General features: G+C 65.5%; 108 protein-coding genes, 1 pseudogene and 1 riboswitch. Of the genes and pseudogenes, 40 read left to right on the top strand and 69 right to left on the bottom strand.

Features of this window, described 5'->3' with window-relative positions; all coding sequences use genetic code 11:
• Positions 1-51 precede the first annotated feature (51 nt).
• Both QM615_RS17525 and QM615_RS17520 read left to right on the top strand, forming a co-directional pair.
• Entirely contained in the window at positions 52-1,266 is a 1,215-nt protein-coding gene (locus QM615_RS17525) for an alpha/beta fold hydrolase (protein ID WP_262498431.1), read from the top strand.
• 276 nt (positions 1,267-1,542) lie between these two features.
• Positions 1,543-2,868, top strand: a complete 1,326-nt coding sequence (locus tag QM615_RS17520) for a serine hydrolase domain-containing protein (RefSeq protein ID WP_149406464.1) — start codon at positions 1,543-1,545, stop codon at positions 2,866-2,868.
• A 189-nt stretch (positions 2,869-3,057) separates the two neighbouring features.
• Here QM615_RS17520 and QM615_RS17515 read toward each other — a convergent pair whose 3' ends face one another.
• From QM615_RS17515 to dacB, 19 genes are all read right to left on the bottom strand, one after another.
• On the bottom strand, positions 3,058-5,598 hold the full coding sequence (locus QM615_RS17515; RefSeq protein ID WP_094640916.1) for an ATP-dependent Clp protease ATP-binding subunit: 2,541 nt from the start codon (positions 5,596-5,598) through the stop codon (positions 3,058-3,060).
• 275 nt (positions 5,599-5,873) lie between these two features.
• Positions 5,874-7,397, bottom strand: coding sequence for a lysine--tRNA ligase (lysS, locus tag QM615_RS17510; protein ID WP_149406463.1), 1,524 nt, complete (start codon positions 7,395-7,397; stop codon positions 5,874-5,876).
• Between the two features lie 36 nt (positions 7,398-7,433).
• A complete protein-coding gene (locus QM615_RS17505) occupies positions 7,434-7,856 on the bottom strand; it encodes a rhodanese-like domain-containing protein (RefSeq protein WP_149406462.1) in 423 nt (140 codons plus the stop codon).
• An 11-nt stretch (positions 7,857-7,867) separates the two neighbouring features.
• Entirely contained in the window at positions 7,868-8,437 is a 570-nt protein-coding gene (locus QM615_RS17500) for a cysteine dioxygenase (protein ID WP_262498430.1), read from the bottom strand.
• Between the two features lie 137 nt (positions 8,438-8,574).
• Positions 8,575-9,375 carry a type III pantothenate kinase gene (locus QM615_RS17495; RefSeq protein WP_149406461.1) on the bottom strand — a complete coding sequence of 267 codons (801 nt, stop codon included), beginning with the start codon at positions 9,373-9,375 and terminating at the stop codon, positions 8,575-8,577.
• 4 nt (positions 9,376-9,379) lie between these two features.
• On the bottom strand, positions 9,380-9,811 hold the full coding sequence (panD, locus tag QM615_RS17490; RefSeq protein WP_068053679.1) for an aspartate 1-decarboxylase: 432 nt from the start codon (positions 9,809-9,811) through the stop codon (positions 9,380-9,382).
• Positions 9,812-9,815: 4 nt separating this feature from the next.
• The gene (gene panC / locus QM615_RS17485; RefSeq protein WP_149406460.1) at positions 9,816-10,724 is read right to left on the bottom strand and encodes a pantoate--beta-alanine ligase; all 909 of its coding nucleotides are present in this window, start codon (positions 10,722-10,724) and stop codon (positions 9,816-9,818) included.
• Positions 10,721-11,632: a Rossmann-like and DUF2520 domain-containing protein gene (locus tag QM615_RS17480; protein WP_149406459.1), complete on the bottom strand. Its 912-nt coding sequence runs from the start codon at positions 11,630-11,632 to the stop codon at positions 10,721-10,723. Before QM615_RS17480 ends, panC begins: the two co-directional genes overlap by 4 nt.
• 114 nt (positions 11,633-11,746) lie before the next feature.
• On the bottom strand, positions 11,747-13,072 hold the full coding sequence (locus tag QM615_RS17475) for a DUF6779 domain-containing protein (protein ID WP_149406458.1): 1,326 nt from the start codon (positions 13,070-13,072) through the stop codon (positions 11,747-11,749).
• Between the two features lie 90 nt (positions 13,073-13,162).
• Positions 13,163-13,633, bottom strand: coding sequence for a DUF3180 domain-containing protein (locus QM615_RS17470; RefSeq protein WP_149406707.1), 471 nt, complete (start codon positions 13,631-13,633; stop codon positions 13,163-13,165).
• Entirely contained in the window at positions 13,630-14,172 is a 543-nt protein-coding gene (folK, locus tag QM615_RS17465) for a 2-amino-4-hydroxy-6-hydroxymethyldihydropteridine diphosphokinase (RefSeq protein WP_149406457.1), read from the bottom strand. Before folK ends, QM615_RS17470 begins: the two co-directional genes overlap by 4 nt.
• Entirely contained in the window at positions 14,169-14,573 is a 405-nt protein-coding gene (gene folB / locus QM615_RS17460; RefSeq protein WP_149406456.1) for a dihydroneopterin aldolase, read from the bottom strand. The genes folK and folB overlap by 4 nt, the downstream gene beginning before the upstream one ends.
• Positions 14,570-15,418: a dihydropteroate synthase gene (folP, locus tag QM615_RS17455; RefSeq protein WP_188078689.1), complete on the bottom strand. Its 849-nt coding sequence runs from the start codon at positions 15,416-15,418 to the stop codon at positions 14,570-14,572. Before folP ends, folB begins: the two co-directional genes overlap by 4 nt.
• A gap of 19 nt (positions 15,419-15,437) precedes the next feature.
• Positions 15,438-16,037 carry a GTP cyclohydrolase I FolE gene (gene folE, locus QM615_RS17450; protein ID WP_037195562.1) on the bottom strand — a complete coding sequence of 200 codons (600 nt, stop codon included), beginning with the start codon at positions 16,035-16,037 and terminating at the stop codon, positions 15,438-15,440.
• Positions 16,038-16,256: 219 nt separating this feature from the next.
• Complete coding sequence (ftsH, locus tag QM615_RS17445; protein ID WP_149406455.1) at positions 16,257-19,148, bottom strand: ATP-dependent zinc metalloprotease FtsH; 2,892 nt, start codon at positions 19,146-19,148, stop codon at positions 16,257-16,259.
• A gap of 298 nt (positions 19,149-19,446) precedes the next feature.
• Positions 19,447-19,998, bottom strand: a complete 552-nt coding sequence (hpt, locus tag QM615_RS17440; protein ID WP_032395535.1) for a hypoxanthine phosphoribosyltransferase — start codon at positions 19,996-19,998, stop codon at positions 19,447-19,449.
• Between the two features lie 11 nt (positions 19,999-20,009).
• Positions 20,010-20,960, bottom strand: coding sequence for a tRNA lysidine(34) synthetase TilS (tilS, locus tag QM615_RS17435; RefSeq protein ID WP_149406454.1), 951 nt, complete (start codon positions 20,958-20,960; stop codon positions 20,010-20,012).
• A gap of 41 nt (positions 20,961-21,001) precedes the next feature.
• Positions 21,002-22,099 (bottom strand): Rv3626c family coenzyme F420 biosynthesis-associated protein, encoded by a 1,098-nt coding sequence (locus QM615_RS17430; protein WP_149406453.1) that lies wholly within the window; start codon positions 22,097-22,099, stop codon positions 21,002-21,004.
• On the bottom strand, positions 22,084-23,487 hold the full coding sequence (gene dacB, locus QM615_RS17425) for a D-alanyl-D-alanine carboxypeptidase/D-alanyl-D-alanine endopeptidase (RefSeq protein ID WP_149406452.1): 1,404 nt from the start codon (positions 23,485-23,487) through the stop codon (positions 22,084-22,086). The genes QM615_RS17430 and dacB overlap by 16 nt, the downstream gene beginning before the upstream one ends.
• Positions 23,488-23,629: 142 nt before the next feature.
• On the opposite strand from dacB, the gene QM615_RS17420 reads away from it, so the two are divergent.
• Together QM615_RS17420 and QM615_RS17415 are read left to right on the top strand one after the other, a co-directional pair.
• Positions 23,630-24,121: an inorganic diphosphatase gene (locus QM615_RS17420; RefSeq protein WP_068053642.1), complete on the top strand. Its 492-nt coding sequence runs from the start codon at positions 23,630-23,632 to the stop codon at positions 24,119-24,121.
• 63 nt (positions 24,122-24,184) lie between these two features.
• On the top strand, positions 24,185-24,634 hold the full coding sequence (locus tag QM615_RS17415; protein WP_032395173.1) for a PAS domain-containing protein: 450 nt from the start codon (positions 24,185-24,187) through the stop codon (positions 24,632-24,634).
• Positions 24,635-24,683: 49 nt separating this feature from the next.
• Here QM615_RS17415 and QM615_RS17410 read toward each other — a convergent pair whose 3' ends face one another.
• From QM615_RS17410 to QM615_RS17400, 3 genes are all read right to left on the bottom strand, one after another.
• Positions 24,684-25,760, bottom strand: coding sequence for a GGDEF domain-containing protein (locus QM615_RS17410; protein WP_149406451.1), 1,077 nt, complete (start codon positions 25,758-25,760; stop codon positions 24,684-24,686).
• 87 nt (positions 25,761-25,847) lie between these two features.
• The gene (locus QM615_RS17405) at positions 25,848-26,312 is read right to left on the bottom strand and encodes a MarR family winged helix-turn-helix transcriptional regulator (RefSeq protein WP_068053636.1); all 465 of its coding nucleotides are present in this window, start codon (positions 26,310-26,312) and stop codon (positions 25,848-25,850) included.
• 1 nt (position 26,313) lies between these two features.
• Positions 26,314-27,141: a crotonase/enoyl-CoA hydratase family protein gene (locus QM615_RS17400; protein ID WP_149406450.1), complete on the bottom strand. Its 828-nt coding sequence runs from the start codon at positions 27,139-27,141 to the stop codon at positions 26,314-26,316.
• 119 nt (positions 27,142-27,260) lie between these two features.
• On the opposite strand from QM615_RS17400, the gene QM615_RS17395 reads away from it, so the two are divergent.
• Positions 27,261-27,758: a 2-oxo-4-hydroxy-4-carboxy-5-ureidoimidazoline decarboxylase gene (locus tag QM615_RS17395; RefSeq protein ID WP_149406449.1), complete on the top strand. Its 498-nt coding sequence runs from the start codon at positions 27,261-27,263 to the stop codon at positions 27,756-27,758.
• 36 nt (positions 27,759-27,794) lie between these two features.
• On the opposite strand, the gene QM615_RS17390 is transcribed toward QM615_RS17395, so the two are convergent.
• Entirely contained in the window at positions 27,795-28,019 is a 225-nt protein-coding gene (locus tag QM615_RS17390; protein WP_068283967.1) for a DUF6480 family protein, read from the bottom strand.
• Positions 28,020-28,047: 28 nt separating this feature from the next.
• Entirely contained in the window at positions 28,048-28,692 is a 645-nt protein-coding gene (locus tag QM615_RS17385; RefSeq protein ID WP_188078688.1) for a TetR/AcrR family transcriptional regulator, read from the bottom strand.
• 52 nt (positions 28,693-28,744) lie between these two features.
• Here QM615_RS17385 and QM615_RS17380 point away from each other — a divergent pair, with 52 nt between their 5' ends.
• From QM615_RS17380 to QM615_RS17370, 3 genes are read left to right on the top strand one after another with little or no spacing between them, the layout of a single operon-like run.
• Positions 28,745-29,749, top strand: coding sequence for an ABC transporter permease (locus tag QM615_RS17380; protein WP_149406448.1), 1,005 nt, complete (start codon positions 28,745-28,747; stop codon positions 29,747-29,749).
• Positions 29,750-29,753: 4 nt separating this feature from the next.
• A complete protein-coding gene (gene alc / locus QM615_RS17375; protein ID WP_149406447.1) occupies positions 29,754-30,719 on the top strand; it encodes an allantoicase in 966 nt (321 codons plus the stop codon).
• A gap of 27 nt (positions 30,720-30,746) precedes the next feature.
• The gene (locus tag QM615_RS17370; protein WP_068053615.1) at positions 30,747-31,220 is read left to right on the top strand and encodes a YbaK/EbsC family protein; all 474 of its coding nucleotides are present in this window, start codon (positions 30,747-30,749) and stop codon (positions 31,218-31,220) included.
• A gap of 30 nt (positions 31,221-31,250) precedes the next feature.
• Here the strand turns inward: QM615_RS17370 and QM615_RS17365 are convergent, their stop codons facing one another.
• Together QM615_RS17365 and QM615_RS17360 are read right to left on the bottom strand one after the other, a co-directional pair.
• Entirely contained in the window at positions 31,251-31,751 is a 501-nt protein-coding gene (locus QM615_RS17365; protein WP_149406446.1) for a hypothetical protein, read from the bottom strand.
• Positions 31,752-31,902: 151 nt separating this feature from the next.
• Complete coding sequence (locus QM615_RS17360; RefSeq protein ID WP_149406445.1) at positions 31,903-33,234, bottom strand: aminotransferase class V-fold PLP-dependent enzyme; 1,332 nt, start codon at positions 33,232-33,234, stop codon at positions 31,903-31,905.
• Between the two features lie 54 nt (positions 33,235-33,288).
• A riboswitch (SAM riboswitch) is annotated at positions 33,289-33,404 on the bottom strand.
• Positions 33,405-33,612: 208 nt separating this feature from the next.
• Between QM615_RS17360 and QM615_RS17355 the strand changes: the two genes are divergently transcribed.
• Complete coding sequence (locus tag QM615_RS17355; protein ID WP_262498469.1) at positions 33,613-37,545, top strand: Pls/PosA family non-ribosomal peptide synthetase; 3,933 nt, start codon at positions 33,613-33,615, stop codon at positions 37,543-37,545.
• Positions 37,546-37,551: 6 nt separating this feature from the next.
• On the top strand, positions 37,552-38,889 hold the full coding sequence (locus tag QM615_RS17350) for a M1 family metallopeptidase (RefSeq protein WP_149406444.1): 1,338 nt from the start codon (positions 37,552-37,554) through the stop codon (positions 38,887-38,889).
• A gap of 85 nt (positions 38,890-38,974) precedes the next feature.
• Here QM615_RS17350 and QM615_RS17345 read toward each other — a convergent pair whose 3' ends face one another.
• The 13 genes from QM615_RS17345 to QM615_RS17285 form a co-directional block, all read right to left on the bottom strand.
• The gene (locus tag QM615_RS17345) at positions 38,975-39,169 is read right to left on the bottom strand and encodes a hypothetical protein (RefSeq protein WP_094640899.1); all 195 of its coding nucleotides are present in this window, start codon (positions 39,167-39,169) and stop codon (positions 38,975-38,977) included.
• A gap of 59 nt (positions 39,170-39,228) precedes the next feature.
• A complete protein-coding gene (locus tag QM615_RS17340; RefSeq protein ID WP_149406443.1) occupies positions 39,229-39,849 on the bottom strand; it encodes a hypothetical protein in 621 nt (206 codons plus the stop codon).
• Positions 39,850-39,879: 30 nt separating this feature from the next.
• Entirely contained in the window at positions 39,880-41,136 is a 1,257-nt protein-coding gene (locus QM615_RS17335; protein WP_149406442.1) for an MFS transporter, read from the bottom strand.
• A complete protein-coding gene (locus QM615_RS17330) occupies positions 41,133-41,789 on the bottom strand; it encodes a GntR family transcriptional regulator (RefSeq protein ID WP_149406441.1) in 657 nt (218 codons plus the stop codon). Before QM615_RS17330 ends, QM615_RS17335 begins: the two co-directional genes overlap by 4 nt.
• Before the next feature lie 119 nt (positions 41,790-41,908).
• Positions 41,909-42,106, bottom strand: coding sequence for a hypothetical protein (locus QM615_RS17325; RefSeq protein ID WP_094640895.1), 198 nt, complete (start codon positions 42,104-42,106; stop codon positions 41,909-41,911).
• Positions 42,107-42,219: 113 nt separating this feature from the next.
• Positions 42,220-42,630: a DUF2752 domain-containing protein gene (locus QM615_RS17320; RefSeq protein ID WP_149406440.1), complete on the bottom strand. Its 411-nt coding sequence runs from the start codon at positions 42,628-42,630 to the stop codon at positions 42,220-42,222.
• 31 nt (positions 42,631-42,661) lie between these two features.
• Entirely contained in the window at positions 42,662-43,003 is a 342-nt protein-coding gene (locus tag QM615_RS17315; RefSeq protein ID WP_149406439.1) for a cupredoxin domain-containing protein, read from the bottom strand.
• 22 nt (positions 43,004-43,025) lie between these two features.
• On the bottom strand, positions 43,026-44,000 hold the full coding sequence (locus QM615_RS17310) for a HEAT repeat domain-containing protein (protein WP_149406438.1): 975 nt from the start codon (positions 43,998-44,000) through the stop codon (positions 43,026-43,028).
• Between the two features lie 9 nt (positions 44,001-44,009).
• The gene (locus QM615_RS17305) at positions 44,010-44,636 is read right to left on the bottom strand and encodes a HEAT repeat domain-containing protein (RefSeq protein WP_149406437.1); all 627 of its coding nucleotides are present in this window, start codon (positions 44,634-44,636) and stop codon (positions 44,010-44,012) included.
• Between the two features lie 34 nt (positions 44,637-44,670).
• On the bottom strand, positions 44,671-46,728 hold the full coding sequence (locus QM615_RS17300; protein WP_149406436.1) for an FUSC family protein: 2,058 nt from the start codon (positions 46,726-46,728) through the stop codon (positions 44,671-44,673).
• A 22-nt stretch (positions 46,729-46,750) separates the two neighbouring features.
• Complete coding sequence (locus QM615_RS17295) at positions 46,751-48,043, bottom strand: GAF domain-containing protein (protein ID WP_283347693.1); 1,293 nt, start codon at positions 48,041-48,043, stop codon at positions 46,751-46,753.
• Positions 48,044-48,087: 44 nt separating this feature from the next.
• Positions 48,088-48,855: an acetoin reductase gene (locus tag QM615_RS17290; protein WP_149406435.1), complete on the bottom strand. Its 768-nt coding sequence runs from the start codon at positions 48,853-48,855 to the stop codon at positions 48,088-48,090.
• Positions 48,852-49,910, bottom strand: a complete 1,059-nt coding sequence (locus QM615_RS17285) for a 2,3-butanediol dehydrogenase (protein WP_149406434.1) — start codon at positions 49,908-49,910, stop codon at positions 48,852-48,854. The genes QM615_RS17290 and QM615_RS17285 overlap by 4 nt, the downstream gene beginning before the upstream one ends.
• Positions 49,911-50,139: 229 nt before the next feature.
• Between QM615_RS17285 and QM615_RS17280 the strand changes: the two genes are divergently transcribed.
• Positions 50,140-51,981, top strand: coding sequence for a flavin-containing monooxygenase (locus tag QM615_RS17280; protein ID WP_149406433.1), 1,842 nt, complete (start codon positions 50,140-50,142; stop codon positions 51,979-51,981).
• A 58-nt stretch (positions 51,982-52,039) separates the two neighbouring features.
• Here the strand turns inward: QM615_RS17280 and QM615_RS17275 are convergent, their stop codons facing one another.
• The 3 genes from QM615_RS17275 to QM615_RS17265 all read right to left on the bottom strand — a co-directional run bounded on the left by QM615_RS17275 (position 52,040) and on the right by QM615_RS17265 (position 55,990).
• Entirely contained in the window at positions 52,040-53,404 is a 1,365-nt protein-coding gene (locus QM615_RS17275) for an NAD(P)/FAD-dependent oxidoreductase (protein WP_283347692.1), read from the bottom strand.
• Between the two features lie 63 nt (positions 53,405-53,467).
• Positions 53,468-54,940, bottom strand: a complete 1,473-nt coding sequence (locus QM615_RS17270; RefSeq protein WP_502941887.1) for a carboxylesterase/lipase family protein — start codon at positions 54,938-54,940, stop codon at positions 53,468-53,470.
• Positions 54,941-54,985: 45 nt separating this feature from the next.
• A complete protein-coding gene (locus QM615_RS17265) occupies positions 54,986-55,990 on the bottom strand; it encodes an aldo/keto reductase family protein (RefSeq protein WP_149406430.1) in 1,005 nt (334 codons plus the stop codon).
• 105 nt (positions 55,991-56,095) lie between these two features.
• On the opposite strand from QM615_RS17265, the gene QM615_RS17260 reads away from it, so the two are divergent.
• Complete coding sequence (locus QM615_RS17260) at positions 56,096-57,652, top strand: amidase (protein ID WP_283347690.1); 1,557 nt, start codon at positions 56,096-56,098, stop codon at positions 57,650-57,652.
• Between the two features lie 76 nt (positions 57,653-57,728).
• Here QM615_RS17260 and QM615_RS17255 read toward each other — a convergent pair whose 3' ends face one another.
• Genes QM615_RS17255 through QM615_RS17245 form a run of 3 tightly spaced genes read right to left on the bottom strand, consistent with a single transcriptional unit; the run spans position 57,729 to position 60,035 of the window.
• Positions 57,729-58,967, bottom strand: a complete 1,239-nt coding sequence (locus tag QM615_RS17255) for a hypothetical protein (RefSeq protein ID WP_149406428.1) — start codon at positions 58,965-58,967, stop codon at positions 57,729-57,731.
• A gap of 7 nt (positions 58,968-58,974) precedes the next feature.
• Positions 58,975-59,439 (bottom strand): MarR family winged helix-turn-helix transcriptional regulator, encoded by a 465-nt coding sequence (locus QM615_RS17250; RefSeq protein WP_149406427.1) that lies wholly within the window; start codon positions 59,437-59,439, stop codon positions 58,975-58,977.
• Positions 59,436-60,035, bottom strand: a complete 600-nt coding sequence (locus tag QM615_RS17245) for a DJ-1/PfpI family protein (protein WP_149406426.1) — start codon at positions 60,033-60,035, stop codon at positions 59,436-59,438. Before QM615_RS17245 ends, QM615_RS17250 begins: the two co-directional genes overlap by 4 nt.
• Before the next feature lie 132 nt (positions 60,036-60,167).
• On the opposite strand from QM615_RS17245, the gene QM615_RS17240 reads away from it, so the two are divergent.
• Positions 60,168-61,796: a sigma-54-dependent Fis family transcriptional regulator gene (locus QM615_RS17240; protein WP_262498426.1), complete on the top strand. Its 1,629-nt coding sequence runs from the start codon at positions 60,168-60,170 to the stop codon at positions 61,794-61,796.
• 142 nt (positions 61,797-61,938) lie between these two features.
• Positions 61,939-63,048, top strand: coding sequence for an NDMA-dependent alcohol dehydrogenase (locus tag QM615_RS17235; RefSeq protein ID WP_149406425.1), 1,110 nt, complete (start codon positions 61,939-61,941; stop codon positions 63,046-63,048).
• An 87-nt stretch (positions 63,049-63,135) separates the two neighbouring features.
• Here the strand turns inward: QM615_RS17235 and QM615_RS17230 are convergent, their stop codons facing one another.
• Entirely contained in the window at positions 63,136-63,765 is a 630-nt protein-coding gene (locus QM615_RS17230; RefSeq protein ID WP_149406424.1) for a nucleoside/nucleotide kinase family protein, read from the bottom strand.
• Between the two features lie 94 nt (positions 63,766-63,859).
• Between QM615_RS17230 and QM615_RS17225 the strand changes: the two genes are divergently transcribed.
• The gene (locus tag QM615_RS17225) at positions 63,860-64,219 is read left to right on the top strand and encodes an ArsR/SmtB family transcription factor (protein ID WP_149406423.1); all 360 of its coding nucleotides are present in this window, start codon (positions 63,860-63,862) and stop codon (positions 64,217-64,219) included.
• Entirely contained in the window at positions 64,216-65,253 is a 1,038-nt protein-coding gene (locus QM615_RS22380; protein ID WP_149406422.1) for a TIGR03086 family metal-binding protein, read from the top strand. Before QM615_RS17225 ends, QM615_RS22380 begins: the two co-directional genes overlap by 4 nt.
• 8 nt (positions 65,254-65,261) lie before the next feature.
• Here the strand turns inward: QM615_RS22380 and QM615_RS17210 are convergent, their stop codons facing one another.
• The 3 genes from QM615_RS17210 to QM615_RS17200 all read right to left on the bottom strand — a co-directional run bounded on the left by QM615_RS17210 (position 65,262) and on the right by QM615_RS17200 (position 68,192).
• Positions 65,262-66,407 (bottom strand): acyl-CoA dehydrogenase family protein, encoded by a 1,146-nt coding sequence (locus tag QM615_RS17210; RefSeq protein ID WP_371828273.1) that lies wholly within the window; start codon positions 66,405-66,407, stop codon positions 65,262-65,264.
• A 69-nt stretch (positions 66,408-66,476) separates the two neighbouring features.
• A complete protein-coding gene (locus QM615_RS17205) occupies positions 66,477-67,298 on the bottom strand; it encodes an SDR family oxidoreductase (RefSeq protein WP_149406421.1) in 822 nt (273 codons plus the stop codon).
• A gap of 72 nt (positions 67,299-67,370) precedes the next feature.
• On the bottom strand, positions 67,371-68,192 hold the full coding sequence (locus tag QM615_RS17200; RefSeq protein ID WP_149406420.1) for a sulfurtransferase: 822 nt from the start codon (positions 68,190-68,192) through the stop codon (positions 67,371-67,373).
• A gap of 65 nt (positions 68,193-68,257) precedes the next feature.
• Here QM615_RS17200 and QM615_RS17195 point away from each other — a divergent pair, with 65 nt between their 5' ends.
• On the top strand, positions 68,258-69,403 hold the full coding sequence (locus tag QM615_RS17195) for an NADH:flavin oxidoreductase (protein ID WP_188078687.1): 1,146 nt from the start codon (positions 68,258-68,260) through the stop codon (positions 69,401-69,403).
• Positions 69,404-69,436: 33 nt separating this feature from the next.
• On the opposite strand, the gene QM615_RS17190 is transcribed toward QM615_RS17195, so the two are convergent.
• Positions 69,437-71,854 (bottom strand): HNH endonuclease, encoded by a 2,418-nt coding sequence (locus QM615_RS17190; RefSeq protein ID WP_149406419.1) that lies wholly within the window; start codon positions 71,852-71,854, stop codon positions 69,437-69,439.
• Between the two features lie 142 nt (positions 71,855-71,996).
• Between QM615_RS17190 and QM615_RS17185 the strand changes: the two genes are divergently transcribed.
• Positions 71,997-72,266 carry a hypothetical protein gene (locus tag QM615_RS17185; protein ID WP_149406418.1) on the top strand — a complete coding sequence of 90 codons (270 nt, stop codon included), beginning with the start codon at positions 71,997-71,999 and terminating at the stop codon, positions 72,264-72,266.
• On the opposite strand, the gene QM615_RS17180 is transcribed toward QM615_RS17185, so the two are convergent.
• The gene (locus tag QM615_RS17180) at positions 72,263-73,036 is read right to left on the bottom strand and encodes an IclR family transcriptional regulator (protein ID WP_149406417.1); all 774 of its coding nucleotides are present in this window, start codon (positions 73,034-73,036) and stop codon (positions 72,263-72,265) included. The two genes, QM615_RS17185 and QM615_RS17180, sit on opposite strands and share 4 nt — an antisense overlap.
• A 143-nt stretch (positions 73,037-73,179) precedes the next feature.
• Here QM615_RS17180 and QM615_RS17175 point away from each other — a divergent pair, with 143 nt between their 5' ends.
• Together QM615_RS17175 and QM615_RS17170 are read left to right on the top strand one after the other, a co-directional pair.
• Positions 73,180-73,941, top strand: coding sequence for a CoA transferase subunit A (locus QM615_RS17175; RefSeq protein WP_068053500.1), 762 nt, complete (start codon positions 73,180-73,182; stop codon positions 73,939-73,941).
• Positions 73,938-74,576, top strand: coding sequence for a 3-oxoacid CoA-transferase subunit B (locus QM615_RS17170; RefSeq protein WP_149406416.1), 639 nt, complete (start codon positions 73,938-73,940; stop codon positions 74,574-74,576). The genes QM615_RS17175 and QM615_RS17170 overlap by 4 nt, the downstream gene beginning before the upstream one ends.
• A gap of 56 nt (positions 74,577-74,632) precedes the next feature.
• On the opposite strand, the gene QM615_RS17165 is transcribed toward QM615_RS17170, so the two are convergent.
• Positions 74,633-75,481 (bottom strand): aldo/keto reductase, encoded by an 849-nt coding sequence (locus QM615_RS17165; RefSeq protein ID WP_068054275.1) that lies wholly within the window; start codon positions 75,479-75,481, stop codon positions 74,633-74,635.
• A 54-nt stretch (positions 75,482-75,535) separates the two neighbouring features.
• On the opposite strand from QM615_RS17165, the gene QM615_RS17160 reads away from it, so the two are divergent.
• The 5 genes from QM615_RS17160 (at position 75,536) to QM615_RS17140 (ending at position 80,432) form a co-directional block, all read left to right on the top strand.
• Positions 75,536-77,209, top strand: coding sequence for a phospholipase D family protein (locus QM615_RS17160; RefSeq protein ID WP_149406415.1), 1,674 nt, complete (start codon positions 75,536-75,538; stop codon positions 77,207-77,209).
• 55 nt (positions 77,210-77,264) lie between these two features.
• Complete coding sequence (locus tag QM615_RS17155; protein WP_149406414.1) at positions 77,265-78,218, top strand: 1-phosphofructokinase family hexose kinase; 954 nt, start codon at positions 77,265-77,267, stop codon at positions 78,216-78,218.
• Complete coding sequence (gene surE, locus QM615_RS17150) at positions 78,215-78,964, top strand: 5'/3'-nucleotidase SurE (RefSeq protein WP_149406413.1); 750 nt, start codon at positions 78,215-78,217, stop codon at positions 78,962-78,964. Before QM615_RS17155 ends, surE begins: the two co-directional genes overlap by 4 nt.
• Positions 78,965-79,051: 87 nt before the next feature.
• Positions 79,052-80,140, top strand: coding sequence for a M4 family metallopeptidase (locus QM615_RS17145; protein WP_149406412.1), 1,089 nt, complete (start codon positions 79,052-79,054; stop codon positions 80,138-80,140).
• A gap of 10 nt (positions 80,141-80,150) precedes the next feature.
• Positions 80,151-80,432, top strand: a complete 282-nt coding sequence (locus tag QM615_RS17140) for a protealysin inhibitor emfourin (RefSeq protein WP_082899002.1) — start codon at positions 80,151-80,153, stop codon at positions 80,430-80,432.
• A gap of 47 nt (positions 80,433-80,479) precedes the next feature.
• Here QM615_RS17140 and QM615_RS17135 read toward each other — a convergent pair whose 3' ends face one another.
• From QM615_RS17135 to QM615_RS17125, 3 genes are read right to left on the bottom strand one after another with little or no spacing between them, the layout of a single operon-like run.
• Entirely contained in the window at positions 80,480-81,139 is a 660-nt protein-coding gene (locus tag QM615_RS17135) for an NADPH-dependent F420 reductase (RefSeq protein ID WP_149406411.1), read from the bottom strand.
• Positions 81,140-81,178: 39 nt separating this feature from the next.
• Positions 81,179-82,669, bottom strand: coding sequence for a flavin-containing monooxygenase (locus tag QM615_RS17130; RefSeq protein ID WP_149406410.1), 1,491 nt, complete (start codon positions 82,667-82,669; stop codon positions 81,179-81,181).
• A gap of 26 nt (positions 82,670-82,695) precedes the next feature.
• Positions 82,696-83,562 carry an SDR family oxidoreductase gene (locus QM615_RS17125; protein ID WP_149406409.1) on the bottom strand — a complete coding sequence of 289 codons (867 nt, stop codon included), beginning with the start codon at positions 83,560-83,562 and terminating at the stop codon, positions 82,696-82,698.
• 73 nt (positions 83,563-83,635) lie between these two features.
• Between QM615_RS17125 and QM615_RS17120 the strand changes: the two genes are divergently transcribed.
• Positions 83,636-84,280 carry a TetR/AcrR family transcriptional regulator gene (locus QM615_RS17120; RefSeq protein ID WP_149406408.1) on the top strand — a complete coding sequence of 215 codons (645 nt, stop codon included), beginning with the start codon at positions 83,636-83,638 and terminating at the stop codon, positions 84,278-84,280.
• A 23-nt stretch (positions 84,281-84,303) separates the two neighbouring features.
• Here QM615_RS17120 and QM615_RS17115 read toward each other — a convergent pair whose 3' ends face one another.
• Positions 84,304-85,305 (bottom strand): EamA family transporter, encoded by a 1,002-nt coding sequence (locus QM615_RS17115; protein WP_149406407.1) that lies wholly within the window; start codon positions 85,303-85,305, stop codon positions 84,304-84,306.
• Positions 85,306-85,344: 39 nt separating this feature from the next.
• On the opposite strand from QM615_RS17115, the gene QM615_RS17110 reads away from it, so the two are divergent.
• Positions 85,345-85,878 carry a CGNR zinc finger domain-containing protein gene (locus QM615_RS17110; protein ID WP_068054245.1) on the top strand — a complete coding sequence of 178 codons (534 nt, stop codon included), beginning with the start codon at positions 85,345-85,347 and terminating at the stop codon, positions 85,876-85,878.
• 83 nt (positions 85,879-85,961) lie between these two features.
• Positions 85,962-86,273 (top strand): hypothetical protein, encoded by a 312-nt coding sequence (locus QM615_RS17105; RefSeq protein ID WP_068284000.1) that lies wholly within the window; start codon positions 85,962-85,964, stop codon positions 86,271-86,273.
• Between the two features lie 44 nt (positions 86,274-86,317).
• Here the strand turns inward: QM615_RS17105 and QM615_RS17100 are convergent, their stop codons facing one another.
• The 5 genes and pseudogenes from QM615_RS17100 to QM615_RS17085 all read right to left on the bottom strand — a co-directional run bounded on the left by QM615_RS17100 (position 86,318) and on the right by QM615_RS17085 (position 91,800).
• A complete protein-coding gene (locus tag QM615_RS17100) occupies positions 86,318-87,769 on the bottom strand; it encodes an aldehyde dehydrogenase family protein (RefSeq protein ID WP_149406406.1) in 1,452 nt (483 codons plus the stop codon).
• Between the two features lie 38 nt (positions 87,770-87,807).
• Positions 87,808-89,331: a carotenoid oxygenase family protein gene (locus QM615_RS17095; RefSeq protein ID WP_149406405.1), complete on the bottom strand. Its 1,524-nt coding sequence runs from the start codon at positions 89,329-89,331 to the stop codon at positions 87,808-87,810.
• Positions 89,324-89,752 (bottom strand): hypothetical protein, encoded by a 429-nt coding sequence (locus QM615_RS22485; RefSeq protein ID WP_502941890.1) that lies wholly within the window; start codon positions 89,750-89,752, stop codon positions 89,324-89,326. The genes QM615_RS17095 and QM615_RS22485 overlap by 8 nt, the downstream gene beginning before the upstream one ends.
• Before the next feature lie 192 nt (positions 89,753-89,944).
• Positions 89,945-90,955 (bottom strand): annotated as a pseudogene (locus QM615_RS22480) (FAD-dependent monooxygenase); the annotation flags it as partial.
• Positions 90,956-91,014: 59 nt separating this feature from the next.
• Positions 91,015-91,800, bottom strand: a complete 786-nt coding sequence (locus QM615_RS17085; RefSeq protein WP_149406404.1) for an IclR family transcriptional regulator — start codon at positions 91,798-91,800, stop codon at positions 91,015-91,017.
• A 147-nt stretch (positions 91,801-91,947) separates the two neighbouring features.
• Between QM615_RS17085 and QM615_RS17080 the strand changes: the two genes are divergently transcribed.
• Genes QM615_RS17080 through QM615_RS17065 form a run of 4 tightly spaced genes read left to right on the top strand, consistent with a single transcriptional unit; the run spans position 91,948 to position 95,804 of the window.
• Positions 91,948-93,534: an MFS transporter gene (locus QM615_RS17080; protein ID WP_149406403.1), complete on the top strand. Its 1,587-nt coding sequence runs from the start codon at positions 91,948-91,950 to the stop codon at positions 93,532-93,534.
• Position 93,535: 1 nt separating this feature from the next.
• Complete coding sequence (locus tag QM615_RS17075) at positions 93,536-94,039, top strand: DUF3237 domain-containing protein (protein ID WP_188078686.1); 504 nt, start codon at positions 93,536-93,538, stop codon at positions 94,037-94,039.
• Between the two features lies 1 nt (position 94,040).
• A complete protein-coding gene (locus QM615_RS17070; protein WP_149406401.1) occupies positions 94,041-94,973 on the top strand; it encodes a VOC family protein in 933 nt (310 codons plus the stop codon).
• A 3-nt stretch (positions 94,974-94,976) separates the two neighbouring features.
• Positions 94,977-95,804, top strand: coding sequence for a fumarylacetoacetate hydrolase family protein (locus tag QM615_RS17065; protein ID WP_149406400.1), 828 nt, complete (start codon positions 94,977-94,979; stop codon positions 95,802-95,804).
• Positions 95,805-95,836: 32 nt separating this feature from the next.
• Here the strand turns inward: QM615_RS17065 and QM615_RS17060 are convergent, their stop codons facing one another.
• The 3 genes from QM615_RS17060 to QM615_RS17050 form a co-directional block, all read right to left on the bottom strand.
• Positions 95,837-97,063 carry an AGE family epimerase/isomerase gene (locus tag QM615_RS17060; protein WP_149406399.1) on the bottom strand — a complete coding sequence of 409 codons (1,227 nt, stop codon included), beginning with the start codon at positions 97,061-97,063 and terminating at the stop codon, positions 95,837-95,839.
• Between the two features lie 40 nt (positions 97,064-97,103).
• The gene (locus QM615_RS17055; RefSeq protein ID WP_149406398.1) at positions 97,104-97,661 is read right to left on the bottom strand and encodes a dihydrofolate reductase family protein; all 558 of its coding nucleotides are present in this window, start codon (positions 97,659-97,661) and stop codon (positions 97,104-97,106) included.
• 69 nt (positions 97,662-97,730) lie between these two features.
• Positions 97,731-98,141, bottom strand: coding sequence for a RidA family protein (locus tag QM615_RS17050; protein WP_149406397.1), 411 nt, complete (start codon positions 98,139-98,141; stop codon positions 97,731-97,733).
• An 81-nt stretch (positions 98,142-98,222) separates the two neighbouring features.
• On the opposite strand from QM615_RS17050, the gene QM615_RS17045 reads away from it, so the two are divergent.
• The 3 genes from QM615_RS17045 (at position 98,223) to QM615_RS17035 (ending at position 100,745) form a co-directional block, all read left to right on the top strand.
• Positions 98,223-98,591: a winged helix-turn-helix transcriptional regulator gene (locus tag QM615_RS17045; protein ID WP_149406396.1), complete on the top strand. Its 369-nt coding sequence runs from the start codon at positions 98,223-98,225 to the stop codon at positions 98,589-98,591.
• Positions 98,592-98,652: 61 nt separating this feature from the next.
• Positions 98,653-99,684, top strand: coding sequence for a DUF2087 domain-containing protein (locus QM615_RS17040; RefSeq protein ID WP_149406395.1), 1,032 nt, complete (start codon positions 98,653-98,655; stop codon positions 99,682-99,684).
• A gap of 110 nt (positions 99,685-99,794) precedes the next feature.
• Positions 99,795-100,745, top strand: coding sequence for a manganese catalase family protein (locus tag QM615_RS17035; RefSeq protein WP_149406394.1), 951 nt, complete (start codon positions 99,795-99,797; stop codon positions 100,743-100,745).
• A gap of 52 nt (positions 100,746-100,797) precedes the next feature.
• On the opposite strand, the gene QM615_RS17030 is transcribed toward QM615_RS17035, so the two are convergent.
• Entirely contained in the window at positions 100,798-101,889 is a 1,092-nt protein-coding gene (locus tag QM615_RS17030; protein ID WP_149406393.1) for a spore photoproduct lyase family protein, read from the bottom strand.
• 47 nt (positions 101,890-101,936) lie between these two features.
• Entirely contained in the window at positions 101,937-104,462 is a 2,526-nt protein-coding gene (locus QM615_RS17025; protein WP_283347689.1) for a putative bifunctional diguanylate cyclase/phosphodiesterase, read from the bottom strand.
• Between the two features lie 313 nt (positions 104,463-104,775).
• On the opposite strand from QM615_RS17025, the gene QM615_RS17020 reads away from it, so the two are divergent.
• The 4 genes from QM615_RS17020 to QM615_RS17005 are packed head-to-tail and all read left to right on the top strand — an operon-like array spanning position 104,776 to position 108,791.
• Positions 104,776-105,873: a DNA alkylation repair protein gene (locus QM615_RS17020; RefSeq protein WP_149406391.1), complete on the top strand. Its 1,098-nt coding sequence runs from the start codon at positions 104,776-104,778 to the stop codon at positions 105,871-105,873.
• A 58-nt stretch (positions 105,874-105,931) separates the two neighbouring features.
• The gene (locus QM615_RS17015) at positions 105,932-107,023 is read left to right on the top strand and encodes a LolA family protein (protein WP_283347688.1); all 1,092 of its coding nucleotides are present in this window, start codon (positions 105,932-105,934) and stop codon (positions 107,021-107,023) included.
• Complete coding sequence (locus QM615_RS17010) at positions 107,020-107,982, top strand: ABC transporter ATP-binding protein (RefSeq protein WP_149406389.1); 963 nt, start codon at positions 107,020-107,022, stop codon at positions 107,980-107,982. Before QM615_RS17015 ends, QM615_RS17010 begins: the two co-directional genes overlap by 4 nt.
• Entirely contained in the window at positions 107,979-108,791 is an 813-nt protein-coding gene (locus QM615_RS17005; protein WP_149406388.1) for an ABC transporter permease, read from the top strand. The genes QM615_RS17010 and QM615_RS17005 overlap by 4 nt, the downstream gene beginning before the upstream one ends.
• Here the strand turns inward: QM615_RS17005 and QM615_RS17000 are convergent.
• Together QM615_RS17000 and QM615_RS16995 are read right to left on the bottom strand one after the other, a co-directional pair.
• Entirely contained in the window at positions 108,781-109,590 is an 810-nt protein-coding gene (locus QM615_RS17000) for an esterase/lipase family protein (protein WP_149406387.1), read from the bottom strand. The genes QM615_RS17005 and QM615_RS17000 overlap by 11 nt on opposite strands.
• Before the next feature lie 21 nt (positions 109,591-109,611).
• The gene (locus QM615_RS16995) at positions 109,612-110,655 is read right to left on the bottom strand and encodes a zinc-binding dehydrogenase (protein ID WP_262498421.1); all 1,044 of its coding nucleotides are present in this window, start codon (positions 110,653-110,655) and stop codon (positions 109,612-109,614) included.
• Between the two features lie 748 nt (positions 110,656-111,403).
• On the opposite strand from QM615_RS16995, the gene QM615_RS16990 reads away from it, so the two are divergent.
• Entirely contained in the window at positions 111,404-112,228 is an 825-nt protein-coding gene (locus tag QM615_RS16990; RefSeq protein WP_149406386.1) for a hypothetical protein, read from the top strand.
• 1,049 nt (positions 112,229-113,277) lie between these two features.
• Here the strand turns inward: QM615_RS16990 and QM615_RS16985 are convergent.
• Positions 113,278-114,262, bottom strand: a 985-nt coding sequence (locus tag QM615_RS16985; protein ID WP_283347687.1) for a Fic family protein, incomplete at its 5' end; no start/stop codon positions are given.

The following is a 114,262-nucleotide window of genomic DNA, read 5'->3' as shown; positions in this document are numbered from 1 at the left end:
AACGTCAGCGGGGTGACCGGGCTACCGAGTGCGAGGATGTCGACACGACGGGTGCGACAAACGAAAAAGTTCTCGCGCACGGCGACGATCGCGGCCATCGCGTTGCTGTCGATCGTCGGATTCTCGACGCCGACGGCAGAGGCAGGCCCCCTGACGGACTTCTACGACGCGCCGGTGGCGACGGTCGGCACCGCGTCGCCCGGCGAGGTACTCCGAACCCTTCCCGTCAACTCACCCAAGGGGTTCGGACTCGGATTCGACATCGAACGCATTCTCTATCGCTCCACCGACACCCACGATGACCCCATGGTCGTCTCCGGCTACTCGATGACACCCACAGCTCCGTGGACCGGCCCCGGACCGCGACCGGTGATCGCCTATGCGCCCGGCACTTCCGGGATGGCGGACCGTTGCGCCGGTTCGGTAGTTCTCGGGACAGTCGGCTCGTCACCGGCCATCCTGCCGCTTCTGCTCGCCGGATATCGCGTCGTCGCAACCGATTACCAGGGGCTGGGCACCCCAGGCGGACACACCTACCTCAACCGAATCGCGTCGGGCCGAGCTCTGCTCGACGCCGCCAGGACCGCAGACTATGACGCCCCCGTGGTGTTGTTCGGTTACTCGGAAGGCGGATTCGCGTCGGGGGCCGCTGCCGAACTCGCCGCCACCTATGCCCCGGAGCTGAAGATCCGGGGAGCGTATGTCGGTGCGCCACCGGCAGATCCGACGCTCAACATCGAGACACTCGACAACACCGGCCTCGGCAGCGCCGTGCTCTTCGCCGTCGATGGAATGATCAATGCCTACCCGGATCGGGCGGACAGCATCCGCAGCCTCTTCGACTCCGACGGAATCGCCGCACTCGACGCCGCGCAGAACTGGTGTACCACCGACTCCGCGGCCACCGCGACAGTGCGCACGACCGAACTGACCCGCGACGGACGACCCCTCGACGATCAACTGAGCAACCCGGTTCTGGCCGACATCATCGAGACCAACACCGTCGGGCGCATCGCCCCTGTCATGCCGGTGTACCTCTCGCACGCAGTCGAGGACGACACCGTACCGATCGAGCAGAGCCGCAATCTGCTTCGACGCTGGAGCGATCTGGGTGCCGACATCACCTACCGCGAATACGACCTCCCGGCCATACCGGTCGAGGGCGCGAACCACCTGCCCGGAGCTCTCGCGGCCTACTCCGACGTGATGCCCTGGATCGCCGGGCTGATTCTCGCAGGAGTGGAGCCTGAAGGAACGACCCGATAGGCAGGAGTGGAGCCTGAAGGAACGACCCGATAGGCGGGAGTGGAGCCTGCGGGAACGACCCGATGGGCAGGAGTGGAGCCTGCAGGAACGACCCGATAGCCAGGAGTGGAGCCTGCAGGAACGACCCGATAGGCAGGAGTGGAGCCTGCAGGAACGACCCGATAGGGACAGGAGTGGAGCCTGCAGGAACGACCCGATGGGCAGGAGCTGATCTCAGGTGTGAAATCAGGGTGATCACCGAGGCGTCGGCCACGATGAGGTTGGTTCACTCCAACCATGCGCATCGTCCACGCCCTGCTCACCGTCGCAGCAGTTCTTACTGCGGGCTCCCCCACCCCACCGGATCCCGGCATGGCGTCGGACATCGAGATTGTCGCCGAGGAACTGGGGTTGCCGGGGGTTGCGTTCCGCGTCGTCTCCGAGGACGAGGTGTTGGAGGACGTCGAGTACGGGGTGGACGGGGACGGGGTGCCGATCGACGAGAGAACGCCGTTCGTGTGGGGTTCGGTATCGAAGTCGGTGACGGCGGCGACGGTGTACTCCCTCGCCTCGCAGCATCGCCTCGATCCGAGTGGAACCGTGAATTCGATTCTCCCGGAGGTCGATTCGTTCGTTCCCGGCGATGTCACGATCGACGACCTGATCCACCACACCAGTGGACTCCCCCACGACGTCACCGAATTGGACGTGTGGGGACGTTCCGAGCGAGCGCTCGACGTCGTCCCCACCCTGGACGTCACCGTCGGCGAACGCGGCACCTTCCGCTACTCGAGTCTCAATTACTTACTGCTGCAGGCGATCGTCGAGAAGGTCACCGCCGAACCCTTCGCCGACGTCGTCGCCCGCGAGACCGGAGTGCACACTGCCGGTGCCGTCACACCCGGCCACGTACCGTTCTTCACCTTCCCGCGCAGCATCGACACCGGCATCGACTCCGCGGGATTGGGCTACGGCTATCTGAGCGGATCCATCGCCGAGCTCTCCCGCTACGCATCCACGCAACTGACCGCACCGGCGTCGAACAGTTCGGATACGGTGCCGACGGGTTCGGGCACGGCGTACGGATACGGGTGGTACGTCGAGACGCTGCCCGACGGTACCGAGATGCGATGGCATTCCGGCGCCGTCCCGGGCTATTTCACTCACGTCGCACTCGTTCCGGAACGACACCTGGCCGTGGTGTTCGCGACCAACCGATACGGCGAACTCGACGCCGACAACCTTGCCTCCGCGGCCCGCTCCCTCGTACTCACCCGACTCGGTATCGACGAACCCCGCGCCGCCGGACTCGGTCTCTACGAGATAGCCCTGATCGGAGCGTCTGCACTCGCGGTGTTGTTGGCGATATGTGCCACGAGAACCCTGCTCGGATTCGGAGCCGCTCCCGGACGATGGGCACTGGCGCGTGTTCTGACTGCCCTCGGCGCAGGCGGACTGCTGTACTTCTCACTGCCCGCACTCACCGGAGCACCGATCTCGACCCTGGCCCGCTGGGCCCCTGACATCGCGCTGCTGTTCTGGATCCTGCTCGCCGAACTTGCCCTCATCGCTGTTGCCCTCGGCGCTCGGGTCTTCCGTCAATGGACCACTGCACACGTCTGAGCGGTGCAACGGTCCATTCACGCCCGTCCATGAGCTGCGTGAATGGACCGTTGCATACGTCTGGGCAGTGCAAGGGTCCATTGACGCGAACGGGGGGACGGGCGAACGGTGAGCGAACACGCGACGGGCGGACACACGACAACGGGCGACCCTCCGAAGAGGATCGCCCGTTGTCGTGAACTGTGAAATTTACTCGCTGTCGCTGTCTCCGGTGGCCTTGGCCAGGTCGACCGGGACCTCGTCGGGGACGATGATGGCTTTCTTCTCGCCGCGGAACGTGAACTTCGCGTCCTCGCCTGCGCCTTCGCCGTCCCAGTTCTCGACGTCGACCAGGATGATCTGGCCGGCTTCGATTTCGCCGAAGAGGATCTTCTCCGACAACGCGTCCTCGATCTCGCGCTGGATGGTGCGACGCAGTGGCCGCGCACCCAGGACGGGGTCGAATCCGCGCTTGGCCAGCAACGACTTGGCCTTCTCGGTGACCTCGATTGCCATGTCCTTGTTCTTGAGCGCACCTTCGACTCGGTTGAGCATGAGATCGACCATCTGGATGATCTCGTCTCGCGTGAGCTGGTGGAACACGACGATGTCGTCGATGCGGTTCAGGAACTCGGGGCGGAAATGCTTCTTCAGCTCGTCGTTGACCTTGAGCTTCATCCGCTCGTAGTTCGAGCCGGTGCCTTCACCCGAGGAGAAGCCGAGGCCCACTGCCTTCGAGATGTCTGCGGTACCGAGGTTCGAGGTGAAGATCAGCACGGTGTTCTTGAAGTCGACCGTGCGTCCCTGGCCGTCGGTGAGACGCCCGTCTTCGAGCACCTGCAGGAGCGTGTTGTAGATCTCCGAGTGGGCCTTCTCGATCTCGTCGAACAGCACGACGGAGAACGGCTTGCGGCGGACCTTCTCGGTGAGCTGGCCACCCTCTTCGTAGCCGACGTATCCGGGAGGAGCACCGAACAAACGCGACGCGGTGAAGCGGTCGTGGAACTCGCCCATGTCGATCTGGATCAGCGCGTCGTCCTCGCCGAAGAGGAAGTTCGCGAGAGCCTTCGACAGCTCGGTCTTACCGACACCGGACGGGCCGGCGAAGATGAACGAGCCCGACGGACGCTTCGGGTCCTTCAGACCTGCACGGGTACGACGGATCGCCTTGGAGACGGCCTTGACTGCCTCGACCTGGCCGATGATCCGCTTGTGCAGCTCGTCTTCCATGCGGAGCAGACGGGTGGTCTCCTCCTCGGTGAGCTTGAAGACGGGGATGCCGGTCCAGTTGCCCAGGACTTCGGCGATCTGCTCGTCGTCCACCTCGGCAATGACGTCGAGGTCGCCCGAGCGCCACTGCTTCTCGCGCTCGGCGCGCTGACCGACGAGGGTCTTCTCCTTGTCGCGCAGGTTCGCAGCCTTCTCGAAGTCCTGTGCGTCGATGGCCGATTCCTTCTCCCGGCGTGCGTCGGCGATCTTGTCGTCGAACTCACGCAGGTCTGGCGGCGCGGTCATCCGGCGGATGCGCATCCGCGCGCCCGCCTCGTCGATGAGGTCGATTGCCTTGTCGGGCAGGAACCGATCGTTGATGTACCGGTCGGCCAACGTGGCGGCCGCGACGAGGGCACCGTCGGTGATCGAGACGCGGTGGTGTGCCTCGTAGCGATCGCGCAGACCCTTGAGGATCTCGATGGTGTGCTCGACGGTCGGCTCGCCGACCTGGACGGGCTGGAAACGACGCTCGAGGGCGGCGTCCTTCTCGATGTACTTGCGGTACTCGTCGAGGGTGGTGGCACCGATGGTCTGCAGTTCGCCACGAGCCAGCTTCGGCTTGAGGATCGACGCTGCGTCGATGGCACCTTCGGCGGCACCTGCGCCGACGAGCGTGTGCAGCTCGTCGATGAACAGGATGATGTCGCCGCGGGTGTTGATCTCCTTGAGCACCTTCTTCAGGCGCTCCTCGAAGTCACCGCGGTAACGGCTGCCGGCCACGAGCGAGCCGAGGTCGAGGGTGTAGAGCTGCTTGTCCTTGAGCGTTTCGGGAACCTCGCCGTTGACGATGGCCTGCGCGAGGCCCTCGACGACTGCGGTCTTACCGACACCGGGCTCACCGATGAGGACGGGGTTGTTCTTGGTACGACGCGAGAGCACCTGCATGACGCGCTCGATTTCCTTCGCGCGACCGATGACCGGGTCGAGCTTGCCCTCGAGCGCGGCCTGCGTCAGGTTGCGACCGAACTGGTCGAGGACCAGCGACGTCGACGGGGTGCCCGCCTCGCCGCGGCCACTGCCGGACTCGCTGGGCTCCTTGCCCTGGTAGCCCGAGAGCAGCTGGATGACCTGCTGGCGCACGCGGTTGAGGTCGGCTCCGAGCTTGACCAGAACCTGAGCTGCGACGCCTTCGCCTTCGCGGATCAGACCCAGCAGAATGTGCTCGGTGCCGATGTAGTTGTGGCCGAGCTGCAGTGCTTCACGCAAGCTGAGCTCGAGTACTTTCTTGGCGCGCGGGGTGAACGGAATGTGACCGGACGGAGCCTGCTGGCCCTGGCCGATGATTTCCTCTACCTGGCTGCGTACTCCTTCGAGGGAGATGCCCAGCGACTCGAGAGACTTGGCTGCGACGCCTTCGCCCTCGTGGATGAGGCCGAGCAGAATGTGCTCCGTGCCGATGTAGTTGTGGTTGAGCATCCGGGCTTCTTCTTGAGCCAGGACGACAACACGCCGCGCGCGATCGGTGAACCTCTCGAACATCGCTCTCCCTCACTTCTTGGCGGGTGGTTGCTCGCCCGCCAGTTCTTCTAGCGCTGCAGTGTCCATAACACTGCGGTCGCTTGTGCATTTGAAGGTAAGACTGCTTCTCACTGTAGTTGGCCGACGTTACGAACGCCGACCCTCCACCCCTGAAATGCTGCGCAACCGCCCACTCGAACGGACTTCCGTGGCTGCTTACTGTTCATAACGCAGGCACTATGCAAAACGTTTCCCATCGGCTGTCCGCTGCTGGCGAACAGTCCTTTACCGTCCGATCAGGTCTGGGACGGCTTGACGATCGGAAACAGGATCGTTTCGCGGATGCCGAGGCCGGTCAGCGCCATCAGCAAACGGTCGATGCCCATGCCGGTTCCGGTGGTCGGCGGCATGCCCTGCTCCATCGCGGCGAGGAAGTCCTCGTCCAGCACCATGGCCTCGTCGTCGCCGGCGGCGGCCTGACGCGCCTGGTCCTCGAAACGCTCGCGCTGGATGATCGGATCCACCAGCTCCGAGTAGCCGGTGGCCAGCTCGAATCCGCGAACGTACAGATCCCATTTCTCGGTGACGCCGGGCTTGCTGCGGTGCTGACGCGTCAGCGGGGACGTCTCGACCGGGAAGTCGCGGACGAACGTTGGCTCGGTCAATGCGTCGCCCACCTGGTGTTCCCACAGCTCCTCGACGAGCTTGCCGTGGCCGTAGATCGGGACGCCGTCCTTGCGCGGCACCTCGACGCCCACCTTGTCGGCGATCGCGAGCAGTTCGTCGACGGTGGTGTCGGGAGTGACCTCGAATCCGAGCGATTCCGACAGCGACGGGTACATCTCGAGCGTCGTCCAGTCGCCGCCGAGGTCGTAGGTGGTGCCGTCGGGCAGCGTCACGACCGTGGATCCGAGCGCGGCCATGGCCACTTCCTGGACCAGCTCACGGGTCATCTTCGCCGAATCGTCGTACGTGCCGTAGGCCTCGTACGTCTCGAGCATCGCGAATTCCGGCGAGTGGGAGGAGTCGGCACCTTCGTTGCGGAAGTTGCGGTTGATCTCGAAGACCTTCTCGATGCCGCCGACGACGCAGCGCTTGAGGAACAGCTCCGGTGCGATGCGGAGGTAGAGATCGGTGTCCATCGCGTTCGAGTGGGTGACGAACGGTCGGGCAGCCGCACCGCCGTGCAGCGTCTGCAGCATCGGCGTCTCGACCTCGAGAAAACCACGACGCTCGAGTGCGTTGCGCAGTTCACGAACGACGGCGATGCGCTTGCGGGCGGTCTCTCGTGAGACCGGGTTGGTGATCAGGTCCAGGTAACGCTGCCGGATGCGCGTCTCCTCGTTGAGCTCCTTGTGCGCGACGGGCAACGGCCGCAACGACTTCGACGCGATCTGCCAGCCGTCGGCCATGACGGACAGCTCGCCGCGACGGGAGCTGATGACCTCGCCGTGCACGAAGACGAAGTCGCCGAGATCCACATCGGACTTCCACTCCGCCAGAGCGTCCTCGCCGACGCCGGCCAGGCTGATCATCGCCTGCAGTTGAGTGCCGTCACCCTCCTGCAGCGTCGCGAAGCACAGCTTGCCGGTGTTGCGCACGAAGATGACGCGGCCGACGACTCCGACGATCAGGCCGGTCGTCGTATCGGGTTCGAGCTCGGGGAATTCGGTTCGGATCTCGAGCAGCGAATGGGTCCGCGGAACCGACACCGGGTACGCCTCGACCCCGCGCTCGAGCAACGAAGCGCGCTTGGCGCGACGAATCCGTAGCTGCTCCGGGGTGTCGTCGGCCGGCTGGGTAGAAGCTGTATCACTCACGCGCAGACACTTTACAGTCCAGGACTGTCAGGACGATCAGTGCGCTGCGACGGCCTCGGCTTCACGAACGCAGTGCTTGGCCTGCGTCAACACCCCGAGCAATCCAGCCGTTTTCAGGGCCTGGTAGCCGCCGACCAGATCGGTGGCCTTGTGCAGACCCAGCAGCTTGAGCGACGCGGCCGCGAGCGAGGAGGTGTAGCCCTCCGAGCAGATGACGACCCACTCCACGTCGTGATCGACGGCGATCGCCAGGCGCGCATCGCTCGTCGGGTCCAGACGCCATTCGAGGACGTTGCGTTCGATGGCGAGCGCTCCGGGCAGGGTCCCCTCGACGGCGCGCTGCGCCTGCGGGCGGATGTCGACGACGACGGCTCCGCGGGCGACGGCGTCGCGCAGCTCGAAGACGGTCATGCGATCGATGGTCTCGCGCGCGGATTCGAGCATTTCGACGATGGTCATGGTCTGGATGGTCACAGCGTGGCCTTTTCGGGTGCGTCGGTGAGCTCGCTGCGGGTACGACGCAGCGTGGACCGTTCGGTCACTTCGTAGTAGGACATCGCCGTCAGCGGCGGCGAGTAGGCGTGCACGCTGAGGGTGGGCCCGGTCGTCGCCGACGTCGGATCGTGCATCACGTCGTGCACCCAACCGAGCGGGAACGACGCCTGATCACCGGCGTCGAGACGACGCTGCTTCAGTCCTGTTCCAGCCCAACGATATTCGAGTAGCGATCCACTCAGAACGGTCAGCGCGCCGAGCGAGCCCGCATGGTCGTGCAGTTCGGTGGAACGATCGGGAACCCAGCTGATCAGCCAGACGTCGAGATCGTCGTCGGAATGCAGCCTGGCGGCCCAGCGCTCGACGGTCGGCCAGAGGCCGCCATCGGGAAGCAGGTGGTCGAAGCGGCCCTCGAGGACGTCGGATGCGCCTTGATCGGTGATCCGCAGCAGGTCGGGTGGACGCAACCGAGTCGGCAGCGTCGAGACCGAACGCGACGACAATCGGGTGCGGGAGGGTGCAGAAAGTACAGGTGTGGAAAGCATGAAGCTCTACTCCAGGGGTGTGTTACGAACGAGGCAGGGTTCAGCCTCGACAACACTCCTGGGTGGCCATGCACGTCATCACGCCGACGATTCTGACACACGACCGCCCGATGCGCTACCCCACACCACCGAAACACTCAGCGCGGACGTCGTTTTGCCATGTTGCGTTCGTAGACCAGACGCAGGCCCTCGAGGGTCAGGTCGGGTTCGTGGTGCTCGATGGTCGTCGACTCGGGCAGGATCAGCGCGGCGATGTCGCCGGTGCCGATGATCGCGACATCCGTTCCGGTCACCTCGCGAACCTCGCGTCGAATTCGCCCGACGAGGCCGTCCACCAGTCCCGCGAACCCGAAGATGGTGCCCGACTGGATGCATTCGACGGTGTTCTTGCCCAGCACCGAACGAGGCCGAACCATCTCCACCTCGCGCAACGTGGCCGTGCGAGTCGACATGGCCGACGCCGACATCTCCAGTCCGGGAGCGATGGCACCGCCCAGGAATTCGCCCTTGGCCGAGACGACGTCGACGCAGGTGGTGGTACCGAAGTCCACCACGATGCATGCCGAGCCGTACAGGTCGTGTGCGGCAAGGGTATTGACGATGCGATCGGCACCGACCTCTTTGGGGTTGTCGACCAGCAACGGCACGCCGGTCCGCACACCGGGTTCGACCATCACGTGCACCACGTGATCCCAGTAGCGCGCGAGCATCGTCCGCATCTCCCGCAGCACCGACGGCACGGTCGACAGCGCAGTGACTCCGGTGATCCGTTCGGCATCCTCACCCAGCAGACCACGCAACATCAGCGCCAGCTCGTCGGCCGTCACATGCGGGTCGGTCCGAATTCGCCAATCTCGCAGCAGTTTCGAGTGATCCCCTGTGCCAGTGAACAGACCGACCACGGTGCTGGTGTTGCGCACATCGATCGCGAGGAGCATCGAATCAGACCAGCACGGAATCGGCCCGCAGATCGCGCGGCGTGATCAGACCCGAGCCCGCAGGCGCATGGGCCGGGTCGCTGCCGAGTTCGACCGGACGGTTCTTCTCGTCGACGAACACCACCCGCGGCGCATAGTCGGCAACCTCCTGCTCGTTCATCACCCCGTAGGCGATCAGAATGACCAGATCGCCCGGGTTCACCAGATGCGCTGCGGCTCCGTTGATTCCGATGACACCGCTGCCGCGCTGGCCGGTGATGACGTAGGTTTCCAAACGAGCACCGTTGTCGATGTCGACGATCGTGACCTGCTCGCCTTCGAGCAGATCGGCCGCCTCCATCAGATCCTGGTCGACGGTCACCGAGCCCACGTAGTGCAGATCTGCATGCGTGACGGTGGCGCGATGAATCTTGGACTTCATCATGGTACGAAACATCGTGTCACTCTCCGCTTTTGGGATCGTCGGGGTACTCGAGGAAACCGGTGCCGACGGCGACACCGACGTTGTCGATCAATCTCGTGGTGCCCACCTTGGCGGCCACGAGCAGTCTTCCGTCTCCACGTTCGGGAGCGGGGCCGAGATGCGGGTCGCGCACCTCCAGGTAGTCGACCTGCACCAGCGGTGCCTCGTCGAGGACGGCACGCGCGGTGGCGATGATGGCCTCGGGACCGCCGGCCGCAGCGTGCGCACCGGCCACCAGCGCGGCCGACAATGCCATCGCCGCGTCGCGCTGCTCGGCATCGAGATATCGGTTACGCGAGGACAGTGCGAGGCCGTCCTGCTCGCGAACCGTCGGCACCCCGATGACCGCGACGTCGAAGTTCAGATCGCGCACCATCTGTCGGATCAACGTCAGTTGCTGGTAGTCCTTCTCCCCGAAGTACGCGCGATGGGGAGCCGCGATCTGCAGCAGCTTGGCCACGACCGTGAGCATTCCGGCGAAATGCGTTGGCCTGCTGCGCCCTTCGAGTTCAGCGCCGAGCGGACCGGGATTGACGGTGGTGCGCGGACCCGACGGATACATGTCCGAAGCCGACGGCGCGAAGACCAGCTCGACGCCCTCCTCACGCAGCAGCGCGACATCGGCGTCGAGAGTCCGTGGGTAGGAATCGAGGTCCTCACCGACACCGAACTGCAACGGGTTGACGAAGATCGACACGATCACCACGGCACCGGTGAGCTTGGCCTGCCGCACCAACTGCAGGTGCCCGGCGTGCAGCGCGCCCATCGTCGGGACCAGAGCAACCTGCTTCCCGACGCCTCGCAGCGCTTTCGACACCGACGTGATCACCGCGGGATCGTGGTGAACCGTCAACTGCCCCTTGGTGTAGCTGCCCGCGAGGGTCATCGATTCCCTTCCAGAAGTTCGATCAGGTCTGCCTTGGCACCGATGCGCTGCGCCGAACGCAACGACAGGGCGCGGTATCCGGCTGCGATCCGCGCATCCACGGATTCGAGTACGTCGAGATGCTTGCCGACTGCAGCGGTGTCGCCGCGGGCCACCGGTCCGGTGAGCGCCGACTGGCCGTTGCGCAACGCGTTGTCCAGCGCAGCTTCGAGCAGTGGAGCCAGAACCCGCTCGGGTACACCACGTTCGGAGTCCGAACCGGGAAAACCTGGTCCCGCCAAGGCAACCCGGAGCGCTTCGACCGCGTCGACCACCAGCGTGACGAGGTGATTGCTGCCATGAGCGAGCGCGGCGTGGTAGAGCGCTCGGTTGTTCTCGGGCACGTGCACCGGCTCGCCGCCGATCTCGAGGACGAGAGCCTGCGCCACCGCATAGCCGATCTCGTCGCCTGCAGTGATGCCGAAACACGCCGCCGTCATCCGGTCGGTGTCCTCGACTCCGCCGCTGAACGTCATCGCCGGATGGATGGCCAACGGCACGGCACCGAGGGCAGCCAGGGGCTCGAGCACCGAAATCCCGTTCGCGCCGGAGGTGTGCACCACCAACTTTCCCGGTGCAACCGCCCCGGTGGACGCCAGGCCCGCGACGATCGACGCCAACTCGCTGTCCGGTACGGCCAGAACGAGCAGCTCTGCTCGACGAGCAACCTCGTCGACGGGCAGAACCTGGGACTCGGGAAGTCGCTCACGCACTCGCGCGAGGGACGCATCGGACACCGCGGCAGCACCGACGACGACATGCCCGACGCGTTCGAGCGCCTCACCGAATGCGGTACCGACCCGTCCCGCCGAGACGACACCAACCGTCAGGCGAGCCGGAGACAGACCACCGGTGCCGGAAAAGGTCACCGAAAAATTCCTCTCGTTCGTTCCAGTCCCGCTCGGCGGGTACCAGACGTCCTGCACGGAACAATAGCGACCGCGACCCCTCGCAGGCCATGGGAGAGCTGTGTGATCTGGTTCTCAGTCTGCGCGACGACGACGGCGACGTGTACCCGGATCGGTCACGGCCGCATCACCGGACCCTCCGCCTTGCAGACCGGCCATGATCTCGGCAACCGATCGACCGTTCGAGTGTGCGCCCGACGCATCCTCGTCGTCGGCCGATTCCGCGCGCCTACGACCTCGCCGGGACGAGACGGCAGTGTCCTCGGCCGGTGTCTCGTAGTCCTGATCGGCCGTGAAGAACGCGTCGGCCGATTCACGCAACGAGGCGCGCGAGGCAGAGAAGGCGTCGTCGCTCGGTTCCGCTGCAGGTTCGGTTTCGTACTGCTCGGCCGGCTCCGCCGCAAACGACTCCGTGGAAAACGACTCCGTGGAATACGAACCGGCCGCATCGACGTCCGCGTGTCCGGTCTCGTACGTCTCTTCCTCGACCTGTGGCTCGGGCTCCGCCGCCGGTTCCGGCTCGGCAACGGGTCGACGCGTCTGCTCGAAGTCGTATGCGGTGAAAGGCGAGCTGGGCGGAGTGACGCGCCCCGCAGGCCTCGGTGCGCCGTAAGGACGTGCCTGCGCCCCGGTTCGTTCGAACGAGTCCGCATCGGAGGACTCGGTGTCGTAGCTCGTTTCCGCGAACGAATCCTCGGCGTACCGATCCTGATCCGCCTCGGCGGCCGCCGCCGGTGCGGAGGCTGTGGCCTGCGGCATCTCGTCCGGATCCTCGGGGTACACCACCGAGGTCTCGGCCGTGACCGGCTCGTCGTAGGGCGTTCCGACACCGTTGAGGCCGGTTCCCGGTGCCATCGCACCGTTGCCGTTCCCGCGACCGGGGACGTACAGGCCGGACGGCGCAGGCTGGTAGCTGTCGTATCCGCGTCCGCCGAGTTCTTGCATCCTCATCGCTTCGGCGCGCAGTGCCACACGTTCGGTGGGCAGATTGCCGTCGAAGAGCACCTGGAGATTCTGGCGAAGGGCAGCGAGTTCGTTGCGCAGCGCTGCGACCTCGTCGATCTCGAGCTGCGATTCGCCACGAACCCGAGCTTCGACGCTCATCTCGTACTCGCGTCGCGCCGAGATCTCCCGAGCCAACTGCAGCTCGTAGACCGTCTGCAGGTCCTTGGCCTTGGTTTGATCTGCGGCCGCCTCACGCCGGTACTTGGTCATCGCGAACGCACCGATCACCGCAGCCCACAGCGCCGAGAGAACACCGACTCTCATCCACTGCACGCTCTCGGTGAAGAGCAACAACACACTGGCGATGATGCCGAACACGACGAGCGCCGCGAGGAACAGCTGGCTCGCACTACGCCTCTTACGGCGTCCCTTCTTTGCGCGAGTCTGATCTGTCATGTCCACAAGGGTAACTGGCAAATCGTTCGCAAATAGTCATCCTCGACCGATCACTTACACAACCGAGGTAACAATCAAATGTTTCGAGGGTTACCGAGAACGCTCGTCGTCACGGTCTTTCGGGGCACGGCAGCACTGTTCGAGCCACACCGCAGCAGCGACGACGGCCAGTCCGGCCACGAGCGCAACGACGGCTCCGGCCCGATCCGACGACGCTGCACGTATCGTCGCCGCACGCGGCAGCACGTACACCAGAAATCCGACGCACACGCCAACGACGGCAGTCCCCACCAGCATCGATGCCTTCGCCAACACCAACGCTCTGAACACCGTCAGCGGATGCAGATCGTGCAGACCGGTGCCCACCCGGTGCTCGGCGATGCGATTGCGCACGATCACCGCAGTCACCACTTGCACCACTGCCACCAGATACAACGACGCCCCGGCGTACACCGGAATCGGCGGCAACGAGCCGTAGAAGACCCGAACCAACAGCCACGTGCCGATCGCGGCCACCAGGAAAAGACCCAAGACATCCCAGACCTTGGTGGGATTGGTCACCACGACCCATCACCGACGCCGTCGTGCTCCACAGGTCGTTCCTGCAGGCTCCACTCCTGCTTCGTCACCCCGGCCCGCTCCTCCGCACTCAGTCGCGCGAGCAACTCGGACACCGAAATGTCGTCGTCGCCGACACGCAGGGTGGCGTCCGGTTCGACGTCCAGCCACGGCAGCAGTACGAACGCTCGTTCGTGCGCGCGCGGGTGCGGGAGGATCAAACGAGGGTCGTCGCTGATCGTGTTCTCGCACACCACCACGTCGACGTCGAGGCTCCGCGGCCCCCACCGCTGCACTCGAACGCGATCGGCCGCCTCCTCCAGGCGCTGACCGAAGCGCAACCAGTCCCAGGCGTCGAAGTCATCGTCCTCGGCCACCACGACCGCATTGAGGAAGTCCTGCTGCTCGACGCCACCCCAGGGAGCCGAACGGTACACCGGCGAGCAGGACACCACGCGCGAACCCAATTCGGTTGTGACAGAACGCAAGTGGGCGAGGGAGTCACCGATGTTGCTGCCGATGGACAGCACCGCGCGGGTCACACCCGCTCCCGGTACGCCACCACGGCAACGTCCCCGAACGTCAGTGGGATCGGGGCCGACGGCTTGTGCAGCACCACTTCCACCGCGTCGACGCGAGAGTCGTACGCCAACACGACCTCGGCGATCTCGGCCGAGACCGTCTCGATCAGGTCCCTGGACGGGCCCGCGACGACGGCCGCAGCGTGCTCGGCCAGTTCTCCGTAGTGCAGCGTTCGGGTCAGGTCGTCGGTCTCGGCCGCGGGCCGCAGGTCCATCCACACGGTGATGTCGACGACGAAGTCCTGCCCGTCTCGCTTCTCGAAGTCGAAGACGCCGTGATTGCCGCGCACCGTCAGGCCCCGTAGTTCGATGCGGTCGCCGCGGCGCGTCCCCCTGCCGCCGTGGCTGCTGATCTCGCTCATGCCCGATCACCCTGCCATGCCCGTACGACGGCGACCGCGTCGAGTGATGCGCGGGCGTCGTGCACGCGCACACCCCATGCTCCCCCGGCGACCGCGAGCGCCGACACCACGGCGGTGGCGGTCTCTCGCCCGTCCGGCGGTCGCGGAGTACCGTCGTCGTCCGCCAACAGCGAGCCGAGAAAGCGCTTCCTGGAAGCACCGACGAGTACCGGGAAGCCGGCCGACACCAAGTCCGGCAGGCCCCGCAGCAGTTGCCAGTTGTGCTCGGCGTTCTTGGCGAATCCGAGGCCTGGATCGAGCACGAGCATCGCCGTGTCCACGCCCGCGGCCACCGCGTGATCGACCTGTTCGAGCAGTTCGCTGCGGACGTCGGCGACCACGTCGTCGTATCGATCGGCCGGGCCGGCGTGCCGATACTCGGATCCGGCAGCTCGCCAGTGCATCAGGATCCACGGCAATCCGCCGTCCGCAACGACCCCGGCCATGGCCGGATCCGCGCGACCACCCGAGACGTCGTTGACGATCGAGACCCCGGCCTCGATCGCGGCCTCGGCGACCGAGGCACGCATGGTGTCGACGCTGGTGGTCACCCCTGCTGCGGCCAGCGCAGCGATGACCGGCACGACGCGCTGCGCCTCGAGAGTCGGATCGATCCGGTCTGCTCCGGGACGCGTCGACTCGCCACCGACGTCGACGATGTCGACTCCGCGACGGTGCATAGCCAGCCCGTGTTCGACGGCGGCATCGACATCGAGGTATCGACCGCCGTCGGAAAACGAATCGGCGGTGACGTTGAGGACACCCATGACGACCGGTGCCGGGGGGATACTGCGCGCCGGGTTCATCGGGACTCGACCGGACGCGTCATTTCCGCAGAATCAGGTCCAGAGCTTCCGAACGCGATGCCGCGCTGGACTGCAACAGACCCCGCACCGCCGACGTGGTGGTGCTGGCACCCGGCTTGCGAATCCCGCGCATGGCCATGCACAGGTGCTCGGCCTCGATCACGACGATCGCACCGCGCGGGTCGAGCTTGCGCATCAACGCGTCGGCGATCTGGCTGGTCAGCCGTTCCTGAACCTGCGGGCGCTTGGCGTACATGTCCACCACGCGCGCGAGCTTCGACAGGCCGGTGACCTTGCCGCTCTTGCCCGGGATGTACCCGACGTGTGCGACGCCGTGGAACGAGACCAGGTGATGCTCGCACGTGGAGAACATGGGGATGTCGCGGACGAGCACCAGTTCCTGGTGCCCCTCGTCGAATGTCGTGTTCAGCGCCGTGTCCGGGTCGGTGTAGAGCCCGGCGAAGATTTCACGGTAGGAACGCGCCACACGGGCCGGCGTGTCGAGCAGACCCGGACGGTCGGGATCCTCGCCGACGGCGATCAACAGCTCACGCACTGCGGCCTCGGCACGGGGCTGGTCGAAGACCGCGCCGGTGGCGTAGGCCACTGTCTGTTCCACTGCCCGCTGCTGCGCTGCTGGGACTTCTGCCGAGTCGATTGCCGACTCGTCGGTCCGGTTGACTGACACGAGAACGTACCTCCGGTTGGGCTCCGCGAATGTGACAGCTGGGCCGAACCGCACCTGTTCCTCACGGAGCAGCTGCGCCGACCTGCAGCACGGTTCGAACGACGGACTGGGCCGACCGAAAGGGTCGACCCAGCCAGCCTAATGACCGACCTAGCGGTACGAACCGCCCGGCCCTTCCCAGCGTTGGGTGCGTGGACCTTCGTCGCCGTCGTCCTCTGCTCGCTCGTCTCGGTGCGAGTCCTCGGACGGGTTGTGCGAGGGACGATCGTCTCCGGGCAGCGGATAACTCTGCGATGGAGTCGGCACCTCCCACGTGGGTGGCGACGCCTCGGCCGGTCCGGCATCGTCCTGGTGCTGGCCGTACGGGGGCTCGTGCCGAGAGGTTCGACCCTGGTCCCGAGTGTCCGGCCGGAACGGATCCGGCTGATACTGCGGCGGCTGATATCCCGGCTGTTGATTCGTCGGCGGTTGGTTCGACGGCACAGCGGTCGGCGGCTGGTATGCCTGCGGCTGCTGATAGGTCGGGTGCTGTCGGTACGTCGGAGGCTGACCCTGCGGCGGCTCGTACCGATTCTGGTCCGATCCCGGCTGCTCGCGGTTCGGCTGATCGTGAACCGGCGGCGTTGTCGGTCCCTGGTACCGGGGAACCGCAGGCTGGTCGCGCGGGGGCCACCCCGGAGCCGACCATCCGGCCGGGGCACCGTAATCGGGACGCGAGCCCTGGCCGGGGCCGCTCGGGCGAGGTTCCTGCCGACGCTGGCCTTCGGAGTATCCGCCCCCGTTGGGAGCGCCTCCGTTGGTCGGGCCGCCGTAACCACCGTTGTAGCCACCGCCGTTGTAACCGCCGGTTGCGGGGGCGCTGCGTCGGTCACTACCGGTGTTCGGCGCATCGACGTCCCCGGTGCTCGGTGATCCGTTGACCGGGCCACCGTTGGTCGGAGCACCGTTCGACGGGGCACCGTTGGTGGGCACGCCGTTGGTCGGTCCGCCGTTGTATCCGTTGCTTCCGTTCGGGTAGCCACCCTTGGTCAGCTGCGGAGAACCGGCGTAGCTGGGCTGCGGAAACTGTTGCGGCGGAAGCTGCTTCGGGGCCGGCGGTACCGGAGGCCACGGCTCGCCGCGCTCGGCGGCGAGTTCGCGGGGCGTCTTGACCGGCGGCTTGTCCGAGGGCTTGCGATCACCGAAGTCGTTGAACAGGGTGATGCGCGGACGCTTGGTGACGCTGTGGAAGATCTTCTCGAGGTCCTTGCGGGTGAGCGTCTCACGTTCGAGCAGCTCCGAGGCAAGGGTGTCGAGCAGGTCGCGGTACTCGTTGAGGATGGCCCACGCCTCGGTGTGCGCCGCCTCGATGAGTTTGCGCACCTCCTCGTCGATCTCGCGGGCGACCTCGTGCGAGAAGTCGGACTGCTGGCCCATCGAACGGCCGAGGAACGGATCGCCCTGTTCCTGCCCGTACCGAACGGCTCCGAGCTTGCTGCTCATGCCGTACTCGGTGACCATCGCGCGGGCGATCTTGGTCGCCTGGTCGATGTCCGAGGACGCACCGGTGGTCGGCTCGTGGAAGACGAGCTCCTCCGCTGCGCGGCCACCCATGGCCATGACGAGACGAGCGATCATCTCCGACCGCGTCATCAGGCCCTTGTCGTCCTCGGGCACCGTCATCGCGTGGCCACCGGTGCGACCGCGAGCGAGGATGGTGACCTTGTAGACGGGCTCGATGTCGGGCATCGCCCACGCGGCGAGAGTGTGACCACCCTCGTGGTACGCGGTGATCTTGCGCTCGTGCTCACTGATGATGCGGCTCTTGCGGCGCGGGCCACCGACGACGCGGTCGACCGACTCCTCGAGCGACGCCTCGGTGATGACGGTGCCGTTCTCGCGTGCGGTGAGCAGTGCTGCTTCGTTGATGACGTTGGCCAGGTCGGCACCGGACATCCCGACGGTTCGCTTGGCGAGACCTTCGAGGTCGGCGTCCTGAGCAACGGGCTTGCCTGCCGAGTGCACCTTCAGGATTGCTCGACGGCCGGCCAGGTCGGGGGCACCGACCGGGATCTGGCGGTCGAAGCGGCCCGGACGCAGCAGGGCGGGGTCGAGGATGTCGGGGCGGTTGGTGGCGGCGATGAGGATGACGCCGGTGCGCTCACCGAAGCCGTCCATCTCGACGAGCAGCTGGTTGAGCGTCTGCTCGCGCTCGTCGTGTCCGCCGCCCATGCCCGCGCCGCGCTGGCGACCGACGGCGTCGATCTCGTCGACGAAGATGATGCAGGGGCTGTTCTGCTTGGCCTGCTCGAAGAGGTCGCGCACACGGGATGCGCCGACACCGACGAACATCTCGACGAAGTCCGAGCCGGAGATGGTGAAGAACGGCACTCCGGCCTCGCCTGCGACGGCGCGCGCGAGCAGCGTCTTGCCGGTTCCGGGAGGGCCGTACAGCAGCACGCCGCGCGGGATCTTGGCACCGAGCGCCTGGTAGCGCGCCGGGTTCTGCAGGAAGTCCTTGATCTCGTAGAGCTCTTCGACGGCCTCGTCCGCGCCTGCGACGTCGGCGAACGTGGTCTTGGGCATGTCTTTCGTCAGCTGCTTGGCCTTGGACTTGCCGAAGCCCATGACCCCGCCGCGGCCGCCACCCTGCATGCGGCTCATGACGAAGATGATCACGCCGAGGATCAGCACCATCGGAAGAATCAGCAGCAGGAACGAGCTGAACCAGCTCTCCTGGGTGACGGTGGTGTTGTAGCTCGCCAAGCCCTGCGAGTCGACCTTGTCGAAGATCTGCTCCGACGCCGAGTCCGGGTACTTGGCGATGATCTGCGTCTCGTTGTCGGTGGCGTCGGACGCCTCCCGCAGAGTCAGCCGGATCTGCTGCTCGCGGTCGTCGATCTGCGCGGACTCGACATTGCGATCGTCGAGCTGGGCGATCGCCACCGAGGTGTCGACCGTCTTCCAGTCCCGCGTGTCGTTACCGAAGTAACTGAAGGCATAGATCACCAACAGAATGCCGAAAACGATGGCAAGATTTCGTATTACTGTCTTCCGATTCATACAGCTTCAGCCGAGTCGGCCGTGTCCTTTCAGTCCGCTCCCGCGCGCTGGCTGCTCCCTGCCCGCCGGATACTCCAGGCTAGCGCGAGACTCGGACATCTGACTCGCTCATACCTGGCGCTGTGCGTCCACGCACCTGTTTGCGTCGACGCTTCTTCCCCTCCAACGACTGCACTCCCCCGGCAGTTCCCCACCTGTCGGGCACACTATCCGCATCGATGGACCCTTGCACACGTCTCGGCGCGGCAATGGTCCATTCACGCGAACGGGGTGGACCGGACGAACCGAAGAAACCAGCTCAGCTGTAGACCTTGGGATCGAGCAGACCGATGTAGGGCAGATCTCGGTAGCGCTCGTTGTAGTCGAGGCCGTAGCCGACGACGAACTCGTTGGGGATGTCGAAGCCCACGTTCGCGACCTCCACGTCGACCTTGATGGCGTCGGGCTTGCGCAGCAGCGTCACCACCGACAGCGAGGCAGGCGAGCGGGTCGCGAGGTTGCGCTTGAGCCAGCTCAGCGTCAGACCGGAGTCGATGATGTCCTCGACGATCAGCACGTGGCGTCCGGTGATGTCGCGGTCGAGGTCCTTGAGGATTCGAACGACACCCGACGACGAGGTGGACGAGCCGTAGGAGCTGACCGCCATGAACTCGAGCTGCGCCGGGATGGGCAGGGCCCGGGCGAAGTCGGTCATGAACATGATCGCGCCCTTGAGGACACCGACCAGGAGCAGGTCACCTTCGGGTGAGCCTTCGGGATACCGCTGGGCGATCTCTTCTGCGAGTTCCGCAGTGCGCGCTTTGATCTGTTCCTCGGAAATGAGAACCGATTCGATGTCGCCCTCGTACACGGGGTTTCCCTTCATTCGTTCTCCAGGCCGACGCTCAGCCTGCCATGCCGACGCGAGCACACCAACCTGGCGTCGGGCGTTCCTCCCGGCAGCGCAACCCCGCCTTGGCCGGTCCACCGTCCGACGAGGGCGTCGACGGCCCGGATCTGCCGGTCGGTCAGCGACGTCACACCCCGGCCGAGCAACCATCGGCGCAGTACGCGGCGACGAATCGCGATGTCGAGCGAGTCGATCGAGGACACCTCCAGTTCCGACGCACCCAACCCGACGACGGATTCGGCGAGCGCGTCGAGCACCCGGCCGTCCTCGCGCAACTGCTCGGCGGTCCGGGCGAGTGCAGCGGCGACACCACCGCCGAGCACGTCCTCGAGCAGGGGCAGCACCTCGTGACGCAACCGCACCCGAGTGAAATCGGGGTCGGTGTTGTGCGGATCCTCGAACGGCTCCATCCCCAACTCGACGCAGGCAGCCCTGGTCACACTGCGCCGAACCCCGAGCAGCGGCCGACCCCACGGCGCATCGAACGCCGCCATGCCCGCGATCGACCGCGGGCCCGATCCGCGCCCCAGCCCGAGCAGCACCGTTTCGGCCTGATCGTCGAGGGTGTGCGCCACCAGCACCGACGCGTCGCCGCGCTCGCGATCCAACGCGTCGTACCTGGCCCGGCGGGCGGCGGCCTCCGTCCCACCCGAGCCGGTCACCTGGACCGGCAGCACGCGCGCATCGACCACTCCCAACTCCGACGCCCGCGCCGCAGCCGTCGCCGCAACCTCCGCCGAGCCGGCCTGCAGACCGTGATCGACGATCAAGGCGCGCACGTTCGGAGCCTCGGCCACGGTCGCGGCCGTCAAAGCGAGCGAATCCGCTCCACCGGACAGCGCGACGGCAACCGGTCCCGGATAGGCCGACAACCAACCACGCACCGCATGCCTGACCTCCAACAGTGCGGGCCCCTCAGGCATTTTGGGTCGTTCCGCAGGCTCAACTCCCTCAGGCAGGAGCACTAGCCCAGCACTCGGGCGATCCAGGCGTCCGGGTCCTCGATCTCCGACAGCAACGGCAGCGTGTCGGGCCCGGTCCACACGGTGTTGAAGCGTTCCATTCCCACCGCGGCGACGACGTGATCGACGAACGCCTTGCCGCGCACGTACTGCGCCATCTTCGCGTCCATGCCGAGCAGCGCCCGGATGACGCGTTGGAGCGGGTTCACCTTGCGTTGCCTGCGCTGGTCGAAGGCACCGCGTATCTGCGTCACGGTCGGCACGACGGCCGGTCCGACGGCGTCCATCACGTGGTCGGCGTGACCCTCGAGCAGGGTGCCCAGCACGAGGAGCCGGTCGATGGCGTCGCGCTGGGGCTGCGGTTGGGTGGCGCGCAGCAGACCGACGATGCCTGCGTCCTCGGACTTCGACGCCCCGTTCGGATTCTTGCGGGCCTTGAGCGCGCCGGTCAGCCGGTTGGCGACATCGGTGAGCGGCTCGTCCGTACCGTCGGAGAGCACCCCCACGTTCTCGCGCATGTAGCCGCCGAGCCAGGGAGCGGAGGAGAACTGCACTCGGTGCGTCACCTCGTGCAAGCACACCCACAGCCGGAAGTCGCTCGGCGAGACACGAAGCGCCCGCTCGACGGCAATCACGTTGGGCGCGACCAGAAGCAGCGTTCCGTTCTCGCCGGTGAACGGGTCGTACTGTCCGAGAATGGCGCTGGAGAGGAACGCCAGCATCGCTCCGGCCTGCAGTCCGGCCGGCTTTCCGCCGAGCAGACCCGACGGCGGCGTGCCGTCGTCGTCTCCGGTCAGGTGCTTCATCGACGACGCGGCCGCGGCGATCCAGCCGGCGCGATCGACCACCTGGGCGTCGGGCACGGGGAGTCCGTCGGCCAGACCGGTGGTCTCGCGAACCGGCCCCTCGGCCCGAATGGACGCGGCGGCAAGCTCTTCCACGGCTGCAGCGGCGGTGTAGCGAGAGGTGGCCGGGCCCTTGCGGGCCAGCTTCGCTCCGGTCTTGGCCGCAACGGACCAGTCGACGGCTCCGGCGAAACCGGAGGTGGCTGCGCTGTCGTCGGCCTTCGTTGCTGCGTCCGTGTTCACTGGCAACCACACAATCTCAGGGTCGATGCGACGGCATCGAGGGCGGGGCGACTGACGTCGGGCGGCCGGTCGTTGGACATCAGGGCGAAGGTCAGGATTCGGCCGTCGACGTCGACGACATATCCTGCCAAAGCGCTTGCAGCAGAAAGGGTTCCGGTCTTGGCTCGAACCCACCCCGCTCCGGTTCGGTTCCCCGAGGCGTATCGATCCGTCAGGGTCCCGGTGGCACCGGCGACGGGAAGGTAATCGAGCATCGGACGCAGCGCCGGCTGCTCGGTTCCGGCTGCCGACGTCAACACCTGATCGAGCAGCCTGGCCGGAATCCTGCCGTCGACCGACAGCCCGCTGGCGTCCTCGAGCGTGAGTCCGGTCATGTCGAAACCTGCGGAGTACAGGGTTTGCCCGATCGCCGCCGTTGCACCGGAAAAACTTGCGGCCGTGTTCATCTCGAGTGACAGTTCGCGTCCGATGGCCTCGGCGAGGACGTTGTCGGAGCGATAGATCATCTGCTGCAGGCGGTTTCGCAGCGGCGCGGATTCGACGGATGCGATCTGATCGGCCCCGTCGGCCGCCCTGCCGGTCGTCACCGCCGCCGGGTCGACGCCCAGTCCGGCGGCCAGTGCGCGGCCCGCGTCCAGTGCCGGGGTGGTGCTGCGCGGGGACTCGTCGACCAGTGGGTTCGATCGTCCGCCGTCGAGCATGATCGGTTCGATCGGAGTGATCGAACCGGCGGCGATATCGGCGGGAAACCAACCCTGCGCCATCGTGTCACCGGAGTAGATCGAGGTGTCGACGCCGATGCTGCGCACCACCGTTCCGCTGCGCCGAATCTGCTCCACCAGGTCGTCGATGCGCGCCGCCCCGGGATAGAACCCGTCGGTGCCGACCGGCAGCGCGGTGAGGGTGGGGTCGCCGCCCGCGATCACCACGATGTCGCCCTCGCCACTGCCCTGGACCACGCGAGTGGTGACGCGGTGATCCGCCGGGAGCCCGAGCATCGCTGCCGCCGCGGTGAGCACCTTGGTGGTCGAGGCGGGTGTCATCGGGGTGTCGGGGTTCTGGGACCAGAGCACCTGCCCGGTCTGCGCGTCGGCGACGGTTCCGGTGAACGTGCCGAGGGCTGGATCGTCGACCACCTGGGCCAGCGCCGCTGCCAGACCTGCAGCGTTCGGCATCGGTGCCGATTCCGGGAACGGGGTGATCAGCGGGTTCGGCAGCACCGTCTCGGGTGGAGGTTCGATTGCGGTCTCGGCACCGTCGGACACCGACGGCAGCACCAGCGCGGCGGTCGTCGCAGCGAGGATCACCACGAACAGCGCACACAGCGTCAGGATCACGCGCTTCTTCCTGCGCCGTCGACCCGCTGTGGGGCCGAGGAACCGCCGTGTCAGCCCCGCCACCGTTCCTCCGTAACTGCCGTGGTCGTACCCATGATCGTCCAGTCAACAGTATCCTCGGGTCCGGTAGCCTTGCGCCGCCACCATCGACACATTCCCAACGACTCGAGCCGTTCCGGCTCGACGACGACAGTGAGGACTGCACGTGCCGTTCGACGTCACCATCGAGATCCCCAAGGGGCAGCGCAACAAATACGAGGTAGACCACGTCACCGGACGTGTTCGCCTCGATCGCTACCTCTACACCGCGATGGCGTATCCAGCCGATTACGGCTTCATCGAGAACACGCTCGGCGAGGACGGCGACCCGCTCGACGCACTGGTGCTGCTGCCCGAGTCGGTGTTCCCCGGCGTCATCGTCGAGGCCCGCCCCGTGGCGATGTTCAAGATGGTCGACGAGGCCGGCGGCGACGACAAGGTGCTGTGTGTTCCGGCCGGTGACACCCGCTGGGATCACATCCAGGACCTGAGCGACGTCTCGACGTTCGAGCTCGATGCGATCAAGCATTTCTTCGTCCATTACAAGGATCTCGAACCCAACAAGCACGTCACCGGGGCAGACTGGGTGGGGCGCGCAGAGGCAGAGGCCGAAATCGCTGCATCATTCAAGCGCTTGGCGGACAATCCGGGTCACTGATCGTTTCGGCACCACACACCTCGTCTCGGCCGTGGGCCGACGAAACATAGTTTGGGGAGACGTATGACCGACAGCACTTCCAACGGTGATCGGCGCAATCTCGATTCGCGACCGATTTCGGATCCGACTCAGTTTCCCGATCTGCCGGTGACGGTCGTCCTCGACCGGATCCCGGTGCCGATCCTCGCGGTCGACCCCACCGGTGCCATCGTGTTCGCGAACGAGGCCTTCGACGATCTGTTCGGTCTCGACCGCACCGAGCGGGAGGACTTCCACCTGCACGACATCTTCCCCGACCGGGCTCCGGAGGGTGTCAACGTCGCTGACATGTTCCTCACGACGGTGGCCACCCGCGCGGATTCTCTGTGGCGGATGACCGACAAGACCGGCGATATCGTGCAGGTGCGCGCCAGCAAGTCGATCCTGCGCCGTACCGAGGACACCATCGTTCTCGTCGCGTTGGAGGACTTCACCGATCAGCTGTGGAACGACCCCAAGAGCGCCTTGCGCTGACGCACGGAACACGTTCTTCCCCGAACGACGAACGGTGTACGCCGGCGGATCATTCGCCGGCGTACACCGTTGCTCTGTTTCCGCCCGCGTGCTTGGACTCGTACATCGCCGTGTCGGCGTCGAGCAGCACGTTGTGGACCAGACCGGCACTGTCACCGGACTCGCTGGCGGTGAACCATCGGCTGCCGTCGAGCAGGGCCACCCCGACACTGACCGTCACCGGCACGTCGTCGGCTGGGTCGTGAATCGACTCGAGGATCTCGTGGGCGATCCGGTGCGCGGCGGCATCGTCGACCGGTAGCGCGATGGTGAACTCCTCACCGCCGGTGCGTGCCACGCACGGCCTCGTGCCCGTGACCGCGGTCAGCCTGCGGGCCGTCCGGCGCAACACTCGGTCCCCCACCGCATGACCGTAGGTGTCGTTGACTCGCTTGAACTGGTCCAGATCGACCACCATGAGTGCGACGGAACGGTGCTCGTCCAGCGAGTTCATCATGCGTTGGAGCCGCAATTCCAGGCCGCGTCTGTTGAGCAGTCCGGTCAGCGAGTCCGTGTTGGCAAGATCGAGCTGGCGCTGGATCACTGCTCGGAACGCGAGTACCGAGTTGACCACCAGAACCGTCACGAGGGTGCGGGCGAGGATCGACGCCGGATCCTCCGGCCGCTCGACCAGGGCGAGCACTGCGAGTAGCAGAATGACCGCGTTGACGAATGCCGTGTGGAACTTGAGCACCGTTCGCCGCGAGAAGTACGCGATGTAGGTCCCGATCACGGCGAACAGGGCAGCGCCGTACAGCGCGAGATCACGGTCGTCGAAGGTCAGCAGCATCGTCGACACGCCCACGTCGGCGTACACGACGAACCATCCCGGCATGTGGGAGGCGTCCGCCGAGCGCAGCCACCACCATGCCCCTACCGGGAGAGTCGACAGCAAGACCACCAGGCACACGACAACAGCCGTCGGTCCAACAGGACCGTCCGAGGACAGCATCGCTATCGCCCCGATGAGACCGAACGAGGGCACCAGCACGGCGATTCCTCGCGCCACCCGGCGTTCGAGTCGTACCGAGTTCCGACGGGTCCCGGCATCGGACGCGAGCGACGGCTTGTCACGACCAATCGGCACAGCATCCCCTCCGTCCGCGCTTGCTCTACGAGCGACTGCGCACTGCCTCGATCACCTCGATCGCCCCGATCGTGGATCGCCCGCCGATCAGACGCTACCTGCGCGGCGGTCGGGCAGGTCCGGCCTGATGGTTTCGTAATCGGTCAAGAAACGATCGAGCAACGTCACGAGCGATTCTCGGTCCTGCCGTGTCCACCCCTCGATCACCCGTCCGAGATTGTCGGTTCGTCGTTGCTGGATCGCTGCCGCCGCTTCCTGACCCGACGCGGTCACCGCGAGCACGAACGCTCGACCGTCACGTTTGTCGGGCAGCCGCTCGACGTGCCCCCGTTCGACCAGCTGAGCCACCTGCCTGCTCACCGTCGACGGATCGGAATTCACCATGGCGGCGAGTTCACTCGACCGCATCGGTCCGTCGCGCAGGAGCCGGAACAAGCATACGTACGCGGCACCGTCGACACCGCCCGAGGACGAGATCGCAGCGATGTTCCGCTCACGCAGCCGTTGCAGCCGAACCAGCTGCGTGCCCAGCTCCTCGGCGAACTCGACCACGTCAGTTACCGGTGAACTGCGCCGGTCGCTTCTCGAACACCGAGGTGATCGCCTCGGTGAGGTCGTGCGAGGCGAGGAAGGCGGCGTTCCAGGCCGCGACGTAGCGCAGGGAATCATCGACACCGGAGGATCGAGAATGATCCAGCACGGTCTTGATGCCCTGCACCACCAGGGGCGGATTGGCGGCGATGGCGGCGGCGCATTCGCGAGCAGCGGCGATGGCGGCGTCGTGGTCCTCGAACACGTCGTTGACCAGGCCGATCTTCTCGGCGCGCGCGGCGTCGATGTCCTTGCCCGTCAGTGCCAGCTCACGCATGTGCCCATCGCCGATGATCGCGGGCAGTCGAGCCAACGACCCCATGTCCGCGACGATCGCGACCCGCACCTCGCGCACGCTGAACTTCGCGTCGGCACTGGCGTAGCGCACGTCCGCGGCGGTGATGAGGTCGACGCCACCGCCGATGCACCAGCCCTGCACGGCCGCGACGACGGGCTTGCGGCAGTCCGCCACGGCGTTGATGGCCTTCTGCATCGTCTTGATGGTGTCGTGGAACGTCGTTCGGGGACCGGCCAGTGCCTTGTCCGCCATGAGCGGACCGAAGGTTCCTGCCATCGCGGCGAGGTCGAGTCCGTAGGTGAAGTTCTTGCCCGAGCCCGCGAGCACGACTGCACGAACCTCGGGATCGGCGTCGAGCTGAGCGAACAGCTCGGGGCTCTCGCTCCAGAAGTCCGGGCCCATGGCATTGCCCTTGCCCGGTCCGAGGAGGGTCACTTGCGCGATGTGGTCGGCGATCTCCACGGAGAAGGCTTTCCAGGTTCGTTCCGTCATGCCTGCGAGCCTAGCGGCAGAGTCGCCCATCCCCGCACCGCATGTTACGGCGCGTAACGTCTGCGCTAAGTCCCTGCTCAGCTCTGGTGCATACGCCGAATGAGGCTCACCATCTATCCATGCTGATGCATCAGGGACTCGGCCTGGAGACGTTCAACGATCTGCCGCGCCGCAAGGCGGTGCATGCGTTGTACGAGTGTTGTTGCTCGGTGGCGTGGGCGTCCAGGGTGGCGGACGGCCGCAGGTATCGCTCGCGGGCAGAGCTGTTCTCGGCAGCCGACGCGGAACTGGCGGAGCTGTCGGACGGCGACATGGACATGTTGGCCGCGACGCGTCCCGAGCCGAGCAAGGTGTGCGCAGCCATGGACGCGGATACGCGAGGCGCTCTGGTGACCGCGGCGCGCGCGTACTGCGAGCGGTTCGGCTATCCGTACATCTGGAGCGGGTTGTTCGAGCCCGAGGGCTTCGAGCCGCGCGACATCCTCGTGGATCTGGGCCATCGACTCGACAACGACGATCGGACCGAACGCAAGATCATGCGCGACGAGCTGGCGAAGATCAACCACATTCGATTGGATCGCCTGCTCGGGCCCGAGGGCGGCTGGCCGCAGTACTGACTGTTCGCCGAGTACGGACGGGCCGCCGACCCGGGATCAGCCGAACAGACCGACGACGCGACCGATCAGTCCACCGGCGATCAGGATCGCCAGCAAGGCCACCACACCGATGATGAGGATCGGCATGACACGGCTGCGCTGCGGCGGTTCGTGATTGGGGCCGCCGACTCCCGTTTCGGCGGGCGGGGTGTCTCCTGGCGTGACGCTGCCACCCGCTTCGAGTCCTGCGGTGACGTCGGGATCGGGATTCTGAGCATTCATCTGTCCCGGTTACCCGGTGCCGTGTCCCTCAATCGAGATGTGCCCTAGCTATCGCTCCCGCGAACAGTTCGGAGACCGCGTCGGCAATGACTCCCTCGTCGATTTCCTCCGGATCCACCGAATGTTCGACGGCCAATCCGGAGATCAAGGCCGCCAGTGACGTCGCGAGGCGTCGGGCATCGAACTTCTCGCCGACTCCCCAGTCGTCCGCTCGCTCGGCGATGAGGCGTTCGAGCTCGCGCCGCAGTGCTCGACGGTCGGTGCGATAGCGCTCCGCGACGGCCGGGTCGCGTCCGGCGAGAATCCCGAATTCGACGGTCAGCAGCGGCCAGCGGGGTTCGGCGACCACCCACGACGCGATCTCTCCGCCGCCCGCTCCGGCTGCCGCGCCGGGGTCCAGATCGGAAATGTGAGCCAGTACGCGGGCCGCGAGCTCGAGGGACCGCCTGGCCAGCAGCTCGGCGAACAGCGCTTGCTTGGACTCGAAATTGGAGTAGACGGCTCCCTTGGTGAAGCCGGCGCGGTCCGCAATGTCGGTGAGTTTGGCTGCGGCATAGCCGTTTTCGGTGAACTCGTCCGCTGCGGCGGCGAGCAGTCGGTCTCGAACGTCGGCACGCTGCGGTCGTCGCTGCGACTGTGTCGACCCCCACTTTTCTTGCTCGTCGGCATTCACGATACCTAGAGTATTGAATACCTCGGGTATCGACAAGATTCAGGAGTCACCCATGCGCAAGATGTCACTGCTCGCCGCCGCGGTGCTGATACTTCAGCTCGGCTTCATCCTCAGCTACGTCTCGGCGTTTCATCAGCCGACTCCGCATACGATCCCCATCGCGGTGGTGACCGAAGCCGGCCTCCCCGAGGGGCTGGACCAGCAGACGACCGATCGCCTGAACGCCATCGACGGTGCCCCACTCGAGGCACGCACCGCGGCCGATACCGCCGAGGTCCGTTCGTTGCTCCGCGACAGGGACATCATCGGGGCCTATGTCGTCGGCGCGAACGGAACGGACACACTGATCACCGCGAGCGCAGCAGGGAGCTCCGAAGCCACCGCGCTGGAATCGATCTTCACCGAGGTCGACGCCGCCCAGGGCCGCCAGTTCGTGGTCCGCGACGAGATCCCGGTCGGTGTGCACGACAACCGAGGGCTGTCCGGTTTCTATCTCTCGGTCGGCTGGGTCGTCGGCGGCTACCTTCTGGCTGCCGCATTCGGATTGCTGATCGGGGCACCGACCTCGCGCCGCGAAACCTGGATGCATGTCGGCATTCTCGCGGCGTACTCCCTCGCTTCCGGCGCTCTCGGAGCATTCCTCACCACCCATGTACTGGAAACCTTTGCCGGCCATTGGTTTCCGCTGACCCTGCTGGGAACCGGGGTCGTCTTCGCCACCGGACTGTTCACCATGGGCCTGCGCGCCCTGATCGGTGTCGCGGCGGTGCCCGCCGCCATCGTGCTGTTCGTCATCCTCGGAAACCCCAGTGCAGGAGGCGCTTTCGGGGCCGATGTACTGCCGTCGCTCTACGCCTCGATCGGTCGGTGGATCACCCCTGGCATCGGCACCGAGGGCGTACGCAGCATCGTGTACTTCTCCGGCACCGGACTGGGGCAACCCGCACTCGGCCTGACGCTCTACATCGTGATCGGCGCGCTACTGATGGTCGCGGCGGCTCTGCGGCGTCGGTCTGCACACAACCCGATGAGCTCACGCGAGACCAGTAAAGTGTGATCCCATGACCTCCACCTTCCCGCTGCCTCTGCCCGATCTCGCTGTCCGCACTCTCGGAGGCGCAGTCGTGTGGGCGAACGACGAGACGTTCGCGGAGAAGGAGAATCTCGTCAGTCCCGGCAAGGCCGACTATTCGACCGCGACGTTCGGGCACAAGGGTCAGATCTACGACGGGTGGGAGACGCGTCGGCGACGCGAGCCCGGCTACGACGAGGCCATCGTGCGTCTCGGCGCACCGGGTGTCGTCTCGGCAATCGTCGTCGACACCTCGTGGTTCACCGGAAACTATCCGCCGGAGATTTCGGTCGAGGCCGCCGAGGTGCAGGGCTTCCCGTCCCCGGACGAGCTGCGCACGCAGACCGAGTGGACCACCATCGTCGCGCGCAGCCCGGTCGACGGCGACAGTGAGAACAGGTTCGCCGTCGCCTCCGACGCGCGGTGGACGCACGTGAAACTGTCGATCTATCCGGACGGCGGAGTGGCGCGGTTGCGGGTACTGGGCCGCGGCAAGCCCGATCCCGAGTTCCTCGCGGCCGGGCCGGTCGACCTGGCTGCGCTCGAGAACGGTGCCTACGTCTCGGCGTGTTCCAACATGTTCTACAGCTCCCCCAACAATCTGTTGTTCCCCGGCCCGCCGCGGTCGATGGGTGAGGGTTGGGAGACCTCGCGTCGACGCAACGACGCGAACGACTGGGTTCAGGTACAGCTGGCAGGCAGCGGGCTCGTTCGCCTCGCCGAGCTCGACACCACCTGCTTCCTCGGCAACGCCCCTGGCGCGGCGTCACTGCGCGGACGGCTCGGTGAGGGCGAGTGGATCGAGTTGTTGCCGCGAACGACGTTGCAGCCCGACACCCGCCATCGCTTCGTACTCGACCACGAGACCCCGGTCTCGGAGGTTCGGATGGACATCTTCCCGGACGGCGGCATGGCGCGATTGAGACTGTTCGGTGATCTCGACATATCTGCGTAAATGAGACTGGGGCAATAGGGTTGGTGCATGTCCCGGCTACTTCATCCGAATGCAGCCCATGTTGCCGACACGCTGATTTCACGTGGTCATCACGGGGTGGTGGTCAGCAGTCCGGAGGGCACGCACACTGCCGCCGATGCTGCTGCCGCACTGGGCGTCGACGTAGGCGCGATCGTGAAGTCGATGGTGTTTCTACTGGGCGACGAGCCGGTGCTGCTGCTCGTCTCCGGTGCCCACAACGTTCATCTCGAGCACACCGGCGAGCGTCTCGGCGGCGTGTTGACGCGTGCGCCTCTGGACACGGCCAAGCATGCCACCGGCCAGCCGATCGGTGGGATCGCCCCGGTCGGCCACCCCACCAACCTCGACACGTTCGTCGACCAGGATCTGGCCGGCTACTCCGAGGTGTGGGCGGCCGCCGGCCACACCAACACGATCTTCAGGTCCACGTTCACCGAGTTGGTGCGCATCACTGCGGGTCTGGCGATCGACGTCACCTGACCCACGCGCACGTCCCGAGGACGTGAATCCTCAAGACGCGAGAGTCGGGGCGATCGGTGCGCCGAGGACCGCGTCGACGACGTCGATGTCGAGTCGGGTCCCGCGGGATTCCAGCAGCGGCAGTACTCCGTTGTTGATGAGAACCGACTGGCGAGCGACGTCGCCGAGCGCTGTCAATGTCACGCCATCGGCCACATCGGCCGCGGTGACGTCGGAGATCAAACTGGCCAGTCCCGCCGGTGTTCCGACGTAGCGGATCGACGTCGGGCTGCTCGGCGCATCCAGTGCGGCAAATTCCCGACGGGCCGTCCTGGCATCGGCCGCGATGTGGATCTCGAGGTCGAGAAACACTGCTGTGCTGTCGGCAGATTCGCCGCGGTCGACTGCCTCGGCGCGGAGCCGCGCGCGTTGCTGCTGGGATTCCCGCAGGTCGGAGGCCTGGATTCGGACTACATCCGTCTCGGGAGCGGCGGTCAGTTCGGTCCAACTCGCAGAGAATTCGACGGCGACGCGGGTGAAGTTGTGCGACATGAGTGGTGGTCCTGATTCTTCAGTCGGTGGCATTCGGTCGGAGCGGAGCCGAACTCGAACACGACCCGGACGCAGTGCGGCACAGATCCACATATCTGTTGCACCAGTGGCGGTTGCCCGCCCATACGACACTCACGGTCATGACGCCATGCTAACTGTCTGCGGGGGTGCACGGGGATCCAACCCCGGCGGCGCCATCGGCCAGCTCGGGGAAGGGTCGCGGGTCGGGTACGGGGTTCCACCAGCCGGCATCCTCTGCGTAGTGCCAGTTCGGTCCCGATTCGACCAGGGCGGCGAGTGCGTCGACGAGTCGGTCCACATCGGCGAACGAGCTGCCGAGGCCGATGCTGGCCCGAACCGCTCCGGCCGCATGCCCCAGCCTGCCCAGCAGTGGGTGCGCGCAGAACTTCCCGTCCCGCACGCCGATTCCGTGTTCGGCGGAGAGGTACGCGGCGACCTCACCGGGGTCACGTCCGGCGACGGTGAAGGTGACGATGCCGACGCTGTCGGTCGCGTCGGCCCACACCTCGAGCTGCTCGACGCCGTCCAGTGCGGCCAGCCCGTCGCGCAGGCGGGACGACAGTTCGCGCTCGTGCGCCTGCAGCTCGGCATCGTCGAATCCGGCAATGGCCTCGCAGGCCGCGGCCAATGCGGCAACCCCGAGCACGTTGGGGGTGCCCGCCTCGTGCCGCTGCGGTGCAGGAGCCCAATCGGTGTGGTCGATGCGCACGCTACGTACCGCGCCACCGCCGGCCAGGTGTGGCTCACCGAGGTCGAGCCAATCACGCTTGCCCACAAGCACTCCCGCGCCGAACGGGGCGTAGAGCTTGTGTCCGGAGAAGGCGAGGTAGTCCACCCCGAGTGCGGCGATGTCGACCCGCCGATGTGGAACCAGCTGGGCACCGTCCACCGCGATGCGTGCGCCGTGCCGATGCGCCAGTGCCGCGAGTTCCGCGATCGGCAGAACTTCTCCGGTGACGTTCGATGCGCCCGTGATCGCAAGCAGAGCAGCAGGTTTCGCGGCGAGTTCGGCGTCGAGGCGGGCGATGGTCTCGGCCAGGGTCGACGCAGCCACCACCACTCGTCGGTCACGCCACGGAAGCAGGTTCGCGTGGTGTTCGATGTCGAGCACCACGGTCTCACCCGGCACGCATGCGGCCAACAGGTTCAGCGAATCGGTGGTGTTCCGGGTGAACACCACCACCGAATCCGACTGCGCACCAATGAAATCGGCGACGGTCACCCGCGCCTTCTCGTACGCTGCCGTGCAGACCCGTGAGGCGTAGCCGGCACCGCGATGAACACTGGAGTAGAACGGCAGCAGTTCCGCGATCCGATCGGTCACCGCCGTCAAAGCCGGTGCGCTGGCAGCGTAGTCGAAATTGGCGTAGGTGCAGGTGCCGCCCTGCACCAGGGGTACCTGCAGATCCGTGCCCGAAACAGGGGCAAAAGGAGCACAGGGGCGGGAAAGTACAGATGTCATGACAGATCAAGCCCTCACGTTCGAGGGACCCGCAACCGAAGGATGTGGTGAACGAGTCCGCGCTTGCCGCGCCGGTTTTCCGGCACCAGCCTGGTCGTCACCCGGAGCACCCCACCGCGGAGGAGGGTTGCCGACCAGCGAGCCGGGGCTTGACGCTGGTACTCGTGACCGTGGAGAAGACACTGGCAAACCCGCTGCGGTTTTGTCAAGCCGGAACTCACGCGTGGGCAGCAGTAGGATTCCCGCGGTGGGAAGGAGCGCTCGTTCACCTGCTGGCAAACAGAACGTGAGATAACCAACGGCGCTGCTCCCCAGCGGCACAGAGTCCCAGCACCACAGAGTCACTTGCCAACGAACGAGAAGGACGCCCGGTTGTCTGTGCATCAAGAGAACGATCTGCCGGGTTCGAGCGCGGACACCGCGCCTGCACCGGCGGCGTTTCTTCGCTCGTCGCTCGCCCCTCCTGCCCGGACGCTCATCGACGTTCTCCGTGATACCGCTCATCGTTTTCCCGACGCCCCCGCCATCGACGACGGTGCTGTCTCGGTCAGCTACTCCGAGTTGTTGGACGACATCGCCGAGGGCGCGCAGTGGCTCGCCGATGCCGGCGTCAGGCGCGGCGACCGCGTCGGCATCCGCATGCCGTCGGGTTCCTTCTCCCTCTATGTCGCGATCCTGTCGATCCTCGCGGTCGGTGCCGCGTACGTGCCGGTGGACGCGGACGATCCCGAGGAGCGGGCCGAGTTGGTCTTCGGTGAGGCGAAGGTGACGGCCATCGTCACGGCGGGCGGCATCGCGGCCGGTACTGCTCCCAAGCAGGACGCCCTTCCCGAGACCGACCCACTGCCGCCGACTCCCGAGGACGACGCGTGGGTCATCTTCACCTCGGGTTCGACGGGCACCCCCAAGGGTGTCGCGGTCAGTCATCGCAATGCGGCGGCGTTCGTCGACGCCGAGGCCCGCATGTTTTTGCAGAGGGATCCACTCGGCCCAGGGGATCGAGTGCTGGCCGGTCTGTCGGTGGCGTTCGACGCGTCGTGCGAGGAGATGTGGCTGGCGTGGCGGCACGGTGCGTGTCTGGTTCCGGCACCCAGGTCGCTGGTGCGGTCCGGTTTCGATCTGGGCCCGTGGCTCGTCTCCCGCGACATCAGTGTCGTCTCGACGGTGCCCACCCTCGCGTCGCTGTGGCCCGCGGTGGCTCTGGAAGCGGTGCGGTTGCTCATCTTCGGCGGCGAGGCGTGCCCGCCGGAACTGGCCGAGCGGCTCGCCGTCGAGGGCCGCGAGGTCTGGAACACGTACGGCCCCACCGAGGCAACGGTCGTCGCGTGCGCGGCGATCATGGACGGGAAGGGGCCCGTCCGCATCGGATTGCCGTTGGACGGATGGGACCTGGCAGTAGTCGATGCGTCGGGCACCCCGGTACAGGTCGGCGAAGTCGGTGAATTGGTCATCGGCGGCGTCGGACTCGCTCGGTATCTCGATCCGGCCAAGGACGCCGAGAAGTACGCGCCCATGCCCTCTCTGGGGTGGGATCGGGCGTACCGCAGCGGCGATCTGGTCAAGCTCGAGCTCGAAGGGCTCTTGTTCCAGGGTCGCGCCGACGATCAGGTCAAGCTCGGCGGTCGACGCATCGAGCTCGGCGAGATAGACAATGCGCTGCAAGCACTTCCGGGAGTCGGCGGTGCGGCGGCCGCCATCCGCAAGACCGCTGCCGGTAACTCGGTGCTGGTCGGATACCTCGCCAGCACCAATCCAGATTTCGATCTCGAAGCCGCACGCGAATTGCTCGCCGAGCAGTTGCCCGCGGCATTGGTGCCCAGGCTTGCGCTGGTGGACGAGATGCCAACGCGCACTTCGGGCAAGGTCGACCGCAACGCGCTGCCGTGGCCCCTGCCCGGTATGGCGGGCGCGTCTGCGCTCGGCGGCACGGCGGGGTGGGTGGCCGAATTGTGGACCAACATCCTCGGCGCGCAGGTTTCCGACGAGAACGCCGATTTCTTCGCCAACGGCGGCGGTTCGCTGTCGGCCGCTCAGTTGGTGACGGCGTTGCGCGAACGGTTCCCCGAGATCACCGTCGCACAGCTCTACGACCACCCACGGCTGGGTTCACTGGCGCAGTATCTCGACGATCTGAAGCCTGTCGTCGAGGCCGTTCCTCGTGACGTGGCCCCGACGTCGCGTACCGCGCAGTGGGCGCAGATCGCGGCAACGGTTCCGTTGACCACGCTGACCGGATTGCAGTGGGTCACTTGGCTCGGACTGCTGTTCAACGTCATGTCCTGGTTCGGCGACGTGCCCTGGGCCCCGACGCTGTCGTGGTGGTGGGTGCTCGTGGCGTTCGTCCTGTTCATCACTCCGGTCGGCCGGATGGCGATCTCGGTGATCGGCTCTCGCATCCTGCTGGCGGGCTTGAAACCCGGCGCGTATCGACGCGGCGGGAGCATGCACATCAGGCTGTGGGCAGCAACGAGATTGACCGATGCCAGTGGTGCGTCGAACCTTTCGGGCGCACCGTGGATGGTCTACTACGCGCGCGCTCTTGGCGCCAAGATCGGCAAGGGTGTCGACCTGCACACGATGCCGCCGGTCACCGGAATGCTCGAGCTGGGCGACGGCTGTTCCATCGAGCCCGAGGTGGATCTGTCCGGACATTGGATCGACGGAGATCTCGTCTACATCGGCGGCGTCGAGATCGGTGCCGGTGCCACCGTCGGCGCACGGTCGACGCTGTTGCCCGGCACCAAGGTCGGCAAGAACGCCGTCGTCACCGCAGGCTCCGCCGTCGTCGGACGGGTGAAGGCCGGTCAGATGTGGTCCGGTTCGCCGGCTCAGAAGGTCGGCAAGGCCGATCATCCGTGGCCCGCAGAAACGCCACCGCGCGCGACGAAATGGGTGTTCGCGTACGGCGTCGCGTCGCTGTTCCTGTCCGGCATGGCACTGTTCTCGATCGGCGTCAGCCTGGTGCTGATGGGCTGGTGGATTCACACCGCGGACTCCGTGTTCGACGCCTTCGAACGTGGTCTGGTGATGTTGCCCGTCGCGACGATGGTGTCGTTGGCGGTGTTCGCGTTGATCACCGTCGTCGCGGTGCGGTTGCTCAGCATCGGTCTCGTCGGCGGCTACCACCCGGTCCGTAGCCGCATCGGCTGGCAGGTCTGGGCCACCGAACGATTGATGGACTCCGCGCGCACCTTCCTGTTCCCGCTCTACGCGTCACTGCTGACTCCGCATTGGCTGAGGCTCCTCGGCGCGAAGATCGGCAAGGACGTCGAGGCGTCGACGGTGCTGATGATCCCCAAGTTCACCACCGTCGCCGACGGCGCGTTTCTCGCCGACGACACGATGGTCGCCAGCTACGAACTCGGCGGCGGCTGGATGCATCTGGGCGACGCCAAGGTCGGCAAGCGGGCGTTCCTCGGCAACTCCGGTATGACCGGGCCCGGGCGAACCGTCCCGAAGAACGGCCTGGTCGCGGTGCTGTCCGCGACTCCGGACAAGGCGAAGTCCGGCTCGTCGTGGCTCGGCAGTCCGCCGGTGCGGCTGCGTCGGGCCGCCGGTAGTGCGGATTCGTCGCGCACGTTCGATCCGCCCCGCAAGCTCAAGGTCGCCCGGTCGTTCGTCGAGACGTGCCGGTTGATTCCCGTCGTCGTGACGTTCGGCATCGGGCTCGGAGTGCTGTTCACGCTCACCGCCATCGCCGACTCCGTCGGGTACTGGTTGGCTGCGTTGCTCAGCGGCGTCGTCCTGCTCGTCGCCGGTTTCGTGGCTGCTGCGGTGTCGGCGTTGGCGAAGTGGTTGTGGGTGGGCCGGATCGGCAAGACCGATCATCCGCTGTGGAGTTCGTTCGTGTGGCGCAACGAGGTGGCAGACACGTTCGTCGAGACCGTTGCCGCGCCGTGGTTCGCGCGCGCCGCCGAGGGCACCGCGGTGCTGAACATGTGGCTGCGGTGGCTCGGTGCGGATATCGGCCGTGGCGTCTGGTGTGAGACGTACTGGCTTCCCGAGGCCGATCTGGTGACGTTGGCCGACGGTGCGACGGTCAACCGAGGGTGCGTTGTGCAGACGCACCTGTTCCATGATCGGATCATGTCCATGGACACGGTCGATCTCGGCAGAGGCGCAACACTGGGACCACACTGTGTCGCGCTGCCTGCATCGGGTATAGGTGATGGAGCGACGGTGGGGCCTGCCTCTCTGGTGATGCGCGGCGATACGGTTCCCGCGCATACTCGTTGGCAGGGCAATCCGATCGCGCCGTGGGCCAAGGGTGATCCCTTTCCGCGTATTCGCGACGACCGAAACGAGGGGTGATCTACCGTGCCGGACAGGCTCGTGGCACCGGTGTTCGACGTCGACTCCAGTGACAATCCGATCGATACGTATCTTCCGCAGAACGGCAACCGCGGCTATCGCGTCTCGCGCTACGAACTCGACCTCGAGTACAAGGTCGAGAGCAACCGGCTGGCGGGTAAGGCGAAGATCACCGCGGTCACCACCGCGACGGTGTCGAAGTTCGCGCTCGATCTCGGCCCGGCGATGAACGTGTCGAAGGTGTCGGTCAACGGATCGCGTTCGGTGAAGTTCAGCCACCAGCGCGGCAAGCTGAAGATCACCCCGGCCAAGCCCATCGCGTCGGGTGCGGCACTGGTGGTGACGGTGGCGTACGGCGGAACCCCGAAGCCCATCAACGGTTTGTGGGGTGAGGTCGGCTGGGAGGAGCTCACCGAGGGCTCGCTCGTCGCCAGCCAACCCAACGGCGCTGCGTCGTGGTTTCCGTGCGACGACCATCCGGTGTCCAAGGCCAGCTACGGCATCACCATCACCACCGATTCCCCGTACTACGCGGTGGCCAACGGAACGTTGGTGCGCAAGCAGACTCGCGCCAGCCGCACCACGTGGGTGTACGAGCAGCCCGAGCCGATGGCCAGCTACCTCGCCACCATCCAGATCGGTCCGTACGAGCATCGCATCGTCAGCCCGGGACCGGTGCCGATGAAGGCGATCACTCCGCCGCGCCTGCGAGCGCAGTTCGATCACGACTTCGGTCGTCAACCGCAGATGATGGATACGTTCGTACGGCTCTACGGCCCTTACCCTTTCGCGTCGTACACCGTGGTGGTGACCGACGACGATCTCGAGATTCCGATCGAGGCGCAGGGCCTATCGATCTTCGGTGCCAATCACTGTTCCGGTTCCCGGTACTACGAGCGTCTGGTCGCGCACGAGTTGGCGCACCAGTGGTTCGGCAATTCCCTCACCCTCGGCAAGTGGGCCGACATCTGGCTGCACGAGGGGTTCGCGTGCTACTCGGAGTGGATCTGGGCCGAGAACTCCGGCGGCGCAACGGCTCACGACAAGGCCAAGCGGGCGCACACCATTCAGCGCGGTCTGGCGATGGACCTGCAACTCACCGACCCGGGGCCCGAGCGCATCTTCGACGACCGTGTCTACAAGCGCGGTGCACTGGCACTGCATGCAGTGCGGCGCACCATCGGCGACGAGCGATTCTTCGGACTGATCCAGGAATGGACCTCCAAGTACCGCTACTCGACGGTCGCAACCGCGGACTTCACCGACCTCGCCTCCCGCTTCGGTTGCCCCCGAAATCTGTGGGACGCATGGTTGGTGGACAAGCAACTTCCGTCGCTGCCGTAGGTCCCGCGGGCAATCGGCTCCCCAGTTTCGGATACCAGCCTGCAATCGGAGGCCTGAATCCAGGTCTGGGGAGCCGATCCGCCGGTCAGACCCGCCGACGCCGTTTCTGCGCGTAGCCGATGGTCAAGAAGCCCGCCGACATCAACGCGAAAAGATTGATCGGCGACGCGATCGCACGGCCGACACTCGCATCGAGTGCCACGACCTGAAACAGCACCCAACACACGATGACGCCCAGCACCGCGAAAATCGGCCAGGGTCCGGAGTAGTTGTACTTCATGCTCGCTCCTGTCGGACGAGGGATGTGCTCGCTCCACGGTACCCACCGCATCGGCTGTGTCAGCGAACGCCGAGTGACAACACCAAGCCGGCCACGGCGTAGCCATACATCGCTGCCGTTGCCAATGCTTGACGCCAGAAGCCCGGCGGGAACGACGCCGCCCAGCGTCCCCTGCCGTCCAGTTGCAGATCGCAGGGGAAGTCGCTGATGGCCATGGCCGATCCAGGATTTTTCGAGTGCGCGAGCACCACGCCGGTGGTGAAGGGCAGACCCCGAACGAACAGGTGACCGCGCGCTTCCCCGGCCCGGTACCGCACTGCGGATTCGGTGACGACCCCTGTGTACCAACGTCGTTGGACGTTCCAGCCGGTGGCGTGCGCGAGCCGAAGGTTGCGGTCACCACGCAGCGCGGTGTCGATGGTCTCGACGTCGGCAATAACTCCCCACCGCAGCATCGACACCCATCGTGCTACCGCCGAGACGCGAAATACCACTGCACCCAGCAGCACGATCGCAAAGACGAACGGCACCAGTGCGGGATACCTCGACCACCACGCGGCCGGCACGATCACCGCGACGAGAAACCAGTACGCCTCACGCCGGTTCCATACTGTGGCACCCGCGATCGCCACCGTCGGAGGCACCCGATGTGGCGGGACCGTGCGCGAGGACTGCAGCATGATGCCGCTGATCCTAGAGCCGAACCGCCCCTACGCGCTCGGCAAGTGCGCAGACGTTTTCGACCGCACCACCAGGCCACACAGTGCCGCCATCACCGCGCCGAATCCGAAGATGATCGGATACGTGACCACGCCGGGCCATGTCTCGGTCAATGCCGACAGCAGGGCGGGCACCGCGAAGCCCAGGTAGGTCAGCGAATAGAACACCGCGGTGAGGCCGGCGAGATCATCGGGGCCCGCAATGCGTTGCACCTCTTGCAAACCCGAGACCAATGCCATGCCGTACCCACACCCCAGCACTGCCGCCGCGATCAGGGCTGCGGCAATGGTCAGCACCGACGCCGCCCACGCCGCGACAGCCATGCCGACAACCAGCAGTGTCAGCGCAACCAGAGCGCCTCGCGCACTGGCGGGAGTGTCGATTCGACGCCCGACGGCCTGGATCGCGAAGCCGGAACCGAGTGCGATCACCGCCATCGCGGCAGACAGGGCGACGGGATAGCCGCCCCCGGGCTCGTCGGCCAGAGCGTCGGCCATCAGTGACGGCAGCACCGCGTAGGCGACGCTGGCGGCACCGAACACCCACGGCGCCAACGGCAGCACGACGAACAGGAACCGCCGATGGGAGGCGGACGGAATCCGCAGGTCGTCGAGCAGCTTCTTGTTCTTCGATGCCGCTGTCGCAGTTCGAGTTTCGGGAACCGACAGCATGCCGACACCGGCGACGATGCAGATCAACACGTGCACGCTGTAGGCGAGGTGCGTCGGCCAGGGTGCCCACTGCGCGAGCACACCGGCAACTCCGGCACCGAGGGCGAAGCCCGCGGTCAGCGACATCGCCGCACGGCGCGCTCCGGCACCGGGTTTGGCGTTGGCGTCGCGGCTCGAGAGTTCCTTGACCCAGCTGCCGCCCACGGCCATACCGATTCCGAGCGCGATACCGCTGAGCACGCGACCACCGAAGAGCAGGTACGCGTTGTCCGGTCCGAGTGCGATCAGAATGGACCCGGCCGCGGCAATTGCTGTAGCGGGCAACATGATCGGGCGTCGACCGAGTCGGTCGGACAGCGGTCCGCAGATCAGCATCGCCGGAATGATGCCCAGGACGTAGGCAAACAGGAACGTATCGACCACCACGGCCGAGAACCCGTGGTCGAGTCGGTACATCACCAACAGCGGCGTGAACTCGTTGCCGCCCCACGCGACAGCGAACATGCCCGACGCCACCAGCAGCCAGCGTCGCGCAGTCGTCTCGATGTCTCGATCGTTCGTGATCGTCTCGCTCATCGTGCTCCCCCTTTGTCCGGTCGTAGGCCGTGCACCCCGAGCATGTGTTGTTCGACTGCCCGCTCGAATCCGTCTGCATCTCCCGCCTCGATCAGGTCGGCCAGCCGGCGATGGTCGTCGACGATGCGGGAGATCTGGCCTGGGTCACGCGTCACCGAGGCTGCGGTCATTCGGCGTTGACGCTCGCGAAGTCCGTCGTAGAACGCGTCGAGCAACGGATTGCCGCCCGCATGGACGACGGTGCGATGGAAGTCGGCGTCGACGGCGCTGAACTGCGCGGCGGTACCGTCCACGGCCAGCTGCTGCTGTAGCTGCAGGTTCTCCCGCAGCGCGGACACTACGGATTCGCGGGCTGACGCGTCGTCGATGAATGCGCGAACGCTGCCTGCCTCGACGAGTCGACGCGCGTCGACGACGCTCTCGGCCTCACCCACCGCGATCGGCACCACCAGTGCCCCGCGCTTGGGGTAGAGCCGCATCCATCCCTCGACCTGTAGGCGGAGAAATGCCTCGCGGACCGGAGTGCGGCTGATCTCGAGCCGGGTGGCGATCTCACCCTCACTGACGAGCTCACCGCCGGGAAGTTCCCCCGAGACGATGAGCTCCTTGACCGTCACATACGCCGTATGGGCGGCAGATTTCGTCTCGGACACAACATAGATACTAGATGCACCTCAACTGTGCACCAATTCGGGACCCGAAGAAGTCCACTCAACGTGACATTGACTACCGAAAAGGCCACAGTCACATTGACTCCCCAGGAGGAGGGCGGTCAGGGCACCCAGTGTCTCGCGGCGATGTCGTCGATCACCGGATCCCCGTCCTGCGCAGCATCGAGTGCTTCGAGGTCGTCGCGCAGTGCGTTCAAGCGCGGGTCATCGCCCTCGGCTTGTTCGGCAGCCGTGCCTCCGTCGTCGGCGAGTTGCGCGAGCAGTTTCGCGCGGACGCGATCCTTCAGCGAGTCGCTCATTCGTCGTCACCCTTCTTGAAGACGCGGCGGGCCGTGGGGATGAGCGCGATGAGCACTCCCAACAGCACGATGATCGAGAAGATTTCCAGCAGCATGTCCAACTCCTAGTGGTTTCAGGTCGGGGCGATCGCGGAGCCCCACGGGGTGTTGCGCACCACGGTGAACACTGTGAGGACGGCGATCAGGACGACCACCGTGGGGCGGTTGAATCGCGGGAGTTCGAGCGGGCGTCCGGTCCACCGAGCGCGCAGCCACAGCGCCCACACTGCGAGCGCGCCGACGGCAACCACGACCGCAACGACATTGCTCGACGCGGCCGCCGCGATGTCTCCGCGGGTGAGGTCACCGAGAGCCCGGGTCGTGCCGCATCCGGGGCACCACAATCCGGTCAGCGCGTGGAACGGGCAGGGAAGGTAGGTCGAGGTGCGAGGGTCACGAACGTGCAGCAGCACTGCCCCACCGACAGCCGCAGCGGCCACACCGAGGGGTGCGGCGATGCTGCGCGATCGGGTGGGTGCCGTCATGACTACCAGTCCATCACGGTTCCAGCATCCATCAAGGTTCAACGACGATCGTCGCCGTCATGTCCGGATGCGGGGTGCAGTGGTAGGTGAAGGTGCCCGCGGTATCGAAGGTGTGCGTGAACTGTCCGGTCTCCATCAATGCACTTCGGAACGAGTTGTCGTCGGCAACCACGTTGTGGGCCATGCCGCGGTCGGCGAACACCCAGGTGACGGTGTCCCCCACGGAGATCGTCAGCGACTTCGGCGAGTACATGCGATCAACGACGGTCACCTGGTTCTCGGCAACGGGTTCGGCGGGTGCGGCCGGGGTGGTTGCGGTGGAGCAGGCAGTCAACATGATCATCGATGCCGCGAGCAGTCCGAAAGCCTTCATGCCTTCGACGGTACCGAAGGCGTCATTCCCTCCGGCCGAGGATGTACTGGGCCGTCAGTGCAATCGATCGCTCCGAATCCTGGGTCAGTTGCTGCAGTGCCTGCAACGCCGCCGAGCCCGGAATGCTCGCCAACGCCTGTGTCACTCGCTGTCGCACCACAGAGTCGTCGATGCCGTCCATCAACGCCGCCACGATCGAGTCGGCGGATCCCAGCACGCCAAGGGCATCAGCGGCATCCACGTCGTTCGTGCCGTCGTGCACCATCGCGATCAGTGTCGGAATGGCGTCGACGACGCCTCGAGTCGCGAGTTCCAGTGCAGCGACCCGACGGACCTGCTCGTCGTCGTGGACCAGCGACTCGGTCAGTAGTTCGGTGGCATCGGGGTGAGATATCTCGACGACGGTATCCACGGCGCGGCGTCGTACCTCGGGGTCCGAAGAATCCAGGCCCTCCTGCAGCGGCCCGATCGCGTCCCCACCCGACTGAGCGAGGGCCCACCGCAGTGCGCCGGCCACGTTGGTTGCGGGCTCACGCAGCACCGCCTCGGCCAGGGCGGCTGCCGGAATGGGTCGATCTCCGACGGAGGACAGCGCCGCCGTCTGCCGCTTCCCTGCACTAACGGACCCGAGATCACTCAGCAGCGCAACAGTGTCGAGTACGTCCTCCCAGTCCGCCGGCCGCAGGTCGCCGATGCGACGCAACCGCGTGAGCAACTCGGTATCCCGAGCGATGCGTTCCTCCGTTCGGGCGGCGAGCTCGTCGACCAGTCCCGAGGCCGCGAAGTTCGGGTCGTCGAGCGCTCGCCCGACGTCGTGCAGAGACAACCCGAGCGAACGCAGAGACTCGACGTGGAAGAGGCGTCGAACATCATCCGGGGAGTACTCGCGGTAGCCGGTGCCGCTACGCGAGGTCGGGCGCACGAGTCCGAGCCTGTCGTAGTGCCGGAGCATGCGCGCACTGACGCCCGACCGCCGCGCCACCTCACCGATCAACATCGTCCTATCTCACCCCGCCGTGTCGACTACGCCAAGGGCATCGGCGCGTTTGGCCTCGAACACGGCGAACCCGGCATCCGGGTCCATCAGCAGCGCCTCGGTTGCTCGCGCGTGAGCACGAACAGCAGCATCCTTGCTCGACGCGGCCTCCCACAGCATCGGCTCGATCACCGACCCCAGTGCCACCAGAGCGCGGCTCAGACTTCGCTGGACGTCGTGCCCACCTCGGCCGAGTTGGGTGACGAGCATTGTCGCCAATGCTGATTTACTTCCTGCCGGCACCAGAACCACTGCGGCTCGCCATGCGCTTCGGGCCACTTCGTCGTCCGGATCAACAAGCACGGAAGAGGTGATCGCCTCCCACGCCGACTCGTCCTTGATTTTCGACAACGTGTGTAGCGCCTGACTGCGAGCCTGCGCGCCACCCCATCTCACCTCCTCGAGCAACCGCGGAACCGTCGCCGACGTGGGAAGCCGAATCAGCGCCCACGTCAACATCTCTCGCACCTGAAAATCCGGTTCGACGGCGCTCCGCTGCACCAGCGCGTCGAGAAACTGCAGGTTCGGCGTGGTGCCGATATCGAGCGCGGCTCGAAGCCGAACCGACGAAGCGTGGTGCCGAAGTAGTTCGTTCATGGCCGTCAGCCAAGACCTTGTCACGATGTGAAGGTCAACCCCGAGTCAACACATCGGCGAGTGTTCGGTTCATCGTGTTCAGTGCGCGCACCGCACCCCGCAGCGGACCGGGCGCGTTGGTGGAGGTGAGCAGCACGTCCAATACCGTTGTCTCGGTGATCTTCTCCGGCGGCTCGACGTGATTTCCAGCAACGGCTGCCTCGACGTGACGCACAGTGTCGCGCACCAGCGCCGCCGCGTCGCGTAGTGCCTGGGCAGTCTCGGCCGTCGGAGCCGTTTCCGCCTCGGCGCGGGAGGCCAGCACGCCCGCGCGGGCCAGAGCATGAGCAGATCGGCCGCTGACTGCCAGCACTCGCAACAGTCGTTTCGCGCCTCGCCTGCTGCGGGTCGTCGGCCCGAGCACCAGCGGCTTTCCGGCCGTCACTACATCCTTCAAGGCATTGTCGAGCGTGCGCGTCGACGCCACCAGGTCGGTCCCTTCGCCCGGAGCGATGACCGATTCCACGCTCGATTCGATCAACGTATTCAACTGCTCGAGGTACGTATCGACTTTGTCCACCAACGTCTTTCGAGTACTCGTCGAGAAGATGAAGTAGGCGGATACCATACCGACCACGCCGCCGACGGCGGTCTCGACGATCCGCAGCTCGAGCACCTCGATACTGAAGGTGCCCAGTAGCCCGTAGAGCATCGCGAGCAGAATGGTGACGAAGAACGACAGCAGCGCATACGCCACCGTCACCAGGTAGAACGCGAAGAAGACACAGACGACGATCAGCACCAACTGCAGGGGTTGATTGTTGCCCACCAGTGCGGCGATCACCACCCCGGCGAGCACACCCGCGATGGTCCCGAGGACGCGTTGGCCTGCGCGCGTGAGGATTTCGCCCCGCGTCGACGCCCCCGTGAACACCAGAAACGCCGTCAGTACGGCCCAGTACCAACGGTCGGGTGAGACCAGTTCGCCGAGTACGGTCGCCGCGCTGGTGGCGACGGCGACCTGGATGGCGGCCTTGGTGCTGGGGTCGAGTCCGCTCGGCGTGTCCTTCACCGCCGCCTCGGACGGCTCCACAGCGGCGGTCGCCGACACCGAGACGGCATTGGTGGTGATGTGATGAATAGCGATGTGCGCCTGCACAGCTCGCTGCGCCGAGACCGTAGCGATCCCCGCCAGGGTGGACGGGTCGGCGCGCTCGGCAGCCGTGGACGCCAACCGACGGGCCGCACGCAGCTGCTCCGCGGACGGTGTGTTCTGCAGAACCGACCCCAGTGCCGTTGTCGCCTGCCCCAGTGATGTCGGCCAGGGTTTCGCGGGATCCAGAGCCCACAGTGAGCTGACGAGCTGCTCGGTGGCGATCTGGGCGTCGAACACGCGGAGCGACAGATCGGTGCTCGTGACGCTGAGCAGTTGCCCGGCATCGTGTCGGTCGAGCCAGTCGTCGATCAGCAGCGCCGTGTTGCCGAGTCGGTCGAGTCTGCGGCGCACCAGGTTCAGGTCGCGGCTTTCCCCTGCCGACGCCGCCTCGAGCACCGACACCGAGACCGCCCGCATGGCGAACAGCAACCGACGAACCTCCACGATCGGCCGATCCGGGAAGATGACCGCTCGCACGAACAGGGCGATCACCAAGCCGCCGAGGATCGCCGCGATGAGCATCGGCAGCTGTCCCGGGCTCGCGCGCAGGAACAGCGCAAAGAAGTACGAGATGAACGAGACCATGCCCAGCGCCGTGCCGCGCGGGCCGAAACGGCGCACCCACACGGCCGTGAACAACACCGCGATGAATCCGACGTCGGCGACCTTGCCGAGCTCGGAGAGCAGCGCCGCCAACGTCACTGCCGCCGAGGCCGGCAACGCCATCAGTGCGGTGGTGACCAGCCGACTGTGCTGGTCCTTGTCCTTCACCGCGGCCGATGCCTGCATTGCCACGACGGTTCCGAGCATCGCCACTGTCACCGGCTGCCCGATGGCGCGCGTGATCAGCACCAGCGTCACCATCGCCAGCAGTACCGTCAGCGTCGTCGCCGACGCACCGCGCAGCCGTACCTGTCCCGGATCCGAGGCGTCGAGGATTCGGGCGAGGCGGTTCATTCCCCCGATTCTGCGCTACGGCTCAACCCCGTGCCGCCCGGATCGCCGGGGCCGACGAATGCGGCAGCAATCGGCTCATGTCCGACGGCATGACCAGTTCGACGGTCGCAGATTCGTCCAGTCGGTACGGCTGCGTGGAGATGATGCCGGCGAGGTGTTTGCGCAGCCGCGACATCTCGGCCCGCACGGTGATGGCACGTCCGTCGTCGCCGAACAGATCGGCGGCCATTTGCGACGCGGTTCGCCCCTGCCGATGCGTGGCGAGAAGGTACAGAATTTCGGCGTGCCGGGGCGTCGGCTCGTGGGTCCACTCCCCCACCTCGCTGCGCACTTCGATGCGAGGTTTCTGCGAATTGCGCAGGTCGATGCGAATTCTCGTCGATCCGACATCGGCGACGCCGGAATCCATCGTGCTGGTGGGTCGGACGAGCCAGCCACCGGGCAGGGGCTCGAAGTCGCACACGCCGAGGGTCGGCAGCCAGAAGCGTCCGGTCGCCAGATCCTCGGGCAGCAGAATGCGATTGCGAAGCGCCACCGATTCGACAGCCGCGACCCAACCGTTCGCGTCCACCGCGAGGGCCGGGGACTGCAGGCGCGCGAGCATCGGTGCGGCCACCGAACGCAGTCGATCGAGGGTGCTCCGATGAAGTTCCCGCAGTTGAGATTCCGCCAACCGTGCGACGGCGTCGACCAGTGCGATGGTGGTGGGGTGGACAGTCTTCGCCGGGCCGCTGACGTCGATGGCTCCCAGCACCTGACCGGTCCGAGGGTCCCTGATCGGCGCACCGGCACACGTCCACGAATGGTGGCTGCGCACATAGTGTTCGGCCGAGAAGATCTGCACCGCGCGCCGGGAGACCAGCGCGGTGCCGATGGCATTGGTGCCCACCGAGTCCTCGGCCCAGTTGGCGCCTTCCACGAAGCCGAGGTCGTCGGCGCGGTCCAGTACCGCCGTCGATCCGCTGCGCCACAGCACCCGGCCGTGTCGATCGGCGACGACCAGGATGTTGTCGCCGTCCTGCACCACCGATTCCAGGCCGCGGGCCAGGTCGTCGAGGATGTCGAACAGCCCCGATTCCCGACGGCTCAGCTCGAGATCGGAGACGTACATCTGTGTCTCGGCGGGGTTGCCCAGTTCCGGGTCGATGCCCAGGGTCTGCAACCGTCGCCACGAGTCCCCGATGACCTCGCGGGGACGTGCAGGCGACTTGCCGCCGGTCATGGTCGCGTCATACACGGCAGTGAGAATCTGCGCGTAGCGGCGCGGGTCTTCGCCGGCCGCCAGCGCAGGTTCAGGACCTGTCGACTGCGTCATCACAGTCAATTGTGCTCCAGCTCACAGATCGACATGAACGGGGGTTACCGATAGACCAGACCGCCGTCGATCAACGGTGCCTGGCCGGTCATGTAGTCCGAGTCGGGCCCGGCGAGATACGAGACGAACGCCGCGACATCCTCGGGGGTCTGCGCACGACCCAGGGCGATGCCGCCGACGAATTTGTCGTAGGTCTCGCCTTCCGCTGCGCCCGTCAGCTCGGCGAAACGCTTGTCGATGGTGACCCACATATCGGTGCCCACCACGCCGGGGCAGTACGCGTTGACGGTGATCCCCTCGGCCGCGTATTCCTTCGCTGCGGCCTGGGTCAGGGCGCGAACGGCGAATTTCGTTGCGCTGTATACCCCGAGCATCGCGAACCCGTCGTGACCGGCGATCGACGACGCGTTGATGATCTTGCCCTTCTGGCCGAGCGACCTGAATTTCGCTGCGGCAGCTTGGATTCCCCACAGCACACCGTCGACGTTGACGGCCCAGATCTTCTTCGCGTCCTCGGGTCGAACATCGTCGAGCGGCGCAACCTGCGCGATACCCGCGTTGTTGACGATGACGTCGAACCCGCCGAGCGCCTCGTGCGTGTGTTCGACGGCGGCGAACACCTGATCGCGGTCGCTGACGTCGGCCACGAATGTCGTTGCCTTCGAGCCGGTTTCACGCACTTCATCGGCGACGCCGGCGATCTTGTCCTCGGCCAGGTCCACCAGGGCGATGTCGTGTCCGTCGTTCGCCAACCGCAGTGCGATGGCCCGGCCGATGCCCTGGCCCGCACCGGTCACCAGCACCGCGCTCATGACGCCGCTCCGGTGGAAGGGTCGACCAGAACCTTCATCTTGGTGCCCGCATGCAGCGCCTCGAAGCCGTCGTCGATGACTCCGTCGAGCGTGATCTTGTCCACCCAGCCCGTCGTGTCGTAGTGGCCCTGGCTCATCAGGTCGATGACGGCCTCGTAATCGGCCGAGGTGTAGCAGAGCGAGCCCTGGATGCGGGATTCGTTCATCACCAGCTTCTGCAGCGGTGTGGTCAGTGGCTTTTCGTAGATCGCGACGCTGACCAGTGGCTTTCGCGCACCGATGCATCCGAGCGCTGTCTCGACGGCCGGTTGAACGCCTGCCGCGTCGTAGATCGCATCGGCTCCGTTGCCGTCGGTGAGATCGGCGATGAAGGCGGGGACGTCGACAGCCGTCGGGTCCAGGGTCTTCGCGCCCAGGGCTTCGATCGATGCTCGACGCGTCGGCGATGGTTCGACGACGTACACGTTGTCGACTCCCTTGCCGCGCAGCGCGAACCACAGTCCGATGCCGATAGGGCCGGCCCCGAACACCATCGCGGTGTCGTCGGGCTTCGGATCCCCGAGTGTCGCAGCGTGATAGGCGACCGACATCGGCTCGACGAGCGCACCGAGTTCGAGGGAGACATTGTCGGGCAAGGCATGAATCATGTCGGTGGGCACCACGGTGTATTCGGCCATTCCGCCGTCGGACATCAGTCCGTGGAAGCCGATCTGCGCGCAGATGTTGTAGTTCCCCGCGCGGCACGGGCCGCAGTGCCCGCAGCGGTAGAGCGGCTCGATGGCGACGCGGTCGCCCACGTTGATGCCGGTGACACCCTTGCCGAGTTCGGTGACCGTGCCCGAGAACTCGTGGCCCAGCACCAGCGGCATCTCCTGACCGGTCAGCGGATGCGGCGAGGTGGGGATGAAGATGGGGCCGGCGTAGTACTCGTGCAAGTCGGTTCCGCAGATTCCGTTGAACCCGACTTGGATCTTGACCTGCCCTTCACCTGGATTCGGCTCGGGTACGTCGGTGATCTCCACCTTGTTGGGGCCGTAGTACACAGCTGCGCGCATCGCTTCACTCCTGATCGTCGGATGCACTCATGTCTATGTGACGCCGACCACTTCGGACAGGGTTGCAGCGCGTTGCAGTCACTGCCCTCGAAATCGGGTGCATTCGACCGCGCTGAGCGCGGTCAGCTGCACCGGATTCACACTGCAACCCCCTGCAACTCTCGACCACCCACCCCTGAAGGAGTGTGCTGGGTCACACAGAAGGTCCCGCACACCGCTAGGAGTTTTGATGACCCAGACCATCGAGCCGGTCGACATCGCCCGCACCCACACCCCGCAGGAACGGGTCGACGCCTGGCTGTCGGAGTTCGAGCAGGCGCTGGTCGCACGCGACATTCCTCGCGTTGCCGGCATGTTCGCCGTCAGCAGCTTCTGGCGCGATCTCGTCACCTTCACCTGGAATCTGAAGACGGTGGAGGGACGCGACGGCGTGTCCGACATGCTCTCCGAGCGGCTCGACGACACCGATCCGACGGGTTTCCACACCACCGAGACTCCCGACGAGGCAGACGGCGTCGTCTCGGCGTGGATCGAGTTCGAGACCGCGACCAGCCGCGGCAAGGGTCACCTGCGGCTGACCGTCGACGCCGATACCGGCCAGGACGTCGCGTGGACGCTGCTGACCACGATGCAGGAGCTCAAGGGGCACGAGGAGCGTCAGGGAAAGTCCCGCATCAAGGGCGCGGTGCACGGCTCGAATGCCGATACCCAGAACTGGGCGGAGAAGAAGGAGATCGAGGAGAAGGAACTCGGCTACAGCGTGCAGCCGTACGCCCTCGTCGTCGGCGGAGGCCAGGGCGGTATCGCTCTCGGCGCTCGGTTCCGTCAGCTCGGTGTGCCTGCGATCGTCGTCGACCGTGCCGAGCGCCCCGGCGACCAGTGGCGCGGCCGCTACAAGTCCCTGTGTCTGCACGACCCGGTCTGGTACGACCACCTGCCGTACCTGCCGTTCCCGCCGAACTGGCCGGTGTTCGCGCCGAAGGACAAGATCGGCGACTGGCTCGAGATGTACACCAAGGTCATGGAGGTCCCCTACTGGACCAAGACCACCGCGAAGTCCGCTACCTACGACGAGGTGGCGAAGGAGTGGACCGTCGTTCTCGACCGCGACGGCGAGGAAGTGATTCTCAAGCCCAAGCAGCTGGTGATGGCCACCGGAATGTCCGGCAAGAAGAACGTGCCGAACTTCCCCGGCATGGACGAATTCGAGGGTGAGCAGCACCATTCCAGCGAACACCCCGGCCCCGACGCGTATGTCGGCAAGCGCGTCGTGGTGGTCGGTTCCAACAACTCCGCGCACGACATCTGCAAGGCGCTGTACGAGACGGGCGTCGATGTGACGATGCTGCAGCGTTCGTCCACGCACATCGTCAAGTCCGATTCGCTGTGCGAGATCGCGCTGGGAGATCTGTACTCCGAGCGGGCTGTCGAGTCCGGAATGACCACAGGCAAGGCCGATCTCACGTTCGCGTCGTTGCCGTACCGGATCATGCACGAGTTCCAGATTCCGGTGTACCAACAGATCGCGGAGCAGGACAAGGACTTCTACGATCGGCTCGAGAAGGCCGGCTTCCAGCTCGATTTCGGCGACGACGGGTCCGGGCTGTTCATGAAGTACCTGCGCCGCGGCTCGGGCTACTACATCGATGTCGGCGCGTCCGAGCTGGTCGCGGACGGCAAGATCAAACTCGTTGCCGGGCAGGTGGATCGGATCAGCAAGACCGGCGTCGTGCTCGACGACGGCACCGAACTGCCTGCCGATCTCATCGTCTACGCCACCGGCTACGGCTCGATGAACGGCTGGGTGGCAGACCTCATCGATCAGGAGACCGCAGACAAGGTCGGCAAATGCTGGGGCCTCGGCTCGAACACCACCAAAGATCCCGGTCCATGGGAGGGCGAGCAGCGGAACATGTGGAAGCCGACGCAGCAGGAGAACTTCTGGTTCCACGGCGGCAATCTGCACCAGTCACGCCACTACTCGCTCTACCTAGCGCTGCAGATCAAGGCGCGCTACGAGGGCATCGACACCCCGGTCTACGGACTGCAGGAAGTGCATCACCTGCGGTGATTCAGTGGTGTGGTTGAGTGTCCTCCGGGGCACTCAACCACACCACTGCCGTAGGCACTCACTCGTACAGATCGATTGCCTGAGCCTTCTTGATCAGCGCGTCCTCGGATCGCACTTGCGCGAGGTTGACGACGCGCGTCGGCAGCACCGAGGAGTACAGCCAGTCCGTTGCCACCCGCACTCGCGCGGACACCGTCGGCAAGGCGTACAGGTGATAGCCGCGCGCGACGAACTTCGCGACGGGTCCGGTCAACGGAATGCCCAGAGGCTTTGCCACACCGTCGAATCCGCCGAGATCGGCGACGAGACCCAGATCCTTGTGCTTGTACGGACGTGCCTGCCCGACGCCCATCGACGCCGCCACATTCTGTGCCACGGCGACGCCTTGGCGCTGGGCGTGCTGCGCCGTCGGCGGCGTTGGCTTCGACGGGTCGGCGGCGAGGTCGGGGACTGCCGCCGCGTCGCCGATCGCCCAGACGTCTTCTACGCCGGGGACGGTCATGTCCGCGCCCACCACCAGGCGTCCGCCCGCTGTGGGCAGACCCAGCCGTGCGATGAGCGGGCTCGCGGCGACGCCCGCTCCCCACACCAGAGTTCGGGACGGGATCACCTCGTCGTCGGTGAGCGTCACCGACGTTGCGGTGGCCGATGCCACCGACACCCCCAGCCGGACGTCGACACCTCGCTCGGCGAGTACAGCGAGCGCTTCCTTGCCCAGTCGCGCGCCGAGTTCCGGCAGCACCGCGTCCGCCACGTCGACGAGTACCCAGCGCACCTCGTCCGGGTCGACGCTCGCCCAACGGGATGCAATGCCTTTGACCCAATTCTGCATCTGGGCAACGAATTCGGTGCCCGTGTAGCCGGCTCCCACGGCCACCACCGTCAGCCGCTCGGCTCGTTCGCTCCGGCCTTCCGGGGTGTCGGGCAGAGCATCGGCTGCGTCGAGTTGCGCGAGCACGTGGTTGCGGATGTAGACGGCCTCACTCAGCGTCTTGAGCCCGTACGCATGCTCGTCGACACCGGGGATATCGAACTGCTTTGTCACCGACCCGGGCGCGAGTATCAGCTTGTCCCACTCGAGCGTCGAGTCGCCGTCGGGGCCGATCACCGTCAGCTCGCGCGCGTCGAAATCGACGGTCGTGACGTGACCGAGCACCAACTTGACGCGCGGCAGCGCCTGACGGGTCGAGACGGCGATGTCCCGCGGATCCAGAACGCCGGTGGCGACCTCGGGTAGCAGCGGACTGTAGAGCAGGTAGTCGGTGGGGGCCACCAACGTCAGCACGGCGCGATCGGGCCCCAGCAGCTTGGCCAGCCGCTGCAAGGCGTTGAAGCCGCCGAAGCCCCCACCGACCACCACGACGCGAGCAGGCCTCGCGGGGACCGGAGAACTCGTACCGAAACCAGGAAGGAATCTGCGCATATCCGAGATTAACCCGCCGGTGAGCCACCCCGCAGACGACGTTCGGAGGTAGCGGCAAGAAGGTCAGCGCACGCCGTCCCACACCGCGCGGGTTGCCGGCCTCGGGTCGAGGGAGACGCCCGGCTCGGTGCCGAACATCATCACTGTGCGATCGGAGCCGTACGGGTCCCAGCCGGGAGAGCCGTCGCCCACGAAATCGACCCAGGCACGGTGCATCTGGTCGGCCACCTGCTGCGGCGGATTCGGGCCCGTGATGCGGGCGGTCTCGGGCTTGCGCAGCATGTCGAACACGAACGGGATCTCGAGCGCATGGCAGGCTCCGAGCGCGCCGTCGAACAACGTTGAGCGCCAGGTGAATTCGTAGACGAATGCATTTCCGGAACGGGCCTCGACCAGGCGTGTGGCCGGGATGCGGAAGAACCAGTCGGTCATGACGGCGATCATCAGCTCGCCCGCCGAGGCGTCGGGCAGCTGCTCGCGGTACCGGTCCAGCGCCGAGGGGTCGGCTCGGTACCCGGCGAGGACCATCTTCACGTAGTCCTCGGTGATGTGAGGGACCAGGCCGGCGGGCACGATGAAGAACGCGTGCTCCTCACTGGTGGTTCCGATCAACACGTCCACCTGCGTGCCCGCACCGTCGCTGATACGCGAAATGGGCAGCGCCGGAACGATATCGCCGTCGACGTACGGCTCGAAGGCCATGACGTTCAGGGCCAGCTCACCCCACGCCCCGGTCGGGGCCTCGGCGGTGATCCGATCGGACAGTTCACGTTGAGCGTCGACCAACGCGTCCACCGACACCGAAGCAAATCCGTCGACCGTTGCCTCGACACCGAGCGCGGACGCCAATGCTGCGGAGACCTTTCCTGCGGTCTCGGCGGCAATGACATGGTGCCCGGCTCCGCTCTGCAGAATTGCCCGCTGGAAGAGTCCCTCGGCCCGGGGCATCGACATCAAGGTGCCGACGCTCATCGCGCCCGCGGATTCACCGGCGATGGTCACCTGAGCCGGGTCACCGCCGTAGGCAGCGATGTGGTCGCGGACCCATTCGAGAGCCGCGACCTGGTCCAGCATCCCGCGGTTGGCCGGGGCACCGTCGATCAGTGCGAAGCCGTCGACTCCGAGTCGGTAGTTGATCACCACGGCCACGACGCCGTCCCGGGCGAACGCGGAACCGTCGTACGTGGGAATCGCGTTGCTGCCGTTGACGAATGCGCCGCCGTGGATCCAGACGAACACCGGTGCCGAGCCGCCGACATCGGGGGTGAAGACGTTGACGTTCAGGCAGTCCTCGCCCGGCACCACCGGCTCGCTGAGGATCTCACTGGTCGGCGGCCGGTAGCCCACCTTGGGAACGGTGGCCCCGTGCTCGAGCGCGTCGCGCACTCCGTCCCAGGTGGGCGGCCGCGACGGTGCCTGGAATCGACGGGGGCCGAACGGGGCCTCGGCGTACGGCACCCCGAGGAACGAGGTGATGCCTGCGTCGGTCCGACCGCGAACCTGGCCCTGAGGTGTATCGACGGTGATCATGTCCATACGTCCTTATTACCCTGTTCGCCTCGGACCGACGCCGGCAGGCGGTCAGACCAGACGTGCTTCCGGCGAGCCCGTCTTTCCCGCGTCACGCTCGACCGAATCGCCGAGCGCATCGTCGATCTTCGCGAGCACGTCGGCGTCGAGGGTGACCTCGGAGGCCTTGATGTTCTCGGCGATCTGCTCGGGGCGGGAGGCACCGACGAGTGCGGCGGCGATGTTGTCGTTGGCCAGCACCCACGCAACAGCCAACTGCGCCATGGTGATTCCCAGATCGTCAGCAATGGGCTTGAGCTGCTGCACCCGGGTGAGCGTCTGATCGTCGAGGTAGCGCGCGATCATCTTGTCGCCGCCCTTGTCGTCCTTGGCGCGCGAACCGTCGGGCAGAGGTTGACCGGGGAGGTACTTGCCGGTGAGCACACCCTGGGCGATGGGCGACCAGACGATCTGCGAGATGCCCAATTCCTTCGACGCGGGGATCACCTGATCTTCGATGACGCGCCACAGGGCCGAGTACTGCGGCTGGTTCGAGATGATCGAGAACCCGTTCTGGCGGGCGAGTTCCTGACCGGCGCGGAGCTGGTCGGCGGTCCATTCGGAGACGCCGATGTAGAGCGCCTTGCCCTGGCGGACGACGTCACCGAATGCGGCGATGGTCTCTTCGAGCGGAGTTTCGACGTCGTAGCGATGGGCCTGGTACAGGTCGACGTAGTCGGTGCCGAGCCGACGCAGCGACGCGTCGATGCCTTCGAGGATGTGCTTGCGCGAGAGTCCGGTGTCGTTGGGGCCCTTGGGTCCGACCGGGAAGTAGACCTTGGTGAAGATCTCCAGCGATTCCCGACGCTCGCCTTTCAGCGCGTCGCCCAGGACGGTCTCGGCTGCTCCGTTGGCGTAGACGTCGGCGGTGTCGAACGTGGTGATGCCGGCATCGAGGGCGGCACGCACGCACTGGGTGGCGATGTCGTTCTCCACCTGCGATCCGTGGGTCAACCAGTTGCCGTACGTGATCTCCGAAATCTTCAGTCCACTGTTTCCGAGGTATCTGTAAGCCATACCGAAAACGGTACTCCCCGGCGAAGCTCCGACTCCGAGTGTCACGCGGTCCGAATTTACTGATGTGTAACAGCGTGTGCATACGGCGTCGTTAGCGTCGTTACCGTGTCCATCAAAGACCGCAGGGGCGTCCTCGTACTGATCACGGCTCTCACGCTCAGCGCCGTCGGCTGTCAATCGAACAGCACTCCCGACAACGAGTCCGAGCTCCCGTTGCAGGGACTCGGCGTCGACGATCTTCGGTCACGCTTGGAGTCGGGTCAGTACACCAGCGCGGATATCACTCGAACGTATCTGGACCGGATCGAGAAGTACGACGACTCGGGCCCGACGCCGCTGCATGCTGTTGTCGACGTCAATGCCGACGCACTGGCCGAGGCGAGCACGTTGGACGACGAGCGCGCGGCGGGAACGATACGGGGTCCGCTGCACGGTATTCCGGTGTTGATCAAGAGCAACATCGGAAGTTCGGAACTTGCCGCGACGGCGGGAAACGTCAACCTGAGTTCGTTTCGCCCCGTCGAGGACTCCCCGGTGGTTCGCAACCTGCGAGAGTCGGGCGCAATCATCCTCGGAACCACCAACATGTCCGAATTCGCCTGGCATGGAACGTTCACCAAGAGTTCCCTCGAAGGTACAACCGCGAACATTTTCGACCGTGAGTTCAGCGCAAGCGGTTCCAGTGGCGGAAGCGCAGTAGCCGTGGCGGCGGGGTTCGCCCCGATCGCCTTGGGTACGGACACCTGCGGCTCGGTGGTCGGGCCGGCCGCCCACGCCGGGCTGGTGGGTTTTCGCCCGAGTCACGATGCGATCAGCAGGGACGGCGTCGTCCCCCTGTCTCTTTCGCAGGACGTGGTCGGGCCGATCGGGCACTCGGTCGCCGACGCAGCCGCGGTGGCCGATCTGACCAGTGGCAACGACAACGGATGGTCCGACTCCGCAGCAGCAGTGGACCTGACATCGGTAACGGCCGCGTACCTCACCTGGCCGTTCGATGCCCGTGGGGCTGATCCGGACAGTCCCGACCAGGCCGTGCGGCCCCAGATCCGTAGCGGCTCGGATGCGGCCGTCGAGGCACTCGCTCAATCGGGACCGCAGTTGGTCGAACTACCCGAGCTGAACGAGGAGTTCGCCACCGACGTTCTGACCGACAGTGGCTACAAGGATGCACGGCCATCCATCGACCAGTTTCTCAGCTCGACGGACGCCGCCTACGACCCCGAGGTCGCCGCGAGGGCTCTCCCGTCGGATGCTTTGACTTTCGAGGATGTGACCGAAGGCAGTGCGCTGGAAGCAGACACGATCACCGAATGGTTGGAGGCACCCTCGTTGCCCAACCCGGCGCAGGATGCGACCCTCGCAAAACAACAGGCGGGAACGCAGGCGCTGACCGACCTCATGGCCGCACAGAATGTCGACGTCCTCATCTACCCGACGACGCCGGAAACAGCCTCAGAGGAGTGGGCAGGCACGGCAGCGTGCGGTATCAGCGCGAACACCGGTGCACCCTCGGTGCAGATCCCGATCGGTAGCACGACGAGCGGCCTGCCGTTCGGCCTGACCGTCGCGGCCGCACCTGGGCAAGACGCCGTCGCCCTCGCGGTAGCGGCCGCCCTCGAAGCCTCCGTCGACGCCGACATATCGGCTCCGGCATTGCCGTAACCCGCTCGAAAATCTGGGCCGCGACAACGTTCGAGAGGACAGATACCATTATGTCAGAACAGGTTTCGCGTGTCGTTTACCCCGGAATCCGGTAGCGCCCGAGGGCCCACATCCCGACGCCTGCGAGCACGACGGCGGCACATGCACCGCCCGTCGACAGCCACAGTTCGACGCGGGGCCAGGACGAGTCCGCGAGTGCAGAGGTCAACGGCGTGTACGACGTCCACCCGTAGGTGACGACCATCGGCACCGTGATCGCCACCGGGATTGCCAGGCCGAGGGTCGACGGCGTCGGAGCGGCCGGTGTGCACGCCACGTACAGGTAGGCTGCGGCGGCCGGAAAGACGATCAGGGTCGCGACGTAGTGAACGTTGTCCAGCGGCGGCTGCTCGAACAGTGCCGTCACGCAGACCACCGCCAGAACTGCGACGCCGATCAACGGACGTCCCCAACGCAATCCGAGCGCGGTGCCGGCTGCCACCGAGACTGCGGTGAGTGCAACCATTCCCAGTACCCAGCCCCTGTCCGAGGCACTGATTCCCACCCCCGCGGTGGTGGTCGAGGTGAGCAACACCGCCGTTCCGGCGAGGACCATGACGCCGCTGCGGCCCGGTAGCAGGCCGGCCGCCGCAAACAACACGGGTACTACGAGGAGTCCGAGATACCAGTGGCCGCCGAACCCATACAGGCTCTGGAACATGCTGAACACGAACACCATATTGAGCAGCAGCCCACCGATCGCCACCAGCAGTATCGCCCCGACTGTTCGCCTGCTGCGTTCGGGCGGCCCATAGTCGTCACTGCGGTCGACTCGAGCCGCCCAGGCCACGGCCAGCACAACCAGCAAGCACAGCACCAGAACGACCACCGGTGTGCCCATGTCGGATTCGGCGAGGTAGTCGGCGTAGCGCCGGGGAATTGCGCTGTGCTGTAACGCCTCTACTGCACCCACACTGAGCAGCCCGAGCAGAAACGATGTCGTCAGCAGTGCCTGCCGAACCCGCGTGCTACTCGCCTGTACTGCACTGCATCCCAACAGGACTCCGCCTGCCATCACCTCGGCGAAATCGGTTGAGAACAGCAGTGCCGATCCCCCGATGACAACTGCAGCGGCGATGGACAGTCCGGCGAGCATGCTGCGCCGACGAACGACCATCGCCGTACCCGACGCAAGGATCAGCGCGACCGCGACTCCCCCACCGCCACTGGAGAGCAACAGCCCGCCGACGCTGGTGTCGCCGAGGATGTCGATGCCGTCCGATTGCATCGACAATCCGGCCAGCAATCCGGTCAGAAGTACCCCGAGCGCAACCATGCCCGAATTATGCACTGCCGCCGCGATAGTCCCTGGATGCCGAAAGGATCTTCTCCAGAGTTGCCGCAAAGGCCTTCAGCTCACTCTCGCCCACGGCGGCTCCCACGGCATCGGACCATGCATGTTGCGCATCCCGCAGCTCAGCCACGGTGTCGCGTCCCTTGGCGGTGGGTTCCAACAGCTTCGCGCGCTTGTGGTTCGGGTTGTCGACGTACACGGCCCACCCTTTGTCCACCAACAGGTTTGCGGTTCGTTGCACGCTCTGTCGTGCCAGCCCCAGCCCGACGCGTCGCGCGATGTCGGCTACCGAGAGCGGTTCGTCCAAGGTGGCTCCGAGAACCTGCCACCACGCCGGAGTCAGGCCCGTCGGCTCGGTGATGTCCTGTGCGGCGGCGAGGAATTCACCGTTGAGCTCGAAGACAGGCAAGACCAGCGCAGTCAGCGCATCCCCCTCGGGGGTGCGTTGCTTCATGCGCCCGCCAGCTGGTCGTAGTACTTGCGTTCCCCCGTCGTGTAGAGGCCGTACCAGGCGTCGACCACGGGTTGCGGAAACACGTTCAACCGCTCGAACACGAGCTTCGCGAACTCCAACGGGCTGACGCCGCCTGCGGTGATCACGGTGCCGTCGGACACTGCCTTCTCGTCGCGGTAGTACTCCGAACCATGGTATTCGGTTGCCTGCGTGAGGAACTCGGGAGCATTCGAGGTGTGCGGTCGGTCGTCGAGCAGTCCGGCCCTGGCCATACCCAATGTTGCCCCGCAGATCGCCGCGACCGGCGTTCCCGCCGCAACGAGTTCGACTGCGAGTCTCAGCACCGCGTCGTGACCGGAGTCCCAACTGTCCGCGCCCGGCAGAATCAATGCGTCGAGTGCCGGCAGATCCGCCAAGCCGACGTCCGGAGTGATTCGCAATCCTCCCATCGTCGTGACGACGTCCCCTGTCTCGGATGCAACGATCAGCCGATTGGCGTCGGGGTCTTGTTCACGAGCCATGGCCAACCCGGCGGTGAGGTATCCGTACTCCCAGTCGGCCATGGTGTCGGTGGCGTACAGAGCGATCGTTGTCATCTCGAACCTCCAGAATTTCGACAGCGTGCTGTCATTGTGCGCATATGACAGCACACTGTCAATACATCACTGCCCGATCGGGCAGGTTCCGTCGAAACGTGCGTCGAGCGGAGCAGTCGGGGATACCGTCGTATGACGACCATGCGCCGGCCGACGGAGGTGCGCGAGATGCCCAGCGGTGCCGAGAAGCTCCGAGATTCCATTGCCAAGTCCTGGCAACGGTCGGCGCAGAGCGGTCTCGCACCGGCGGACACCCTGGAGCAGGCGAGCCTGCGTGACGTCGACCGTCGTAGCCGCCTCCTCGCTGCCGCAAACCCCATCCTCGATCGGATGGAGAGCGTGCTCCACGGCTCTGGGTACTGCGTCCTGCTCGCGGACCGTGACGCCCGGTTGGTCGATCTCCGTTTCGGAACCCATTCGCTACGAGATGCGGTGTCCTCCATGGGCGCGGTCGTCGGCCGCTCGTTCACCGAACAAGCGTCGGGCACCAATTCGATCTCGACGAGTTTCGAGATGCGCGCGCCGTGCGCTGTGCACGCCGAGGAGCACTACATCGAGTCGATGAAAACCTTCGGCTGCTACGGCCACCCCCTCATCCACCCCGTCACCCGCCGCATCGAGGGCGTCCTCGACATCACCTTCCTGGCCTCCGACGACAACCCGCTGCTCCAACCGATGCTCGTCCATGCCGCACAGGACATTCAGGGCAGGCTCCTCGAAGAGACGCGTTCGGGCGAACAACGACTCTTCCAGGCTTTTCAGTACGCATCCTCACAGCGCCGCGGTGCACCCGTCATCGCGATAGCCGACGAAATTCTTCTCGAAAACACCAGCGCTGCAACAATAGTGGATACAGTGGACCACTCCGCACTACGCTCGCTCACCGACGATGCGGTCCGGCGCAGCGGCGTCGTACAGGATGTGATTCTCAATTCCGGACTTCATGCAACCGTGCGCTGGGAACGTCCGGTGTCGGCCGCGGGCATCGTCATCGAGATCGATCCGCACGACACCGTGCGTACACCGCCACCGGCACCGAAGACACGAAAGCCGTTGTGCGTCATCGGTGAACCCGGCACCGGAAAATCCACCGCCCTGGCCCGCTGGACAGCAACGACGTCACCACGCTGGTTCGACGCGTCGGATCTGGTGACGACGACTGCGGCCGAGTGGTTGGCAGGCGTCGAGCATCAGGTCCGGGCCGCACACGATGTCGTGGTCGAGAACGTGCACTTCCTCACCGGCCCGGTGGCGAGCCGGCTGCATTCGATTCTGTCGTCCGCTCCCGGGTGGTACGCGCTGTCGAGTTCGGCCACCGACTCTGCCGAACTCGAACATCGCCAACTTCTGTCACTGTGCGCCGAGACCATCGAGTTGGCCCCGTTGCGCTCTCGCCGACACGAGATTCCGGACCTGGTCCGCGCCATCATGGCCGAGCTCGAGTCCCGCGCGCATTTCACCCCGGCAGCGTTGTCGGCGTTGATCGACTACGACTGGCCCGGCAACATCGGCGAACTCCGAGCCGAGGTCACCGAGGCCGCGTCGCGCAGATCCGTCGGAGATATCACCGAACGGGAACTGGTCCGGCCGCGCAAGAAAGCGTCGACCACACGGATGAGCACCCTCGACACCGCGATGCGCGACGCCATCGTGCACGAGTTGGCACGGCAGGGCGGCAACAAACGCACGACGGCGGAGAGCCTGGGGATCAGTCGAACCACGCTGTACAAGCGGATGCGCGAGTTCGGCATCCTCGGCTGAGGTTGTCCACTTTCTGAACACTCACCGCCCATGATCGGGGTCACAATTCCATGCATGGATGCGCGCCCGGCAATACGAGAGCAGCGGCACCGTCGGACACGCCACATCCATCGACCGCTGAATCGACGTCAGGAGAATCTCCGTGAAGACCAAAGCAGCAGTACTGTTCGAGCCACACAAGCCGTTCGAGATCGTCGAACTGGACATGGACGGCCCCGGCCCCGGTGAAGTCCTGATCAAGTACGTGGCCGCAGGGCTGTGCCATTCGGATCTACATCTGCTCGACGGCGACCTGCCACCGCGCTTCCCCATCGTCGGCGGCCACGAGGGTTCCGGCATCATCGAAGAAGTCGGTCCCGGCGTCACCAAGGTCAAGCCCGGCGATCATGTCGTCTGTTCCTTCATCCCGAACTGCGGCACCTGCCGCTATTGCTCCACGGGCCGACAGAACCTGTGCGACATGGGCGCAACGATCCTCGAGGGCTGCATGCCCGACGGCACGTTCCGTCGCCGCGACAGCAAGGGCACCGAATTCGGAGCGATGTGCATGCTCGGCACCTTCTCCGAACGCGCCACCATCTCGCAGCATTCCGTCGTCAAGATCGACGACTGGTTGCCCTTGGAGACAGCAGTTCTCGTGGGCTGCGGCGTTCCGTCCGGCTGGGGTACCGCCGTATACGCGGGCGGTGTACGCGCAGGTGACTCCGTGATCATCTACGGCATCGGCGGCCTCGGCATCAATGCCGTTCAGGGAGCGGTGCATTCGGGCGCGAAGCATGTCCTCGTCGTCGATCCGCTCGAGTTCAAGCGTAACCAGGCGCTGAAGTTCGGGGCGACTCACGCGTTCGCGGACTACGCGTCGGCGCAGGAGAAGTTGACCGAACTCACGTGGGGTCAGGGAGCGGACCAGGCTCTGATTCTGGTCGGAACCGTCGACGAGGAGGTCGTGCAAGCCGCAACCGCGGCCATCGGTAAGGGCGGCACCGTCGTCATCACCGGGCTCGCCGATCCCGAGAAGCTGACTGTGCACGTGTCCGGCACGGATCTGACGTTGAATCAGAAGACGATCAAGGGCACGCTCTTCGGGTCCGCGAATCCGCAGTACGACATCGTGCGCCTGCTACGCCTGTACGACGCCGGGCAACTCAAGCTCGACGAACTCATCACCTCGACCTACTCCTTGGAGCAGGTCAACGAGGGCTACCAGGACCTACGCGACGGCAAGAACATGCGCGGGGTGATTCACTTCTGAAACACGCTGCGGCAGTGGTGCGGTCGAGTGCGTTGGGTTGCACTCGACCGCACCGCTGCGAGCACCGGAATGCACGAACGATGGTGGTCATCTCCAGTCGATCGGCAACACTCGCGTTGCCCGAGCGCGCGGATCCACCTCGTCCAGATAGATCTGGCATGCTGCGTGATAGCGCTGGTCGAAGGCCCGACCTGCCGCCTCCGTGCCACCGAGCGCCTCCGCATCCCTGGCTATACCGCGAGCCCGTGCGACGTCCATGGGGGTATCGACGAAGACTGTGTAGTCCCAGTACTCGGGCAGCGGCGGCCGGTGCAGGAACGTTCCGTCCACCACGACGATCGCGTCGGCCGGCACCGGCTCGAGCGGATCGTCCACCGGCTCATCCGTCGCCAGATCGATGACCCGACGCCGAATGGCCCCGCTTCCGTTCGGCCCCAACGGGATCAGCACGTGTGCCGCAAACGCGTCGAAGTCGTACGCGTCCCGGTAGTAGCCGAGAGCCGACGCCCGACCCTGCCGATACCGATGGGCGCGCCGATGATGAAAGCCGTCCATCGTCACGTGCACGGACGGACGCCCCTGTGCCGCAACAGCATCGACCAGCCATCGCGCGCAGGTGGTTTTGCCCGAAGCCGTCACCCCGTCGATCGCCACCCGTAGCGGGTGTCCCGGGGCCCGGGAGAGCACATCCTGCACCAGGTCATCACCGACGCTCATGGTTCGAGGGTAGGCGATCAACTTAGTCAACCAAGTGGTTGACTACGTCGAGCGGGCGGCTTACCCTCGGAAACAACGCACAGCGAGGAACCCCATGGACGATCGAACAGAGCAGCTCAACAGGACGTTCGCGGCATTGGCCGATCCCACTCGACGTGACATCGTCGCTCGACTCGCCGGGGCGGATGCGAATGTCAGCGAGCTCGCCGAACCGTACGAGATGAGCCTGCAAGCGGTCTCGAAGCACGTGAAGGTGCTAGAGGAGGCCGGATTGGTCACGCGCAGCAGGGATGCCCAGCGTCGCCCGGTGCACCTCGATGCCGAGGTGTTCGGCCTGTTGACGAAATGGATCGAGCGTTATCGCCAGGAAGCAGAACAACGGTATCGACGCCTCGACGCCCTGCTGGACAGCATCGCAGACGACGAGACCAACGAGTCGAAAGAAGTGTCATGACTGCACACGACACCGAAATCGTTGCGGACGAGAAAGTCCCCACGATCGAGATCGTCCGAGAGTTCGACGCGACGCCGGAGCAGGTGTTTCGCGCTCACATCGACCCCGAGCTGTATCGGCAGTGGGTGGGGCCGCGATCGTTGACGACCCGAATCCTGAAGTGGAAGGGGCACACCGGAGGCGCTTGGGCGTTCGCCAACGACCGGGACGGCGAAGAGATCGCTGCCTTCTTCGGCAGCTTCCACGAGGTGCGTGCGAGCGAGCGGATCGTGTGGACCTTCACCTGGAAGGGTGCACCCGACTCGGTCGCGCTCGAAACGCTCACCTTCGACAGCCGTGGCGACGGCGGTACACGTCTGAGGGTATTGAGCGTGATGTCGGACTTCGCGACGCGCGACGGCATGCTGTCGAGCGGCATGGACGTCGGTGTGAAGGAGGGCTACGAGAAGCTCGACGAACTGCTCGCGCAGAGCACCGGCCCGGCCCAGCAACACCTGCAGGACGCGGCCATGTTCACTTCATTGGTGGAGTCCGCATCACCGGAGGACTGGTCTCGGCCGAGCCCGGTATCGGGTTGGGCTGCAATCGATGTGGTGCGGCACCTGGTCGAGTGGTCCCGCGGCTTTCTCGCCGGCGGAGCCGGTATCGAACTACCGGCGCTGGACGTCGGAGCCGACCCGGCCGCAGCCTGGACCCAGCACGTCGCCGATATCCAAGCAATTCTCGACGACCCCGCCGGCCGGGTACTGAGCAACCCGCACACCGGAGACATGCCGGTGGACGAGGCGATCGACATGTTCTACACCGCCGACGTCTGGATGCACTCCTGGGACCTGGCGAAAGCCCTCGGCCGAGAGCCTGATCTGGGCCAGAAACGCTGCGCTGCAGCGCTCGAGGCCATGCGACCGATTGAGCAGGTGCTACGGGACAGCGGGCAGTACGGCCCCGCCGCCCCCGTTGCCGACGATGCTTCCTCACAGGACAAGCTGATGGCCTTCATCGGCCGCGACCCGGCCTGGCAGCCGGGTCGGTAGACGAACGTTCAGAGGTACTTCTTCAGCTCCATCTTCGCAATCGACATCTTGTGCACCTCGTCGGGACCGTCCGCGAGCCGCAGGGTGCGAATGTGTGCGTACATCATGGCCAGCGGGAAGTCGTTGGACACTCCGCCTCCGCCGTGGACCTGGATCGCCCGGTCGATGATCTTCAGCGCCATCTCCGGTGCCGCAACCTTGATCGCTGCGATCTCCGTGCGCGCTTCCTTGTTCCCGACGGTGTCCATCAGGTACGCCGCTTTGAACGTGAGCAACCTGGTCTTCTCGATCTCGATGCGCGCCTCGGCGATCCAGTCCTGAATGTTCGAGCGCATCGCCACCGGCTTGCCGAACGTCACTCGCGATACCGCACGGCGACACAGCAATTCGAGTGCACGCTCGGCCACGCCGATGGTGCGCATCGCGTGGTGGATGCGGCCGGGTCCCAAGCGAGCCTGGCTGATTGCGAAGCCCTCCCCCGGCCCCTTCAGCACGTCCTTCGCCGGTACCCGTACATCCTCGAAGAGCACCTCGGCGTGACCTTCGCGGTCGATGTAGCCGAACACCGGCAGATTGCGCAGGACGGTGACTCCGGGTGCGTCGATGGGCACCACCAACATCGACTGCTGGCGGTGCGTGGCCGCCTCGGGATCGGTCTTGCCCATGACGATGAGAACCTTGCAGTTCTTGTGCATCGCATTGGACGTCCACCACTTGCGCCCGTTGAGGATGAAGTCGTCGCCGTCGCGATCCATCTTCATGGCGATGTTGGTGGCATCGGAGCTGGCGACATCGGGTTCGGTCATCGCAAAGGCAGAGCGAATGGTGCCGTCCAGCAACGGCTTCAGGTACTTCTCCTTGTGCTCGTCGGTGCCGAAGAGCGTGAACACCTCCATGTTGCCGGTGTCCGGTGCGTTGCAGTTGCATGCCTCGGGCGCGAGCAGGCTGCGGCCCATAATTTCGGCCAGCGGTGCGTATTCGAGGTTGGTCAGACCGGGACCCCACTCGGGATGCGGGTGGAACAGATTCCACAGTCCGCGCGAGCGCGCTTCCTTCTTCAGATCCTCGATGATCGGCGGCTGGAAGTGCGGGTCACCGGATTCGAGCATCTGCTGCTCGTACACTGCCTCGGCCGGGTAGATGTGAGAGTCCATGAACTCCAACAGATCCGACTCGTACTTCTTCGCACGGTCGGAGGTCTCGAAAAATGCCACGGTGGGCCCCTATCGGTTGTTGTCGAGCAAGCTGTCCTGGTAGCGACGCATGCCGCGCAACCACCGGTCGTAGTCGGCACCCTTGTTGCGGTACATGTCCAGCACGTTCTCGTGCGGCAGGATCAGGAACTGCTCGCGGTCCATTGCGTCGAGCACCACGTCGGCGACATCGAGCGGTTCGAGTACGGCACCGGCACTGAGAACCGCGGCAGTTGCGGCCGCTCCCAACGCATCTCCGGATTCGCGTCCCTCGTAGAGCAGTTTGGTGTTGACACCCATCGGACACAGGCAGCTGACGCGAATACCGCGGTTGCCGTAGGTGACGTTCATCCACTCGGCGAATCCGACCGCGGCGTGCTTGGTCGTCGCGTATGTCGCCGAGCCGATCTGGGTGAGCAAGCCGGCCGCCGAGGCGGTGCTGACGAAATAGCCCTCACCGCGCTCGAGCCAACCCGGCACCAACAGCTGTGCGGCGCGAATGTGCGCGCGGACGTTGACATCGAACGAGAGATCCCAGTCCTTGTCGGTGGCGTCGAGTCCGGGTGCGCCGCTGATGCCTGCGTTGGCGAAGTAGAGATCGACAGGTCCGAACGAGTCCTCGGCCAGTGCGATCAGCCGTTGAATGTCCTCGGTGTTCGACGCGTCCGCCGCGGCGGCGACGGCCGTCCCCGGCCGGTCGCGTTCGATGGCGTCGGCCACGGATCGGGCCGTGGTCTCGTCGAGATCGGAGACGACGACGCGTGCGCCGTGCTCGGAGAGTCGAGCGGCGATGGCCCCGCCGATTCCGCCACCACCGCCGGTGACGACGGCAACTTTGCCTTCTACCTTCATGCCCCAGGTATAGTTGAAGTCGGATTCAAGTTCAACCCTGGTTGCATGAAGATGCTGGTCAGAGCGCGGAATCTAGGCCCGAGGACGCGTCGGATCAGTGATCCACCCCGACCACGATCCCGGATACAACGCAGCATCGAAGCCCGCCAACTCGAGCGCCAGAATCTGATGGGCGGCGGTCACGCCGGAACCGCAGTACACGGCGACGGCCTTTCCCTCGGGCACAAGTCCACCGAATGTGCCATTGAGTACCCCGGGGTCCAGAAACTTGCCGTCCGAATCGACGTTTTCCGTGGTCGGTCGATTGATTGCGCCGGGGATATGTCCGGCCACCGGATCCACCGGCTCCACCTCGCCGCGGAATCGCTCGGGTGCTCGGGCGTCGAGCAGGACGTTGCTCTGGGCGAACTCGAGTACATCGCCGACGTCGAGGACTCGTGCCAGGGACGGCCGGGCGCTGAAAGATCCGGCTGCGACGATCGACGGCTCGGTGCCGGTGGCAAACCCTTCGGCCACCCACTGAGCCAGACCGCCGTCGAGGACTCGCACGTCTGCATGGCCGTAGTAACGCAACAGCCACCATGCGCGCGCCGCGGCAGTTGCGGGTCCTGCGTCGTAGACCACCACGGAGGAATCGTCGCTCACCCCGGCGCTTCGCATCGCTGCGACGAAGGTCTCCTCGTCGGGCAACGGATGGCGGCCGCCCGAACCCGGGACCCCGGCAAGCTCTGCATCGAGGTCCACGAACTGCGCGTTCGGGATGTGGCCGGACCCGTAACCTGCTCTGTCGCTGCCGGTCTGGAGCGCCCAACGAACGTCGAGGACGACCGGAGCCCGTCCCATCTCGAAGAGGTCGTGCAGTTCGGCGGCAGAAATCAGCGGCGAAGGGCTCATAAGGCTCCGACGCTAACAGCCCTACGCCGGGAATAGCTCGGGTTACATGCCGGTTGTGCGCAGGCGTGACCGAAACTGCATCCACAACTCAGCATCTGTCCACCGCCGGGCTCTTCGAGCCGTTCGAGGTCAAGTCGCTGAAGCTGCGCAATCGCTTCGCCATGGCCCCGATGACGCGCGCCTTTTCTCCCGACGGCATTCCCGGCCCGGATGTCGCCGAGTACTACCGCAAGCGCGCGGCCGGCGGCACCGGCCTCATCATCACCGAGGGCACCTACATTCCCGATCCCGCAGCCGGCCCGCACACCCGCGTCCCGCGGATCTACGGTGACGCCAGCCTCGAGGGCTGGAAAGGCGTCGTCGACGCCGTGCACGCCGAGGGCAGCGCGATCATCCCGCAGCTGTGGCACCTCGGCGTCGAGCGCGGCACCGAGCCTCGCCTGTTCCCGGACGTCACCACCGTGAGCCCGTCGGGCATTGCACTCGACGGTTCTTCGGTGGGTCGCGCATTCACCGACGCCGACCTCGACGAACTCACCTCGCAATGGGTGCAGGCCGCGGTCAACGCGCAGAACACCGGATTCGACGGTCTCGAGCTGCACGGCGCGCACGGATATCTGCTCGACGAATTCCTCTGGGCCACAACCAATGTGCGCGACGACGAGTTCGGTGGCTCCCTCGAAGCTCGGACTCGCTTCCCCGCGCAGGTCGTTGCGGCGATCCGTGCTGCGGTGGGCGAGGACTTCGCCATCGTCTACCGGTTCTCGCAGTGGAAGAGCAATCACTTCGACGCCCGGATCGCCCAGAATCCGGAGGAACTCGGACGCGTCCTGACTCCCCTGGTCGACGCCGGAGTGGACATTCTGCACGCTTCGACCCGCCGCCATTGGGATCCTGCGTTTCCCGAGCTCGACGACAACGACGGAAAGCTGGGCTTGGCCGGGTGGACCCGCAAGCTCACCGGCGTCCCGACGATCACCGTCGGATCCGTGGGCCTCGACTCGGTGTTCACCTCGGCGTGGTCGGAGGACGCCGCATCCGGTGTCACCGGACTCGATGCACTGGTCGGCCAGTTCGAGGACAACGAATTCGATCTCGTTGCCGTCGGACGCGCACTGCTGTCCGACCCGGATTGGGTGAACAAGGTCGGAGACGGACGCGTCGACGAGCGCATCGACTTCACCCGCGACCACATCCAGCACTTGGTCTGACGGATCGGGCACCGGAATCCACGGCAGCATCGCCTAGAACGGCGGTGCTGCCGTTTCGTCTGTCTCGGGCGGTTGATTGTCGGGTGGGTTGGGGTAGGCGATGTGGCCGGATCGTTTCGGTGTGGTGGGGATGTGTGGCCTGAGGTCGTTGCCGAGGATGGGTACGGCTGTGCCGTTGGTGGGCAGGGTGATTCGGGTGGTCTTGGATGTCGATGTCCACAGGATGGCTCCGCCGGGGAGCATGACGGCCTTCCAGTAGCCGGCGGTTTTGACGGAGTGGTGGTAGTCGCAGAGGCATTGGAGGTTGTTGACTGTGGTCCAGCCACCGCTGCGAGGGTTGGCGTGATCGAAGGCCACGACGTGGTCGAGTTGGCAGCGTGCGGCGGGTCGGTGGCAGCCGGGGAATCGGCAGTGTTTGTCTCGCAGGCGGACGGCTGCTGTGGTGAGGGCATCGGGTCGGTAGATCAGGGCGCGGTCGGTGAGTGGATCGCGGGGTACCGATTTGCCGAGGGTGGGGTCGGCGGCGATGGCGGCTTCGAGCGCTGCGGCGAGGGAGGCGTTGCCGAGGTAGATGCCTGAGGGTGTGCGGTGTGCGGGTGTGTGGCCTGCAGTGGGGGTCGTTCGGTTGTCCATCCGGATTGCCGAGCGTAGGTCGAGTGCTCTCATGTTGCGGGCGGGATGTCTGATGTCGTCCAGGTCGAGGGCAGAGCTGTGCCGTGTGCCCCGGCCGACGGGGGTGTGGGTGCAGAACAGGGCTGCAGCGGACGTCAACGATCCCAGGCGACGCTGGCGTGGATTGTCGCCGGAGGCAGCGGCAGCGGCAGCGGCAGCGGCAGCGGCAGCGGCAGCGGCAGTCGAGCCTGTTCCTGGTTCCGGGCCTTGGGCTGATGTCGCCCCGGATGTTGTGGATCCGGATGCCGTTGTGGAAGAACCTGATTCGGATTGTTTCGGAGCAGGATCAGGTGCCGGCGATATCGGGTCCGCAGGTGACTGCAACGCCGGTGCCGGGTCCGATGCAGGTCTCTCGGGGCCGGTTGCCGAGGTCGGCTGTGTTGGAGGGGCGTTCGCTGGTGCCGGGGCACTGGTTGCTGCGTGCTTGCGGACTGGGTCGGCGGTAGCTGCTGACGGGTCGGTCGCAGGTGCGGGTGTGGACTCGTTGTTCTCCTCGGCATCGCCGCTCTCGCCGGTCTCGCCAGTCTCTTCGGCATCGCCGGTCTCGTCGACCTCATCTGCCGGTGCCGGTGCTGCCGGTGCTGCTGGTTCCGGTGTCGGTGTCGAGGTATTTCCAGGTCCAGGTCCAGGTCCAGGTGCCGGTGCAGGTGCCGGTGAAGTGGCCGACGTCGGTTCGGTCGAGGAATCTGTCGCCGCCCTCGAGTCCGCTTCCAACCCAGTTCCCTCATCGGCATCCGCAGCCGAGTCTGCAGGCAAGCCCATGCCCGAGCCCGTGTCGTTGTCTTCGTCCGTCGCTGTTTCCGGCTCGGGTTCTGTTGCAGCCCCTGTCTTCTCGCTGTCCGGGCGTCGTTCCCATTCCCCGGTCTCCGGGTTCTGCACAGCGAGTCCGAGTTTCTCGGCGAGGGTCACTGCTTCGGTGAGCAGGATCTGCCAGTGACTGTTGCGTGCCAATTCTCGTGCGAGGTCGGGGTCGATGGAACCGTGCCCGGCGAGGTAGGCGGGGTTCGCCAACAACCCGATGAGGGTGGCGATGTCGACGGTGATCATCGTGAGTGGCACCCGACGATCCGGCAACGCGGTGTCTTTTTTCGGGCAATCCTCGCGTTGGCACAGGCATGCCAGTCGGGGTTCGCCGTGCATGCGGGCCATGAATGCATCGCACAGGCGTTCTTTCTTCCCGCGCGGGTCTTTCGGGCAGAGGGTGTCAGCCATCTCTTCGAGGAGTTGCCATGCGGCGGCGGCTTCGGGGGCGGTCAGCTCGGCTCGGATACGGGCGAGTTCGCCGGCGGGACTGTAGGTGACGGTGCGGAATTTCTTCGCGAACTCCCGCAACGCCGCGGCTTCCTCGGGTGCGACGCGCAGCAGGATGTCCCAGATCGCCTGTTCGAGCGGGCCGGGGGACGATCTCCGCGCCGCTTCGACGACCTCGGCTTCGACGCGGGTGACGATGTCGTCGGAAAGGTTGTCGAGGATCCGGCATACCGTCCGCACGCGGGGAAGGTCGATCTCACCGGTCTCGAACGCTGCCCTCAGCAGCGGCATCCTGGTATGCAGAGCAACGCCGACCGAGACATACGCTTCGGCGACGGTCGCCGAGCAGCCCAACGCCACTGACATTTCCGCGCGTCCGTATCGGCTGTAGTGCTTGTGCTTGGTGTCGCGGGTGATCCAGTCGCAGTGCACGCGATAGCAGGCGGTGATCTTGCGGGCGGCCTGCCGATTCTCCTCACGCGCGGCAGCGGTCAACGCCTCCAGTGACACGGTCGGTACTGCACCCATTTTTTCACCCCCCGGTGAGCCGAAACAAGAACGCCTGTTCGAACAAGAAGAACAGTAACCCGACCCACCGACAAGAATGCTCGAGCCGAAAAAGCACCAGCTGACCTGCCGCTATCCGCTGAATCGTTCTACACTCCACTCCATGAGCGAGCCCGATTCAAAGTCGGAACCGATCGAACTGCGCCGGCGTGCGGCCGGCGGCGATCAGGATGCCATCGACCAGTTGGTAGAGCTTGCAGGCGAGCGCAACGACCTCGACGAACTCCGCTCTCTCGCCGGCACAGGCAGCAGCGATGCCGTCGACATCCTCGTCGAGCTCGCCGGTGAACGTGGCGACCGCGCCGAGCTGCAAAGATTGGCCGACGCAGGTAGCCAAGACGCCGCGGACATTCTGGAGGAACTAGATAGCTAAGCGGGCCGCTCCCCCAGTTGCACGGTGAGCCGGTGTGCCGCGTCGAGCAGCATCTTGCCCAATTCCCGGCGTCGGTCGTCACGGAATCGCGTCTCGACGCCCGTCAGGCTCAGTGCCCACGCAGGACCTCCGGCGCGGTCGAACACAGCAGCACCCAGACCCCAGCTGCCTTCCACGAGCAACCCTGGATTGACGGCGAAACCTGTTGTCCGAGTGTGGCCTACGCGGTGCCGAATCGCTGTGGCGGAATGAGTCTCGCCCCACTCCGGCACCAGGTCGACGTCGCCGAGGTACTCGTCGACCTCCCGATCGGGCAGGTGCGCAAGAATGGCCAAACCGGCGGACGCCACCCCGAGCGGTAGCCGAATGCCCTCGTACAACACGTGCGAGCGCAACGGAAAGCTCCCTTCCACCCGAAGCATGCACACGGTCTCCGCCCCGCGCCGGGCCGAGAGGAACGCGCTCTCTCCACTCTCGGTGGCCAACGCCTGCACTATCTTTCGAGCCTGGTCGGTGATGTCGTACCGCAATGCCGCCATCGATCCGAGCAGATAGATCTCCGGGCCCAGTGACCAGTTGCCGGTCGCGTCGCGGTCGACGAATCCTTGGTCGGCCAGCGACGCCAGTAGGCGATGTGCGGTCGGTCGCGCGATACCGGTCGCCCGCGCGAGCGCGGTGGTCGAGGCACCCGACGGCTCCTCGCTCCCCGCTGCGCGCAGCAACGAACAGATCTTGTCGATCACACTTGCGTTGGCATCCGGTGTCGTCACCCGGCCATCGTACGTCCACTCACCGGACGCCTAGTCCACATCCGTTCACCGAACGAGCAGATACCAGCATTCGCCTCACCGAAATACACAGCTCAGGTTGACTGACTACAACGTTTGCTCAACGAACACATCAGGAGCTGCAAGTGACTGGAAAGACCTACGCGTCCGCCGCCGACGCGGTTGCGGACATCGGCCGAGGAGCGACCCTCGCGGTCGGTGGCTTCGGACTGTGCGGCATCCCCGACGCACTCATCGAGGCCATCGCCAACACCGACGCCACCGAGCTCGAAGTATTCTCCAACAACTGCGGCGTCGACGGCTACGGACTCGGAATCCTGCTGGCCGCCGGACGAATCCGCCGCGTCACCGCCTCCTACGTCGGCGAGAACAAAGAGTTCGCCCGGCAGTACCTCGCCGGCGAACTCGAAGTGGAACTGACCCCGCAGGGAACACTCGCCGAGCGACTCCGCGCCGGCGGCACCGGAATCCCCGCATTCTTCACCCCCGCAGGAGTCGGCAGCCCCATCGCCGACGGCGGAATGCCCTGGCGCTACGACCCCGACGGCTCCGTCTCGATCGCCTCCCCGCCCAAAGAGACCCGAGTGTTCGGCGACAAAAGGTACGTACTCGAAGAGTCGATCAACGCCGACTTCGCACTGGTGCACGCCGAGATCGGCGACACCGCAGGCAATCTCGTGTTCGACAAAACTGCGATGAACTTCAATCCCCTCGCCGCGATGGCAGGAAAGATCACCATCGCCCAGGTCGAGAACCTCGTGGAACCGGGCGAAATCGACCCGGCCCACGTACACCTTCCCGGCGTGTTCGTCCAACGCGTCGTACACACCGGCCCACAGGACAGGCGCATCGAAAAGCGCACCGTCAGTTCAGGAGTTCGAGCATGAGCACAGGATGGACCCGCGATCAGATTGCCGAACGCGCCGCAGCGGAGATGGTCGACGGCGAATACGTCAACCTCGGCATCGGACTACCGACCCTGATCCCGGGATACCTGACCGACGCGGTCAAGGTCACCCTCCACTCGGAGAACGGCATCCTCGGCACCGGGCCCTACCCCACCGAGGACAACGTCGACGCCAACCTCATCAACGCAGGCAAAGAGACCGTCACCGTCAATCCCGGTGCCGCATACTTCGATTCGTCACTGAGCTTCGGCATGATCCGCGGCGGCCACATCGACACCGCCGTACTCGGCGGCATGCAGGTCTCACGCACCGGCGACCTCGCCAACTGGATGGTGCCCGGCAAGATGGTCAAAGGCATGGGCGGCGCGATGGACCTCGTACACGGCGCCCGACGCGTCATCGTCGTCATGGAACACACCGACCGCGACGGTAACCCGAAAATCCTCGACGCCTGCACCCTGCCGTTGACCGGCCAAAGCGTCGTGAATCGCATCATCACCAACCTCGCCGTCATCGACGTCGTCGGCGACGGCACCCTCGAACTGGTGGAACTCGCACCGGGCGTGACCACCGAGCAGGTCACCGCGGCAACAGGATCGGCCCTGAAACACTGACCGAACGACTGTGGGCTCGAACATCCGAAGATGTTCGAGCCCACAGGGTTACGTGATCAGTCGGGGATCATGTCGAAGGTGTCCGGATTCGGTCCGGTACGACCCTGCTCACCCTTGTCCAGAGCCGTGATGGCGTCCACATCGGCCGAGCTGAGCTCGAAGTCGAAGATGTCGAAGTTGGCCTTCACCCGCTCCGGCGTGACCGACTTCGGGAAGATGATGTTTCCGCGCTGGATGTGCCAGCGGAGCACCACCTGTGCGACGGATTTGCCTGCCGCGTCGGCGATTCGCTTCAATTCCGCGTCGTCGAGAACATTGCCCTGGGCGATCGGAGACCACGCCTCGGTGGGGATCGCATGCTCGCGGCCGTAGGCCCAGACGTCGTTGTTGACGAAGTACGGGTGCACCTCGATCTGGTTCACCGCGGGGACCGTTTCGGTCTCCTCCGCCAGGCGATCGAGGTGGGCGGGCTGAAAGTTGGAGACGCCGATGCTGCGTGCACGGCCGTCTGCGGCGAACTCCTCCAGCGTCTTCCAGGTGGAGACGAAGTCGCCGTCGTAGCGGGTGGGCAGCGGCCAGTGGATGAGGAAGAGATCCACGTGGTCGGTGCCGAGGTCACTGAGCGTCTTGTCGAACGCCTTGCGCGCGTCGTCGGGCTTGTGGAAGCCGTTGTTGAGTTTGCTGGTGACGAACACCGAGTCGCGGTCGATACCCGAGTTCCGAATACCTTCGCCGACCTGCTTCTCGTTGCCGTACATCTCGGCGGTGTCGATGTGGCGGTAGCCGATCTCGAGTGCCGTCTCGACGGCCTGCGCTGTCTTCTCGGGATCGATCTGGAACACGCCGAAGCCGAGCTGCGGGATCTGCTTGCCGTTTCTGAGCGTGACGTTGGGTACCTGAGTCATATCGCTCGGGTGCCCGCCCTCCCCGCGCTTCAAACCGGATGAAATGATGCCACCGTGATAGTGCAGCGCATCCGGCGCGTCGTCGACGGTGTCGCCGAGAGCCTCGGCAGATCCACCTCCGCCCTCATCGCACCGGAGCGACACTTCGATCCGGCGCACCCGTGGTTCCTCACTGCCGTCGAGCGCGGCAACGACGACACCCGGATCACCGACTGGACCGAGGGCAACCGCGTCGAGAACCTGGTGCACGGCAAGACCTATTTCGCGGCGCTGGCCCGAGCCCTCGACCGCACCGAGCGCGACGACCTGGTGCTGTTCACCGATTGGCGCGGAGATCCGGAACAGCTGCTCACCGACGACGGCGTGACCGTCGAGGACGCGCTCACGGGCGTCGCGCACCGCGGTGGCGTCGTGAAGGGCATGGTGTGGCGCTCGCACATGGAGACGCTCGGATTCACCGGCCCGAAGAATCGCAAGCTCGCCATGAAGCTCGAAGAGGCAGGCGGCGAGGTGATCCTCGACCAGCGCGTGCTGGTGACCGGAAGCCACCACCAGAAGTTCGTGGTCGTGCGGTACGGGAGGAAAGATCTGCCCGACATCGCGTTCGTGGGCGGCATCGACCTGGCCCGTGCTCGACGCGACGACGCCGATCATTTCGGCGATCCGGTCTCCCGACCCTTCCCTCCCGAGTACGGCGAGATCCCGGCCTGGCACGACGTGCAGGTCCAGTTGGAGGGACCCGCGGTGCGAGACGTCGAGGACGTCTTCCGCGAGCGCTGGGAGGATCCCGCAGCCCTGTCCCGCCTCCCCTGGCACGCCATCCCCGACATGCTGCGCGGAGTGACTCGGGAGCCGTCGGAACTGCCGCCTGCGGCTGCGCCGCCGGAACCGCAGGGCACGTGCTCGGTTCAGTTGTTGCGCACCTACCCGCGTCGACGCCCCGCCTACCCGTTCGCCACCAAGGGCGAGCGCAGCGCGGCACGGGCGTACGCCAAGGCACTCAACCGGGCAACCGAGCTGATCTACATCGAAGACCAGTACCTGTGGTCGGTGGATGTCGCACGCGTCTTCGCCGCGGCACTGCGCCGTAAGCCGAACCTGCGGTTGGTGGTGGTGGTTCCCAAGCACCTCGACGACGACAGTGCACTCACCATTCCCTCTGCGCTGCTGGGACACTCGGCTGCGCTGGAGGTCATCCGCGCCGCCGGTGGTGATCGCGTGCTGGTTCTCGACATCGAAAACGACCGCGGCATACCGGTATACGTGCACTCGAAGGTCTGCATCATCGACGACGTGTGGACCGCGGTGGGCTCGGACAACTTCAATCGTCGGTCCTGGACTCACGATTCGGAGCTGACGGCGGCGATCGTCGACGAAGAACGCGACGACCGCGAACCTCTCGACCCCGCCGGGTTGGGCGACGGTGCCCGAACCCACGCCCGCAACCTGCGCCTGGAACTGATCCGCGAACACCTCGGCCGCGCCGACGGCGACGACGCCGATCTGGTGGATCCGCAGCAGTTCTTCGACGCCATCTCGGCGAGTGCGACCGCGCTCGACGAGTGGCACCACAACCCGTCCTCGGGCCCGCGCCCTGCCGGCAGGCTTCGCCGACACGAGATTTCCGTGCCACCGGTGTGGCAACAGCGACTCGCCGCATTCGCCTATCGCCTGTTCGTCGATCCCGACGGCCGCCCGATCGGAATGCGTCTGCGTCGTCGCTTCTGAGGCTATCGCCGAGCACCAGCCGTTTCGGTCCTGACATATCGGGCATTCGCAGTCGATGCCTCCCTCCTCTGAATCCCTCAGTGCTCTCGTCTTCGCTCCGTCTCCGCTGTTGACGGTGACCCTCGACAAAGCTCCCAACGGCAACACCGAACTGCACGTGCACGCGGGTGGTCAGGGCCACTGGATCGCCCGGATGGCCACGGTGCTCGGTCTCGACGTCACACTGACGGGAGTGTTCGGCGGCGAGATCGGGGGCATTCTGCGCGACATCGTCGAGCGGGAGGGCATCTCCGTCGTCTCGGTCGACATCGGCCAGGAGAGCGGCTCGTACGTGCACGATCGCCGTAGCGGTGAGCGTGAAATCCTTGCCACGGTCGACCCGCCGCCCCTGGCCAGGCATGCGCTCGACGACCTGTTCAGCGCGGCACTCGCAGCCGGTGCCCGCAGCGACGTCGCCATCCTCGGCGGACCGCACGAAGACGACATCGTCCCGCCCGAGGTGTACGAGCGGCTGTGCGCGGACCTCACCGCCCTGGGCAAGACGGTGGTGGCCGACCTGTCCGGGCCGACCATGATCGCTGCGCTCGCCGGCGGCCTCACGGTGCTCAAGGTCAGCCACGAGGACCTCATCGCCGACGGCCGGGCCGAGTCCGAGGACCCGGCGCACCTCATCGATTCGATGCGGCAGATGCACGACGACGGCGCGGAGATCGTCGTGATCTCGCGCGCAGGAGATCCAGCCCTGGCGCTGGTGGACGGCGACGTGCTCGAGATAGTCACGCCGGGTCTGCGCATGGTCGATCACCACGGAGCAGGCGATTCGATGAGTGCAGGCATCGCCGCAGGGCTCGCTCAGGGATTGTCGGTCCCGGAGGCGTTGCGTCTCGGCGGCGGAGCGGGCACGGCGAACGTCACCCGACGCGGCCTCGGCAGTGGGCGACGCGACCTGGTTCTCGGCCTCACCGAATCGGTGGAGGTTCGTCCGTACAAGAAGGCAGGCAAGAAATGAGAGCCCTGATCACCAACGACGACGGCGTGCACAGCGCGGGCATCGCCCTGCTCGCGCGCGTGGCCGTCGATGCCGGTCTCGACGTCGTCGTGGCCGCGCCCCACGAGGAGCGCAGCGGGGCCAGCGCATCGCTGACCGGCATGGGCGTCGACGATCATCTGGGCATCGCAGCGGTGGAGCTCGACGGTCTGCCCGACGTCCCGGCGTATGCGGTGCAGGCGTCGCCGGCTCTGATCGCGTTCGTCGCCACCCGAGGAGCCTTCGGCGACGTGCCGGACCTGGTGCTCTCGGGCATCAATCACGGCCCCAATACCGGTGCAGCCGTTCTGCATTCGGGCACCGTCGGGGCCGCATTGACTGCGCTGACCCATGGAGTTCCTGCCATGGCTCTGTCGTCGATCGCCACCGAGCCTGCTCACTGGGACACCGCCGAGCACGTCGCACACCTCGCGGTGACGTGGATGGTGTCGCACGGACCGTCCGACGCCGTCGTCAACGTGAACATCCCGGACGTTCCGCTGGCGGATCTGGCGGGGATCGTGCCGGCATCGCTCGCCCGCTACGGCGCGGTACAGGCCGAAATAGGCGATCGCGGGGAGGATTTCGTCACCGTTCGCTTCGACGAGATCCGAGCCGAGGACGACGATTCCGACGCCTCCCTGCTGGCCCGACACTGGGCGACCGTCACTGCGCTTCGTCCGCCGAGCGAGGTGGACGGCGTCGACCTGTCCACGATAGGCGCGTGATCTCACCGACGAGACCGACCGTGTCGGTGCCCTCGGGCACACTGAAACCATCACCGCACATGCCACGGACCTAGGGGGTCACCGAGTATGACGTCAGTTTCCGATTCCGGATCATCGCGCAGCCAGCACTTCCATGGGGTAGTTCCGCCGTTCCTGCTCGAAAGGCTCCAGGGTGCGGGCGCTCGCGCCACACTGCTCGCCGATCGTGAAATGCGTGCCGGACGCGAGGTCGTACAGGCGCGCACCGCCATCGCTCCGCGCACCGGCGGCACGCTCGAACGCACCATCTCCGACGCGAAGTCCACGCGGGATCTCCCCGGCCAGCAGGTGCGCGCCGAGGGCGAGGAAGCAACCGGAGACGCCGCGACAGACGAGGCGTACGACGGTCTCGGCGCTACCTATGCGTTCTTCGACGAGGTCTACGGCTACTCGAGTCTCGACGGCAGCGGCCTGCCCCTCGACGCGACGGTGCACTACGGGCAGGACTACGACAACGCGTTCTGGGACGGCTCGCGCATGGTCTTCGGCGACGGTGACGGTGAGGTGTTCGCTCGATTCACCGTCTCGCTCGGCGTCATCGCACACGAACTCGCGCACGGGTTCACGCAGTACACCACCCCGCTCGAATACAAGGACCAGGCCGGCGCGCTGAACGAATCGATCTCCGACGTGTTCGGCGCACTGGTCGAGCAGTACACCGCCGGGCAGAACGCCGAGGACGCGTCGTGGCTGATCGGCGAAGGGCTGTTCCTTCCGGCCGTTCAGGGGAAAGCGTTGCGCTCTCTGCTCGAGCCCGGCACCGCGTACGACGACGACGTGCTGGGTAAGGATCCGCAGCCGGCCAGCATGGACGACTTCGTCGTCACCACCGAGGACGAGGGCGGTGTGCACATCAATTCGGGTATCCCCAACCGTGCATTCGCCGTCGCCGCCACCACTCTGGGCGGTCCGGCCTGGGATCGCGTCGGGCAGGTGTGGTTCGACACGATGACGGTCGGCGGACTGTCTCCTACGGTCGATTTCGCCGGCTTCGCGGCCGCCACACTCGCTGCAGCGAACGAGCGGTACGGAGCCGGTTCCGACGTTGCCGAGGCTGTGGCGACCGGTTGGTCTACCGTGGGAGTTCGGACAACGGGGAACGAGTCCATACCGAAGCCGAGCGACGATCGGGTGTGATCGAGGGCAGATGAGCCTGCGCATCGAGGTATTGCGAACCGGCGGTGTCGCCGGCATGTCCAAGCGCGGAGTCGTCGAGACCGACGAGCCGGAATGGCAGTCGTTGGTCGAGGCCGCGCAGCCGTACATCGCCGATCAGCAGGCCACCGACTCGGCCGACTCGAATGCCCGCGACACGTTCGTCTGGAACGTGTCGGTGGGTGAGCACTCGTGCCGCGTCGGCGATTCGAACCTGACCGGGCCGCTACGCGACCTCGCGGAGCGCACGCTCCGCGAGGGCCGCGTCAAGTAGCTGCCGCGTCAGGTAGCTGTCGCGTCAGGTAGCAAGAGGAATCGAGCTCAGGCCTTCCACTCCGCACTGCGTTCTTCGGTGGCCTGCCCCAGCGCCTCGACGAGGGCGTCGACTCCGAAGTCCTTGCCGTACGAGGGCGTTCCCGGCTGCTGACGCCACGACTGGGCGAGGGTTCCGCCGTCGACGGGGTCGAATCCGAGCTCGTCGATCACCGAGAACGCGAGCTTCTTGGAATCCTCGTCGTCGCCTGCGATCGGCAGTGCGATACGACCGCTGGTACCGCTGGGCACACCCTTTTCCAACAGGTGCTTCCAGTAGATTCCGTTGAACGCCTTGATCACCGGCTCGCCGAGTTGCTGAGACACCCACACACTTTCGGGTGTCCCACCCTCGATCTCCTCGATCAACCCGTCCCGCTGCTGCGGGTAGTAGTTGTTGGTCTCGATGATCGGTGCCCCGGGCTTACGGGCACCGGCAATTCCCGGTGCCAGATCCGGCACGTTCTTCTGCGGAATGCTCAGAATCACCAGGTCTGTGTCCTGAGCCGCGTCGGCGGCCCACACTGCCGTCGCCCCGGTGTCCGCCGCCAGGTCTGCCAGGGTCTCCGGGTCACGTGAGTTGGAGAACCGAACCTCGTGACCGAGTGCTGTCAGGCGACGGACGAGAGTACCGCCGATGAATCCGCTTCCGATGATTCCAATTTTCATACTCGGAACCAACGCACGCCCGACCCCGAACAATTCCCGTCAGGATCCGACGGAGACCTTCGACCGGGGACGACCGAACTTCATGGCCTTGTCCACCACCTTGCCGTAGCGCAGCACCGGCAGGTCGCGGAAGTAGTTCATGCGCAGCTTCCACGGGGTCTCGCTGCCCTGTCTCGGGAAGTTGTCCACCGCCCGCAGCACGTATCCCGCCGCGAAGTCGAGGAACGGTTCCTCGTCGATCGACGGGTCGCGTTCGAGCTCGACTGTGCTGTAGCCCTTCTCGTCCATGTGCGCCAGCAGTCGCATCACGTAGTTCGAGACCATGTCGGCCTTGAGTGTCCACGAGGCGTTGGTGTAACCGACAACGAAGGCGAAGTTGGGGATACCGGTGAGCATCATGCCCTTGTAGGCCATCGTGCTGGGCAGGTCGACGTCCTCGCCGTCGACCCGGAACTGCGCACCGCCGAGAGCGGAGAGGTTCAATCCCGTTGCGGTGACGACGATATCGGCGTCGAGGTGCTGGCCCGACTTCAGCTTCAGGCCGGTCTCGGTGAAGGTGTCGATGTGATCGGTGACGATCGAGACTTCGTCCTTGCGAATCGACCGGAACAGATCGTTGTCGGGCACCAGGCACAGGCGCTGATCCCACGGGTTGTAGGACGGGGTGAAGTGGGTGTCGAGGTCGTATCCCTTCGGCAACCACCCCTCCTGCATCGTCCGGATCCGCTTCTTCATGAACTCCGGGTACTTCTGGCTCAGTGTGTAGATCAACATGGCCATCGACACGTTCTTGAGCCGAGTGACGCTGTACGCCAACTTCTTCGGCAGGCGCTTGCGTAGCGTCTGCGCAATCGGGTCCTGTGACGGAAGCGAGAGGACGTAGCTGGGCGAGCGCTGCAGCAGCGTGACGTGCTCGGCGTCGCGAGCCAGGTTGGGAGCCAACGTGATTGCCGTTGCACCGCTACCGATCACGACGATCTTCTTGCCGGAGTAGTCCAGATCCTCGGGCCAGTGCTGCGGGTGGATCACCTGGCCGCCGAAATTCTCCTGTCCGGCGAACTCGGGGGTGAACCCCTTGTCGTAGTTGTAGTAACCGCTGCAGGAGAACACGAACGACGCCGTGATTGTCACCGTCTCGTCCGTGTCGCTACGGTGCGCGGTCACCGTCCAGAACTGCTGTTCGGACGACCACTCGAGCGCGACGACCTTGTGATGGAACCGAATATGCTTGTCGACGCCCGCTTCCTGCGCGGTTTCGACGATGTAGTTGCGGATGTCGGTGCCGTCGGCGATGGATTTCTCACCCATCCACGGCTTGAAGCTGTATCCGAGGGTGTACATGTCGGAGTCGGAACGAATCCCGGGGTAGCGGAACAGATCCCACGTTCCCCCGATCGCGCCGCGACTTTCGAGGATGGCGTAGGTCTTACCGGGCAGATCGTGCCCGAGGTGGCGCGCGGCCCCGATCCCGGACAGGCCGGCACCGATGATGAGAACGTCGACCTCGGGAGAGGGCAGTACGGCAGTCATGTCAGCGATTCCTTCGATGTCCGGTGTCAGCTGGTCTTGTTGCGAGCGCTCTCGGACCTGCCGAGGCGGGCTACTTCTTCGTCCATCTTCGGCAGGATCGTCGGCACGTGCTCGAGCATGCTGCGATCACCGACCCGCGAGGTGATGACGGCCTTGAACCACGACGCTGCGCCCACCCACCGCGGCACGTAGACACGCCGCTTGCGCTTGGCCAGGCCGTCGACGAACGCGTCGACGCACTGCTCGACGGTCATCGTCTTACCCAGCGGGCCGGGCAGCACCGCGAGCAGATCCTGGAATGCGGTGAGATCGGACTTGGCGTCCTGCACCATCGGTGTGTCGATCCATGCCATGTGCGCGGAGCCGACATCGACACCTCGGTAGTTGACCTCGAGCCGGAGGGCGTTCGCAAAGTGTTCTGCCGCAGCCTTACTGGCGTTGTACGCGGCCAGGCCGGGGCACGGGGTGAACGCCGCGAGCGAGGAGACGACGAGGACGTAGCCGTTGCGATCGATGAGCGATGGCAAAGCCGCGCGGACGGTGTTGAACACGCCCATCACGTTGATGTCCATGACGCGTTGGAACGTGGCCGGATCGACCTGCATGATCGATCCGTAGCTGGCGATGCCTGCGTTCGCCAGCACCAGATCGATGCCGCCGTACGCCTCTATTCCCCCGTCGACGGCGCGCTGCATATCGTCGAGATTCCGCACGTCGGCAACGAATGCCGCTGCTTTCAGCTGGGTCGCGAGTTCCAGGAGGGGTGCCTCGTCGACGTCGACGAGAACCAGCTGGGCACCTCGGCCCGCCAGCGCACGTGCCGTTGCGGCACCGATCCCCCGCGCCGCTCCGGTGATCAGAACGACCTTGTTCCGCAGCGTCGACGCCGCCATCTGCTCCCCCTCGATCGAAATGCTTGTCTGCGAACACTTTGCATCTGATACCGAGCGGTGTCAAGATCTGTCTGTGACTACCCATCACAGCGAACCCGGCCGTACCTACCGAGGTGCCGACCCGCAGCAACGGCAGCAGGAGCGTCGAATTCGTCTGCTCGACGCCGCCGTGAAGGTCTTCGGCACCACCGGCTACCGGACGGCAACCGTGGAGAAGGTGTGCAGCGAGGCCGGCCTGACCAAGCGCTACTTCTACGAGTCCTTCTCCAACAGCGAGGACTTGCTCATGGCCGCATACGGCCGAGCGACCGACGCCATGCGCGAGAACATCCTGGCCGGTGCGCAGGCCGAGGCCGACTCCACCGAACAGGTTCTCCGGGGAGCTCTCACCGGCTTCTTCACGTTCGTCGCCGAGAATCCTGCATCCGCGCGCATTGCCTTCGTCGAGATTCTCGGAGTCTCGCCCACCGTCGACGCGCTCTACCGCAAGACGACGACCTCGTTCTCCGAGACGGTGCTGCAGGTGGCCGAGGCCGCCGGATCCAGCCGCGGGCTCGCCGGGCCCAACCGTCGAACACTCGCCATGGGCCTGGTGGGCGCGGTCCTCACCATCGCCCAACAATGGCTGCTCTCTCCCGAACGCGAACCGCTGGACTCGGTGATCGCCAGCGCTCACACCATTCTCGCCGCCGTGGTGTTCGGACGCGTCGACAGCTGAGCTGCGATGTAGGACCTACAGGCTCAAGGCCTGCTCTGCAACGGCTCCACCGGCTCGTGAGCCGTGGCGCGTTCTCCTGATTTGACGACGACCACGCCGAGCAGAACCAGTGCGCCACCGGCCAATTGGACCGGTGCCGGTGCCTGCCCGAGCAGCAGCCACGCGAACACCAGTGCCGCAACGACCTCCATCAGACCCATGAACGATGCCAACCGAGACCCGAGACGTCGGCCCGCCGCGATCCCGAGAACGTAGGCCAGCGCGGCGGTCACGACGCCGAGGCCGATGATCGGAACCCACCACGGAACGACCGCATCGACGAAGGTGACGTCGGTGAGCGGAGCAGCGAATGGGACGATCCCGATGAGCCCGGCGACCAGCAGGATGAGCCCGCCCGTCAACAGACCGGCTCCGGCGAGCACGATCGGCGGGAGGCCGTTGCTCTCGTCCGCCGACAGCACCCAGTACACGGCCGCACCGACCATCGAGCCCAGCGCCCACAGCACGCCGACCGAGTCCACGTCGGCACCGGAGATCAGATCGAGCACGAGCACCAGCCCCATCGCGGCCAGCAGTGCGCCCACCACGGTCAGGCGACCGGGACGCTGCTGGTGCCGGAACCACATCCACCCGATGACGGCCACGGGCGAGGTGAACTCGATCAGCAGCGCGACACCCACCTCCATGCGTCCGACGGCGTTGAAGAAGGCGAGCTGACACCCAGCCACCGCGAAGGCACCGTAGGCGAGGAGCAGCTTCCAGTTCTTCGCCAGCAGGTTCCACCGCCCGCGCAACGCGAGGATCGACGGAATCAGCAGGACGGCTGCGGCGAGCAGAATTCGCGCGGTCACCGCGGCCCCGGCCGTCCAGCCTGCGTCGAGCAGCCCGGTGGCGAGTGAGCCGGAAAGCCCGAAGGACGCCGCGGAGAGCAGCGCGAAACCGAGTCCCGAGAGTCGACGCGACCGCGCGGCAGCATCGTGGGTGGCCGCGAGATCCGCATTCGCGTCATGAGTGTAAGCCGTCATGGCATGTGACAGTAGGGACCGACTTGGTAAGGTGTCAACATGCTTTTTGCTCATGACGCGGAACTGTCACTGTTGGCGGCCGTGGCGTTGATCAATTCCGCCGAGGAGCCGGACACGCTGACCACCCGCGAGCAGCTCGCCGAGTTCTTCACCGAACAGGGCTACTCCGGCCGCTTCGACGGCGACGACGCCGAGCTCGAGGCCGTGAGAGCACTGCGCCCGACCCTGCGCGCGCTGCTGACCAGCAGCCGAGACGACGCCGTGGTCGAGGTGAACCGTCTGCTCGCCGAATCCTCGGCCCTGCCCCGACTGGTTCGTCACGGAGATCTCGACTGGCACATCCATGCCGTCGCCGACGACAGTCCGCTCGCGACCCGCATCGTCGTCGAGACCGCGATGTCCATGATCGACGTCATCCGAGCGGACGAGCTCTCGCGCTTCGACGTCTGCGCGGATCCGGACTGCAACGGCCTGGTCCTCGACCTCTCGCGCAACCGATCCCGCCGGTTCTGTAGCACTACCTGCGGGAACCGAGCGGCCGTTGCCGCGTACCGCGCGCGCAAGGCTCAGTGACGACGGCCACTGGGCAGTGCGGGGCTTAATCGGTCGGCTTTCGGGTATCCCCCGCTCCGAGCTGATCGAAAGGAATTGCCCCTATGGTCGAGAAAAGGCCTACCAAAACGAGCTGGGCCAGAGCTGTCGAGAACATGCTGGCCGTCATCTTGATCTTCGCCGGTATCGCCGCTGCAGGCGGTCTGATCGCCGCATTGGCGGGCGGCTTCGAGGGTTGGGCGATCGTCGCCGGAATCGCCGTGATCGTGTTGTTCGGTGCCGGATTCCTCGCGATTCGCGACGGCGCTCGACGACGAGCCCTCGAAACGAACACCGTCGTCTACGCCCCGGACAACACCGACCAGCTGTTCGACGTCGACCCGAACACGGGTGAGCGAACCCCGCACCGCGAGTAGCCCGATCGGTGCGGGGCCGCTGCAGGTTCAGAAGGGCTGTGACTTCAGAAGGGATACTTCTGAATGTCCGACTGCATCGTGACCCACTGCAGATCGCAGAACGTATCGAGGTTGACGGTGGTGCCGAAGTGTCCACCGGAACCCGATGCCTTGACGCCACCGAACGGCGCGACGGCCTCGTCGTCGATCGTCTGGTCGTTGATGTGCACGGCACCGGAACGAATTCGGTCCGCCAGCTCGTAGGCCTTGAACGGGTTCGAGGTCAGAACAGCAACGGACAGGCCGTATTCCGAGGAATTGACGATGTCGATTGCCTCGTCGACGGTGCGGTACGTAGTGATGGGTGCGACCGGGCCGAATATCTCCTCGGTGAACGCGGGTGAATCCTTAGGCACGTTACCGAGCACGGTCGGTCGGTAGTAGAGCCCGTCGAAAGTTCCGCCTGCAGCCAGTTCGGCACCGGCCGTCACCGTGGCTTGCACGATGCTGTCGACTCGCTTCAACTGGTTCTCGTCGATGATGGGCCCCAACGCATTCGACGGGTCGGTCGGATCTCCGACGGTGATCCGCGCGGCGATCTTCGCGAGTTCCGCCGTGTACTGCTCGGCGAGATGCTCGGGAACGAGGTGCCGACCCGACGCCATACAGATCTGCCCCTGGTGCAGGAACGATCCCCACGCGCCCGCCGATGCAGCGGCCTCGATGTCTGCATCGGGCAGCACGAGGAACGCGTTGTTTCCGCCGAGCTCGAGGTGGACCTTCTTGAGCAACGGCGCAGCGGCTTCCGCGATTCGGCGGCCGGCCGCGGTGGATCCGGTGAAGGAGATGCACGGCACGTCGGGGTGCGAGACGAGCGCCGCTCCCACGTCGGCACCCGAGGGCAGTACGTGCAACAGACCGTCCGGCAGGCCGGCCTCGGCTAGAATCTCGGCGAGGATCAGTCCACCCGAAATCGGCGTTCGCGGATCGGGTTTGAGCACAACGGCATTGCCGACGGCCAGAGCAGGCGCGACCGACCGCATCGACAGTACCGCTGGGAAGTTGAACGGACTGATCACGCCGATGACGCCCATCGGAACGTATCGCCCTACCGAGAACCGAGACTTCGCGCTGCGCAGGACCTGCCCGTAGGGCTGGGACGCCAACGTGGCCGCCTCGGTCAGTTCGGCAAGAACCAAGCCCACCTCGGCCCCTGCCTTGCCGTGACTGGATCCCGATTCGGGAATCAGCCACCGCGTCAGACGCTCGGGGTTCTGTTCTAGAATCGCCGCAGCCTTCATCATGACCGATGCTCGCTCCGGGTAGGGCTTGGCGGCCCATTCTTGCTGCGCACGTGCAGCTTTCGCGACAGCTCGATCGAGGTCCGCGACGTCCGCAGCACCGACGGTGGCCACGAGGGCCCCGTCGGCAGGAGCCGTCACGTCGAGGGTTCCACCGCCGCCGTCCAGCCATCCGCCGTCGAATATCTTCGCCGTCCACGCCAGTGTGTTCGCCATGTCAGTCCTGCTCTTTCATTCTCGGTGTTCTTTCTTCGTTACCGCTGGGCTGCGATCGCTGCGTCGAGCACTTCGGCCTCGGCCCAGGATCCGTGGAACGCGAACGGAACTCGGACGGGAAGCTTCACCCGCGCGAGAGGTTCGCGGGTGAACGCATCGGCCTCGTGCACCAGTAGCTCGGAGAGTCCGGTCGCCGGATTCCACCACAGGGTCAGCAGATATCCGTCGTTCTCGCCGCTCGCTCCTCGACGCTGGACGAAGACCGGTTCGCTGGGGCTGGTCAATCCGTCGGGCCCTTCGAGCACGACCGTCTGGCCGGTGGAGAAGTCGTGGCGCGCAAGCCCATCCGTCAGAGTCAGCGGAGACAGATCTCGGGTGGTGGCGAAGTAGCCGAAGCGGTTCTCCTTGCCCAGCCACGCGTCGTTGATCTTCGGGAATTCACCCGCGATCCCGCTGTGCATGTGCTGGCTGGTCGTCCCGGTCGCGGTATCGAGCACGAACCGCCAGGCCATCGCGGGTGGAAACCAGGAGTGCGAGTCGATCGGCTCGTCCGAGTCGTCGGCTGGATTGCCCAGACGCGCGATGACGTGCAGATCCACCACGATTCCTGTGGCGGTTTCGTGCGCGTTGAAGAAGTGCGTCGGGGCCAGCATCAGGCCGGTGTCGTACCAGCTCACCTCATGGGTGCGACGGTCGAGCACGGCGAACCTGCTGCCGTTCGGCGTCGCCGATTCGTCCCAGAGCACTCCGGGTCGCCCCTCCATGATGCGGTCGAGGCGGAACTGGTTGGGCGAGATGAGGAAGATCGCGAGGTGTTCGCTCACGATGTAATCGTGAACCATTGCCGGGCACCCCATGTCGAAACCGAAGGAATCGACGACGGTGCCGCTGGTATCGGCCTCGTACCACGTCAGTCTCGGCCCGATGGCCGAGTAGAACAGCATGTTTCCGGTCGACGGTTCGATCTTGTAGTGCGCCGTGCACAGGATGTCGAGCGCACCACCGAAGTTGTACGTGCCCTGCGTATCGAGAGTTTCGGGGTGCATCGAATGCGGCAGTCCGCCTTCGTAGTACACCAGCAGATGGTCGGCGAACAGCCCGACGTTGGTATTGGCGACGCTCTTCGACGGCGGCGCGCCCGCGGGCAGATCCCGCTTGGCCTTGCCGGAGCCGTTGACGAAACCGCTGTACAGCGCTTCCCCGGCCTCCACCTCGATCTTCATGGTGTCGGTGTGCACCCACTTCATCCGGAACGACGCCTTACCGTCGCGGATGTAGGTGCCCGCGACGCCGCCGTCGCCCTCCCACCAGTGGTAGCGGTCGGTGTCGAGCGGCTCGAAGCGTGGATTGTCGGCCACTCGGAACAGCGCGCCGGCGAGATCGTCGGGGAGTTTCCCGATGACCTCGAGGTCGAACGCCTCGGTCTCCTCGTGCCACGGCGCGAACGGCCCGTTGAGAAACTTGTTGGACGTGTTCCAGTCGACGTCCGCCTCGTGCCGCGGAGTCGGGGGCGCGGTGCGGCGGACCACTGTCGTCGGCAGCGGGGTGGGTAGTTCACGCATAGCTGATGCCTTTCGTCTCGATGTAGGACAGTTCGGAAGGGCTCACCGAAGTTCCGATCCACGACGCCACCGCGGCTCTCACTGCGGCTCGAACGTCGTCACCGTCGTGCGGATGCCACGCGGCCGCAACGAAGCGGTCGGGTCGGATGAGCACGAATCTTCCGGTGTACGTCCGTATCTCGTCGTCCAGCCGGCCGTCGACGTCGAGTAGAACGTTGATGCCGTCGATTCTCGGCACCGTGCGATCGGTGGGCACGGCGACCTCGACGGCGTGTAGGCCGCGACCGATATCGCGCGCGTGCGCCCACTCCGCCGTGTCGTGTACGTCGACTCCCACCAGCGCCCAACCGGTTCCGAGGATCTCGTCGAGCGGGCGGATGGTTCGGGTCGCCGAGTCGAAGGCCCGGGGTTGCCCGATCATGCTCCCGGTGTCGTCGCCGGGGAGTACGAGCCCGTCGGAGAATCGGTACGGCGGGCGATAGGCCATGGTCTCGAACCAGCGTCGCCCGTTCTCTGTGGCCAGTGCGGCCCGGACCAACTCGTCGCGCCTGGCCGCGATGCGAGGGTTGGTCGTCATCACCACGCGGCCCAACCGCTCGGAGGCGCGCACCACCGCGGCGGCGTGCGGGCCGCGCTCGGATTGGTATGTGGCCAAGACACTGTCGTTCAGGCAACCGTCGAGCACGCCGGTCAACTTCCACGCCAGATTTGCGGCGTCGCGAATGCCGGAGTTCAGACCCTGACCGGCGAACGGCGGCATCATGTGTGCGGCGTCGCCGAGCAGGAAGCAGCGCCCCAGCTGCCATCGATCGGCCACGAGGCCGTGGAAGCGATAGTTGACGGCACGTTCGACCTGGGCGGGTGTGATCGGCCGGTAGCGCGAGACAAGTTTCTCGATGAGCTCGAACGGCGGCGCGTCGGTGGCCGTACCCTCCCCCTCGAACAGGCGGAATTCGTATCGACAGCGGCCACCGAGACCCGGCACCACCACGTGCGGTCTGCTCGGATCGGCGTGGTGCATACCGTAGCGCTCGACGTGGGGGTCGCCGAGCGTGTCGACCACCAACCACAATTCCGGGTGGCTGCGTCCGATCATCCCGATACCGAGCAGGTTTCGGACGGTCGATCGTCCGCCGTCGCAACCGAGGAGGTAGCGGGCTCGCACCGTGCGTCCGCCCGCTTCGATGGCCACGGCGTCCGCGTCCTGCACGATCGACGTGACCTCGGTGTCGAACCGAACGGTGACATTGCGCGCCGTGTGCAGCGCCTCGGCCAGCACACGCTCGAGGTCCGGTTGCGCGAACGGGTTCTTGAAGGGGTAGCCCAATCGGTAGGCGCTCTCCGCGCCGCCGTGGAACAGCGGTTCGTCGTCGAGTCCGTAGTAGCGGGTTCCGGTGCCGGGCACGACGATCGGCAGGATTCTGTCGATCACGCCTGCCTGCTGATAGGTGCGCAGTGCCTCGTCGTCGATGCTGATCGCTTTGGGTTCGTCGCTCGTCGTCGAGCGCCGCTCGAGAACGACGACGCGGAGCCCTCGTTCAGCGAGCAGCAGGCCCGCGGTCATCCCGACCGGACCGGCACCGCAGATCGCTACGTCGTAGAGGGTGTCGAATCTCGTATCCACACCACCAACGTAGCGCGCATCACGTTAAATAGGAATGCTGTCCCATAAAATAGGACACGCTACGAACTGACGACGGCCAATCTCGTCGACAGCGTCTGCGCCGCGGCCCGCACTGCGGTGACGAGCACGTCGGTCCGGTCCTCCGGGACTCGACGCCTGATCGCGACGATGCTCAATGCCGCTGCCACCGAACCGGACTCGTCGAAGATCGGTGCGGCGATTCCCATCGCATCCGGGTCCACCTCGGCGACGGTCAGGCCGTAGCCGGTGATGCGAATCCGCTCGAGGCGATCGACGAGGCGATCGACGTCGGTCAACGTTCGATCGGTGAAGCGTTGCAGCTCGTGCCGACCCAGAATCGAGCGGATTTCCTTCTCCGGCAACCAGGCCAACAGCGTCAGCGCCGACGCGCCGGCGTTGATGGGCAGCCGACTCCCCCGCTCGTAGCTCAGGCGCACCAGTTGCTTGGCTCCCTCACACCGCTCGATGCACACTGCCGTGTCGTCGACGAGCCTGGTGAGCAACACGGTTTCGCCCACCTCATCGGCCAGTTCGCGCATCACCGGTTGGGCGATCGTCGTCAATCCGTAACCGCGCCGGGCCAATCGAGCAAGTTCGAGTACCGCGACACCCAACCGAAACCCGCCATTGGGGGCTTCCTCGAGAAACGATGCGCCGACCAATGTCTGCAGATATCGATATGCCGTGGAGCGGGCACTGCCGAGAGCCTCGGCGACATCGTTCGCGCTGATCTGCAGGCGATCCTCGGTGAACATGCCCAGGATGATCAGCGCGCGGTCGGCTGTGCTGTTGCGTTCTCTGTATCCACTCGTTTCCGATGCCATGTCGCCATCATAGTTCTGACTGTCAGGACTGCAGTGTCATCAAACGAACCAACACTCTTGACAGCTGTGATCCAGGCCATGAACACTGTCCTGTATTAGACAACAGCAGTCCTGCTTTACAGGACACGGCCTCCGGACGAGGAACTCATGAAGCCCACCCAACACAAGCTGGATCGCGGCACGCTCATCGCCTGCTGCCTCGCGATCGGCGTCGCCCAGATGGGCGTCTCACTCGCGGCGCCCATTCTCGGCGTGATCCAACGCGACCTCGGAGCGAGCGCTGCGGCGCTGGCCTGGATCCCGGCCGCGTTCATCCTTCCCACCGCCATCCTCGAGCTCAACTTCGGCGTGCTGGGCGACATGTTCGGCCGCAAGAGGCTGCTCGTCTGGGGCGGCGTGCTCGTCTTCCTCGGAGACGTCGTCGCCGGAACGTCGGGAACTCTGACGCAGCTGATCACCGGGCAGGCCATCGCCGGACTCGGCGCTGCCGCAATCTTTCCCACGTCACTGGCCATGCTGGTCTCGGCAACCCCGGAACGTCAGGAACGAGCCCGCGCCCTGTCTCTCTGGGCGGTCAGCCTGGCGTTCGGTGCCATGATCGCCCCGCTGATCAGCGGCTTCGCCGCCGAACACTTCAGCTGGGGCTGGTCGTTCGCCATTCCCGCCGTGCTGGGTCTCGTCACCGCAGCCGTCAGCGCCGCGGTGATCGTCGACTCGCGTCATCCCGCCGGACGCGGACTGGACTGGCCCGGCCAGATCACCATCGCCGTCGCGTTGCTCGCGCTGCTGTACGCGGTGATCCAGGGCTCCGTGGACGGCTACTCGAGCCCCGTCATCGTGGGCACTTTCGTGCTCGCAGTAGCGTCGTTCGTCGCGTTCGTCATCAGCGAGCAGCGAGCCCGCACCCCGATGCTGAACCTCGCGCTGTTCCGTACCCCGGCCTTCGCAGCGGCCGCCCTGATCGGTTTGCTCGCGATGTTCGGCTTCATCGGCACCGCCTACGCGCTCAGCGTGAAACTCGAAGCGATCCTGCACGTCAGCCCGCTGCAGGCCGCACTACCGTTCGCCCTCATCCAAGCCGTACCACTGCTCCTCACTCCGTTGCTCCCGCGCCTGTTGATGCGCGTCGCGGCCCGCACCCTGCTGGTCACCGGACTGTCGGCACTGGCCATCGGTCAGATATGGATGGCTCAGCTACCGGGCGACTCCACCTCACTGCTCGCGATGACCGGCCCGATCCTGCTGCTCGGCACCGGCTTCATCACCATGTTCACCGCACTGACGGCCGTCGCCGTCGGAGCCGTCGCCATCGACTACGCCGGAATGGCAAGCGCGGTCACCAGTCTCGTTCGCGAAACCGGCCAGAGCCTCGGCCCCGCGATCGTCAGCGCCGTGGCCTTCGGAGTTGCCGGAGCCACCCTCACCTCCAACCTGTCCGACGGTTCCCTCCCTCCCGAGGCGGTGGGCGTGGCCTCCGGCGTCGCCGAGCAGGGCGGGCCACTGGCGGTGGCCAACGCCGACCTCGGCCCGATCTCGGATCTCGTTGCACCCCTTGCTCGGACGGCTCTCGAAACCGGACTCGACATGGGCATCTATGTCTGTGCCGGGGCCACCGTCCTGGCTGCGCTCGTCGCACTCGTCATCCCCGGTGGATCCCCGAAGGGCCTCGACGCGGCCCCGATCGACGCGGCAGCGTCACCTGCCGCCGGCCGACTGCTGCCGGCAGGTGAGTGACATGTCCACGCCCACTCTGAATCACGTCTTCACCCTCGATGTCGAGCTGGCTCCTCCGGTGGTCATCGGGCCGACCCCGCACGGTATGCGTCGGGTCATCCCGATCACCGGCGGCCGATTCCACGGACCGGCCGGATCCGGAACGATCCTGCCCGGCGGTGCGGACTGGAACCTCGTGCGCACCGACGGCGTCACCCATCTGTGGGCCCGCTACACGATCGTCACCGACGAAAGCGTGCCCATCATGGTCACCAACGAGGGCTGGGGCACCCAGGACGACGCAACGATGGAGCGCATCTTCACCGGCGGCGGTGCCGACGTCGACCGCTGGTACTGCTCGACCAACCCTCGATTCGAAGTGGCCGACCCAGAGTGGAACTGGTTGAACCACAGCGTGTTCCTCGGCCACCTCTTGCCACCGAACCGCGGCGACCGGGTTCGGATCACCGTCTACACCGACGCCCCCGTCCCCACCCCATCGACGCCCCGAAAGGCGGATCACTGACATGACCACTCCCACCCGAAACAGACTGCAGGAAGGTGGTGCCGTGGGCACGCTGCGGCAGACCGCTGTCTCGCACATCGGTTTCACCGTTCCCGACGTCGCCGCCACCGCCGACTTCTACGGCCGCACCGTCGGTCTGACGGTGCAGGAAGAACTCGCGGGCGGCGGCCTGCGCCTCGGCTGGGGCCTCGGACACCATGTTCTCGACCTGACCGAAGGTCCGAAAGAACTGTCTCACTACGGCTTCGAGGTCCGTGACTCCGACGGTATCGCCGGAATCACCGCGCGACTGAAGGACGCAGGCCACGATGTCGCGGATCTGGATCCGTCCGTCATCGACCATGCCGTCGGCGTACCGTCGGGCATCTCGGTGGCCGACCCCGACGGCACCACGGTGCATTTCCACGGGCCGGTCGCGCGCCAGGGTGAGAACGCTGCCGATCCGGGACGACGCCCGATCAAGTTCCAGCACACCACTCTCGGCACGGACAACGTGGCGCAGATGGTCTCGTTCTTCGTCGACACCGTCGGGTTCCGCATCTCCGATCAGCTCGAGGACGGCAAGTTCGCGTGGCTACGCAGCGACCGCGATCACCACACCCTGGCCGTCGTCGAGAACGGCAACCCCGGCGATCTCGACCACTACTCCTACGATCTCGCCGAGTGGGAGGACTTCAAGTCCTGGTGCGATCGCCTCACCGAGATCGGCGTCGACGTCGTCTGGGGCCCAGGCCGTCACGGCCCCGGCAACAACCTGTTCGTCTTCTTCGACGATCCCGCCGGCAACCACATCGAGCTCTCGGCCGAGATGGAGAAGTTCCACGACGACCGAGCCACGTACGTGACGCGGCAGTGGCGTCCGGTACCCGCGTCGGTGAATCTGTGGGGCGGACAACTGGCGAGCTGGCGCAAGACGAGTGAGAGCGAGATCTGACCGATGGCCTACATCAGCTACGAGCACAACGACATTCGCGGAGTCGGCGAGGTCGACGGCGACACTCTGATTCCGCTGCAGGGCATCGACGCGATCGGACGGACCAGTTCGCTCGAGGCACTTGCCGGCGCGGATCGGCTGACCCAGGCGCGCCTGTCGATCTCGGACGTGCGGGTGCTCCCGGCGGTCACCGACCCGGCCCGAGTGATCTGTGTGGGCCTGAACTACCGCGACCACATCGCCGAAACCGGACGCGAGTTCCCCACGTACCCGGTGATGTTCCCCAAGTACGCCTCCAGCCTCATCGGCGCCTACGACGACATCGCCGTACCGCCGGAGAGCTCCGAGGTGGACTACGAGGGCGAGATGGCGGTGATCATCGGACGCACCGGCCGACGCATCACCCAGGAGAACGCGTTCGATCACGTTCTGGGTTACACCGTCGCCAACGACATCACGATGCGCGACTTCCAGTACAAGACGCACCAGTGGATGCAGGGAAAGGCATGGGACGCAAGCACTCCCCTCGGCCCCCGCATAGTCTGCCCCGGCGAGGTGGACCTCGCGAGCTGCGGCATCCGCACCGTCGTCAACGGCGAGAAGGTCCAGGAATCGGATCTGTCGCAATTGCTGTTCACGGTGCCGAATCTGATCGCGACCATCTCCACGTTCACCACCCTCGAGCCCGGTGACGTCGTCCTCACCGGCACCCCCGGTGGCGTCGGATATCGCCGGAAGCCGCAGCTGTTGTTGAAGCCGGGCGACCACGTGAGCGTGGAGATCGACGGTGTCGGTTCGGTCAGCAACAGACTGGTGGCGGAAGTGCTCTGACGTCTGTGCACCCCGGCGGTCTTCGACGGACGTCAGCGCGAATTGTGCTGTAGCACAGCCACCATGCTCGAGCCCGGCGCGTATCGACTGATCCACGTCGCCTGAACGGCGTGATAGAGATCGGACTTGCCGCTCCACACCGTCGCAGCCGGGACGTTTCGGCTGTCGAGTTCGTGATGCCAGGAGCCGTCGGCGCGGTCGAGGAAGTATTCGGCGGCGACGTCCCACCAGGTGCGGTAGTCCTGCTCGTAGCGGTCTTCTCGGGTGTGGCGCGCTAGTGTCGCCGCCGCACCGATCGCCTCGCACAGCACCCAGTGCAGACGTTCGGTCACGACCGGCTCCCCTGACCAGTCCGTGGTGTAGACGAATCCGGGCGTTGGCCCGGGTTGCCAGCCGTCGACCGCTGCGCGATGGTAGAGCGCACGGGCGGCGGCGATACGGTCGTGCCCGCTCGCATCGAGGCTTGCCTGCACGAGAAGCCGTGCCCACTCGAATCCATGGCCGACTGTGGCTCCGTAGGGCTTGAACTGGTTGGCGGTGTCGTCGCTGTTGTACTCGAGCTGCGGGATCCACTCGGCGGTGAAATGCTCCGGAACACGCCAGTCGTTCGCTTCGGCCCAGCGACATACGTTGTCGCAGATGCGCAGTGCCCGCTCGCGCCAGATCCGCGGTGCGCCGGCATCTGCAGCGGCCAGCAGTGCCTCGACCATGTGCATGTTGGCATTGATCCCGCGATAGTCGTCGAGCACGGACCAGTCCGCAGTCCATGTGTCCGAACACATCCCGTGGTGATCGTCCCAGAAACGACGTTCGACGGTATCGAGTGCCTCGTCGAGAAGCTCTCGGCCCTGGGGGTGCGCCACTGCGGTGGCAGCCGACGCGGCAAGTACCACGAAGGCATGGGTGTAGGCCGATTTCACTGCTTCGGGCGAGGTCGCGTCGGCACTGGACTCGAACCAACCACCGTTCGTGCTGTCTCGCAACGTCGTCAGCAATCCCTCGAACACCCGATCGGCTTTCCTCCGAGACCCCGGCCGTCCCAGCATCGAGGAGAGGAAGTGCACATGCGCCATCCGCGCGGTGATGTACGTATGGGCCGGATGATCGAGGTCGGGGTTCCCTCGGTCGTCCAACCACGCCGCACCACCGGCCGGGTGGTCGAGTGTGGTTCCGAAATCGAGAAGCCTCGATGCTTCGGTGTCGAGCCACAACTGATGCGAGGGCAGCGTCAGCCAGCTGCGACCATCTCCGGTGTCCATGTGTTCATTGTGCGCCCGACGAGAAAGCACCCGACGCCGGTCAGCGAGAGACGCTGTAGCGCAGGTACATCCATCCTGACACCGGGAAGAGCTTCTGTTCGGCGAGAACGAGGTCGAGGTGATGTCCCACCGGAAAGTAGGGCTTGCCACTGCCCAGGATCGTCGGCAGAAGGATGACCTCGAACTGATCGATCAGGTCGACCAGCGAGGCTGCCAAGGCTGCTCCTCCCACAGCCAGCGTTCCCTCGGTCTCCCGCTTGAGCCGCTCCACCTCGGCGATCGCGTCTGCGCTGCGCACCAGACGGCAGCCGTCGGCAACGGAGTCGAGAGTGTCGGAGAAGACGATCCGGGGAGTGGCCTTGTACAGCTCGGCGAACTCCGCCTCCACTTCGTCGCCGTCGAGGCGTTCCGGATCTGTCCAGAAGTCTTCCATGGCCTCGTACAGTCGGCGTCCGAACAGAAACGCAGCGGTCGCTTCGGTCTGCCGATTGGAGAATCGATGTGACTCCGCGTCGGGCACCGAGAAGTCGAGACTGCCCGCCGAGTCTTCGATGTAGCCGTCGAGGGAAACATGCATGTTGTAGGTCAGTATGGCCATGTCGCTCCTGGGGTCGGGTGGATTCGAAAGTATGACTTCGACGGTCCCCGGAATTCACCGGTGAGCAGGTCAGTCCAGGATCGCAGTGGCCTCCACCTCGACGAGAACGTCGGGCTCGAACAGGTAGTCCACGCCGATCAACGACGCGGGTGGCATCGGAGTAGGTAGTCCGATCTCCTCGGCGACGCGGGTGACGCCGTCCATGAACTCACCGATCCGCTCCGGAGCCCAGTGCGTGACGTAGAACGTCAGCCGGAGGACGTCGTCGAATGTTGCTCCTGCACCGGCCAATCCGATCGCGGTGTTGCGCAGCGCCTGCGCCACCTGCCCGGCGAGGTCGTTCTCGACGATCGCCGACCCGTCCTCGTTGCGCGCGATCTGACCGCTGACATGGATATGTCGAGACCCCTGGCCCACGGCTATGTGGTGATACGGAGTGGGTTGCATCATGCCGGACGGGGTGAATCGAGTGACGCTCATGGAGTTCCTTTCGTCGTGACCATTACCAGGTATAACCTTGATACTTGGTACACAAAGGACACTTCAAGGGAACCTGGTTTCATGACCGATACCGCCGATGCCGCGACAGAACTGACGATCAGTGCCCCTCACCGTGAGCTGTTGGATCAGGTGCTGGACAAATGGTCGCTTCAGGTGCTCAACGAACTGTGCGAGCGCCCTTGCCGATTCAACGATCTGCGCCGTGCAATTCCGGCGGTGACTCAGAAATCGCTCACGGCAACGCTGCGAAAACTCGAACGCAACGGCATCATCGAACGGACGGTTCTCAGCACTCGCCCGGTAGCGGTGGAGTATCGAATGACGCAACTGGGCAAAACTCTTCGGGCACCCGTCGACGTGCTGTTGGCCTGGGCGGCCGCTCACATGCACGAAATCGACAGCGCACGAGATCGATTCGACGCTCTCTGATCCGCTCACCGCAGCAGCGTGCTGCCCTAATGTTCCGATATCTCGGAGAAGAGGTACACCCATGGCGAGCAATTCACAGCACTCCACCGCACGCGCTGACGCGTTGCTGTCCGCCCTGGTTGCAATGCTGCAACCGAAAAAGTTGGTCAGCGTGGGTGCCAGCAGTGCCGGAATCGCATTGTCGAGGGCTCTCGAATCGGCGGCACCCGAAGTCTCGCCCCAACTCTGGAGCTTCGTCGCCGGTCCGAGCGAGTCGGCCACCGAGTCCTTGTTCGACCTGCCACCGCGCTCGCTGGAGGAGATCGGCCCGGTCGACCTCGTGTGGATCGACGGTGAATCTCTGGTGACGAACGCACGCATCCTGCGGGCTCTGTGGCCACACGTGGCGGAGGGAGGGGTTCTGGCCGTGCAGAACTCGTTCTCTCCGGCTGGGTCGAATCCTCTGTGGAATGCCATTCTGCGTTTCGGTGCCGACGACATCGAGACCCTGACGCTTCCGGGAATCGGCCTTCTGAGGAAGCGATCGGAGCCCGTTCGCGAGGTCGACTTCACCGACGAGATGGTGTCCGCCACCGGGGTTCCGTTGCGGTTCGAGTCCATCGGCGTGCACGACGATGCCCCGCTGCTGGACCACGCGACCGGCGTGCTTCATGCTCTCGCGGATTCGGATCTTCGGGCGGTCTTCTTCGCGATCGGCAGTGGAGTCTCGACAGTGGCTGCGCTGCAATCCCATACGTCACTGTCGGTCCGTGCGACACACAAAGCGATCGCACGCCTGCTGACCCTGTCGGTGGTGACCCGGGTGGGCGATCGACTCGTTGTGGAGGAGAACACGCTGAAGAGTTTTCGGAATCTCCCGCGCACGACGCCCCCACCGACCGACATGCCTCGGCACAGCCGGGACCGAGGCGAATTTTTGAGGGCGATCGCCCGCCAGTTGAGTACGACGGGATGGTCCTCGGAGCGTCAGGTCAACGAATTGTGCAGCTTCTTCGACGACGACTACGCGACATTGCGACGCGAGCTCGTCGACGCCGGATTCCTCGAGCGAAACAGCGCAGGTTCGATGTACCGGGCGCAGAGCATCGAATAGACCGCCTGGTCGACGTCCATACGGAGGGGGCCCAGGATTCGGACGACGGCGTTGCGGGCAACCACTGAGTGAGGGCAGCAAACTTTGCTGGTCGCCATTCGGAGGTTTCCATGTACCTGCACGTTCAGTCACTCATTCACGACATTGCCACCGACGAGCCCGATCCGGCCGCCGCGAACGCCCTCCAGGAGGGCCTCGGTGGACAGTTCGGCGAGATGCGCACGATGATGCAGTATCTGTTCCAGGCCATGAACTTTCGCGGAGCTGCGGCCAAGCCGTACCGCGATCTGATCCAGGGAATCGGCACCGAGGAGATCAGTCACGTCGAGCTCATCGGCACCACCATCTCACGGTTGCTGGACGGCTCGCCGCAGTACCAGGGCAAGCTGGAAGACCCGCTGGACACGCCCGGTGCGGGCGGAGCCACTCCGTTGAATCTCGCTCTGTCACAGGGCAATATCCACCACTACCTCGTCGGCGCACAGGGCGCACTGCCGGTCGACTCCGTCGGCAACCCGTGGAGCGGTAGCTACGTCTACAACTCCGGCAATCTGGTTCTCGACCTCATGTACAACCTGATGCTCGAGTCGACCGGCCGCCTCCAGAAATGCCGGATGTACGAGATGACCGCCAACAAGGCTGCGCGATCGACCATTTCGTACCTGATCGTGCGCGACCAGGCGCACGAGAACGGCTACGCGAAGGCCCTCGAAACTCTCGGCGTCGATTGGAAGAAGACGCTGCCGATTCCGAAGACCAACGCCGAGAAGTTCCCGGAGGTCCAGAAATTGGTCGAACTCGGCCTGCAGAGCAAGCAGTACAGCTTCGACCTCACCGGGGCGTCCGAGGCCGGACGCATCTACCAGGGCATGTCGCCGTCCAAGGACGGCACCGACCTCGATGCCAGTGAGCAGGCCCCCGCCGGAGCGCCGATGGAGATCTCACCCGAGCGACTCGAGGAGTTCGCGCCCGGACTGGACACCGACCTCATGGAGCTCATTCAGCAGACGGCCGAGATGGAGATGGCCGATATCGACGCCACGTTCGGAAAGATGAAGTAACTCCGACGCTTTCGTAGCCCGACCTCCATCGCACGACGGAGGTCGGGCTGCGTCAGGTCCAGTACAGCAGCTGCGCTTCGGGTAGGACTGATTCGAGTTCTTCCACGAACCACGTCCGCATTTCCGACATGGTGTCCTTCGGGTAGACGTACTTCACGCCACCGAACTTGTTTCTCTTTGCTGTGCGTGCACTTTCGTCCATCTCGAGCTTCGTCCCCGGGTACCAGCTCAACAGCACGTCCTTGCTCAACGGTGTGAATCGGTGGGTGATGATCTCGGCGGTCAGGTCCAGATCGGGAACGTCACTCAACGCCTCGGCGACATTCGACAGAAGTCGGCCGTACTGCTCCTGCCACCCCGGAATGGGCATGATCGGAGCGATGGTGAGCCCCACTCGATATCCGGCCAGCGCAAGCTGCCGTAGCGCCTCGATTCGAGCAGGCATCCGCGCAGTTCCGCCCTCGAACCGATGCGCGATGTCATCGGCATTGACCGACAAACGAACTCGGGTACGGCGTCGGTGGTCCAACGTCACCAACTCGGTGACGTCGTCGAATTTGGTTGTGAAGCGCAACGACACGTCATCGCCGTAATCCCCCGCGCCCACTCGACGAACGGCCTCGGCGAGGGATCCGGTCACATGCTCGATACCCAACGGATCCGTATAGCAGGACAACTCGAAAGTGGTTCCCTCGTGCCCACGTTCCTCGGTGCCGGAGGTGATCGTGCCGCGGCCTGCGTGGGTACCGATGCCGGACAGCACGTCGTCGATGTTGGCGAAGACCCTGGTGATGGGCGGCCCGGACAACGACCCCGCCAGATAACAGTACTGACAGTGGGCCGGGCATCCCTTCGCCAGATCGATACGCCAGTCGGCGCTCGGCGGAATCGGTTGTGGTTTCAGCACACTCGGTGGTGCGACCACCACGGCCATCGTCGTCTTGGCTCGCGCGTAGGTCTCTCGCTCGGTCTCGCCCCGTAGACCCGTCAGGCGGTCACCGGGCAGCACGTCGATCTCGGTCACACCGGCCGCCTCGCACCGTCGAACTATCTCCGCAGTGTGGGGAAGCTCCGATGCAGACCGCGTGATCAGGACGCGCGACGGCGTCCAGAGTCGAGTGGGTGCAGAGAGGGTGTCGTCCATTACCTGGAGTCAACGTCCCCACACGGTGGATCCTTCCCGTTTCGGGGTTACGAGACCCAGGTGTTCGACGGTACCTCGGCGGGCCTACCCAACAGATAGCCCTGTCCTTGAACGAAACTCGGCAAGGCGTCGAGCTGGTCGGGGGTTTCGATGCCTTCGACAACGCACCCCAGATGCAGATCTCGGGCAAGATTGATGATCGCCCGAACGATACTGCTGCTCGTCTCGTCGCTGGTCATCGTGGCGGTGAACGACCGGTCGATCTTCACTGCACTCACCGGCAGTGTGGCCAGGTACCGCAAACTCGCGAATCCGGTGCCGAAGTCGTCGATGGCGATGCCGACACCCAGCGCACGCAGTTCACCGAGCTGACGCAGCATCGAGGAGCCGGACTCGAGCAGCACCGACTCGGTGAGTTCGAGAATCAGGTCCGCCGGAGCCATTCGGTGCCGTCCCAGAGCCGCGCTCACCACAGCAGCCATATCCACGTGTTGAGCCTGCCGGGCACTGAGATTGACGGCAATCGTGACGGGGACACCCGAATCCGAATCGAGCGGGTTCGCCGCGCGCCATCGAACCAGAGTGCCCAGTGCGTCCTCCAGCACACGCTCGCCGAGCTCGGAGATCAGACCGGTGTCCTCGGCCACCGGGATGAATCGGTCCGGCGTAATTCCTGCGCCGTCGTCGTCACGCAAGCGCGCGAGTGCCTCGAAGCTCGTGAGCGCTCTGCTGTTCAGGTCGTAGACCGGCTGATAGACGACGTTCAGCCTCGCAGCTCCGCGGTGTTCGGGATCGAGAGCACCCCGCAAGGTCCGCTCGATGTAAGCACGCTCGAGGGCGTTCGCGCGCAGCGCGTCGTCGAACAATTCGATCCGGTCCTTACCGAGTTGCTTGGCCCGGTACATCGCGGAATCCGCGTCCCGCAGTACTTCCTGCGCGCTGGCACCCTTGCGAACCAAAACCATGCCCACGCTGGCCGACACCACGTACTGGCTGCCCTGATACACGATCGGCGCGGCGAGAACCGCTCGGATGCGCTCTGCGACGCGCTCCGCCAACCCCGCACCGGCACGCTTGTCGGTTCCACGTTCGGCCGGCAACGCATCGACGACGAGGACGAACTCGTCACCGCCGACACGGGCGATCGAATCGTTGGCTCGCAGCACCGACCGCAACCGTCGCGCAACCTCGACGAGAACCGCATCACCGGCAGCGTGCCCGCCGGTGTCGTTCACTCGTTTGAATCCGTCGAGATCGCAGAACAGCACCGCAGCAGCGGCTCCCGTGCTCTCACCGCGTGCGATCGCCGAGCCGATACGGTCGAGCAACAGCATCCGATTGGGCAGCCCTGTCAGCGGATCCTGCAGGGCCGCTCGCTCGAGCGCGAGTTCTGCCTCGACGACGTCGGTCACTTCCCGCACCACCGAGAGGACCTCCGACACCTCACCCGACGGCCCACGTCGAAAGGGCGTGGTGCGTCGGGACAACCACCGCAGCGAGCCGTCGGCCGCGAGTACCCGATACCGGATACTGACGCTCTCGCCCTCCGGAAGCGACGCCGCGGTTCGGTCCGCCGCTCGGACGACCTCGACATCTTGTTCCACCACCCCGTCCAATCGATCCTCTCCGTCAGTGGAGTCGTCGGACCGACCGAGTCCGAGCCACGGCACCCGACCGTCCTCGACCGCTCCATCCGAAGGTGGTCCGGTCAGCAACGACCGCAGGCTGCGAGAAGCCCACGTCACCCGGCCGGTATCGACGGCGGTGACGGTCGTGATGTCCGGTGAAGCAGTCAACACCGCGTCACGAAAGGCCCGGGCCTGCTCGAGTTCGGCTCGCGCCGCCCGCTCGGCGGAGACGTCCTCGGAGAGCACCATGGCACCGACTATCCGGCCCGAATCATCGCGCAACGGCCTCGCTTCGACCTGAAAGATTGCTCCCGTTCGAGGACTGACGGAATCGAACGAAATCTCCTCACCCGCCACGGCCGCCAGGTAATGCGGCTCGAGCAACGCGAAGGCTTCCGGCGACACCGTGTCTCGGAGCAGCTGCCCCTCCATCCGTCGTGGGTCGTAGCCCTCGGCCACCAGACCGGCACCTTCGACGAGGACGAATCGTAGATCGCAGTCCACGACCAGAACGGACGTGTGCGGCAGGTTGGCTGCCAACTGCCGGTATCGAGCCTCGCTCGCATCGTCGAACATCGAAGGCGAGCGGAGCAACGGACCGTAGAAACGACGCATCCCCAGGTAGATCACACCGGCAAGTGCCGTCGATGCCGTCACCGCGACGTCGAGGGTGCCGCCCATCGACTCCCGCATCGCGTCGAGCATCCCCCCGCCTGAACCTGCAGCGAGATGCGAGGCGTGGCCGTCGAATCCTGTCCACAGGTGCACCGCGTGCACCAGGTGATGCGCGGCGCAGGTCAGGAAGATCGCTGCTGTGGCCACCGCCAACCTGTTGTTGCGCAGCTGTCCGGTCCGCATCAGCCCACGGACGATGAACAGCACGATCCCCAGATACGCGGCAGCGGTGATCCCGTTGAGGACCACCACCCACACCCAGCCGCTCACAGTGCGTGCTCACCGAATCGAGTCCGACAACAGGCGCGCTGGATCCACTCGACACAGACGACGGGCATGACGCGACCCCCAGGGTTGTAGCCCACCGCGCAGAAAGACCGGTCCGGCCGGAGAAACCGAGTCGACCAGCCGCTCAGCACTTTGATATTCGACGAAGGTTATCCCACTCCGATTCCCACAGCCGCCATTGGCGCAGCCCGAGAAATAGGTGTCGGCCTGGTGATTTCACCCTCCCGCGCAGCCCTCGACACAGCGTCGAACCCCGCCGACCCCGTGGAGCAGAGTCGTCGGGTAAGAAGCTCTCATGCCCTTCGCCGACGAACTCCTCGGCCCGGATGCGGCCGGCACGCTGTTTCGGACCATGCGCACCGCCGCTCCGAAGGCTGACCTGTCGGTACTCGAAGGATCGATCGATCGTCTGGGTCCACTCGCGCTTCGAGCCCGCGCAGATCTGTTGCGTGACGGCCTGCTCACGGCACTGCCCGGCACCTACACGGAGTTCGCCCGCATCATCCGACGTGCCGCCACCGATTCCGACTTCCGGGGCTGGGCGATCTGGCCGGTCACGAGCGCTGTCGCATCGAAGGCCGTCGAGGAGAACACCTCGAACGCATTCGACGACGGAATGGCCTTGCTTGCCGAACTCACCGGCCGACTCAGCTCGGAATTCGCCATCCGCTCGTTTCTTCGAGCCGACCTGGATCGGTCGCTCGCAATCGCGTCGGACTGGACGACATCCTCGGACGAGCATGTGCGGCGTCTGGCGTCGGAGGGCACCCGCCCGTATCTTCCGTGGTCGGTGCGCGTCCCCGAAATACTCGAGCGCCCGGGCGTCACGGTGCCGATCCTGGACCGGCTCTACCGAGACGACAGTGATTACGTTCGACGTTCTGTCGCGAACCATCTCAACGATGTCAGCCGAGACGTCCCGGACTTGGTCGTCAGGACCACCACCCGGTGGCTCGACGACCCGGACGCACACACCGAAAAGCTTGTGCGACATGCACTTCGGACGGTGATCAAGAAGGGAAACCGGGACGCACTCGAGCTGCTCGGGTTCGCTCCGGCCGACCTCGAGGTGGACGGCCCCACCCTCGACGTCACGGAGCTGCCCATGGGCGGAGAAGTGGAGTTCACGGCATCGATCCGCAACGTCGGTGCCGAACCGGCCAAGGTTGTTATCGACTACATCGTGCACCACACCAAAGCCAACGGTGGGGTGACGGGGAAGACGTTCAAGCTGACGACGAGAACGATCACGCCCGGCGGCAGCATCGATGTGCGGCGGCAACATTCGTTCGAGCCGCTGACCACACGGAAGTACTACCCCGGCCCCCACTCCATCGAGCTCCAGATCAACGGTGTGAGTTACGGTCACGCGGAGTTCACGCTCAGGGGCTAGCGGCGAGCGTCGTGCAGCTTACATGCAGCACCTCGGGTACGTCCGTACGGTCGAAGAGGTGCGCAAGAAGTGGCGGTGGCTGGCAGTGGTGCTCGGCATCGCCGTGCTCGTCGCAACCCCCTCGGTGATCGCGCGCTTACCCGTCGACCCGTCCGACATCGGCGCAGCCGAACTGCTCGAACAGGTCAAGTCCTCCACCGAGACGCCGTACTCGGGCTACGCCCAGGCGGTCGGCGGTGTCATCATTCCGGTGACCGAGGGGCTCGGCGGCCTGCCGGATCTGCTCGGCGACACCACCTCTCTGCGTGCCTGGTATCGCGCCCCGGACAGCTGGCGCGTCGACACCGTGCGTCTGGCCGGTGAGCGCGGTCTCTACCGGAGCCCGACGCGGCTGTGGAGATGGGACTACGAGCAGAACACGGCCGTGGTGACCCCGGTCCCCGAACCGAGCCTGCGCCTGCCACGCGAGGCCGACTTGCTACCCCCGGAGCTGGGGCAGCGGTTGCTGAGCGAGGCGACCGCGGATGAGGTCACCCGGCTTCCGGCACGCCGGATCGCCGGCCGGGACGCCCCTGGCCTGAGGCTCGTCCCCAGCCAGCCGCAGAGCACCGTCACCGGAGTCGACGTCTGGGTCGACCCCGGCAGCGGGCTCCCGCTGCAGGTCGACGTGCTGGGAGCCGGGGCCACCCGTCCGGTCGTCAGCACCGCGTTCCTCGACTTCTCCTCCGAGACCCCCGATGCCGACACCGTCCGTTTCGTTCCCCCGCCCGGTACCGACGTGCAGCAGCAGGACGGTGGCGACATCGCCTCGTTCGCCGACCGGCTCGACACCGCAGGCTTGCCGTCGACCCTGTCCGGCCTCGATCTGCGCCCCCGCGAGGGCCAGGGGTCGGTGGGAATCTACGGCCGCGGTGTGACCGAACTGTTCGCCGTTCCCCTGCCGCGACGCGCCGCGGGCGGACTCGTCGAACAGTTGCAGTCCGCCCCCGGGGCAATCGTCACCGACGACAGCGTCGCGGTGTCGCTCGGTCCACTCAACGTCCTCGTCACCGGACCCACCGACGACCGGCGTCGCTATCTGCTGTCCGGCACCGTCACCGCGGAGACCCTGACGACCGCCGCCCAACAGCTCGGAGGAGCAGCCACATGATCCGCACGACCGGCCTGACCAAGAGCTACGGATCGGTGCGGGCAGTCGACGGTGTCGACCTCGACGTGCGCGCCGGCGACATCTACGGCTTCGTGGGCGCGAACGGCTCCGGCAAGACGACGACCGTGCGCATGCTGCTCGGCCTGGTACTGGCGACCTCCGGGCAGATACAGGTGCTCGGCGAAGAGATGCCCCGGCGACGCAGAAGCGTGCTGCCACGGGTGGGGGCGCTGATCGAGAACCCCGCCGCCTACCCCAACCTGTCCGGACGCAGAAACCTCACGCTGCTCGACGCGGCCGGTGCGGGTGGGTCCCGGCGGACCAGGAAAACCAGGGTCGGTGAAGCTCTCGAGCAGGTGGGCCTCGCCGGGGTGGGACGCAGACCGGTCAAGCAGTACTCGCTCGGCATGCGGCAGCGTCTCGGGCTGGCGGCGGCGCTGATGCGTACCCCCGAACTGCTGATCCTCGACGAGCCGACCAACGGACTCGACCCACAGGGAATCCTCGAGATTCGAGAGTTGCTGCTGGGCTTGCACTCTCAGGGCACCACGGTGTTTCTCTCCAGCCATCTGCTGGCCGAGGTGGAGCAACTGTGCGACCGAGTGGGAGTTCTCGACCGAGGTCGACTCGTCCTGCAGGACCAGCTGTCCTCGATGCAGCGGTCCACCGGCCGGGTGTCGGTGCGCACCGCCGATCCCGCCCACGCCGTCTCCCTGCTCTCCGGCGTCGAGGGGGCCACGGTGCTCGAACGTGTGGGTCAGCAACTGATCGTCGAGCACCGGGACCCAGCCGAGCTGAACCGGCTCCTCGTGGAGGGCGGAGTCCGGGTGAGCGAGCTGAGCGAGCAACGGATGAGCCTCGAACAGTCCGTGCTGGCGGTCACCGGGGCCAGTTCCGACAGAGTCGACGCCCCCGGCGCACTTCGAGACAACGCCACCCGGACCGAGGTGACCGCATGATCGGCGTCGAACTGCGCGCAATGCTGAGCCGACCCCGCACCTGGGTCGTCATCCTTCTGCTCAATCTGCTGCCGACCATCGTCGCGGGCCTCCTCGCCCTGACCGACGTCGGTCCGCGTCCCGGCGAAGGCCCCGCCTTCCTCTCTGCGGTGACCACCAACGGCCAGCTGTTTCCGCTCGCCGCGCTCGCCATCGTGCTCCCGCTGTTCCTGCCCGTCGCCGTTTCGGTGATCGCAGGCGATGCCGTCGCCGGGGAGGCCCAGGCCGGCACGCTGCGCTACCTGCTCGCCCGCCCGGTGGGACGAACCAAACTACTGGTGGCGAAGCTGATCTCGGTTGCCGCCTTCGTGCTGCTGGCCGTCGTCGTCGTGGCCGTCATCGCATACTTCGTCGGCACGACGCTGTTCGACGTCACGGCCCTGGGGGGCGTCTCCAGCGTGTCCGGCACAGTGCTGACCGACGAACAGGTCGCCACACGCACCGTCATCGCCGTGCTCTACGTGACCATGTCCATGCTCGGAGTCGCCGCCATGGGCCTGTTCCTGTCGACTCTGACCGACTCCCCGCTCGCCGCGACGTTGGGCGCGTTGGCGTTCCTCATCGCGAGCTCGCTGCTGCTGACGCTGGACGCCGCCGACGCCATCGCGCCGTACCTGCCGACGCGATACTGGTTGGCTTTCGTCGACCTGTTCCGCGACCCGGTGCCGACGCGGGACCTGATGCGCGGCGTCGGTGTGCAGGGCGTCTACGTCGTCGTTCTTCTCGGCGCGGCGTGGGCGAACTTCACCACCAAGGACATCACGAGCTGAGACGGCTGCAATCAGCTGCGCCGAGCTGGGTGGTGGAGTCGCCGTCCAACTGGGCAGAGACCATCGCGCCGACCAGAGGATCGCGGGGCAGGTTCCCGTGATCGACGGTCGAGTCCGCACACACGCTCTGGACAGGGATGTTGACGGCCCCGTCGAGTTCGGCCGACGTCGGCGGGGTCACCACCTGATCCAACTCGGTCCAGATCGACACCCACTGCGGACCCTCCGGGGTCTCGTCCCCGGAGTTCAGGGCGGCGAACACGGAACTGTCCGGGGCGAGCTGCTGACAGGCGGTCGCGCACTGGTCGGGCACGAACTGGGCCGCCAGAGCCGCCACCTGAGTGCCGTGGTGCGGGGAGCCGAGAGTGACAATGCGTCTGGCCTGCTCGGCGCCGCCCAAATCCGTGGCCCAGAGCCGGGCCACCACCCCACCGGCGGAATACCCGACGACGTCGACCGAGCTCGCTCCCGTCCGAGTCAGAGCCGCGTCGACGGCGTCGCGCAGGGTCTGCGCCTGCACGGTCAGATCGCCGACGCCACCGTCGGGCAGAGCTACGACGGTGGCGTCGCGGCCGTCCTCACGTAGTTCGGCCGCGAGCACCTCCAGCGAGTCGGTGGATCCGCCGAACCCGGGGATCAGCAGCACCGGGCCGGGAACGGACTGGTCGACGCTCGCGACGGGGTCGTTCGCGGGGCGCGATGCGACGAAGGCCGCCACAGCCGCGACGACCGCGACCAATACGAGGGCCAATAAGACGAACACGAGACGGCGGCGAGCCGGGGCGAGGGAGGCGAACACTCTGTCCAGTGTGCCTGCAGATCACACCTGATCGCGGACCACCGGAGGAACGAGCACGAACTTTCCGACGTGGTCCCTCTCCAGGAAGCGCTGCTGCGCGGCCGCGATCTGCTCGAGCGGAAACGACTCGGCCAACAGAGGACGAATCTCACCGGCTTCGATGTACGACACGAGGTTCGCAAACACGTCCTCGTCCCACGCTGTGCAGCCGAGGAGCGTCAGGTCGTTCAGGTACATCGTCCGTAGATCCAACGCGACGATGGGTCCTGCGATCGCGCCGGAGGACACGTACGTTCCCCCACGAACGAGGACGTCGAGGAGAGGACCGAAACCGTCGCCGGCGACATTGTCGATCACCACATCGACGCTGCGCGTGCCGAGGGCGTCCACCACGTCGACATCGCGCCCGTACACCTCGTGGACGCCGAGTTCGCGGAGCTGGTCGTGCTTGGCGCGGCTCGCGACGCCGATCACGCGGGCACCACGCCGAACAGCCAGTTGCACTGCGGCAGAACCGACTCCGCCCGACGCGCCGCTGATGAGCACCGTCGACCCTCGATGCACTCCCGCGCGGGCGATCATGTTCTCCGCCGTGCCGTAGGCACACGGAATCGTCGCCAGCTCCGCATCGGTCCACCCACAGTCGACCGCGAAGATCTCGCTTGCCGGAACGACGACGAACTGCGCGAACGCGCCGTCCATGTCCGAACCCAACCAGCGCGTCTCGCCCGACAAGAAGCCGTCGACGCGCATGCACGATCGAACCAGGACTCGGCTGCCGACGACGGATTCGTCCGTCCCCGGACTCGCACACACGAGCCCGCAGCAGTCCGTGCCCTGAATCAGCGGAAACGGCGTCGCGTCGTTCCACCCGCCGTCCGCGTACCAGCCCACGCGTGTGTTGATCTCGGTGTTGTTCATCCCTGCGGCCAACACACGAACGAGCACCTCACCCGGACCCGGCACGGGTATCGGCACCTCGGACACGACGAGTTTGTCGTAGCCACCGGCGCCGGTGGTGACAATTGCTGTCATCAGGTCACCGCGGGCGCTGCTGTTTCGCATGAACTCATTGTCACGCGGTGCCGCCCAGTTCGCAGGGAACCACATTCGCGACGAGAACCAGTGTCGGTACCCACTGGCATTATCGCGACCTGCGGGGAACGCCTCGCGGTCTAGTCAGGGGAGGCACGTGACAGTGTTCGGATGGATGCAGTCGGTGATCGTCGGGGTCCTGGATGTCCTGTCACTGCCGGGTCGGATCGCTGTCAACCGCATCGGCGGAGATGACGACGGTTCGGTAGCGGCATGGGTGATCGCGTTCGTGATCGACGGTGTGACGTGGTTGGTGGTGCTCGCTGTGGTGACGAGAGTTCTCTCGACGGTCAGCGTCGCAGCGGCTACATCCTGGTTGAAGTTCGCGACCCGTGACTGCGGGGTCGGCGGGATACGCGCGTTGACTCGTTCTGCGACAAGCCTTTCGACCGCAAGTCGTCGAGTGAACAGGCGGCTCCCACTGTGGTCCATGGGATCCGAATCTGCACCCGACACATTGAAGTCGCTACGCACCAGCCACCCCTCTCGCTCCGTTCTGAGGCACGGGGCAGCGGTGCTCCTGCGGATTCCCGACGCCATCGCGAGTGCGCCGCGCACCGTCGGTGATCTCGTACGATCGCCCTACCTCTGGTCTATGGCCACTGCGGCTACATGGACCACCTCTCGATCCGCAGCCGAACAGACTGTAGGACAAGTTTGGGCCTGGAGCCAGAACCTATTGTATGACAACATTTCTCGCGTAACTATCGTCGTCGGTGTGCTTGCGTTGGCCGCCGTCGTGATCGCCTCATGCCTCGGTGCCCGCATCCGCGGGCGATTCGCGTGGCGCAGCAAGCGGATCGAGAACGCTCACACTCATCTCTACGCACTCAGCGGCCAAGCCGCTCAACTGCACTACCTGGTGCACTCGGCCATCTCCGAGTACAGCGACCTCGTGCCGCCACTGGCTCGCCGCGCCTTGGCCGCGCTGACGGTGGACTGCGTCAGGTGGTACGACGGGTCGTTTGTGGTGAACAAACGGCGTCGCTCCATCCCCAACAAAGCGGAGAAAGCACATTCATTTCTGCAGAACTTCGCGGGAGCGTGGCCGATCGCACGAGGAGACTCCATTGCGCCGATGGGCGTGGAAATGGACCGTATGCTCGAAACACAGCGCACCGCAATCGAAGAAGGAGTCGGCCTGGAGCTCTTCCAGCTGACACCGATCGACGCCGAACCCGCGATGCTGCGCATCCGTGCTGCGGCCGCGAGATATGCGGGTGCGGGCGAGCGGCCGTTCACAACCGCGTCGATATTGCTGTCACCGGACAGCATTGAGCAAGTGATCACGGACTGGATGGAGCTCCTGAGCACCCGCGATCTCCATGACTACTTCTTGTCACTCGAAGTCGGCCAACTACCGAGCAACGAGCGCGTGGCGGACGCGAGATCCGCATTCACCGATCTAGTCGGTCGCTATCGGGGCCGTATCCGCACACTGTGTCGTGAAGAAGAGGAGATCCGGCGTCTGGCTTCCGTACAGTGGAGGCTCAATCGAATGGGTCCGGTACGCAGGGTGTTGGAGGCGGTAGGCGGGCGGTGACCGCTACGTCGCGATGGCGTCCGACACACGAAGGAAAATTGGCGTCTGTGGAAACTTCGTCAAGCGTCCCTGAGCTCGGACCGACCGGCAACAAGACAGCGGCTATGCGATGTGCGTAGCCGCTGCACCCGAACGCATCGGAGCCGCCTAAGAGAATCGAACTCTCGACCTTTTCACTGCGGACCAACGTACAGCTCAGTCCCAGCGGAACTCTCGATTCCGACTAGTCCAGGTCAACAAGGTGTGTCCTTCCATTGGTTCCGTTGAGCCCACCCGGTCGTGCGTGTTTCAGTTCCCTACGTGTGCCCTCTACTGCCGGACTGGATCCGCACCTGGCGACCGTTTCCAAGTCACCCCATCAAGCGTGTAGCGCACAACGAGACCGAGGCTCTTGAGTTCTGCCGGGTATTCGCTCACCGAAAAGGCAACTTTGAGCGGCTGCCCATCAGGAGGAAGATCCACCTTTTTACCGCTCCAACGACCGCTTGTTGCCACGACGGATGGGTCGAAATCTATGGCCTCCACCGAGACCACCTGACAACCGAGCCCGTCACCTATATCCTCACCACAGCAGCTCCGGACCTGGGGAATTACGTGACAACTACCCCTGGGGAATTACGAGACCGTCGACAGCCGTCCGCTGAATGACGCCTCCAGACAGAGAAGACTGCATCTCGACACTCACGAGCCGTGCACGCTCTCCTTCCTCACGTAACCTCTTTTGAGCCTCAACCGTCTCCTTGGAGACTTGATGCGAGAACGTCCACACGGCCCAGAGAATCGCACCGATTGTTCCTAAGGCACCGATCCATGTCCCTGCTGCGGCGACCCACGCTGCAGTCCAGTTCCCGCGTGCAAACCATCCAACCGATGATCCGATTACGAAGATCCCAAAGCCTGCCAACATGGCCATGGCGATCTCGATGCGCGACCATTTTGGTCCTGGCTGCGTCGACGACATTCGGGCATCACGCCAGGAGCAATACGATCGCGATGCGTTGACGCGCTAGTCGACCAAACACTTTGTGCGCGAAAGACGGCCAGCGCGGTCATTCCAGGGCGGCGAGTACGGCATCGCACTGGAAAATTCGGTCGTAGCGGCCCGTGGACCGTTGGCGCAAGATTCCCATGTCAACCAGTTTGGCGATGTTTGTGTTGGCAGCTTGGTAAGAAACCGAGTACAGCTGTGCCGCCAGCGACGCTGTGATCATGGGGTATCCAATGAGGTCATCAGCGATCCTGAGCGCCACTCCCTTTGATCCTCGCAGTGCGAGCTGGAAGCTGTCCCGTAGTCGCCGCAACTTGTCCACCCTCGCGACCACCTCAAGAGACTCGGCATGGATCGCGGCACTTATGAAGCAAACCCAGTCATCCCATTCTCCCGTCTGAGACACACGAAGTAGACCATCTTGATACTCGGGCCTGTTCTGCTCCAGCCATGGAGAAATGTTGAGAACTGGGTAGCGGAGATCGCCTGCGGTCATCAATTGGAGGGCGGCTACCAGCCTTCCTAGCCTCCCGTTGCCATCATGGAATGGGTGCAGCGTCTCGAACTGATAATGCGCTGCTGCGACGCGCACGATCGTCGGGAGCCCATCGCTGGTGCGAATCCAGTTTTCCCATGCCTGCAAGCCATCAGTCAACCGATGGTCCGCAGGAGGAGGGACAAAACGCGCAGAACTCACTCGTCGATTGCCGACGCCGATGAACACCTGCGTTGTACGCACGCTTCCCGAATGCGCTCCATCACTGGCTGTGCCTCGCAGGAGCTCAGCCTGCAGATCCTCAAGCATCCTGATCGAAATCGGATGTCCCTGGCCAATCAGCTCGTAAGCCGTCTCTGCGGCGTTGACGTAGTTTCTCACCTCGCTTACGGACTTAGAAACCTCGTCATCCTGCAGAAAATCGGCCTCAAACACGTCAGATAATGCTGCGTAGGTTCCCTCCAACGCAGAGGTGCTCACCGCTTCGCGCCTAGTGGGACTGTCTGAATAACGGTTGATCCGGTCCTTGGTTCGACACGCCGAGCTCAGC

The sequence above is a fragment of the Rhodococcus sp. IEGM 1341 genome (assembly GCF_030056895.1).
Classification (GTDB): domain Bacteria; phylum Actinomycetota; class Actinomycetes; order Mycobacteriales; family Mycobacteriaceae; genus Rhodococcoides.
This window is presented reverse-complemented; position numbering and strand designations above follow the sequence as displayed.

Excerpts from the sequence above, each read along its gene's own strand:
- QM615_RS17520 (WP_149406464.1), top strand. The coding sequence starts at position 1,543 with ATGCGCATCGTCCACGCCCTGCTCACCGTCGCAGCAGTTCTTACTGCG.
- QM615_RS17515 (WP_094640916.1), bottom strand. The coding sequence starts at position 5,598 with ATGTTCGAGAGGTTCACCGATCGCGCGCGGCGTGTTGTCGTCCTGGCT.
- QM615_RS17505 (WP_149406462.1), bottom strand. The coding sequence starts at position 7,856 with ATGACCATCGTCGAAATGCTCGAATCCGCGCGCGAGACCATCGATCGC.
- QM615_RS17500 (WP_262498430.1), bottom strand. The coding sequence starts at position 8,437 with ATGCTTTCCACACCTGTACTTTCTGCACCCTCCCGCACCCGATTGTCG.
- QM615_RS17495 (WP_149406461.1), bottom strand. The coding sequence starts at position 9,375 with ATGCTCCTCGCGATCGATGTGCGCAACACCAGCACCGTGGTCGGTCTG.
- panD (WP_068053679.1), bottom strand. The coding sequence starts at position 9,811 with ATGTTTCGTACCATGATGAAGTCCAAGATTCATCGCGCCACCGTCACG.
- panC (WP_149406460.1), bottom strand. The coding sequence starts at position 10,724 with ATGACCCTCGCGGGCAGCTACACCAAGGGGCAGTTGACGGTTCACCAC.
- QM615_RS17475 (WP_149406458.1), bottom strand. The coding sequence starts at position 13,072 with ATGACAGATCAGACTCGCGCAAAGAAGGGACGCCGTAAGAGGCGTAGT.
- folB (WP_149406456.1), bottom strand. The coding sequence starts at position 14,573 with ATGAGCGAGATCAGCAGCCACGGCGGCAGGGGGACGCGCCGCGGCGAC.
- folP (WP_188078689.1), bottom strand. The coding sequence starts at position 15,418 with ATGAACCCGGCGCGCAGTATCCCCCCGGCACCGGTCGTCATGGGTGTC.
- ftsH (WP_149406455.1), bottom strand. The coding sequence starts at position 19,148 with ATGAATCGGAAGACAGTAATACGAAATCTTGCCATCGTTTTCGGCATT.
- tilS (WP_149406454.1), bottom strand. The coding sequence starts at position 20,960 with ATGCCTGAGGGGCCCGCACTGTTGGAGGTCAGGCATGCGGTGCGTGGT.
- QM615_RS17415 (WP_032395173.1), top strand. The coding sequence starts at position 24,185 with ATGACCGACAGCACTTCCAACGGTGATCGGCGCAATCTCGATTCGCGA.
- QM615_RS17400 (WP_149406450.1), bottom strand. The coding sequence starts at position 27,141 with ATGACGGAACGAACCTGGAAAGCCTTCTCCGTGGAGATCGCCGACCAC.
- QM615_RS17395 (WP_149406449.1), top strand. The coding sequence starts at position 27,261 with ATGCTGATGCATCAGGGACTCGGCCTGGAGACGTTCAACGATCTGCCG.
- QM615_RS17390 (WP_068283967.1), bottom strand. The coding sequence starts at position 28,019 with ATGAATGCTCAGAATCCCGATCCCGACGTCACCGCAGGACTCGAAGCG.
- QM615_RS17380 (WP_149406448.1), top strand. The coding sequence starts at position 28,745 with ATGCGCAAGATGTCACTGCTCGCCGCCGCGGTGCTGATACTTCAGCTC.
- alc (WP_149406447.1), top strand. The coding sequence starts at position 29,754 with ATGACCTCCACCTTCCCGCTGCCTCTGCCCGATCTCGCTGTCCGCACT.
- QM615_RS17370 (WP_068053615.1), top strand. The coding sequence starts at position 30,747 with ATGTCCCGGCTACTTCATCCGAATGCAGCCCATGTTGCCGACACGCTG.
- QM615_RS17365 (WP_149406446.1), bottom strand. The coding sequence starts at position 31,751 with ATGTCGCACAACTTCACCCGCGTCGCCGTCGAATTCTCTGCGAGTTGG.
- QM615_RS17360 (WP_149406445.1), bottom strand. The coding sequence starts at position 33,234 with ATGACATCTGTACTTTCCCGCCCCTGTGCTCCTTTTGCCCCTGTTTCG.
- QM615_RS17345 (WP_094640899.1), bottom strand. The coding sequence starts at position 39,169 with ATGAAGTACAACTACTCCGGACCCTGGCCGATTTTCGCGGTGCTGGGC.
- QM615_RS17340 (WP_149406443.1), bottom strand. The coding sequence starts at position 39,849 with ATGCTGCAGTCCTCGCGCACGGTCCCGCCACATCGGGTGCCTCCGACG.
- QM615_RS17335 (WP_149406442.1), bottom strand. The coding sequence starts at position 41,136 with ATGAGCGAGACGATCACGAACGATCGAGACATCGAGACGACTGCGCGA.
- QM615_RS17325 (WP_094640895.1), bottom strand. The coding sequence starts at position 42,106 with ATGAGCGACTCGCTGAAGGATCGCGTCCGCGCGAAACTGCTCGCGCAA.
- QM615_RS17320 (WP_149406440.1), bottom strand. The coding sequence starts at position 42,630 with ATGACGGCACCCACCCGATCGCGCAGCATCGCCGCACCCCTCGGTGTG.
- QM615_RS17315 (WP_149406439.1), bottom strand. The coding sequence starts at position 43,003 with ATGAAGGCTTTCGGACTGCTCGCGGCATCGATGATCATGTTGACTGCC.
- QM615_RS17310 (WP_149406438.1), bottom strand. The coding sequence starts at position 44,000 with ATGTTGATCGGTGAGGTGGCGCGGCGGTCGGGCGTCAGTGCGCGCATG.
- QM615_RS17305 (WP_149406437.1), bottom strand. The coding sequence starts at position 44,636 with ATGAACGAACTACTTCGGCACCACGCTTCGTCGGTTCGGCTTCGAGCC.
- QM615_RS17300 (WP_149406436.1), bottom strand. The coding sequence starts at position 46,728 with ATGAACCGCCTCGCCCGAATCCTCGACGCCTCGGATCCGGGACAGGTA.
- QM615_RS17295 (WP_283347693.1), bottom strand. The coding sequence starts at position 48,043 with ATGACGCAGTCGACAGGTCCTGAACCTGCGCTGGCGGCCGGCGAAGAC.
- QM615_RS17290 (WP_149406435.1), bottom strand. The coding sequence starts at position 48,855 with ATGAGCGCGGTGCTGGTGACCGGTGCGGGCCAGGGCATCGGCCGGGCC.
- QM615_RS17285 (WP_149406434.1), bottom strand. The coding sequence starts at position 49,910 with ATGCGCGCAGCTGTGTACTACGGCCCCAACAAGGTGGAGATCACCGAC.
- QM615_RS17280 (WP_149406433.1), top strand. The coding sequence starts at position 50,140 with ATGACCCAGACCATCGAGCCGGTCGACATCGCCCGCACCCACACCCCG.
- QM615_RS17275 (WP_283347692.1), bottom strand. The coding sequence starts at position 53,404 with ATGCGCAGATTCCTTCCTGGTTTCGGTACGAGTTCTCCGGTCCCCGCG.
- QM615_RS17270 (WP_502941887.1), bottom strand. The coding sequence starts at position 54,940 with ATGGACATGATCACCGTCGATACACCTCAGGGCCAGGTTCGCGGTCGG.
- QM615_RS17265 (WP_149406430.1), bottom strand. The coding sequence starts at position 55,990 with ATGGCTTACAGATACCTCGGAAACAGTGGACTGAAGATTTCGGAGATC.
- QM615_RS17255 (WP_149406428.1), bottom strand. The coding sequence starts at position 58,967 with ATGGTTGCGCTCGGGGTACTTCTGACCGGATTGCTGGCCGGATTGTCG.
- QM615_RS17250 (WP_149406427.1), bottom strand. The coding sequence starts at position 59,439 with ATGAAGCAACGCACCCCCGAGGGGGATGCGCTGACTGCGCTGGTCTTG.
- QM615_RS17245 (WP_149406426.1), bottom strand. The coding sequence starts at position 60,035 with ATGACAACGATCGCTCTGTACGCCACCGACACCATGGCCGACTGGGAG.
- QM615_RS17240 (WP_262498426.1), top strand. The coding sequence starts at position 60,168 with ATGACGACCATGCGCCGGCCGACGGAGGTGCGCGAGATGCCCAGCGGT.
- QM615_RS17230 (WP_149406424.1), bottom strand. The coding sequence starts at position 63,765 with ATGAGCGTCGGTGATGACCTGGTGCAGGATGTGCTCTCCCGGGCCCCG.
- QM615_RS17225 (WP_149406423.1), top strand. The coding sequence starts at position 63,860 with ATGGACGATCGAACAGAGCAGCTCAACAGGACGTTCGCGGCATTGGCC.
- QM615_RS22380 (WP_149406422.1), top strand. The coding sequence starts at position 64,216 with ATGACTGCACACGACACCGAAATCGTTGCGGACGAGAAAGTCCCCACG.
- QM615_RS17210 (WP_371828273.1), bottom strand. The coding sequence starts at position 66,407 with ATGGACTCTCACATCTACCCGGCCGAGGCAGTGTACGAGCAGCAGATG.
- QM615_RS17205 (WP_149406421.1), bottom strand. The coding sequence starts at position 67,298 with ATGAAGGTAGAAGGCAAAGTTGCCGTCGTCACCGGCGGTGGTGGCGGA.
- QM615_RS17200 (WP_149406420.1), bottom strand. The coding sequence starts at position 68,192 with ATGAGCCCTTCGCCGCTGATTTCTGCCGCCGAACTGCACGACCTCTTC.
- QM615_RS17190 (WP_149406419.1), bottom strand. The coding sequence starts at position 71,854 with ATGGGTGCAGTACCGACCGTGTCACTGGAGGCGTTGACCGCTGCCGCG.
- QM615_RS17185 (WP_149406418.1), top strand. The coding sequence starts at position 71,997 with ATGAGCGAGCCCGATTCAAAGTCGGAACCGATCGAACTGCGCCGGCGT.
- QM615_RS17170 (WP_149406416.1), top strand. The coding sequence starts at position 73,938 with ATGAGCACAGGATGGACCCGCGATCAGATTGCCGAACGCGCCGCAGCG.
- QM615_RS17165 (WP_068054275.1), bottom strand. The coding sequence starts at position 75,481 with ATGACTCAGGTACCCAACGTCACGCTCAGAAACGGCAAGCAGATCCCG.
- QM615_RS17155 (WP_149406414.1), top strand. The coding sequence starts at position 77,265 with ATGCCTCCCTCCTCTGAATCCCTCAGTGCTCTCGTCTTCGCTCCGTCT.
- surE (WP_149406413.1), top strand. The coding sequence starts at position 78,215 with ATGAGAGCCCTGATCACCAACGACGACGGCGTGCACAGCGCGGGCATC.
- QM615_RS17145 (WP_149406412.1), top strand. The coding sequence starts at position 79,052 with ATGACGTCAGTTTCCGATTCCGGATCATCGCGCAGCCAGCACTTCCAT.
- QM615_RS17140 (WP_082899002.1), top strand. The coding sequence starts at position 80,151 with ATGAGCCTGCGCATCGAGGTATTGCGAACCGGCGGTGTCGCCGGCATG.
- QM615_RS17135 (WP_149406411.1), bottom strand. The coding sequence starts at position 81,139 with ATGAAAATTGGAATCATCGGAAGCGGATTCATCGGCGGTACTCTCGTC.
- QM615_RS17130 (WP_149406410.1), bottom strand. The coding sequence starts at position 82,669 with ATGACTGCCGTACTGCCCTCTCCCGAGGTCGACGTTCTCATCATCGGT.
- QM615_RS17125 (WP_149406409.1), bottom strand. The coding sequence starts at position 83,562 with ATGGCGGCGTCGACGCTGCGGAACAAGGTCGTTCTGATCACCGGAGCG.
- QM615_RS17115 (WP_149406407.1), bottom strand. The coding sequence starts at position 85,305 with ATGACGGCTTACACTCATGACGCGAATGCGGATCTCGCGGCCACCCAC.
- QM615_RS17110 (WP_068054245.1), top strand. The coding sequence starts at position 85,345 with ATGCTTTTTGCTCATGACGCGGAACTGTCACTGTTGGCGGCCGTGGCG.
- QM615_RS17105 (WP_068284000.1), top strand. The coding sequence starts at position 85,962 with ATGGTCGAGAAAAGGCCTACCAAAACGAGCTGGGCCAGAGCTGTCGAG.
- QM615_RS17100 (WP_149406406.1), bottom strand. The coding sequence starts at position 87,769 with ATGGCGAACACACTGGCGTGGACGGCGAAGATATTCGACGGCGGATGG.
- QM615_RS17095 (WP_149406405.1), bottom strand. The coding sequence starts at position 89,331 with ATGCGTGAACTACCCACCCCGCTGCCGACGACAGTGGTCCGCCGCACC.
- QM615_RS22485 (WP_502941890.1), bottom strand. The coding sequence starts at position 89,752 with ATGATCGGGCAACCCCGGGCCTTCGACTCGGCGACCCGAACCATCCGC.
- QM615_RS17085 (WP_149406404.1), bottom strand. The coding sequence starts at position 91,800 with ATGGCATCGGAAACGAGTGGATACAGAGAACGCAACAGCACAGCCGAC.
- QM615_RS17080 (WP_149406403.1), top strand. The coding sequence starts at position 91,948 with ATGAAGCCCACCCAACACAAGCTGGATCGCGGCACGCTCATCGCCTGC.
- QM615_RS17075 (WP_188078686.1), top strand. The coding sequence starts at position 93,536 with ATGTCCACGCCCACTCTGAATCACGTCTTCACCCTCGATGTCGAGCTG.
- QM615_RS17070 (WP_149406401.1), top strand. The coding sequence starts at position 94,041 with ATGACCACTCCCACCCGAAACAGACTGCAGGAAGGTGGTGCCGTGGGC.
- QM615_RS17065 (WP_149406400.1), top strand. The coding sequence starts at position 94,977 with ATGGCCTACATCAGCTACGAGCACAACGACATTCGCGGAGTCGGCGAG.
- QM615_RS17060 (WP_149406399.1), bottom strand. The coding sequence starts at position 97,063 with ATGGACACCGGAGATGGTCGCAGCTGGCTGACGCTGCCCTCGCATCAG.
- QM615_RS17055 (WP_149406398.1), bottom strand. The coding sequence starts at position 97,661 with ATGGCCATACTGACCTACAACATGCATGTTTCCCTCGACGGCTACATC.
- QM615_RS17050 (WP_149406397.1), bottom strand. The coding sequence starts at position 98,141 with ATGAGCGTCACTCGATTCACCCCGTCCGGCATGATGCAACCCACTCCG.
- QM615_RS17045 (WP_149406396.1), top strand. The coding sequence starts at position 98,223 with ATGACCGATACCGCCGATGCCGCGACAGAACTGACGATCAGTGCCCCT.
- QM615_RS17040 (WP_149406395.1), top strand. The coding sequence starts at position 98,653 with ATGGCGAGCAATTCACAGCACTCCACCGCACGCGCTGACGCGTTGCTG.
- QM615_RS17035 (WP_149406394.1), top strand. The coding sequence starts at position 99,795 with ATGTACCTGCACGTTCAGTCACTCATTCACGACATTGCCACCGACGAG.
- QM615_RS17030 (WP_149406393.1), bottom strand. The coding sequence starts at position 101,889 with ATGGACGACACCCTCTCTGCACCCACTCGACTCTGGACGCCGTCGCGC.
- QM615_RS17020 (WP_149406391.1), top strand. The coding sequence starts at position 104,776 with ATGCCCTTCGCCGACGAACTCCTCGGCCCGGATGCGGCCGGCACGCTG.
- QM615_RS17010 (WP_149406389.1), top strand. The coding sequence starts at position 107,020 with ATGATCCGCACGACCGGCCTGACCAAGAGCTACGGATCGGTGCGGGCA.
- QM615_RS17005 (WP_149406388.1), top strand. The coding sequence starts at position 107,979 with ATGATCGGCGTCGAACTGCGCGCAATGCTGAGCCGACCCCGCACCTGG.
- QM615_RS16995 (WP_262498421.1), bottom strand. The coding sequence starts at position 110,655 with ATGCGAAACAGCAGCGCCCGCGGTGACCTGATGACAGCAATTGTCACC.